At 71.5% G+C, this 83,330-nt stretch carries 69 protein-coding genes and 4 pseudogenes; 36 read left to right on the plus strand and 37 right to left on the minus strand.

The window, feature by feature from the left end:
• Positions 1-124: 124 nt before the first annotated feature.
• The 6 genes from ACFWA7_RS01550 to ACFWA7_RS01575 all read right to left on the minus strand — a co-directional run bounded on the left by ACFWA7_RS01550 (position 125) and on the right by ACFWA7_RS01575 (position 6,801).
• Positions 125-805 (minus strand): hypothetical protein, encoded by a 681-nt coding sequence (locus ACFWA7_RS01550; RefSeq protein WP_385820196.1) that lies wholly within the window; start codon positions 803-805, stop codon positions 125-127.
• A gap of 172 nt (positions 806-977) precedes the next feature.
• The gene (gene rbsD / locus ACFWA7_RS01555; protein WP_385537889.1) at positions 978-1,367 is read right to left on the minus strand and encodes a D-ribose pyranase; all 390 of its coding nucleotides are present in this window, start codon (positions 1,365-1,367) and stop codon (positions 978-980) included.
• A complete protein-coding gene (locus ACFWA7_RS01560; RefSeq protein WP_385537887.1) occupies positions 1,364-2,269 on the minus strand; it encodes a ribokinase in 906 nt (301 codons plus the stop codon). The genes rbsD and ACFWA7_RS01560 overlap by 4 nt, the downstream gene beginning before the upstream one ends.
• A gap of 38 nt (positions 2,270-2,307) precedes the next feature.
• Positions 2,308-4,260, minus strand: coding sequence for a substrate-binding domain-containing protein (locus ACFWA7_RS01565; protein WP_385820198.1), 1,953 nt, complete (start codon positions 4,258-4,260; stop codon positions 2,308-2,310).
• On the minus strand, positions 4,250-5,788 hold the full coding sequence (locus tag ACFWA7_RS01570) for a sugar ABC transporter ATP-binding protein (protein ID WP_385820200.1): 1,539 nt from the start codon (positions 5,786-5,788) through the stop codon (positions 4,250-4,252). The genes ACFWA7_RS01565 and ACFWA7_RS01570 overlap by 11 nt, the downstream gene beginning before the upstream one ends.
• Positions 5,785-6,801, minus strand: a complete 1,017-nt coding sequence (locus ACFWA7_RS01575; RefSeq protein ID WP_385537880.1) for a LacI family DNA-binding transcriptional regulator — start codon at positions 6,799-6,801, stop codon at positions 5,785-5,787. The genes ACFWA7_RS01570 and ACFWA7_RS01575 overlap by 4 nt, the downstream gene beginning before the upstream one ends.
• 350 nt (positions 6,802-7,151) lie before the next feature.
• On the opposite strand from ACFWA7_RS01575, the gene ACFWA7_RS01580 reads away from it, so the two are divergent.
• Together ACFWA7_RS01580 and ACFWA7_RS01585 are read left to right on the plus strand one after the other, a co-directional pair.
• The gene (locus ACFWA7_RS01580; protein ID WP_385820202.1) at positions 7,152-9,350 is read left to right on the plus strand and encodes a WD40/YVTN/BNR-like repeat-containing protein; all 2,199 of its coding nucleotides are present in this window, start codon (positions 7,152-7,154) and stop codon (positions 9,348-9,350) included.
• A gap of 237 nt (positions 9,351-9,587) precedes the next feature.
• On the plus strand, positions 9,588-10,031 hold the full coding sequence (locus ACFWA7_RS01585; RefSeq protein WP_385820204.1) for a hypothetical protein: 444 nt from the start codon (positions 9,588-9,590) through the stop codon (positions 10,029-10,031).
• On the opposite strand, the gene ACFWA7_RS01590 is transcribed toward ACFWA7_RS01585, so the two are convergent.
• Positions 9,926-11,956, minus strand: coding sequence for a recombinase family protein (locus ACFWA7_RS01590; RefSeq protein ID WP_385820206.1), 2,031 nt, complete (start codon positions 11,954-11,956; stop codon positions 9,926-9,928). The two genes, ACFWA7_RS01585 and ACFWA7_RS01590, sit on opposite strands and share 106 nt — an antisense overlap.
• Positions 11,957-12,316: 360 nt before the next feature.
• On the opposite strand from ACFWA7_RS01590, the pseudogene ACFWA7_RS01595 reads away from it, so the two are divergent.
• Positions 12,317-12,733 (plus strand): annotated as a pseudogene (locus ACFWA7_RS01595) (hydrolase); the annotation flags it as partial.
• A 73-nt stretch (positions 12,734-12,806) separates the two neighbouring features.
• Here ACFWA7_RS01595 and ACFWA7_RS01600 read toward each other — a convergent pair.
• On the minus strand, positions 12,807-13,310 hold the full coding sequence (locus ACFWA7_RS01600) for a peptidoglycan-binding protein (RefSeq protein WP_385820208.1): 504 nt from the start codon (positions 13,308-13,310) through the stop codon (positions 12,807-12,809).
• Positions 13,311-13,439: 129 nt separating this feature from the next.
• On the opposite strand from ACFWA7_RS01600, the gene ACFWA7_RS01605 reads away from it, so the two are divergent.
• The 3 genes from ACFWA7_RS01605 (at position 13,440) to ACFWA7_RS01615 (ending at position 18,400) form a co-directional block, all read left to right on the plus strand.
• Entirely contained in the window at positions 13,440-14,738 is a 1,299-nt protein-coding gene (locus ACFWA7_RS01605) for a YncE family protein (RefSeq protein ID WP_385820210.1), read from the plus strand.
• A gap of 522 nt (positions 14,739-15,260) precedes the next feature.
• Complete coding sequence (locus ACFWA7_RS01610; protein WP_385537868.1) at positions 15,261-17,069, plus strand: M4 family metallopeptidase; 1,809 nt, start codon at positions 15,261-15,263, stop codon at positions 17,067-17,069.
• A gap of 221 nt (positions 17,070-17,290) precedes the next feature.
• Entirely contained in the window at positions 17,291-18,400 is a 1,110-nt protein-coding gene (locus ACFWA7_RS01615) for a M4 family metallopeptidase (RefSeq protein ID WP_385820212.1), read from the plus strand.
• Between the two features lie 63 nt (positions 18,401-18,463).
• On the opposite strand, the gene ACFWA7_RS01620 is transcribed toward ACFWA7_RS01615, so the two are convergent.
• Entirely contained in the window at positions 18,464-19,942 is a 1,479-nt protein-coding gene (locus ACFWA7_RS01620; protein ID WP_385820214.1) for an MFS transporter, read from the minus strand.
• Positions 19,943-20,326: 384 nt separating this feature from the next.
• Here ACFWA7_RS01620 and ACFWA7_RS01625 point away from each other — a divergent pair, with 384 nt between their 5' ends.
• Positions 20,327-20,854 (plus strand): hypothetical protein, encoded by a 528-nt coding sequence (locus ACFWA7_RS01625; RefSeq protein WP_385820216.1) that lies wholly within the window; start codon positions 20,327-20,329, stop codon positions 20,852-20,854.
• 74 nt (positions 20,855-20,928) lie between these two features.
• Here ACFWA7_RS01625 and ACFWA7_RS01630 read toward each other — a convergent pair whose 3' ends face one another.
• Positions 20,929-21,918 (minus strand): GNAT family N-acetyltransferase, encoded by a 990-nt coding sequence (locus tag ACFWA7_RS01630; RefSeq protein WP_385537857.1) that lies wholly within the window; start codon positions 21,916-21,918, stop codon positions 20,929-20,931.
• A 144-nt stretch (positions 21,919-22,062) separates the two neighbouring features.
• Here ACFWA7_RS01630 and ACFWA7_RS01635 point away from each other — a divergent pair, with 144 nt between their 5' ends.
• Positions 22,063-23,127 (plus strand): DUF6528 family protein, encoded by a 1,065-nt coding sequence (locus ACFWA7_RS01635; protein ID WP_385820218.1) that lies wholly within the window; start codon positions 22,063-22,065, stop codon positions 23,125-23,127.
• A 274-nt stretch (positions 23,128-23,401) separates the two neighbouring features.
• Here ACFWA7_RS01635 and ACFWA7_RS01640 read toward each other — a convergent pair whose 3' ends face one another.
• Both ACFWA7_RS01640 and ACFWA7_RS01645 read right to left on the minus strand, forming a co-directional pair.
• On the minus strand, positions 23,402-23,878 hold the full coding sequence (locus ACFWA7_RS01640) for an SsgA family sporulation/cell division regulator (protein ID WP_385537848.1): 477 nt from the start codon (positions 23,876-23,878) through the stop codon (positions 23,402-23,404).
• A gap of 202 nt (positions 23,879-24,080) precedes the next feature.
• Positions 24,081-25,304, minus strand: a complete 1,224-nt coding sequence (locus tag ACFWA7_RS01645) for a chitinase (RefSeq protein WP_385820220.1) — start codon at positions 25,302-25,304, stop codon at positions 24,081-24,083.
• A 313-nt stretch (positions 25,305-25,617) separates the two neighbouring features.
• On the opposite strand from ACFWA7_RS01645, the gene ACFWA7_RS01650 reads away from it, so the two are divergent.
• From ACFWA7_RS01650 to ACFWA7_RS01665, 4 genes are all read left to right on the plus strand, one after another.
• Positions 25,618-25,845, plus strand: coding sequence for a hypothetical protein (locus tag ACFWA7_RS01650; RefSeq protein WP_385537842.1), 228 nt, complete (start codon positions 25,618-25,620; stop codon positions 25,843-25,845).
• Between the two features lie 64 nt (positions 25,846-25,909).
• Positions 25,910-26,374 (plus strand): cupin domain-containing protein, encoded by a 465-nt coding sequence (locus tag ACFWA7_RS01655; RefSeq protein ID WP_385537840.1) that lies wholly within the window; start codon positions 25,910-25,912, stop codon positions 26,372-26,374.
• 141 nt (positions 26,375-26,515) lie between these two features.
• Positions 26,516-27,298: a GntR family transcriptional regulator gene (locus tag ACFWA7_RS01660; RefSeq protein ID WP_385537838.1), complete on the plus strand. Its 783-nt coding sequence runs from the start codon at positions 26,516-26,518 to the stop codon at positions 27,296-27,298.
• A gap of 18 nt (positions 27,299-27,316) precedes the next feature.
• A complete protein-coding gene (locus ACFWA7_RS01665) occupies positions 27,317-28,645 on the plus strand; it encodes a hypothetical protein (protein ID WP_385820222.1) in 1,329 nt (442 codons plus the stop codon).
• Positions 28,646-28,714: 69 nt separating this feature from the next.
• Here the strand turns inward: ACFWA7_RS01665 and ACFWA7_RS01670 are convergent, their stop codons facing one another.
• Both ACFWA7_RS01670 and ACFWA7_RS01675 read right to left on the minus strand, forming a co-directional pair.
• Complete coding sequence (locus tag ACFWA7_RS01670) at positions 28,715-30,661, minus strand: APC family permease (protein WP_385820225.1); 1,947 nt, start codon at positions 30,659-30,661, stop codon at positions 28,715-28,717.
• Positions 30,662-30,789: 128 nt separating this feature from the next.
• Entirely contained in the window at positions 30,790-31,644 is an 855-nt protein-coding gene (locus ACFWA7_RS01675) for a neocarzinostatin apoprotein domain-containing protein (protein WP_385820227.1), read from the minus strand.
• A gap of 771 nt (positions 31,645-32,415) precedes the next feature.
• Here ACFWA7_RS01675 and ACFWA7_RS01680 point away from each other — a divergent pair.
• The 4 genes from ACFWA7_RS01680 to sigJ all read left to right on the plus strand — a co-directional run bounded on the left by ACFWA7_RS01680 (position 32,416) and on the right by sigJ (position 36,327).
• Positions 32,416-33,507: a phosphatidylinositol-specific phospholipase C domain-containing protein gene (locus ACFWA7_RS01680; protein ID WP_385820229.1), complete on the plus strand. Its 1,092-nt coding sequence runs from the start codon at positions 32,416-32,418 to the stop codon at positions 33,505-33,507.
• Between the two features lie 88 nt (positions 33,508-33,595).
• Positions 33,596-34,414 (plus strand): serine hydrolase domain-containing protein, encoded by an 819-nt coding sequence (locus tag ACFWA7_RS01685; RefSeq protein WP_385820231.1) that lies wholly within the window; start codon positions 33,596-33,598, stop codon positions 34,412-34,414.
• A 91-nt stretch (positions 34,415-34,505) separates the two neighbouring features.
• Positions 34,506-35,420, plus strand: a complete 915-nt coding sequence (locus ACFWA7_RS01690) for an NAD-dependent epimerase/dehydratase family protein (protein ID WP_385537820.1) — start codon at positions 34,506-34,508, stop codon at positions 35,418-35,420.
• 94 nt (positions 35,421-35,514) lie between these two features.
• The gene (gene sigJ, locus ACFWA7_RS01695; protein ID WP_385537908.1) at positions 35,515-36,327 is read left to right on the plus strand and encodes an RNA polymerase sigma factor SigJ; all 813 of its coding nucleotides are present in this window, start codon (positions 35,515-35,517) and stop codon (positions 36,325-36,327) included.
• A gap of 27 nt (positions 36,328-36,354) precedes the next feature.
• Here the strand turns inward: sigJ and ACFWA7_RS01700 are convergent, their stop codons facing one another.
• Together ACFWA7_RS01700 and ACFWA7_RS01705 are read right to left on the minus strand one after the other, a co-directional pair.
• Positions 36,355-36,810 (minus strand): hypothetical protein, encoded by a 456-nt coding sequence (locus tag ACFWA7_RS01700; protein ID WP_385820233.1) that lies wholly within the window; start codon positions 36,808-36,810, stop codon positions 36,355-36,357.
• 68 nt (positions 36,811-36,878) lie between these two features.
• Positions 36,879-37,016, minus strand: coding sequence for a hypothetical protein (locus tag ACFWA7_RS01705; protein ID WP_385820235.1), 138 nt, complete (start codon positions 37,014-37,016; stop codon positions 36,879-36,881).
• A 107-nt stretch (positions 37,017-37,123) separates the two neighbouring features.
• Here ACFWA7_RS01705 and ACFWA7_RS01710 point away from each other — a divergent pair, with 107 nt between their 5' ends.
• The 3 genes from ACFWA7_RS01710 (at position 37,124) to ACFWA7_RS01720 (ending at position 39,956) form a co-directional block, all read left to right on the plus strand.
• The gene (locus tag ACFWA7_RS01710; protein WP_385820237.1) at positions 37,124-37,612 is read left to right on the plus strand and encodes a hypothetical protein; all 489 of its coding nucleotides are present in this window, start codon (positions 37,124-37,126) and stop codon (positions 37,610-37,612) included.
• Between the two features lie 231 nt (positions 37,613-37,843).
• Positions 37,844-38,530 carry an SDR family oxidoreductase gene (locus ACFWA7_RS01715; RefSeq protein WP_385537809.1) on the plus strand — a complete coding sequence of 229 codons (687 nt, stop codon included), beginning with the start codon at positions 37,844-37,846 and terminating at the stop codon, positions 38,528-38,530.
• Positions 38,517-39,956 carry an MFS transporter gene (locus ACFWA7_RS01720; protein ID WP_385820239.1) on the plus strand — a complete coding sequence of 480 codons (1,440 nt, stop codon included), beginning with the start codon at positions 38,517-38,519 and terminating at the stop codon, positions 39,954-39,956. The genes ACFWA7_RS01715 and ACFWA7_RS01720 overlap by 14 nt, the downstream gene beginning before the upstream one ends.
• Before the next feature lie 189 nt (positions 39,957-40,145).
• On the opposite strand, the pseudogene ACFWA7_RS01725 reads toward ACFWA7_RS01720, so the two are convergent.
• Positions 40,146-40,377 (minus strand): annotated as a pseudogene (locus tag ACFWA7_RS01725) (glycosyl hydrolase family 18 protein); the annotation flags it as partial.
• 385 nt (positions 40,378-40,762) lie between these two features.
• Here ACFWA7_RS01725 and ACFWA7_RS01730 point away from each other — a divergent pair.
• Both ACFWA7_RS01730 and ACFWA7_RS01735 read left to right on the plus strand, forming a co-directional pair.
• The gene (locus ACFWA7_RS01730) at positions 40,763-43,246 is read left to right on the plus strand and encodes a discoidin domain-containing protein (RefSeq protein ID WP_385820241.1); all 2,484 of its coding nucleotides are present in this window, start codon (positions 40,763-40,765) and stop codon (positions 43,244-43,246) included.
• 168 nt (positions 43,247-43,414) lie between these two features.
• A complete protein-coding gene (locus ACFWA7_RS01735) occupies positions 43,415-44,554 on the plus strand; it encodes a hypothetical protein (RefSeq protein ID WP_385820422.1) in 1,140 nt (379 codons plus the stop codon).
• 59 nt (positions 44,555-44,613) lie between these two features.
• On the opposite strand, the gene ACFWA7_RS01740 is transcribed toward ACFWA7_RS01735, so the two are convergent.
• The 7 genes from ACFWA7_RS01740 to ACFWA7_RS01770 form a co-directional block, all read right to left on the minus strand.
• Entirely contained in the window at positions 44,614-45,657 is a 1,044-nt protein-coding gene (locus tag ACFWA7_RS01740; RefSeq protein ID WP_385820243.1) for a DUF6397 family protein, read from the minus strand.
• Positions 45,658-45,777: 120 nt separating this feature from the next.
• Positions 45,778-46,188, minus strand: coding sequence for a roadblock/LC7 domain-containing protein (locus ACFWA7_RS01745; RefSeq protein WP_385537797.1), 411 nt, complete (start codon positions 46,186-46,188; stop codon positions 45,778-45,780).
• A 108-nt stretch (positions 46,189-46,296) separates the two neighbouring features.
• Complete coding sequence (locus tag ACFWA7_RS01750; protein ID WP_329403093.1) at positions 46,297-46,890, minus strand: ATP/GTP-binding protein; 594 nt, start codon at positions 46,888-46,890, stop codon at positions 46,297-46,299.
• On the minus strand, positions 46,871-47,284 hold the full coding sequence (locus ACFWA7_RS01755) for a DUF742 domain-containing protein (RefSeq protein WP_385537792.1): 414 nt from the start codon (positions 47,282-47,284) through the stop codon (positions 46,871-46,873). The genes ACFWA7_RS01750 and ACFWA7_RS01755 overlap by 20 nt, the downstream gene beginning before the upstream one ends.
• A gap of 26 nt (positions 47,285-47,310) precedes the next feature.
• Entirely contained in the window at positions 47,311-47,778 is a 468-nt protein-coding gene (locus ACFWA7_RS01760; protein ID WP_385537790.1) for a roadblock/LC7 domain-containing protein, read from the minus strand.
• Positions 47,775-50,555: a nitrate- and nitrite sensing domain-containing protein gene (locus ACFWA7_RS01765; protein ID WP_385820245.1), complete on the minus strand. Its 2,781-nt coding sequence runs from the start codon at positions 50,553-50,555 to the stop codon at positions 47,775-47,777. Before ACFWA7_RS01765 ends, ACFWA7_RS01760 begins: the two co-directional genes overlap by 4 nt.
• 136 nt (positions 50,556-50,691) lie before the next feature.
• Positions 50,692-51,492: an MHYT domain-containing protein gene (locus tag ACFWA7_RS01770; RefSeq protein WP_385537785.1), complete on the minus strand. Its 801-nt coding sequence runs from the start codon at positions 51,490-51,492 to the stop codon at positions 50,692-50,694.
• Between the two features lie 180 nt (positions 51,493-51,672).
• On the opposite strand from ACFWA7_RS01770, the gene ACFWA7_RS01775 reads away from it, so the two are divergent.
• A complete protein-coding gene (locus tag ACFWA7_RS01775) occupies positions 51,673-52,272 on the plus strand; it encodes a class I SAM-dependent methyltransferase (protein WP_385820247.1) in 600 nt (199 codons plus the stop codon).
• Between the two features lie 55 nt (positions 52,273-52,327).
• Here the strand turns inward: ACFWA7_RS01775 and ACFWA7_RS01780 are convergent, their stop codons facing one another.
• The gene (locus ACFWA7_RS01780; RefSeq protein ID WP_385820249.1) at positions 52,328-53,212 is read right to left on the minus strand and encodes an alpha/beta fold hydrolase; all 885 of its coding nucleotides are present in this window, start codon (positions 53,210-53,212) and stop codon (positions 52,328-52,330) included.
• A 126-nt stretch (positions 53,213-53,338) separates the two neighbouring features.
• On the opposite strand from ACFWA7_RS01780, the gene ACFWA7_RS01785 reads away from it, so the two are divergent.
• From ACFWA7_RS01785 to ACFWA7_RS01795, 3 genes are all read left to right on the plus strand, one after another.
• The gene (locus ACFWA7_RS01785; protein WP_385537780.1) at positions 53,339-53,935 is read left to right on the plus strand and encodes a PadR family transcriptional regulator; all 597 of its coding nucleotides are present in this window, start codon (positions 53,339-53,341) and stop codon (positions 53,933-53,935) included.
• Positions 53,936-54,087: 152 nt separating this feature from the next.
• Positions 54,088-54,348 (plus strand): hypothetical protein, encoded by a 261-nt coding sequence (locus tag ACFWA7_RS01790; RefSeq protein WP_385820251.1) that lies wholly within the window; start codon positions 54,088-54,090, stop codon positions 54,346-54,348.
• A 234-nt stretch (positions 54,349-54,582) separates the two neighbouring features.
• A complete protein-coding gene (locus ACFWA7_RS01795; RefSeq protein ID WP_385820253.1) occupies positions 54,583-55,554 on the plus strand; it encodes a hypothetical protein in 972 nt (323 codons plus the stop codon).
• A 929-nt stretch (positions 55,555-56,483) separates the two neighbouring features.
• Here ACFWA7_RS01795 and ACFWA7_RS01800 read toward each other — a convergent pair.
• Positions 56,484-57,041 (minus strand): hypothetical protein, encoded by a 558-nt coding sequence (locus ACFWA7_RS01800; RefSeq protein ID WP_385820255.1) that lies wholly within the window; start codon positions 57,039-57,041, stop codon positions 56,484-56,486.
• A 181-nt stretch (positions 57,042-57,222) separates the two neighbouring features.
• Between ACFWA7_RS01800 and ACFWA7_RS01805 the strand changes: the two genes are divergently transcribed.
• The gene (locus tag ACFWA7_RS01805; protein ID WP_385820257.1) at positions 57,223-57,750 is read left to right on the plus strand and encodes an SAM-dependent methyltransferase; all 528 of its coding nucleotides are present in this window, start codon (positions 57,223-57,225) and stop codon (positions 57,748-57,750) included.
• Between the two features lie 85 nt (positions 57,751-57,835).
• Here ACFWA7_RS01805 and ACFWA7_RS01810 read toward each other — a convergent pair whose 3' ends face one another.
• From ACFWA7_RS01810 to ACFWA7_RS01820, 3 genes are all read right to left on the minus strand, one after another.
• Positions 57,836-58,015 (minus strand): hypothetical protein, encoded by a 180-nt coding sequence (locus ACFWA7_RS01810; protein WP_385537765.1) that lies wholly within the window; start codon positions 58,013-58,015, stop codon positions 57,836-57,838.
• Positions 58,016-58,209: 194 nt separating this feature from the next.
• Positions 58,210-59,286: a fatty acid desaturase family protein gene (locus tag ACFWA7_RS01815; protein WP_385820259.1), complete on the minus strand. Its 1,077-nt coding sequence runs from the start codon at positions 59,284-59,286 to the stop codon at positions 58,210-58,212.
• A 188-nt stretch (positions 59,287-59,474) separates the two neighbouring features.
• Positions 59,475-59,714 carry a hypothetical protein gene (locus ACFWA7_RS01820; protein ID WP_385820261.1) on the minus strand — a complete coding sequence of 80 codons (240 nt, stop codon included), beginning with the start codon at positions 59,712-59,714 and terminating at the stop codon, positions 59,475-59,477.
• Here ACFWA7_RS01820 and ACFWA7_RS01825 point away from each other — a divergent pair.
• Entirely contained in the window at positions 59,601-62,471 is a 2,871-nt protein-coding gene (locus ACFWA7_RS01825) for a DEAD/DEAH box helicase (protein ID WP_385820424.1), read from the plus strand. The genes ACFWA7_RS01820 and ACFWA7_RS01825 overlap by 114 nt on opposite strands.
• Positions 62,468-63,760, plus strand: coding sequence for an SWF or SNF family helicase (locus ACFWA7_RS01830; RefSeq protein WP_385820263.1), 1,293 nt, complete (start codon positions 62,468-62,470; stop codon positions 63,758-63,760). Before ACFWA7_RS01825 ends, ACFWA7_RS01830 begins: the two co-directional genes overlap by 4 nt.
• A gap of 53 nt (positions 63,761-63,813) precedes the next feature.
• Here the strand turns inward: ACFWA7_RS01830 and ACFWA7_RS01835 are convergent, their stop codons facing one another.
• Positions 63,814-64,200 carry a hypothetical protein gene (locus ACFWA7_RS01835; RefSeq protein ID WP_385820265.1) on the minus strand — a complete coding sequence of 129 codons (387 nt, stop codon included), beginning with the start codon at positions 64,198-64,200 and terminating at the stop codon, positions 63,814-63,816.
• 413 nt (positions 64,201-64,613) lie between these two features.
• On the opposite strand from ACFWA7_RS01835, the gene ACFWA7_RS01840 reads away from it, so the two are divergent.
• The 3 genes from ACFWA7_RS01840 (at position 64,614) to ACFWA7_RS01850 (ending at position 68,234) form a co-directional block, all read left to right on the plus strand.
• Positions 64,614-65,189: an N-acetylmuramoyl-L-alanine amidase gene (locus ACFWA7_RS01840; protein ID WP_385537756.1), complete on the plus strand. Its 576-nt coding sequence runs from the start codon at positions 64,614-64,616 to the stop codon at positions 65,187-65,189.
• Positions 65,190-65,327: 138 nt separating this feature from the next.
• On the plus strand, positions 65,328-66,611 hold the full coding sequence (locus ACFWA7_RS01845) for a GAF domain-containing protein (RefSeq protein ID WP_385537754.1): 1,284 nt from the start codon (positions 65,328-65,330) through the stop codon (positions 66,609-66,611).
• A 99-nt stretch (positions 66,612-66,710) separates the two neighbouring features.
• Positions 66,711-68,234, plus strand: a complete 1,524-nt coding sequence (locus ACFWA7_RS01850; protein ID WP_385820267.1) for an aldehyde dehydrogenase family protein — start codon at positions 66,711-66,713, stop codon at positions 68,232-68,234.
• A 92-nt stretch (positions 68,235-68,326) separates the two neighbouring features.
• On the opposite strand, the gene ACFWA7_RS01855 is transcribed toward ACFWA7_RS01850, so the two are convergent.
• Positions 68,327-68,623 carry a hypothetical protein gene (locus ACFWA7_RS01855; RefSeq protein ID WP_385820269.1) on the minus strand — a complete coding sequence of 99 codons (297 nt, stop codon included), beginning with the start codon at positions 68,621-68,623 and terminating at the stop codon, positions 68,327-68,329.
• A 552-nt stretch (positions 68,624-69,175) separates the two neighbouring features.
• Here ACFWA7_RS01855 and ACFWA7_RS01860 point away from each other — a divergent pair.
• The 3 genes and pseudogenes from ACFWA7_RS01860 to ACFWA7_RS01870 all read left to right on the plus strand — a co-directional run bounded on the left by ACFWA7_RS01860 (position 69,176) and on the right by ACFWA7_RS01870 (position 71,037).
• Entirely contained in the window at positions 69,176-70,255 is a 1,080-nt protein-coding gene (locus tag ACFWA7_RS01860; protein ID WP_385537745.1) for a polyprenyl synthetase family protein, read from the plus strand.
• Positions 70,256-70,327: 72 nt separating this feature from the next.
• A pseudogene (locus ACFWA7_RS01865) lies at positions 70,328-70,669 on the plus strand (ATP-binding cassette domain-containing protein); the annotation flags it as partial.
• The gene (locus ACFWA7_RS01870) at positions 70,666-71,037 is read left to right on the plus strand and encodes a hypothetical protein (RefSeq protein WP_385820271.1); all 372 of its coding nucleotides are present in this window, start codon (positions 70,666-70,668) and stop codon (positions 71,035-71,037) included. The pseudogene ACFWA7_RS01865 and the gene ACFWA7_RS01870, both read left to right, overlap by 4 nt.
• On the opposite strand, the gene ACFWA7_RS01875 is transcribed toward ACFWA7_RS01870, so the two are convergent.
• From ACFWA7_RS01875 to ACFWA7_RS01885, 3 genes and pseudogenes are all read right to left on the minus strand, one after another.
• Complete coding sequence (locus ACFWA7_RS01875; RefSeq protein ID WP_385537739.1) at positions 70,997-72,148, minus strand: hypothetical protein; 1,152 nt, start codon at positions 72,146-72,148, stop codon at positions 70,997-70,999. The genes ACFWA7_RS01870 and ACFWA7_RS01875 overlap by 41 nt on opposite strands.
• Positions 72,149-72,345: 197 nt before the next feature.
• A pseudogene (locus tag ACFWA7_RS01880) lies at positions 72,346-72,531 on the minus strand (hypothetical protein); the annotation flags it as partial.
• Between the two features lie 381 nt (positions 72,532-72,912).
• The gene (locus tag ACFWA7_RS01885) at positions 72,913-73,323 is read right to left on the minus strand and encodes a Fur family transcriptional regulator (protein WP_385537736.1); all 411 of its coding nucleotides are present in this window, start codon (positions 73,321-73,323) and stop codon (positions 72,913-72,915) included.
• A 321-nt stretch (positions 73,324-73,644) separates the two neighbouring features.
• Between ACFWA7_RS01885 and katG the strand changes: the two genes are divergently transcribed.
• Positions 73,645-75,870, plus strand: a complete 2,226-nt coding sequence (gene katG / locus ACFWA7_RS01890) for a catalase/peroxidase HPI (RefSeq protein WP_385820273.1) — start codon at positions 73,645-73,647, stop codon at positions 75,868-75,870.
• A 95-nt stretch (positions 75,871-75,965) separates the two neighbouring features.
• On the opposite strand, the gene ACFWA7_RS01895 is transcribed toward katG, so the two are convergent.
• Both ACFWA7_RS01895 and ACFWA7_RS01900 read right to left on the minus strand, forming a co-directional pair.
• Positions 75,966-77,411 (minus strand): glyceraldehyde-3-phosphate dehydrogenase, encoded by a 1,446-nt coding sequence (locus ACFWA7_RS01895; RefSeq protein WP_385537730.1) that lies wholly within the window; start codon positions 77,409-77,411, stop codon positions 75,966-75,968.
• A 513-nt stretch (positions 77,412-77,924) separates the two neighbouring features.
• Positions 77,925-78,641: a L,D-transpeptidase gene (locus ACFWA7_RS01900; RefSeq protein WP_385820275.1), complete on the minus strand. Its 717-nt coding sequence runs from the start codon at positions 78,639-78,641 to the stop codon at positions 77,925-77,927.
• Between the two features lie 267 nt (positions 78,642-78,908).
• Between ACFWA7_RS01900 and ACFWA7_RS01905 the strand changes: the two genes are divergently transcribed.
• Positions 78,909-80,630, plus strand: a complete 1,722-nt coding sequence (locus tag ACFWA7_RS01905) for a hypothetical protein (protein ID WP_385820426.1) — start codon at positions 78,909-78,911, stop codon at positions 80,628-80,630.
• Positions 80,631-80,649: 19 nt separating this feature from the next.
• On the opposite strand, the gene ACFWA7_RS01910 is transcribed toward ACFWA7_RS01905, so the two are convergent.
• Positions 80,650-83,058, minus strand: a complete 2,409-nt coding sequence (locus tag ACFWA7_RS01910; RefSeq protein WP_385820277.1) for an ATP-binding protein — start codon at positions 83,056-83,058, stop codon at positions 80,650-80,652.
• Positions 83,059-83,330 lie beyond the last annotated feature (272 nt).

Below are 83,330 nucleotides of genomic sequence, written 5' to 3' on the forward strand. Positions count from 1 at the left end.
CCGGCCCCCGGGGGCCCGCCCCCCCCCCCGCCCCCCCCGCTCCTGGCGGCGTTTGGGGCGCCCCCCCCCCCCCCCCCCGGGGGGGCCCTGGCCCCCCCGGGTCCCCGGGGCCCCCGGCCGCGCGCTATCCCCCGACGAACTCCTCCGCCCCGTACCGCACCTCCGCCTTGTTCCAGTCCACGCCCAGCTCGCCCACGAACTTCTTGGCGAGGGGGAGGTCGGCGAGGGGGGCGATCAGGATGAGGCGGCCGTCCTGGGCCGTGACCGAGCCGCCGCCGAGTTCGTCGCGGGCGGCGGGGTCCGCGAGGAGGGCCTCGTGCAGTTTGCGCGAGGTCACTCCGGTCGCCTCGATGTCGACCGCGTTGGTCTCGGGCGAGGTACGCGGAAGGTGGCGGAACGTCAGGACGGACTCCTGCTCGTACTGCTTGCGGATGATGTCCGCGATGTGGTGCAGCCCGGCCGCGCTGACGTGGTTGACGTCGAACTCGCGCGAGCGCTCGTACGTCGCCTGCTTGAGGTCGGACGACCAGAAGACGCCGTCAAGGAGCGTCGAGCGACCGGCCTTCGCGCCGTGGGTGCGGATGATGTCCCGGACCTCGTGGTCGAAGCGGCCCAGGCGCGTCCTGAGGCGGGGGTCGGCGGGGTCGGTGATGGTCGCCGTGTTGTTCGTGGCGAAGATTTCGGCCGTCGCGCTGGTGTGGCCCGACCCGGCCGAGGGCGGGGCCGAGGCCGCAGCCGTGCCCGCGCCGGTCACGCCGAGGGTCAGCGCGCCGACCGCCACAAAGATGCCCAACCGTCGGTTCATTCCGGTAACTCCCTGACCCGAGGCCCCCGTGGGCCGTGTGGTGCTGCGTCGAGCGACGCATCGGGATCACGGTAGGGGCCGCGAGGGGGCACTTTCCGGGATATGTACGCGTATGGCCGATAATTGTTGCTGGGAGGGGGCGGGAGACGACCGGCGGTCCCGCGCGGGACCCTTAGAAGAACACTCCGCACCTCAGCAGCACATTCGCGTACGGCCGTGCCTCCCCCGTCCGTACCACCAGCCGCGCCCCTGCCGACCGCGCCTTCAGCTCGTCGTGCGCGACCAGTTCCAGCCGGGGGAAGTGCGCGGCCAGCAGGCGCGCGGCCGACTGGTTCGCCTCGCGCACCTCCCGTGCGGCGGTCGCGCCCTCCACCACCAGCTCGGCAAGGAGTCCGTCGAGCACCTCCGCGAACGACGGCACCCCGGCCCGGAAGGCCAGGTCGACCACGCGCGGGCCGGATGGGATGGGCATGCCCGCGTCGCACACGAGGACCCCGTCGCCGTGGCCCAACTCGGCCAGCGCGCCCGACAGATGACGGTTGAGAATGCCGGTCTTCTTCACCGGGCGAAGACCTCCTCGGCGGTGGGGAAGGACTCCTGCGCCCCCTGCCGGGTGACGGCGGCCGCGCCGACCCTCGCGGCGAAGGCGGCGGCCTCCGCCAGGGTCTCGCCCCGGCTCAGCCGCCACGCCAGGGCGGCGGTGAAGGCGTCTCCGGCGCCCGTCGTGTCCACCGCGTCGACCCGTGGACTCTCCACGCGTACGAACGAGTTGGTGCTGCCGGCCGCGACCAGGGCGCCCGCCGCGCCCAGGGTGATCACCACTGAGCGCGGGCCGCGCAGGAGCAGCGCCCGCGCCCAGTCCTCGGGGGCGGGGCCCGCCGAGGTGCCCAGCAGGAAGCGGGCCTCGTGCTCGTTGACGATCAGCGGGTCGCAGGCCGCGAGCACCTCGGCGGGCAGCGGGCCGGGCGGCGAGGGGTTGAGGACGAACCGGCTGTCGAAAGCGAGGCTGCGGACCGTCTCCACCACCGTCTCCAGCGGGATCTCCAGCTGCGCGGAGACCACGCGCGAGGCCTGGAAGAGGCTGGCGGCGGCGCGTACGTCCTGGGGGGTGAGGCGGGCGTTGGCGCCGGGCGAGACCACGATGCTGTTGTCCCCCGACGGGTCCACCGTGATCAGCGCGACCCCGGTGGGCCCCCCGCCGACCAGCATGCCGACGGTGTCGACGCCGGCCGCCTGCTGGGAGTCGAGCAGCAGCCGCCCGTGCCCGTCGTCACCGACGCGGGCGAGCAGCGCGGCGCGCGCCCCGAGTCGGGCGGCGGCCACGGCCTGGTTGGCGCCCTTGCCGCCCGGGTGGACCACCAGGTCCGAGCCGAGCACCGTCTCGCCGGGACCGGGGCGCCGGTCGACGCCGATGACGAGGTCGGCGTTGGCGGACCCGACGACCAGAAGGTCGTAGTCGTACATCCCTGTCCTGCTTTCGCTGAGTGGCGGGTGGACGTCCGTCAGGAGAAGTCGGCGACGTTCTGCCGGGTGACGACCTTGACCGGAACCTTCACGGTGCTCTCGACCGCGTCGCCCTTCGCCGCCCGCACCGCGTTGCGGACGGCGATGCGGCCGAGCTCGGCGGGCTGCTGCGCGACCGATGCGTACAGCGTGCCCGCCGCGACCGCCTTCAGGCCATCGGGAGTGCCGTCGAAGCCGACCACGGCGACCGAGTTGCCCGCCCTGGCGCCCAGTGCCTTGACCGCGCCGAGCGCCATCTCGTCGTTCTCGGCGAAGACTCCGGTGACGTCGGCGTGGGACTGCAGCAGGTTGGTCATGACGTCGAGGCCCTTGGTGCGGTCGAAGTCGGCGGGCTGGCGGGCGACGACCGTGATGCCGGGGTACGCCTTGATGCCCTCGGCGAAGCCCTGGCCGCGCTCGCGGCTGGCGGAGGTGCCCGCGGTGCCCTGCAGGACGACGATCCTGCCCTTGCCGCCGAGCTTGTCGGCGAGGGTCTTGGCGGCGAGCCTGCCGCCCGCGATGTTGTCGGAGGCGACGAGGGTGGCGGTCTCGGCCTTGTTGACGCCCCGGTCGGCGGCGACCACCGGGATGTCCGCCTTGTTGGCGCCGCGCACGGACGGCCCGACGGCATCCGAGTCGACCGGGTTGACGATGATCGACTTCACTCCGGCGCCGGTGAAGTTCTGTATCTGGTTGGCCTGTTGGGAGGCGTCGTTCTGGGCGTCGGTGACGGTGAGGTCGACTCCGGCCGCCTTCGCCTCCGCCTTGGCCCCGGCCGCCATCTGGACGAAGAAGGGGTTGTTGAGGGTGGAGAGCGACATGCCCATCTTGGTGGACGAGCCGGACGAGCCGGTGTTCACGAACGACAGGGCGCCCAGGACCGCGGCCAGGGCGACGGCCGCGACCGCGAGTTTCGCCGCGCCGCGCTTGCCGCCGAAGCCCCCTCCCGCACCGGTCGTCGCCGCCCCGGGTGCGGCCCCGGCGCGGCGGCGCGCCGTGTCGAGCAGCACCGCGAGCGCGATGACGACACCGATGACGACCTGCTGCCAGAAGGCCGACACCGACAGCAGGTTGAGGCCGTTGCGCAGCACCGCGAGGATGAGCGCGCCGATGAGGGTGCCGGACGCCTTGCCGACGCCGCCGGACAGGCTGGCGCCGCCGATGACGACGGCCGCGATCGCGTCGAGCTCGTACCCCTGGGCGGCCTGCGGCTGCGCGGAGACCAGCCGGGAGGCGAGCACGATGCCCGCGACGGCGGCGAAGAGGCCGGAGAGCGCGTAGATCGCGATCTTCTGCCGCTTGACCCGCAGCCCCGACAGCCGGGCCGCCTCCTCGTTGCCGCCGATCGCGTACATGGAACGCCCGATGTACGTACGGGACAGGATCAGGGCGGTGAGCAGCCCCATCACGACCATCACGATCACCGGGACCGGCAGGTGCCCGCCGAGTGTGTCGCCCACCCGGGAGACGGACTCGGGGAAGGCGATGGGGCTGCCCTGGGAGATGACCAGGGAGAGGCCGCGGCCGACCGAGAGCATGGCCAGGGTGGCGATGAACGGCGGGAGTTTGCCGTACGAGACGAGGGCGCCGTTGACGACGCCGCAGGCCAGGCCCGTGCCGATGGCGAGGACGACCGCGAACCAGACCGGCAGGCCCTGCTTCGTCGCCGTCCAGGCGAGCACGGTCGCACTGAGCGCGGCCACGGAGCCGACGGAGAGGTCGATGCCCGCCGAGACGATGACGAAGGTGACGCCGAAGGCGAGGATCGCGGTGACGGCGGCCTGGACGCCGACGTTGAGCAGGTTCTGCGTGGTGAGGAAGTCGCCGGAGAGCAGCGACATCGCCACCGCCAGGACCACCAGGGCGCTGAGGGCGCCGTTGTCGAGCAGCAGTCGTCGGACCGTGAGGGCGCCGCTCGCGCCCGTGGTGCTCCGGAGCGTGTCAGTGGCCACGGGAGCCCTCCTCTTCGTGCGTTGCCGGGGCGGACGCGGGGGCCGCGCCGACGGCGAGTTCCATGACCGCTTCCTGGGTCGCTTGCTGGGCCGGGAGTTCCCCGGCGATCCGCCCCTGGGCCATGACCAGCACCCGGTCGCTCATGCCGAGCACCTCGGGCAGATCGCTGGAGATCATGAGGACGGCGTGCCCGGAGGCGGTCAGTTCGTTGATGAGCTGGTAGATCTCGACCTTGGCGCCGACGTCGATGCCACGGGTCGGCTCGTCGAGGATGAGCACCTTGGTCTCGGCGAGGAGCCACTTGCCGATGACGACCTTCTGCTGGTTGCCACCGGACAGGGTGCGCACCTGCTGGCCGAGCCCGGCCATCCGTACGCCCAGCTGCTCGGCGATCCGTGCGGCGGCCGCCCGCTGTCCCTTGCGGTCGACGAGCCCGGCGCGGGTGGCCGAGCGCAGCGTGACCAGGCCCAGGTTCTCCTGTACGGAGGCGTCCAGGAGGAGCCCCTGGCCCTTGCGGTCCTCGGGGACGAGGCCGATCCCGGCGCCCATGGCGGCGTTCACGTCGTGCCGGGGAAGGGGTGCGCCGAGCACCTCGACGGTTCCGCTGTCGTAGCGGTCGGCGCCGAAGACGGCGCGGGCGACCTCGGTGCGGCCCGCGCCGACCAGCCCGGCGATGCCGACGACCTCACCGGCGCGCACCTCGAAGCCGACGTCGTGGAAGACGCCGTCGCGGGTGAGCCCGCGAACCGAGAGCAACGGGGCGCCGACGTCCGGGCGTTCGCGCGGATACTGCTGGTCGATGCCGCGCCCCACCATCAGCCGGACGAGTTCGTCCTCGGGGGTGGAGGCCGGTACCTGGTCGACGCTCCTGCCGTCGCGCAGCACGGTGACGCGGTCACCGAGGGCGGCGATCTCTTCGAGGTGGTGGGTGATGAAGACGACGCCCACGCCGTCCGCCCGCAGCGAGCGGACGATCGTGAAGAGCTTGTCGACCTCCTCGGAGGTGAGGACTGCGGTCGGCTCGTCCATGATGAGGACGCGCGCGTCCAGGCTCAGCGCCTTGGCGATCTCGACCATCTGGAGCCGGGCGATGCCCAGTTCACGTGCGCGCGCGTGGGGAGGGACGTCGACGCCGACCCGCTCCAGGAGCACGGCGGCGTCCGCCTCCATCCGCTTGCGGTCGATCATCCCGAAGCGGCGCGGCTGACGGCCGAGGAAGATGTTCTCCGCGACCGTGAGGTCGGGGACGAGGTTGAACTCCTGGTAGATGGTGGCGATGCCGAGCCGTTCGGCGTCCTGGGCGCCATGGACGCGCACTTCGCGCCCGTCGACGAGGATGCGGCCACTGTCGGGGCGGTGGGCGCCGGAGAGCATCTTGATGAGGGTGCTCTTGCCCGCGCCGTTCTCGCCGAGCAGGACGTGCACCTCGCCCCGGCGCAGATCGAAGTCGACGCCGTCGAGGGCGACCACTCCGGGGAAGGCCTTGCGTATGCCTTCGACGCGCAGCAAGTCGTGCGGAACGCTCACGGGTTGCTCCTACGGGTCGGGGCGTCCTCGCCGCAGGAGCTGCGGACGACCAGGCGCGCGGGCAGGGTGACGGACTGCGGGGGCCGCCCCTCGATCCGGTCGGCCAGGGCGCGGACGGCAGCCCGGCCCAGTTCTCCGGTGGGCTGCGCGATCGCGGTGATCGGCGGATCGGTGTGGACGAACCACGGGATGTCGTCGAAGGCGGCGAGCCCGATGTCGTACGGCACGCGCAGGCCGTGCGCCCGGATCGCGTCGAGCGCGCCGAGCGCCATCAAGTTGTCGGCGGCGAAGACGACTTCGGGCGGCTCGGGGAGCGCGAGGAAGCGTTCGGTGCAGCGGCGGCCGCTGTCGGCCTGGAAGTCGCCGTGGCCGATGTAGGCCTCGGGCAGTGCGAGGTGGTGCTCGCGCAGGGCGTCCCGGAAGGCCTCGACGCGCTCGCTGCCGGTGGTGGTGGCGGCCGGGCCCGCGATGATGGCGAGCCTGCGGTGGCCCAGGCCGTACAGATGGGCGACCAGGTCGCGGATGGCGGCGCGGCCGTCGGCCCGGACGACGGGGACGTCCACGCCGGGGATCCAGCGGTCGACGAAGACCATGGGGGTGCCCGCGCGGGCCGCGTCCAGCATCAGCGGGGAGCCGCCGTCGGTGGGCGAGACGAGCAGCCCGTCGATCCTGCGGTCGAGGAGCGTGCGGACGTGGTGGTCCTGGAGCTCGGGCCGCTCGTCGGCGTTGCCGATGATGACGCTGTAGCCGAGCGCGCGGGCCTCCTCCTCGACGGAGCGGGCCAGTTCGGTGAAGTAGGGGTTGAGCACGTCGCTGATGACCAGGCCGAGGGTGCGGGTCTGGTCGGTGCGCAGGGATCTGGCCACGGCGTTGGGCCGGTAGCCGAGTGCGTCGACGGCGGCGAGGACGCGGGCGCGCGCCTCGGGGCTGACGGACGGGTGGCTGTTGAGGACACGGGAGACCGTGGCGACGGACACGCCTGCGCGGGCGGCCACGTCCTTGATGCTGGCCATGCGCCGGATCACCTCCTTGTGAGCCCGTGGAATCGATTACACGGAGGATTGGAATCGATTACAGGCGCATGGACAAGCCCCTTCCCACGCTCCGAGACCCGATCGTGATGAATCCACGCTCAGATGAGCGGCAGGGCGGGTGAGGCGACGGGCGGCCCGAGAGACGGCTTCTGCTTCGACGGCCGGGCGGCGGATTCACGCCCCTGGCTCGCCCCAACCACTGGTGCCACTGCGGCAGTTGATGAACACTCTCCCCCTGTTACGTGCCCAGGAATGCTCTTCCACTCGTCGCGCGCCGGTCGCACCGGCCGCGGAAGGAGCCGTCCATGCGTACAGGGAGATCGAGAGGGATGCGTGCGGCCGCGGTCGCCCTCCTGGCGATCGCGGGACTGCTGGTCCCGGGAGGCCCGGCCGCCGGTGCCGGGACCCAGGAGGAGGACGACGAGGGCGGCCCGGCCGCCCCCGCCGAGTACAGCTATCTGCAGAAGGCGGTACCCGGGCAGCCGCTGCCCCGGCACGCCTACGACACCGCGGCGGCTCAGGCCGCCGCCCTGCCCGCCACCGGCGGCACCTGGCAGCCCGTCGGGCCCACCAACATCGGCGGCCGGGTCGTCTCGCTCGCCCTCGACCCGCACCACGCCGACACCCTCTACGCGGCCGCCGCCAGCGGCGGGGTGTGGCGCTCGGCCGACGCGGGCCGGACCTTCACCCCCGCCTGGCCCGAGCGCGGCACCCAGGCCATGGGCGCGCTCGCCGCCGCCCCCGACGGCACCCTCTACGCCGGCACCGGCGAGCCCAACCCGGGCGGCGGCAGCGTCACGTACGAGGGGACCGGCGTCTACCGCTCCACCGACCGGGGCCGCAGCTGGCGGGCGGTCGGGCTGCGGGACTCGGGGGCGGTCGGCGCGTTCGCCGTGGATCCGCGCACACCGCGCCGGGTCCTCGCCGCGGCCACCGGCTCGCTCTACAACCCGGGCGGTGACCGGGGTGTGTACCTCTCCGAGAACGCGGGCGGCTCCTGGCGGCGGGTGCTCGACGTGCCCAACGCGTTCACCGGCGCCGTCGACGTACAGCGCGACCCGGTGAACCCCGACCGCGTGTACGCCGTGCTCTGGGACCACCGGCGCGAGCCGGACAGGCGCACCTACGGCGGCACCGGCTCCGGCGTCTACCGGTCGGACGACGGCGGCGCCCACTGGCGACTCCTCGGCGGCGGGCTGCCCGCGGCCGACTCGGGGCGCATCGGCCTCGGCATCGCCGCCTCCGAGCCCGGTCGTCTGTACGCCCTGGTCGGCGCCACCGACGGCACCTTCGGTTCGTTCCTCACCTCAGCGGACGGCGGCGACAGCTGGACGAGGCTTCCGGACAGCGCGACCCTGGCCGAGTCGCAGTCCAGCTACTCCTGGTGGTTCGGCAAGGTGTGGGTCGATCCGGCCGATGCCCGGCACATCCATGTCGCCGGGGTGGACCTGCTCACCACCAAGGACGGCGGGACCACCTGGACGGAGGAGGACGCCGTCCACGCCGACCAGCACGCCATGCTCTGGGACCCGCGCACGCCCGGCCGCGTCTACCTCGGCAACGACGGCGGCGTCTACCGCTCCGAGGCGCGCGGCGACGGCGGCTGGACCAAGGCGACGTATGAGCCGTGGACCCAGCTCTACACGGTGGCGGCGACGCCGCAGGACACCGGCCGGATCTCCGGCGGAGCCCAGGACAACGGCTCCCTCCGGTCCTGGGGCGGTGACCGGTTCAACGAGTACCTGGGCGGCGACGGGCTGCAGAACCTGATCGACCCCACCGACGTCAACCGGGTGTACGCCTGCTACCAGTACGGGAACTGCTTCCGCTCCACGGACGGCGGCGCCACGCTCACCGAGTACACCGACTCCACCACCGCCGACCGGCGCAACTGGCTCACGCCCGTCCAGTTCGACCCGGTGAACCCCCGCGTCCTCTACTACGGCGGCAACCGCCTCAACCGGTCCACCGACGGCGGCGCGACCTGGCAGCCCATCAGCCCCGACCTCACGGGCGGCCCGGGCCACGACTCCTACCCCTACGGCACGATCACCACGGTCGCGGCCGCGCGTGACGGGCACACCGTCTGGGCGGGCACGGACGACGGCCGGGTGTGGGTGACCCGCGACCTCGGCGCCCACTGGACCCGGGTCCTCGACGGCCGGCCGTGGGTGACCCGGATCGCGGTGGCCCCGGACGACCCGGCGACCGCGTACATATCGCTCTCCGGGTACCGGTCGGGCTCGTCGCAGCCGCATCTGCTGCGGACCCGGGACGCGGGCGCGAGCTGGAGCGATCTGTCCGGAAACCTTCCGCAGGCCCCGGTGAACGACGTGGTGCTCGGCGGCCGGAACACGCTCTACGCCGCCACGGACCAGGGCGTGTTCGTCAGCGGCCGGGGCGGCTGGCGGCGGCTCGGCGACGGGCTCCCGCTGGTGCCGGTGCCGGACATCACATACGACCCGGTCCACCACCGTCTGGTGGCGGCCACCTTCGGACGCGGATTCTACAGTCTCCGTACCGAATAGGTGATTTGACGGCTCATCAGGCCCCCGTCGGCACGGCCGGCGGGGGCCTTCGCGTATCCGCGCGCGGCACGGTCGAGCGTGGCCGGTCCACATCGGCCCCGCCTGGACACTGCACCGACGCGATCTCGCCATGTACCGTTCAAATACGTGTCGTCCGGCAGCCTCCCAACTGCCGTTCTACGCGCGCAGACTGGGCGCCCGCACCGCCTCTCCCCCACCCCTCATGGAGGTAGCAGGATGCTCCGACCCCGGAGTTCCCCAAGGTCACGGCAGAGACTCACGACCGCACTCGCCGCGTTCGGCATGATCGGCGCCGGCACCGCCGCGCTGGCCGTCACCGCTCCCCCGGCCGCCGCGGCCACCACCCCGCACCGCGTGCTCTTCGACAACTCGAAGGCAGAGACAGCCGGCAACGCCGACTGGATCATCGGTACGAGCCAGCCGGACCCGCTGGGCCAGAAGGCCGACCCCACGGCGGAGAAGGACTGGACCGGTGCGCTGTCGTCCTGGGGCGTCGCGCTCCAGAAGACGGGCGACTACTCGCTGAAGACACTGCCTTCCGGCAACACGATCACCTACGGCACGTCGTCGGCGCTCGACCTCCAGAACTTCGACACGTTCGTGCTGCCCGAACCGAACGTGCTGCTGTCGGCATCGGAGAAAACCGTACCCTCAGGATGAGAATCGTTCAGTAGGTCCACGGGGAACTTGCCCCGGATCGACAAGCCGGGGATCTCGGGCGGCTGATAGACCGGCGTACTGCCCCCGTGCGCCAGCAGGGCGCCCATCATGGCCTCCCAGGCACCACTGCCGAACCAGGCCCCCAGGGCCCGCTTCGCGCTTGCCTTGGAGACGCCGAACAATCCGTCGACGTCCTCCCATGTGGCCCCTGTGCGGAGCCGGTACAGGATGCTCTTCAGTGCCTGGCGGGAGTCGTAGCGACCCGCCAGCAGGTCCGGGCTGATATCCAAGAGGATGTCCTGCATCTCGCCCCACCCGGAATCGTCTGGATCATCCGGCACCGCTACGGCGTTCTCCAGATGCCAGGCGGTGAGGGTGCACTTCCGGCCGGTCCTTCGCTGGAATTGATGGTCTCTCGGTACCACCGTGATGTTGAACATCTCAAAGACGGCGGCCTGACGGCCGAGGTCGAGCGTCTGCATCTTGCCCTTGGACCGCTCGATCATGGCAATCATGTCGTCGGCCCGCGCCTGCTTGGCGCCGTACTCCATCAGCCACGCCTCACTCTCTGCGAGGGCCCCGCGCAGGGCGCTGAGCTCCATCTGGAGCTCGTCGGTGGCTTCCCTGGTGGCGTCCTCATCCAGCTTGAGCTTTGCGCAGTTGGTGATGGCCCGCCCCAGCGCCGCCTGGGCTTCTGTCACCTGCTTGCGCTGAGACTCGACACGTTCCGTGTACTTGTCGTGATCTCCCGGCAGGCTGGCAACGTACTCCTTGGCCAGCTCGCGCAAGCTCTCCGGGTCTTCGAGATGCCTGGAGAGCTTGCCCCAGACCGCCGCCTCGACAGCGTCGGCGGCAAGCATGGAGTCACCGCAGGTCGGCGTGCCCAGCTCGGTCACAGCACCTTGGCAGCGGTACATCCGCTCGTCGTTGCCGGTGCGGTACGCACCGACGTACACCCGGCCGCAACTGCCTTCAATGCGCTTGCTCAACGGGTACTGCTCACTGGCGCGGTGCTCCCGGGATTCCTCTTCCATCACCTTGGCCAGGGCCTTGGCCCTTTCCGGATCAAGGATGCGCGGTACCGGGATGGCGACGGTCGGCCCGTACAGGGGCGTGCCGTCCTCGGCCAGCTTGGTCTTGGAAGAGCCGCTCGTCTTGCGGTAGTGAACGACGCCCTCCAGCAGGTGGCTACTGGTCAGCAGCCGGTCGACAGCCAGGCCGTCCCAGGACCTACCGCTGCGCCTGAGATCTCCGCGTGCATTCAGGGAACGGGCCACCTCCTCCCGGTTCTGGCCGTCGTCAATCTTGTAGCCGACGGCCCGGTTGATTACGTGAACTTCGTCCTCCTGATGGACAACCACCGCTTCCTTGCCCTTGCCCGACAGTGCCAGACCGTATGGAGCGACTCCGGAGGGCCACCCTCCGGCCGCGAGCTTCTGCTCTCGGCCGCTCATGGTCCGCTCCAGAATGAGCGTGTGCTCCAGCTCGGCCATGAAGGCCAGCAGCGACATGATGATGCCGAACATGTCGTCGTCGCTGTCAATGCGGCCGTCGCCGGTCAGTACGCGTACGCCAAGGTCGGTGGTGTCGTACATCCAGCGGTGGATGTCCTTCATCGTCCGACCGATGCGGTCGAGCTTTCCGAAACAGATGACGTCGTACTGGCCCTCACCGCGGAGGCGGTTCATCTCATCAAGACGGGGGCGCGAAGCCCGCTTCCCGGACACCGCCCCGTCGATGTAGATGTCGTCCTCTTCGAGGACGTAGCCACCGGCGCCGAAGCCCCGGTCCAGAAGGGCCCGGCACTGCTTCTCTTGAACCTCCAGGCCGTACCCCTCGATCTGTTGCGCGGTGGAAACGCGCAGATAGAGGGCGACTCTGGGACGGCCCTTACGCCTGGCGGCGGGCAGGGTACGGTTGCGCATGTCAGTCCTCTCGTGACTGGCCCGACCCCGGTTGGCGTTGCTGCGCTGATCTGGGTCACTCATGTATGGGGCAGCTTAGGCCGGTTGGTCTTCGCTGTCCGGGCCGAACAGGATTTCCAGGAGGGTCCTGCGCTGGGACCTGCTCAGAGGCGGACCGGGTTCCCACGTGCGGGTGATGGCGGGGTCCGGGGCATCCCGGAAATGCTGATGCAGCCACTCGTTCGCCTCGTCCGGCGTCGGCCGCTCGTCCACGGCTCCTCCGTCCCGCCCCGCAAGGGCGAGGTCAAGCCGCCTCAGCCCTAGGCTAGCGGCAGCGGTGGGGCTCTGCCTCCTGGTCGTGCAGGGGGCAGTAACGATTCATCAGGCACCAGCGGCGTCATCACCACCGACTCCGGCGAGGCCGCGCGCACGGGCACGTACAAGGCATGGCTGGACGGCTACGGCTCCGCCCGCACCGACACGCTCTCCCAGTCGGTGACGGTCCCGGCGGGCTGCACCAGTGCGAAGCTCAGCTTCTCTCTGCACATCGACACGGCCGAGACGACCACGACGACGGCCTACGACACACTGAAGGCGCAGGTGGTCAACGGCAGCGGAACGGTGCTGTCCACCCTTGCCACGTACTCCAACCTCAACGCCGCCAGCGGCTACACGCTGCGGACCTTCGACCTCGGCGCGTACGCCGGGCAGACGGTCACCGTGAAGTTCACCGGCACCGAGGGCTCCCAGCTCCAGACGTCGTTCGTCATCGACGACACGGCGCTCGATGTGAGCTGACCTCCGGGTCGACCAGCACAGACCGCCGCCCACCCCGTTGCGGGTGGGCGGCGGTTCGTGTGTCCGGCGGCCGTCAGTAGCCCGACGTCGAGGGAATGTAGGCGTAGCAGGCACCGTGACCGGCGTAGCTGTCCGACGGGTCGTTCGTCAGGAGGGCGTAACCGGTGCGCGGTCCGACGACGCCGTCGACCTGGTTCGAGGTGAAGGCGTTCTGGAAGTCGATGACCGCCTGGCGCGTCTGCGGACCCCACACGCCGTCCTGCGCGATCTGCGGTGCGCCCGGACCCCAGCCCGCCTTCCAGTTGTTGATGATGTGCTGCACGCACCACACCGCAGTGGTGTTGTTGGCGTAACCGTCGCCGATGTAGGGCGCACCGTCCCTCGCCTGCGCCGTCCCGGCGAGGCCGCTCACCGCGAGGGCCGCGGTGGCTCCCACGATCGCCGCCCTGGCTCCGAACTTCTTGAACATGTCTGCCCCCGATCTCCCGGCCTGCCGGGCGGGCCGTGTACTGCCGATGTGCCGAGCGGCCCGGTGCCGCTCGGAGGCGATCATCCAGTGGGCCGCCAACAGATCCATAACAGGGACGCGCACCCCCGGCAGCCGCCGTCGTCATGGCTCTTGTCTTGTCGGCCGCCGCTCATTACCGTCCCGTAGCCACCTCGCACCGTGATTGTCATGCCCCCCACGAGATCATCCGGAGTGACGATGCCCGTTTACCGAACGCTCGGCTCCCTGGCGGCGGTTGTGACCCTGGCCGTGGCCGGGTCCTCCGCGGCCGCGACCGCGTCCGCGCCCCCTTCGGCCTCCGATTCCGCGACCGGGGCGAAGCCCGCCGGCGCCGCGGCACCGCGGGAGGTCCTGTTCGTGGGCAACAACTGGGACGGCACCGCCGACGTCGTCAGGTCCAGCGGCGATCTGGCCCGGATCGGGCGGGTGAACGTCATCCCGGACAAGGACGAGCGGATGACCGAAATCTACCTCAACCCGATCAAGCTGGCCTATTTCCTCGGTATCAGACAGGGGCCCGGCGAGGGCCACGACCAGTTCGTCGACGACATGTACTCCACGCCCGACGGCTCCGCCGTCGTCGTGTCCCGGCCCAGCTTCGCCGACGTCGTGTCGATCGACCTGGCCACCGGACACATCAACTGGCGCTTCCCCGTCTCGGGGTACCGCTCGGACCACATGGCCGTCTCCCCCGACGGCACCCGGGTCGCCGTCTCCGCCTCCACCTCGAACACCGTGCACGTACTCGACATCGCGACCGGCCGGCAGCTCGGCTCGTTCGCGACCGGTGACAAACCCCATGAAAACGTCTTCACCGACGGCGGCAAGTACCTGTGGAACATGGCGATCGGCGAGGTCAACACGGCCCTCGACGAACCGTGGCTGGACTGGACGAAGGGTGACCGGCACATCACCGTCGTGGACGCACACACCTTCAAGCCCGTCAAGACCATCGACATGCGCGACCGGCTCGACGCGTTCGGCCGCAAGGACCTCTCCGACGCCGTCCGGCCCGTGGTCTTCACACCCGACGAGTCGAAGCTCTACTTCCAGGTGTCGTTCTTCAACGGCTTCCTCGAATACGACATCGCAGGCGACCGGATCACCCGCTCCAAGACGCTCCCCAAGAACCCCGCGACCAGCGAGGACCGCACCACCTGGGTCAACGACTCGCGCCACCACGGGCTGTCGATCAGCCCCGACGGGGCCAAGCTCTGCGTCGCCGGGACGATGGACGACTACGCGACGGTCGTCGACCGTACAACGTTGCAGGAGGGCCCGCTGGTTCCCGCGTCCAAGCCGTACTGGGCGACCGTGAGCGGGGACGGCAAGTCCTGTGTCATCTCCGAGGCCGGGGCGGACCGGATCACCGCGATCGACTTCGCGACCGGGCAGAAGACGGTGTCCGTCGCGGTCGGCGACCACCCGCAGCGGGTGCGGATCGGCCATGTCGCCGCCGACTGGACCGGCCCGTCGGCCGGCCGCTCGGCGGGCTGACCCGTCCGGGCTCGGACTGTCTGCCCGTACCGGCTGACCCGTCCGGGCTCGGACTGTCTGCCCGTACCGCCGGTGAAGGACGTCGTCACGCTCGACCGGCCGATGACGCCGCGGAGCGAGAGAGGTGAGACGATCACCCCGGCGGACCTGCTGGACCACACGCGTTTGCACACATACGCGTAGGAAGCACCATACGTACGCGGAGAAAGCGCCGTCCGCCCGCTGTGATCACCAGCACAGTGCGCGGACGGCGCAACCAACCCGGCCGTGCGTGCGTCTGGACCGGTGGCACGACTGACGGAACACAGAGAACACACAGCTTGTCGCCCTGCGTCCACCTACGCGGGGGCGATTGTTAAATCTGAGTTCCAAAGGCACATAAGCCGAACAAACGCCTTTACATGCACATGTCAGGCGTAGCAGGGTTCGCTCGGGGCCACACAGTCCCCGCGGTGCTCAAGGGCACCGTGCGTACGGGCGGTTGTAGCCGGCCGCCCCCGCAACACATAAGGACCCTCCATAGTGCGTACACCCCACATACGCAGACTGGCGATCGCCCTGGCCGTCACCACGGCCGCGACCATCACGGCAGGGGGCGTGGGCACAGCCGTCGCGACCTCCGCCGCCACCGGGACTTCCTCCGTCGCCTCCGTCAAGTCCGCCAAGTCGGTCGTGGACGCGGCGCGCGCCGCCGCGTTCGCGCACGCCTCCGCCACCGGTGTCTCCAAGGACGACACCCTGACGGCCACCGACACGCTGATCGACCCGGACGGCAAGCAGCACGTCCGGTTCGTCCGCGCCCACAAGGGCCTGCCGGTCCTCGGCGGCGACCTGGTCGTCCACCTCGATGCCAAGTCCGCGTACCTGGACGTGACCCGGGCCACCCGCAAGCAGGTCGCCGTTCCCGCCAAGACCCCGAAGCTGACGGCCGAGCAGGCCAAGGCGAAGGCGGCCTCGGTGGCGAAGGGCGACGCCGGCTCGGCCGAGCTGGTCGTCGACGCGCGCGCCGGCCGCACGGCGCTCGCGTACCAGATCAAGGTCACCGGCAGCAAGACCACCGAGGCGGGCGGCGCCCGCACGGTCGTCGTCGACGCCGCCACCGGTGCCGTGCTCAGCAACGCCCCGGTCAACGACCAGTTCGTCTCGCCGCAGCTCAAGGCGAAGCTGCGCCAGCGCGGCGAGAAGATCACGCCCCAGACCGGTGCGACCGCGCCCTCCGGTGCGGCCGCCACGACCTCCCCGGCCCGGCCGTTCAACCCGCCGAAGACCGCGGGCATCCCCGCGCTCGGCTCCGGCAACTCGCTGTACGTCGGCAAGGTCCCGCTGAACACGCTGAAGACCGGCACAAGCTCCTACCTGCTCAAGGACGCCTCGCGCGGCAACACCGAGACGCGCGACGCGGGCGGCCGCGAGCTGGTGCAGTTCTCCCAGGGCAAGCCGTTCACCAGCACCAGCAACACCTGGGGCAACAGCGCCCTGAATAGCCGTCAGACGGCGGCCGTGGACGCCCAGTTCGGCGTTGCCAGCACCCTCGACTTCTACAAGAAGGCGCTGGGCCGCAACGGCATCAAGAACGACGGCGCCGGCGCCCGCGCGATGGTGCACTTCGGCACCAACGTCGGCAACGCCTTCTGGTACTCGGACTGCGGCTGCATGCTCTACGGCGACGGTGACGGCCAGACCTTCACCAAGCCGCTGGTCGTGCTCGACGTCACGGGCCACGAGCTCAGCCACGGCGTCGTCGACGCCACGGCCAACCTGCAGCCGACCCGGGTCGACGAGAACGACAACCAGTTCGGTGAGGCGGGCTCGCTCAACGAGTCGCTGGCGGACATCTTCGGCAGCGCGGTCGAGTTCCAGACCAACAACCCGAACAACGAGCCGAACTACCTGATGGGCGAGAAGCTGGGCCTGGCCCAGACCTTCCTGCGCCGTCTGGACAAGCCGTCGCTCGACACGCTTGAGGGCACGGTCGACTACTGGTCGGCGGCGTCGTACGACACCGAGGTGCACGCCGGTTCCGGTGTCTCCTCGCACGCGTACTACCTGCTCGCCGAGGGCAGCGGCAAGAAGACGATCGGCACGGTCGACTACGACTCGCCGACGTACGACGGCTCGACCGTGACCGGCATCGGCCGGGACAAGGCGACGCAGATCTTCTACCGCGCCCTGTCCCGCTACATGGTCTCCACGACCGACTTCCACGACGCCCGCACGGCGACGCTGAAGGCGGCGACCGACCTGTACGGCGCGAACAGCGCCGAGTACAAGACGGTCGACAAGGCCTGGGCCGCCGTCAACGTCACCGCGGCGAACACGCCGAAGCACTGACGTCCGACGCAGTTCCGAGGAGGCGCCCCCGCGAGACTCGCGGGGGCGCCTTCGCCGTTCAATGACCGGATTCCATCGTCCCAGCGGCGAAGCCGAGCCATTTTCTTGACGGGATCCTGCCAACCCGTGCGCCGCTCCCCCATGCTGCGACCCGGCGCCCACCCGGCGCCCCGAGCGAGGCGCCACCGCGCCCGCGTCGCCGACCGAGGGGCAGGCAGCAGATGGACCGACAGAGCAACCGCAGCACCAGACCCACGCACACCACCGGACGCGGCCGGGCCGCGTTCGCGGCGGCCGTACTCGCCGTTTCGGCCACCGTCGCGGGCCTGACCGGCGCCCCGCCGGCCGCGGCCGACTCCCCCGCATCGGGCAGCGGCACCGGGATCTTCGACGGCAAGGTGCCGCTGACGACCACGAGGACGGCCACGTCGTACCTGCTCCAGGACCCGACCCGGGGCAACACCAACACCGTCGACGGGCAGACCCACGCCATCCTCTCCGACGCCGACAACACATGGGGCAACGGGCTGCCGACCAACCGCCAGTCGGCGGGGGTGGACGCCCAGTTCGCGGCGGCGTCGGTGTGGGACTACTACAAGTCCTCGTTCAACCGCCTGGGCGTACGCAATGACGGCAAGGGCGTCCGCAGCGTCGTGCACTACGGCTCCAACTACCCCAACGTCTTCTGGAGCGACGCGTGCGGGTGCATCAACTACGGTGACGGGGCGGGCAACGCGCATCCCCTCACGACTCTCGACATCGGCGCCCACGAGATCACGCACGGGGTCACCTCGGCCACCGCCGGGCTCGGCTACAGCGGCGAGGCGGGCTCGCTCAACGAGGCCACCTCGGACATCTTCGCCACGATGGTCGAGTTCTACGCCAACATCCCCGCCGATGTGCCGGACTACTTCATCGGCGAGAAGCCCGACTTCAACGGCGACGGCACACCCTTGCGCTACATGGACCGCCCCTCCCGCGACGGCGTCTCGCCGGACTACTGGTCACCGTCGCTGCCCAACCTGGACCCGCACTACGGCTCCGGCGTGGCCAACCACTTCTACTTCCTGCTCGCGGAGGGCAGCGGCCCCCGGGTGATCAACGGGATCTCGTACGACAGCCCCACCGTCAACGGCGCCAAGCTCCTCGGCCTCGGCCGCACGAAGGCGGCGGCGATCTGGTACCGCGCCCTGACCCAGTACCTGACCTCCAACGCGAACTACCGTGCCGCCCGCACCTCGACGCTCGCCGCCGCCCGCGATCTGTACGGGGCGGGCAGCACCGAGTACGCGGCGGTGGCGGCGGCATGGAGCGCCGTCAACGTGAACTGACCTGAACCCTGCCCGTGCCGAGGCCGCCCCGCGGGGCGGCCTCCGGCGCCACCGACGAGCGGCTCATCCCCCGGCGGTCGCCTCCCGCACCGACAGCGGTGTGGCGATGTCCTCCAGCGCCTTGCCCTCGGCGTCGACCGCGAAGAACGCCGCCACCGTGCCCGCCACCGTCATCAGGGCGGCGCCGATACAGAACGCCAGGACCGCGTCGTCGACCACTCCGCTCGACGTCAGATCCGAGAACACCAGCGGCCCCGAGATGCCGCCGGCGGCCGTGCCGATCGCGTAGAAGAAGGCGATCGCCATCGCCCTCGTCTCCATCGGGAAGATCTCACTCACCGTCAGATAGGCCGAACTGGCGCCCGCCGAGGCGAAGAACAGAACCACGCACCAGCACGCGGTCATCGTGGTCGCGTTCAGCCACCCCTGGCTGAAGAACCAGGCCGTGACGAAGAGCAGGGCACCGGAGAGCAGATACGTCCCGGCGATCATCACCTTGCGCCCGACGGTGTCGAAGAACCGGCCGAGCAGCAGCGGCCCGAGGAAGTTGCCGAAGGCGATGACGGCGAAGAAGTAGCCCGTCACACCGCTGGATACGTCGAAGAACTTCACCAGGATCGAACTGAAGCCGAACGTGATGGCGTTGTAGAGGAAGGCCTGCCCGATGAAGAGCGCGAAGCCGAGCACCACGCGCTTCGGATAGGAGCGGAAGAGGGTCCTGGCGATCTCGACGAACCCCACGCTCTCGCGCTGTTCGATGGTGATGGCCCGCCCCGGCGCCGGCAGCGGCTCGCCCGTGTCCTCCTCGACCTGCCGTTCCACGTCGTCGACGAGCTCTTCCGCGCCCTGCTCGTGGCCGTGGATGAACATCCAGCGCGGGCTCTCCGGCACATGGCGCCGCACGACCAGGATGACCAGGCCGAGCACCACGCCGAGCCCGAAGGTGAGCCGCCAGCCGAGGTCCTTGGGGAAGATGTCCGTGTTGAGGGCGAGTACGGAGAGCAGCGCGCCGCCCATCGCGCCGAGCCAGTAGCTGCCGTTGATGATCAGGTCCACCCGGCCGCGGTACTTGCTGGGGATGAGCTCGTCGATCGCGGAGTTGATGGCCGCGTACTCGCCGCCGATGCCGAATCCCGTGAAGAAGCGGAACAGGAAGAACCACCAGGCGGAGAAGGACAGCGCGGTCATGGCGGTGGCCGCCAGATAGACGGCGAGGGTGATCAGGAAGAGCTTCCTGCGGCCGTACCGGTCGGTGAGCCAGCCGAAGAACAGCGCGCCGGAGCAGGCCCCGGCCACGTACAGCGCCGCACCCAGACCGGTGACCTGCGCGTCGGTGACGGCCAGGCCGCTGCCGTCCTCGGAGAGGCGGCTGGCGATGTTGCCGACGACGGTGACTTCGAGGCCGTCGAGGATCCAGACGGTGCCGAGCCCGATGACGATCATCCAGTGCCAGCGCGACCAGGGCAGCCGGTCCAGCCGTGCGGGGACTTCCGTGGTGATGGTCCGGCCCTGCGCCTTACTCTCGGCCGTCACACCGTCCATGCGTGCCTCCTGGCTGCCGCGGGGCCCGTGAGCGCCCGGGATGCCGGACACGTCCGCGACGGGTACCCGAAGATCATCGCGACTAACCACTCAACATCCGCGCGTGCCCGTTCGTGTGGAGCGCTCCTCCGGCCCCTGGTCCGCGGTGGGCGCGCCGACGCGTAACAGGCCATTGCCGTATGACAGCGCCCATGGCACGCACGCCCCGGTGCCACGGCGGACGGTGGAGCGCGCGCGGTGTTGTCCGGCGCATATGCGCGCGCGGGCGTACGGAACGGCCGGGCCGGGTGGCCCGGTGCGGCGGACGGTTCGCGCCGCCAAGGGCGTGGACCGGACCTGGGCGAGGCAGACGCCCAGGGCGGCGTTCTCCTACCCTCCGGCGTCATGCGCATCTCCCATCTGAGACGTATGGGTCTCACCGCGATCCTCGCCCTCGCCCTGCTGGGCCTGAGCCAGTCGGCCGGCGCCGGCACTCCGGACCTCACGATCACCAGCACCCAGCCGACGGTCACCCCCGGCCAGACGGTGAACCTGTCGATGACGTTCACCAACAACCGGACGACGGACGTCTGGTTCGTCTACCAGTCGCTCCAGCCGACCTGGCAGACCACTCAGCGCCCCGACCTCAAGTACTCGATCGCCTCGTGCACCGCCTCCGGCGTCACCTGCACCGGCGCCGGTACCACCAGCATCGGCGTGCAGTACGCGGTGCCGGTCGCGCCGGGCACGAGCCGCACCGTGACCCTGGACGTGCAGATCGCCGCCGACTCCGGCTGCAACGGCAGCATCGGCTTCTACACGTACCTGTACTACGAGTACAACGACAGCCAGAGCCACAAGGACGGCACGTTCTTCAGCCCCACCACCCGCGTGAACTGCGCCACCGCCGCGCCCGCGGACACGCACGCCTGACCCTGAGCACGCCGGGCTTCCAGCGGCCGGCCCGGCCCCCGGGCCGGCCGGCCCATGTGTGTGGCGGCTCGGCGCTACCCCAGCGGCCGGGCGTAGGTGACGTATTCGCGGTGGGTGGTGAAGCCCAGTCGTTCGTAAAGGCCCAGGGCGCCGGACGGGTTGGCGGTGTCGACGGTGAGCGAGGCGCTGTCGTAGCCGCGGGTCAGGGCCGCGTCGAGGGTGGCGGCCATCAGGGCGGGGGCGGCGCCGCGGCCCCGGTGCGAGCGGCGGGTGGCGAGATACCCGATGTGGCAGTCGCGGGTGCCCTCGGCGGCGGTGTCGGCGTCGTACTCCTCGGCGATCAGATACGCCACCACCTCCTCCCCGTCGAGCAGCAGCCGCGACAGGGCGGGGCGGAACGAGCGGGCGCCCACGACCCAGGTCCGCCAGTCGGTCCCGTCCATCTCGGTGAAGTCCCAGTGGTCCCGGAAGGCGTCGTTGTGGGCCAGCCGGGTGGCCTCGCCGTATCCCGGCTCGAACGCCACGAGCCGCAGTCCCTCCGGTACGCCTCCGGTCATCGGGCGGCCCGTGTTGAGCGGGTGGGTCATCTCGAACCACCAGCGGCAGGCGGTGAAGGAGGCGCTCGCGGCGAGCGACAGCAGGTTGGCGTCGCCGGACTTCCCGCTGATCAGGAGCTCGCCGGGCAGGTGCGCGAAGCCCTCGGCGTACAGCGTGCGGGCCCGGGAGTCCATCCAGGCGACCAGATGGCGGCCGAGCCCCTGGCGCCGCCACTCGGGCCGGACCGCCGCGCCGCCGCGGAAGCGGGCCGCGTCCACGGCGCCGTCCGGGGCGTGCACCACGGCGTACGCGACCATCCGCGCGCCGTCCCACAGCGTCAGGGTGTCCCGCTCCAGGTCCAGCTTGGGGTTCTCCAGCTCTTCGGCGAGGTCGTCCGCGTCGACGTGGTGGCCGGTGCGGTCGACCCGCTCCGCGTCGCCGCGCAGGCCCAGCCAGGCGGGCACGTCGGCCTTGTCCATCGGGCGCGTCAGAAACCCCCCGGGTGCGATGTGCGACGTGGTGTTCACCGCTCCATAGTCGGGCGCGCACGACGGCCCCGCCCGCCGAGCCCGGTGCGCCCGGCGGGCCCGCTGGCCCGTCCGGGTGGAGTACGCGCGGACTCGGCGCCCCGTCACCGTATGAAATGACAGCGCCTGTCAACGTAGGGCCCCGTGTCCCCGACGCGATCCGCATCCTCTCCGCGCGCTCCCCGCCGGGCCCTGCTGCGCGCCGCCGTGGCCGGCGGGCTCGCCGCGATGGCGGCGCCGAGGGCCCACGCGGCCGGGCGGACCCCGTCCACCGCTTCCGCGCCCCGGGCGCCCGGGGCTCCGCAGACCCTGATCCTCGCCTGCGACCAGGCGTCCCAGTCGATGCTCCTGCTCGATGCGACCAGCGCCTACTGGCGTTCCGGGAACCCCGACCGGACGGCGCGGGCCGCCGATCTGCTGCCGCTGTGGTCCTGGACGCCGGTGGACGACCCCGGCCTCGCGGATCTCGATCCGGGCAGCGGCTGGCGGAACGTCAGCGAGGCCAAGGCCCGGTCCACCGCCGCCGGCCCGCTCCTGCTGACCTGTGCCTCCGGCGGGTTCGTGGCGGCGGTCCACCGCGAGGGCGGGGCGGTGTACTGGGCGGCGTCGCTGCCCGGGTGGACCAACCCGCACACCGTCGAGCTGCTGCCGGACGGCAACATCGCGGTGGCGGCGAGCACCGGCGGCTTCGTCCGCGTCTACACCGCCTCGCAGGGCGCGCGCTCCGGGGTGTACGCCTCGTTCGAGCTGCCCGGCGCGCACGGGCTGCTCTGGGACGCGGGCAGCGGGCTGCTGTGGGCGCTCGGCGACGGGCTGCTCGTGGGCCTCGCCGTGGAGGGCGGCGCCGCGAGCCCGCGGCTGACGGCGGCGCGCACCTTCACGCTGCCCGAGTCCGGCGGCCACGACCTGGCGCGGGCGCTCGGTGCGGACGCCCCGATGTGGCTGTCGACGAGCGGCCATGTGCGCCAGTTCGCCGTCCGCGCCGGCGCGTTCGTCCCGTACGCGAACCAGAGCGCCGTCGACCGGCCCACGGTCAAGAGTGTCAGCCAGAACCCGGTCACCGGGCAGGTCCTGACGGTCAGCCCCGAGCCGGGCGCTCCCTGCTCCTGGTGTACCTCGCGCATCCGCTTCCACGGGCCGGGCGGCGAGGAGGAGCTCAAGGGGTCGAGCCTGTACAAGGCGCGCTGGTGGACGGCCGACACACCGTGACGTCCGGCTCCCCCCCCGGGGGGAAGGCGGCCGGACGCCGGACGGCCGTCGGCGGTCGGCGGTCGGCGGTCGGCGGTCGGCGGTCGGCGGTCGGCGGTCGGCGGTCAGGGCGCGATCACTGCCGTACGGTCCAGTGGTCGTTGGCGCCCGCCTGGAGGAACTGTCAATAGCCGCAGGAGCCACACACGTTCACGCGGGAGGCTTTCGAGCCGCGCCCGCTCCGGGAAGCGCCGGGGCGGGCGGCGGGCTCAGGAATCCGTTCCCCCCATCGGGTCTACTGGGCGCCGTGGTCCAGACACGGACACTCCCGGCCGCACCAGCGGCAGGCCGGGGCCGGTGACGGGGCCGGTGCGAACAGCAGGTCCAGCACCGCGTCCACGTCGTAGCCGTCCAGCTCACTCCCTTCCGGAACGAGTTGGTACGTACGGGAAAGGAACTCCGCGACGTCCTCCAGACCGGCGAGCAGGTCGGCGCTGCCTTCGTCCGAATCCAGCCTGATCCGTAACCCCCCGTCGCCGCAGTACCAGACCCGTACATCACCCATGCCGACCGGGCGGCGCGACGTCAGCCCCTCGGCCACCAGGTCCCGGCCCATCGTCCAGGTGGTGTGGGTGCCGTTGCCGCACACGAAGTCCACGGACACCGCGAGCGGGTCGTCGGAGTCATAGGTCATCACGGCTTCCACCGGCGTCATGGCATCACCCCCCTCGTGCAGCAGCTCCACATACAGCGGTACGCAGATCTCTTCCATGTCTCCCCCCTCGGGACGGGCACCAGCGTCGTCTCTATGTCCTCTATGACGAAATGGACAGTGGTGTTAGTGACGGATTCCACCACCTCACATACGCACCGCGCGCCCGAACGGACTCAACTGCCCCCATCGGCCCCCGAAAACGTGTAAGCGCGCCCCCGGTCAAGGGGGCGCGCCGGACACACGGACGCGTCGGGACGAATCAGCACGCCCCCTCGTCCTGCCACACGCCCCACTGGCCGGTGGTCCCGGGCTCCTCGTTCCGGGTCCACCACTTGGCCTTCCACTTGTGGCCGCTGTGGGAGACCTCGTTGCCCGACGTGTAGACGGCGGTGCTGCTCCAGGCCGTCACCGAGCAGCCGCCGGGAGGAGATGTGGGCGGCGTGGTGGGCGGGTCGGTGGGCGGCGTGGCGCCGGCGAACCGCACCGCGTACTTGGCGAAGTCCCAGTCGGCCTGGGCCACGCTGCTGCACGTGCCGGAGGTGGTGCCGTTGTTGTCGGGCGGCGAGCACTGCCGGTCCCGGTTGAGCGACCAGAAGGTGAAGCGGTCCATGCCGTGGCCGGTGGCGTAGTCGAGGACGGTCTGGAAGTCGGCCTGGCGGAAGTACTCGCCGGTGTCGCTGCGGCCGTTCATCCCGGAGAAGCCCTCATGGGCGTAGGCGGTCGCCGCGCTCCAGCCGAAGGTGGACCGGAGGATGGAGTTGAAGTTGGTCAGGGCGCTCGTCTGGGCGGCCGCGCCGTTGAACCCTCCGTCGAACGGCATGATCGAGAAGTTGTTGGGCACAAAGCCCTGCGCCTTGGCCTCGTTGAGCATCTGCTTGCCGAACCAGCCGGTGCCGTCGGCCGTTCCGGCTGTGGTCACCGAGATGTAGAGGCCGGGGTTGTTCTGCTGGAGGATCTTGGCGGCGCCGATCTCATGGGCGATGGCCGTGCTGTTCTCGTACTCGGGCTCCTCCAGGTCGAAGTCGATCGCCTTCAGCTGGTACTTGGTGATGACCTGCTGGTACGCGGCCGCGGTGCTGGACGCGTCGGAGCAGGTCTGGCCGAGCTTGGTGCCGCCGTAGCCGCCGATGGATACGGAGACGTCGCCGCCCTTGGCCCTGATGGCGCCGATGACGGAGGCGACCGCCGTGTCGGAGGAGACGGGCGCCGTGCCGCCCCAAGTGGGGCTGCACCCGCCGCCGTTGGGGGCGAGGACGAACGCGAGCTGGAACGCCTTGAGCCCGGTGGCGTCCATGAGGGCGCCCGCGTCGGGCGGGTTGTTGTCGAGGGGCATCAGATACGGCGCTGCCGCGTACCACCGGTTGCCCAGCGCGGCCGCAGCGGCGGGCGCCCCGGACGCCTGACCGGCGACGAAGGCCGAGAGGCCCGCCGTGGCGAGCGCGGCGGTGGCGGCACCGCAGAGGAGAGCGCGAAGACGCTTCATGTCCAGGTCTCCTGGGTGGGGGAGTTCCCCCGAGGGCCCGCCGGGACCCCTGAGGGGGGATGGGTTCCCAGCAGAATCGAGCCGCGGCCGGGGCACGTCAACGACTTGGACTAGACCATGGGGAATCTTTGAACCTGCGACATGGTCCCTGAGCCTGCGACGTGATCCTCGAACCTGCGACGTACAGCCGCACGGGGACGTACGGGAACGACCGCCGCGGCCCGCCCGCGCGCCGCGCGACCCTCGTTGTCAGTGCCGCGAGAGATGCTTGACGGTCCGACACCTATCCGAAGGACACGAGGGAGAAGCCGAGATGACCGAACCGGAGCGCACGGCCGCCAAGGCGTACGTCCGGCTGCTGCAGACCGCGCAGGCCGTGCTCGCCGACCCGACGACGGCGCCTCGCGCCCTGGCACTGCTCGCCGGGCCGATGGCCGAGGCGGAGGAGTCGCTGCGGGCGGCCGGCCTGGCGGGCAACGAGGCCAGACTGTTCGCACTGGTGGAGGACTTGCAGACCGATACGTGCGCCTCGGGGCCATGACGTCCGGCCGGGCCTGCCACTATGGGGCTCCGAGGCGGCGAAGGCGATCGGAAGGGTGCACGCCATGCGGGACTGGGTTGCGGAGCTCGGACTCGAACCCCACACGGAAGGCGGGTACTTCCGGCGGATCTACACCAGCGAACACAGACTGACGCTGCCCCGGGGCGCCCGCCCGGCCGCCACGTCCATCTACTACCTGCTCACCGGGGACGAGCCGCGCGGCCGTCTGCACCGCAACCGCAGCGACATCCTCCACTTCCTGGTGGACGGCGGGCCGGTCGAGTATGTGACGCTCGCCCCGGACGGCAGCCTCGGCCGGGTCCGCCTCGGCGCGGACGACGAGAGGTTCCTGCTCGTCCCGGGCGGCCACTGGAAGGCCTCCCACCTCGTCGACGGCGCCGTACAGGGCCTCGTCGCCGAGGTGGTCACCCCCGGCTTCGACTACGCGGACCACGAGTTCGCGACAGAGGCCGACCTGAGGGGATTTCCGGACGCAAACGACGCGCTCCGGCCATTCCTGCCCGCCTGACCCCCGCGCCACCCGTCGGGCGTGTTGCAATCTCGCCAATCAGAAGGCCCGGGCCGCCTCGGCGGTCTAGACCAATGATACAAAGGCAGTCGCTCCACAGAACCGTTCAGACACCCGCAGTGATCACTTCTAGGGAGACACATGCCCGGCACACATGGTCATTCCCTGCCCCCCGTCCCCCGGTACCTGGAGATCGCCCACGACCTCAAGTCCACGATCGAGTCCGGCACTTCGACCCCCGGGCACCGACTGCCCGCCGAGCGCATCCTCGCCGAGCACTACCGCAGCAACCGCCAGACGATCCGTCAGGCCCTGGACGTACTGCGGCAGGAGGGGCTCATCAGCACCGAGAAGCGCGGCTCCTTCGTCCGCGGCGACCGCCCCGGCGAAGGGCACGCACGGCTGCTCCAGGCACCTCCGGAGGCGCAGTTCCCCCTGGGCGCCCTCAGCCCCCGGGCGGGCATCGCCGCCGCGACCCGGCTGGTCTGGGAGGCCGCTCCCGCGGCGTACGCGACAAAGCTGGGCCTGCGGCCCGGCGTCCGCACCCTCGTCCACTACTACACGGCCTCGGCCGGCGACAGGGTGATCCAGCACGCGGTCAGCTACCTCTCCCCCAGCCTCATCGCCCAGATCCCACTCCTCGCCCGCTACGAGCGGACGCTGTCCCACCACACCCACAGCGACCTGCGCCGCCTGTACGCCTGGGCGGCGGACGCGGGACTCAGCCTGGAGCACAACGAACAGCTCACCATGGCCCCCGGCGACGACCGCTCCGACGGCGTCCCGCAGCTGGAGATCCACCGCGAGGTGCGCGACCAGCACCACCGCACCGTGGAGATCACCCTGCTGACCTTCCCCCATGCCGAACAAGGCCCCATATATCACTTCACGTCCCCGGCCCGGGATGTGCGCCCGCCGCTCTGACGCATACCCTCCCTCCCCATGGCCAGATCATGGAAGACGGGGCTCACCGCCCTGGTCGCCGGGTTCGCCGCGGTCGCCGGTTCCCTGGCGACGGCCGGCCCCGCCCAGGCGGCCACGCCGTTCGGCTCGATCGACAGCGCCGTCGTCAGCCAGTTCGCCCTCGACCCGGTCGCGGACTTCGGCGGACAGCGCCAGAACACCTTCGACGTCTACGACGAGGCGATCAAGGCGGTGGAGGCGAAGGGCGCGGTCGCCCAGGTGAACGCCACGAGCGTGCTCACCTCGGGCGGCCGCGCCGGCACCAGCGGCCTGTGCCACACCACCGGTCTGGCGTCGGGCCTGAGCCCCGCGGGCTTCTGCTGGGACAAGGCGGACGACACGTCCAACTCGTACACCGACGCGGGCGGCTGGACGCCGCAGGGCCTGACGGGCTCCTACGACGCCCAGCCCGGCGGCCTGTGGGACGGCCACAAGGCGTTCCTGGCCTCCTGGCACTTCAGCCGGGGCATGGGCGGGGCCAACCCGGTGGCGAACGAGTTCGCCCGCGTCAGCCTGGTCAACGCCGACAACGGCAAGATCGCGTACAACCACCTGCTGCTCGTCGAACCGACCGGCACCCGGGCGGGCGGCGACGGCGGCTTCCGGGCCGTCCGGGGCACCCACGCCGACGGTGTGGTCTGGTACGGCAACAAGGTCTTCGTCGCCAACGGCCGCTGGCTGCAGGTGTACGACCTCCAGCACATCTGGAAGGTCAACGCCGGCCAGGAGTCGGTCGGCATCAACGGCACGACGTCCTCGGCGCGCTGGAGCAACTACGCGCTGCCGATGGTCGGCCGCTACCGCACCACCGCCGACGACAACACCGCCTGTGTGGTGGCCACCGGCACCAGCCCCTGTCTGAACTCGCTGAGCCTGGACCGCACCGGCCAGGACGGCCTGGTCTCCGCCGAGTACAAGCCCGGCGGGGCGGGCGGCCGGGTCGTGCGCTGGCCGCTGGACTACCTCACCGCGCTCCCCACCACCACCGACCCGTCCGGCCACGGCGTCAGCCACGCCACCGTCGGCTACTCGTCGCCGGTCTGGGCGATGCAGGGCGCCGCGACGAACGGCCAGTACTGGTACATGAGCGGCACCTGCCCCACCCGCACCGGCGGCGGATCCGGCGACGCCATCGACTACTCGTGCATCCACCGGGCGCTGCCCGACGACGCCCCGCACGTGTACACCACCTCCCCGGTCCTCACCCAGAACCTCGGCTACTCGCCGGACACGGGACGGATCTGGGGCGTCAACGAGCGCATCAACTCCACCACCGGCATACGGGTCGTCTTCTCGATCACGGGCTGACACCCCCGCGCGCCGGACGGGCCGGACGCACGCGCGTCCGGCCCGGTCGGCGTCTTCGCGCCGGGTGGCTCAGCCGCCGCCCGGCCCGGAGACCGCCGCCCCCTCCGGCGGGCGCGCCGACTGGAGCAGATACGGCACGTCGATGACGGCGACGCCCGGGGTGAACAGCAGCCTGGCCTTGAGCCGCAGCGCGTTCTGGTTGTGCAGCGGCTGCTCCCACCAGTGGCCCACGATGTACTCGGGGATGACCACGGAGACCATCGCGTCCGGGTCGGCCGCCGCCAGCTCCTGGACATGGGCGATGACGGGGCCGACCACTTCGCGGTACGGCGAGTGCAGGATCTTCAGCGGTACGTCCAGGTCGTGCTCGCTCCACTGCCGCCGCAGCCGCTCGGCGTCCTCGTCGGCGGCGACGGTGAGCGCGGTCAGCGTACTGGGCCGCAGCGCCTGCGCGAAGCCGATCGCCTTCAGGGTGGGGGCGTGCACCGAGGCGACCAGGACAATCACATGGTGGTGCGCGGGCTTGCGCGGCCTGTCCTGCGGCGAGACGGCGACCTGCCGGGCCACGTGCTCGTAGTGCCGCCGCACCCCCTTCATCCCGATGAACAGCACCGGCATCGCGATGATCACCAGCCAGGCGCCGTGGGTGAACTTGGTGATGAGCACGACGACGAGGACGAGGGCCGTGAGGGCGGCGCCGACGGCGTTGATGGCGAGGGAGCGGTGGATCCTGCGCCGCTGCGGGACCGCCGGGCCGGTGCTCAGCTCCTTGCGCCAGTGCCGGACCATGCCCGCCTGGGAGAGCGTGAAGGAGACGAAGACGCCGATGATGTAGAGCTGGATCAGCCGGGTGAGCTCGGCGTCGAAGGCGATGATCAGGGCGATGGCCGCGAGGGCGAGCAGCACGACGCCGTTGGAGTAGACGAGCCGGTCTCCCCGGTTGTAGAGCTGGCGCGGCGCGTACCGGTCCCGGGCGAGGATCGAGGCGAGCATCGGGAAGCCGTTGAAGGCGGTGTTGGCGGCGAGGACCAGGACGCCCGCGGTGAACGCCTGCACCAGGTAGAAGAGGATGTCGACGTGGCCGAAGGTGGCCCGGGCGATCTGGGCCAGCGCGGTCGAGGTGGCGGTGCCGGGCGGCAGCCCCAGCTCGGCCGGGTCCGCCGTCACGTGCACCTTGTAGACCAGGGCGAGCATGGTGATGCCCACGAACATGGTGACCGACAGGAAGCCCATCGCGGCCAGGGTCGCCGCCGCGTTGCGGCTCTTGGGCTTCTGGAAGGCGGGCACCCCGTTGCTGATCGCCTCGACGCCGGTGAGCGCCGTACAGCCGGACGCGAACGCCCGCATCGCCAGCAGCACCAGGGCGATGCCCGTGTAGGTGCCCGCCTGGTGGATCGGCAGGTGCGCCGACTCGGCCCGGATGGTGGTGCCGGTGGCGAGGCGGATGCCGGCGATCAGGAACATCACGTAGATGACGGCGACGAAGCCGTAGGTGGGAATGGCGAAGATGCGGCCGGACTCGCGCACGCCGCGCAAATTCAGCAGGGTCAGGACGGTGACGAAGCCCACGGACAGCGCCACTTGGTGGTCGTGGAGCGAGGGTACGGCCGAGGTGATGGCCGCGACACCGGAGACCACGGAGACGGCGACGGTGAGCACATAGTCGACGAGCAGGGCGCTCGCCGCGGTGAGGGCCGCGGTGGCACCCAGGTTCTCGGCGCTCACCACATAGGCGCCGCCACCGCCGGGATAGGCGTAGCAGGTCTGCCGGTAGGAGGCGACGACCACGACGAGGAGGAAGACGATCGCGGCCGCCGCGTACCAGGCCAGATGCAGCAGTGTGACACCGCCGAGCGCCAGGACGAGCAGGATCTCCTCGGTCGCGTACGCCACCGAGGAGAGCGGGTCGCTGCAGAAGATGGGCAGGGCCAGTCGTTTGGGCAGCAGCGTCTCGCCGAGCCGTGAGGTGTCCAGCGGACGCCCGACCAGTACCTGTTTGGCGTTGAACCTGCGCATTTGCGCATCATCGACGGGAGAGAGCCCGCCCCGGCCGTACGACACGGCCGGGGGTGGCCATCCGGGGGGAGCCAAGTGGCGCCGCCGCCCCCGCACCCGGGCGGCCGGGCCCGTCGGCCGGGGTGGCGTCAGTGCGACGCGGGCGGCACCGGGGCGAAGCTGACCGGGGTGCGGACCGTCGACGGGCCGTGGTAGCGCGAGGCGAACGCGACCAGCTCGCAGTTGTCCTTGCGGCAGTCGACCGCGCGCCCGTCGATCGTCGTGAAGGCGACCGAGAGGGTGCTGTCCTGGTCGATCCGGCCCTGGTCGGTGGTCGCGGGCGGACGGCCGCCCGGGCGGCAGGCGAGAGTGTCGGCCGCTCCGGCCAGGCACTCCAGGATCGGGATGTGGTACTGCGGCTCGTACCGCTGCCCTCCGAGGTGGACGGTCTGACCGTCCGTCAACCCGCTGTTCGGCGTGGCGCGCAGGGTCGGCGGCGCTTCGAGCGGGGCGAGCGGCGGGAAGCGCAGGGGCACGGTGGTGAGCACGGCGCCCGCGTTGTCCGTGAGCGCCATCAGGCACCGGTTCGCGGCGGTGGCGGCCCGGCAGTCGGCCGGCCCGGCCGGGGTGTCCAGGCGCGTGTAGAGCTTCTTGGGCGAGAGCTGGTAGGTGCCGTCGGGGTAGACGCGGAACTGGCGCGCGGTGTTCTCGTCGCAGGCCGTTCCCCCGCCGGGGGTCGCCACGCACTGCTCGACCCAGACGTACTCCTTGGGCGGGCCGCCGGTGATCCGGAAGCTGACGATGTCGCCGTCGCGGATGCCGGTGGTCCGGTCGACCTTGAGGGCGGGCCCGTCGGGAGCGGGCGCGGGCGCTGCCGAACCGGGCTGCGCGCCGACGAGGGCGAGCACGAGGGTGCCACAGGCCGCGGCCGCGCCGAGGAACGCGCGTCTGCGTCTGGAACGTACTGCGGTACGGGATGCGGTACGGGATGCGGCACGGGTCATTGCCTCGGCCTCCCAGCCGGTTGAGGGACGTGCGGGTCTGAGGTGCGCGGGCGTTTCTCAGGCGCGCGCATGTTTCTCAGGTGCGCGGGCGTTTTCCGGTGCGGGCGTTTTCCGGTGCGCAGGCACTCGACTCCCCGCGACGGGCTGCTGGCGAGCCCGTGCGCCGCGGTGTCCAGAGTGCAGGCGGCGACGGCCGGGGTAGCGGGGGCGGAGGAGGCGGCGGCCGAAGTGGCGGCCGTTCCGCCCAAACCGACAAGGCCCAACGCGACGGCCGCGCGCAGCAGTTGCCGTACCGGCCTACGAGTGACCGACCTACGAGTCACCGGCCTCCGGATCAACGGCCTCCGGTTCATCGCCCCGCAGGCCGGCGCTGTTCGGGCCGGCGCTCTTCCGGTCATCCGCATCCCCCTTCTCCCGGCCGCGTGGGCGACGCGCCGAGCACCACCCGAGCCGGACAGCATCCTGCTGTGCGGACCACGGGGCGGCCAGAGCGCATTTCGGTCAGCGGAAACGCCCGTGGCCGGAACGGCCGTCGCCGGAACGCCCGTGGTCGGAACGCCCGTGGCCGGAACGGCCGTCGCCGGAACGGCCGAAGACAGGGAGCCAGGGAGCGCCGAGGTGCCGGGGGGCCGCCCGACCCCCTTCCCTTCCGCTGTCGTTCGTTTCTGCGGAGACAACCGGAATGCAGCTTGTGTTGCTTGTCATGACTTCGTCGATTCACACTCTGCTGTCACCGTCCGACGAAGAGTCGTCCCCCCACAGGAGGTCCCCGTGCCCGTGTCAGAACCGTTGCCCAGAGGCCGCGTTCCCCGTCTGCGCGCCGCGCTGGCCGGCGCCGTCGCCATCGGCCTCGCGCTCGTCGGCGCGGGAGGCGGCACCAGTGCCTCGGCCGCCGGAGCCGAGGGCCTGCCGCTGTCCGGCGCCACGTCGTCGGGCCTGCACAACACCTATGACCCGGCCGCTTTCCCGTACTTGGCGCAGGCGCTCGACACCGGTACCTCCATGATCGAGCTCGATGTGTGGGACGACTTCATCACCAAGGAGTGGAAGGTCAGCCACTCCAACCCCCTGGGCAACAGCAACAACTGCGTCAACGCGAGCACGCCCGCGCAGCTCTACTCCGGTGGCGCCAACAAGAACCTGGAGAGCTGCCTGGACGACGTACGGGTCTGGCTCGGAGCCCACCCCGGGCACGCGCCGCTCATGATCAAGCTGGAGATGAAGGCCGGGTTCCAGTCCCGCTTCGGCCTCGGCCCGGCCCAGTTGGACCAGGCGATCAGCGCCCACCTCGGGTCCGCCGTCTTCCGCCCGGCCGACCTGCTGGCCAAGCCGGGCGGCGGCCAGTACGCCACCCTCGACGAGGCGGCCACGGCCGGGAACTGGCCCACCCGCGCACAGCTCGCAGGAAAGGTGATCCTGGAGATCATCCCGGGCACGGTCGAGGAGGGCAATCCGACCGACACCCTGTGGACGGACAAGGAGTACGCGACGTACCTCCGCGATCTGCACACCGCCGGACGCACCGCCCAGGCCCAGATCTTCCCCACGGTCCACGGCGCCCAGCCCGCCGATCCACGCGCCCGCTACGCGGACGCCTCGCTGCGCCCGTGGTTCGTCCTGTTCGACGGCGACGCCGCCACCTATCTCAACGGCACCATCGACACCGCCTGGTACGACGCCCACCACTATCTGCTGGTGATGACCGACGCCCACAACGTCGCACCGGCCCTGGACGGCAAGAACCCGCCCCCGGCCGACGCCCGGGCCCGTATCGCGCTGCTCGCCAAGTCCCACGCGACCATCGCGTCCAACGACTGGACCGCGCTTCCCCAGATCCAGGGCCTGACACTGCCCCGCGGCTGACGCCGGGCAGCAGCTCGCGGGCCCGCCTCGCCTCGGTCGGGGCGGGCCCGCCGCACACCCGCGCACCCGCATCAGTGATCATGGAAGGGTGCGCCCCGTACCCCTCTGCATCCTCAGCAGCTCCGCCCCGCCTCGGGTGGAGCACGGACACGACCCCGAACTGTTCGTCCAGATAGGTTCGTTGACCAAGCCCCTGACCGGCACACTGCTGGTCCGCCTCGCCACCGCGGGCGCGCTTGATCTCGACGACCCCCTCGAACGCTTTCTGCCCGCACCGGCGGGCACCGGCATCACCCTGCGGCACCTGGCGACCCACACCTCCGGCCTGCCCCGGCTCCCTCCGGGCCTCAACCGCCGCGATCCGTACGCCCCGTTCGACACCGAGGCACTCGACGCGCTCGTCCGCCGCCTCGACACCCTGGCCACCGCGCCCCCGGGCCAGGACGAGGAGTACTCCAACTTCGGCTACGCGGTGCTGGGTTCGGCACTCGCGGCCGCAGGCGGCGCCCCGTACGAGCAACTTCTCAACGAGTACGTCCTGAGTCCGCTCGACATCACCGACGTCACCTCCGCTCCGGCGCCCGAGCGGCGCCTGGTCGCGCGCGGACTCTTCGGCCGCCCCCTCGGACCGTGGACGATGACCGGTGCGATCCTCCCGGCCGGCGGCCTGTGGGCCACCCCGGTCGCGGCCTCCCGGCTGGTCACCTCGCTGCTCGTCGAACGCCGGCTGGGCGAGCCCGCCCCGTCCTGGCAGCGGGCCGGTCGCCTGCTCTGGCACAACGGGGCCACCAAGGACGCCTCCGTCTTCGCGGGCGCCCTGCCGGACGGCACCTGGGTCCTCGTCCACCGGCTCGGCGGCGATCCCGACACCACCGACAAGATCGGCGTCGACCACCTGAAGCTGTGACACAGGTCACATCCAAGGCTGTCACGTCCGCGCTCCCCCGCTTGTCCCATGGACGTCACCACGGTGGAGACGCGAGACGGAGGCAACGGCGATGAGGATTCTGCTGGCAGGGGCGAGCGGCGTGCTGGGGCAGCGGGCCGTGCGGGAGCTGACCGCCGCGGGCCACGAGGTGGCCGGACTCGGGCGCGGCGCGTCCCACACGGTACGGGCGGACCTGCTGGACGGGGACGCGGTGCTGCGGGCGGTCGACGGGATGGCGTTCGACGTCGTCATCCACGCGGCCACCGCGCTTCAGGGCACGTCCCTGATCCGCCACCAGGAGATGGCGGGCACCAACGCCCTGCGCGTGCGGGGTACATCCAACCTGCTGGCAGCCGCCCGGGCCACCGGCGCCCGCCGGATCGTCCTGGAGAACATGATGTTCGGCTACGGCTACGGCGACCACGGCGACCGGCCCCTCACCGAAGACGGCACGCCGTTCGGCCCGGCTGGAACCAACCCCTGGCTGGAGCAGCACGTCGGCGCGATGCGCGCCAAGGAGGAGCTGGCCTTCACCGCCGACGGGATCGACGCGGTCAGCCTGCGCTTCGGCCTCTTCTACGGCAAGGACGTCACCGACACGACGGTCCTCGCCATGCTGCGCAAGCGCAGGCTGCCGGTCGTCGCCGACCACGGCCGGGAGCTGGCATGGGTAAACGTGGACGACGCGGCCCGCGCGGTCGCGGCCGCCGTCGGGCACGGCCGCCCCTCACAGGCGTACAACATCGCGGACGACCTGCCGACCGGTTTCGGCAGCCACGTCCGCGCCGTCGCCGAGGCGTTCGGCGCCCCGGCTCCGCTGCGCGTCCCGCTGTGGCTGCTCAAGCCCGCCCCGCTCGCACACACCGTCATGGCGACCAATCTGCGCCTGGACAGCAGCAAGGCCAAGGAGGAGCTGGGCTGGAAGCCGAGCCACGCCGACAGTGTCGAAGGAGTGCGCTCACTTGCCCGCACCCTGGGTGTCTGACAGCCTGACCGCCGTGATCCGTACGACCGCCGAAGACGCTGCCCCCGACCCGTTCACCGAGCACCGGCGGCTGCTGTTCGCCACCGCCTACCGCATGCTCGGCACCGTCAGCGACGCCGAGGACATCCTCCAGGACGCCTGGCTCAAGTGGTCCCAGACCGACCGGGGCGGGGTCCGGCAACCCAAGGCGTACCTCGTGCGCACGGTCACCAACCTGGCGCTGAACCGGCTCACTTCGGCCGCCGTCACCCGTGAGGCATACGTCGGCCCCTGGCTGCCCGAACCCTGGCTCACCACTCCCGACATCGCCGAGGAGGCGGAGTTGGCCGACAGCGTCTCCATGGCGATGCTGGTCGTCCTGGAATCCCTCAGCCCCGTCGAACGGGCGGTGTTCCTGCTGCGTGAGGTCTTCGGCTACAGCCATGCGGAGATCGCCGAGGTCCTCGAACGCCCCGAGCCGACGATCCGTCAGATCGCCCACCGCGCACGGGAGCACGTCCAGGCTCGCCGCCCCCGGTACGACACCGACGCGGAGCAGCGCTCCCTGGTGACCCGCCGTTTCATCGCCGCCTGCCAGGGCGGCGACCTCAACGCCGTGATGGAGCTGCTCGCCCCCGACGTGACCGCCTGGTCGGACGGCGGCGGCAAGGTCACCGCCGCCCGACGGCCGGTGCACACCGCCGACCATGTGGCGCGGTGGATGCTCGGCGTCCTCGCCAAGCCCGGCCTGGAAGCCCTGGAGGCCCGGTCCGCGTCCCTCAACGGCGAGCAGGGCCTGCTTTTCAGCGTGCACGGCCACCCGGTGGGCGCGCTCAGCTTCGACCTGCTGGACGGACGCATCCACCAGCTGCGCTTCCAGGGCAACCCCGACAAGCTGGCCGGTCTGCGGCCCGGTCACGGCGACTGACCGGGCCGGAGCCGCGGGCCGTACGCCTCAGTGCGCGTTCCCCGTCGGGCACAGGTCCCTCGGAATCCACGCCCACACCATCGCGGCGGCGGCGAGTGGGAGGCCCACGGCGACCAGGAAGGCCGGGGTCACGGCCGTGCTGTAGGCGTACGAGACGGTGTCGAGCAGCGCCTTGCCGGCCGAGCCACCTATCTCGTCGGCCACGTGCGCCGCTTCACCGACGGAGTCACGCACCTTGTCGGCGCCCGGCCCGGTCAGGTCGAGCGACGGCAGATCGGCCGTGTACAGGGCGGTGGCGAGCCTGTCGAGGATGGCCACCCCCATGGCCGCGCCCAGTTCGTAGCAGGTCTCCTCGATCGCGGCCGCGCCGCCGACATCGTCCGTGGGTGCGGCGTCCATGAGGGTCACGGACGCCACCGTGGTGGCCACTGCCACACCGAGGCCGAGCACCGTCAGGGCGACACCGAAGGCCGGGTAGCCCACCTCGGCGAACTACTGGACGGCCCAGGGCGGCGCGAGCCCCACCGCCATCGCGACCAGTCCGGCGCCCATCACGTGCCGGATGGGGAAGCCTGCATCAGCGCGGGTGTGGTCATCGAGGTGACGATCAGGCCGAGCGGCGCGGGCAGCAGCCGCAGACCGGCCTGCAGCGGTGTGTACCCCTGCGCGTAGCGGACAATCTGTCTCACATGGCGCAAACTTTTCCCCATTAAAGCGGCTCAGGCGGCCCTCAGGCTCCGCACCCCCGTCAGGTCGGCCACACTTACCGTCCCCGGCACCCAGAGAAGGGATCACGGTGACGCCTCCCCACGAGCACGGCGAGCGGCCCGGGGCAGCGGCTTTCGAGGCGGCGACCGGCGACGGGCCCGCACCGACGGAACCGCCCGCCCAGCGGAAGGCCGCGGTACGGGTCGCCTTCGAGGGGCTGCGACAGATCCGGCGCCTGATGAACACCGAGCACCCCGACCCGCTCTCCGCGCCCGCCGCCTGGGAGCGGAGGCAGATGGTGCGCGCGGTCGCCCTGACCCTGGAGGCCGCAGGCATTCCGCCGTCGGCCGTGGACGCCGCCGGAGAGCGGACCACGACGGGCTACCGCGTGGCCCCGGCCGACCAGCCCGCAGTCGTACGCGTGGAGTGGCTGGGCCCGGCCGGGAGCGGCGCGGCCCAGGAGGAACCCGAGGCGCTGCGCCGGTGCGCGGACGCACTGCGGCCATTGGGCTGGGAGTCGCTGGAGTACCGGGGAGCGCGCCGCCACCGCTACCTGGAGGTCGAAGCGGCGAGCTGAACCCCGCCACCGCGCACCACCACATCAACCACCACAACACCCTCCCTCTCAATCGCTCCCCACCTCTCCCACCCCTCTCCCCTGCCTTCCTCGCACCCATCATTCGCCCCACGTCCACGCGAACCCCTATCCATTTGAATATCCAACCCACTGCGCTAGGGTGAGTCCAGATTTCCAACCCACTGGGCTCCGGACCGGACTGCCTTCCACAACTCCCGAGAGAAGACACGCATGCGCAACACCACGGCACTCGTGACCGGCGCCAACCGAGGACTGGGGCGTGCGTTCGCCCTCGCCCTGCTGGAGCGGGGTGCCAAGACCGTCTACGCGGCGGCGCGCGATCCACGCACGGTGACCGACCCGGGTCTCACCCCGGTCGCACTCGACATCACCGACCCCGCCCAGGTCTCCGCGGCCGCCGAGTTCTGCTCCGACACCTCCCTTCTCCTCAACAACGCGGGGATTCTGAGCGGGAGTTCCCTGATCGGGGCGGACTCACTCGAAGGGGCGAGGGCGGAGCTGGAGACCAATCTGTTCGGCACCCTCGCGATGTGCCGCGCCTTCGCCCCCGTACTCGCCGACAATGGTGGCGGCGCCGTGGTCAACATGCTCTCCGTGCTGTCCTGGCACACCCTCCCGCAGATCGGTTCGTACGGTGTCTCCAAGGCGGCCGCGCTGTCGATGACCAACGCGATACGCGAAGAACTGCGCCCGCAGGGCACATTGACCGTCGCCGTACACGCGGCCTTCATCGACACCGACATGGCCGCAGGCGTCGACCAGCCGAAGACGAGCCCCGTCGACGTCGCCCACCAGGTGCTCGACGCGGTCGAGGCGGGCCGGGAGGAAGTGCTCGCCGACGAGATCACCCGCCAGGTCAAGGCCGCGCTCTCGGGGGTACCGCATGCCGCGCGCTGAACTCCGTTCCAAGGGCAGCCCCATGGCCGTCCTGGTGGCGTCCTGCCTCGGCCTGTTCACCGTCTTCCTCCAGACCACCCAGACCATCGGCACGCTCAGCGCGGTCCAGGACGACCTCGACATCGCCCCCGCCGACCTGGTCTGGGTGCCCAGCATGTACACCCTGGTCGTCGCCTCCTTCGTCCTCGGCGCCGGCGCCCTCTCGGACCGGTGGGGCCGCAGAAGGGTCTTCCTCGCCGGCGCCGCGGCGATGGGCGCGGGTGGACTGGTCCTGGTCCTCGCGTCCAGCCTGCCGACGGTCCTGGTCGGCCAGGCCCTCGCGGGCCTCGGCGGGGCGCTCATCACGCCGAGCTCGCTCGCGTTGGTCAGCCACGCCTTCCCCGACCCGCGCCGCCGCGCGGGGGCCATCTCCGCCTGGGCCGCGACCTCGGGGCTCGGCCTGGCCATCGGCCCGGTCACAGCCGGGCTCGCACTGCGATGGTGGACCTGGCACGCGGCCTTCTGGCTGAACCTCGCACTCGGCGCCCTGGCCGTCCTCGTGGCGCTGACCCGGGTGGAGGAGTCACGCGTCCCCGGCGGCCGCCCCGACTGGGCCGGCCAGGTGCTCGGCACGGCCGGACTCGCCCTGCTCATCTACTGGTTGATCGACGGCGGCCACCACGGCTACGCCTCCGCCCGCGCGCTCTCCTCACTCGCTGCAGCAGTCGTACTCCTCGGCACCTTCGTCGCCGTCGAACTCCGCCGCGACCACCCCATGATCGACCTGCGCCTGATGCGCGACCCGTCCTACAGTGCCTCCCTGCTGCTCGCCGCCACCGTCCTCTTCGGCTTCGTCGGGATCTCACTGCTGCAAGTCCTGTGGCTCCAGCAGGTACGCGGACTGAGCGCCCTGGACGTGGGCGTCCAACTCCTGGCGGAATTCGTCACCTTCATCGCCGCGTCGGTGGCGGCAGGCATCCTCGTACGCAAGTGGGGTCCCCGGCCGCTGATCGTCGCCGGGCTCCTCCTGGCCGCCCTCGGCGCGGCACTGTTCGCCACCGTCGAGCCGGACGACACCTTCACCGGGTACGCCGCCGCCCTCGTCGTCTTCGGCCTCGGCTGCGGACTGGCCAACGCGCCCTCCACCGCACTCGGCGTCAGCCATGTCCCGCGCGGCCGCGAGGGCGAGGCGAGCGGCACGGTCAACGCGGCCCGCCAGGTCGGCGCGGTCCTGGGCACCAGCATCCTGGGCACCCTGATGACCTCCCACTTCACGGACCGGCTGGCAGCAGGCGCCAACAACCCGGGCGCGGCCTTCACGGACGCGGTCGGCTACGCCGCATGGACCGGGGCGACCGTACTCGTCGCCGGGACCCTGACAGGCGTCGCATTGCTGGCCCTCGCGGGCCGCCGAGCGAGCGTGGCGGCCTACGAGGTGGCCCGCTAAAGCCTGCCGGGCCGGGCGGGGGCTCTGCTCCGGGGGCGAGGCCGAGTGGCTGCTCAACAGAGCACGACGCAGCGCGGCCACGTGAGCGGCGCATGGTGTCGCGTCAAACCGCCTCGCCCCCGCCGGTCCAGCCCACGAGAGAGTCCGGCCGGCAGTGGCCCCCGCTTCGGGCAACTGCCGGCCGGTGCCTCACCGGTGGGACAGCCTGCGCTCGATGGCCGCCATCAGTTCGCCGTTCGCCGTGTCGCCGTCCAGCGACCAGACCATGGACCCGCCCAGCCCCGGTCGCGTCTGTACGCGGTCTTGGTCCGCAGCACCTGCGGTCGCCGTACGTCCACAGCGTCGTGCTGTCGAAGAGCCACGCGGATCCGGCCCTACGGTCGCGGTAGACCTTGTACGCCCCGGAGTCGGCCGGCTTCTTCCATGCCCTGGCCATCGCGGGCCGACGCCGCGGGGGCGATCGCGGCAAGAAGGGCGAGGGCGCAGCCAGCTGCGGCTGCTCTGCCGAGAAGTCTTCGACGCATGAGGCTCTCTTCTGTACGTATGCGGATAGATTCGCCTGCCGAAAGGTGCGCGGACGGTGCCCGAGGGTGGGAAGAAGGTGCGAAGAGACGTGCGGTGCGCATACCTCGGCGACGCTATTGGTCTGGACCATCAAGGGTCAAGCGGGGCCACCCGCCGCTCCCGCGCCGCAACTTGCCCAAGCCCGGGGTTCGGGGCAATTCCGGCCGCTCACCTTGACATAGCATCCACATGTCCTAGTTTCAGCCAGAACATTGCCACCACATCTCAGCCGAGGGGCTCGTGTGACACTCAGGTTCTCGCGTAGGTCATTCCGTCTCACCCGCCTCAGACCACGTGTTCTCGTCCTTCTCGCGGCTGCGACGACGACCGCCGCACTGCTGCCACTGGTCACCCCGAGCGACGCGGCCGTCGCCGGCCGCCCTGCCTCCCCTGTGATCGACCCCAACACGTCTCCCCACCACGGAGTGGCGCCCGCCGACGCCATGCGCCCCACCGCACCCGTCCTGGCCCAGTCCGGCTGGAGCGTCACGGCGAGCGGCACTTCCCTCACCATCGACATGCACCACACCGACGTCGTCTCCGCGCTCGTCTACCAGCCGCGCAGGACCGGCGGCGGCAGCCGCGTCACCGAGTACGCCATCCGTCTCAGTACGGACGGGCGGCGCTGGACCAAACCCGTCGCCACCGGAATCCTGGCCGACGACACCACCACCAAGACCCTCGACTTCGCCGGCCAGGGCACCCGTTACGTACAGCTCTCGGCTACGACACCGGCCGCTGGTCGCGACGGCTGGGCCGCCGGAATGGAGCGGACATCCCCCAGCTCCCCGCCCGCCTCCCTCGCCTCCCGAGCCGATGTCCAACTCCTGGGTGACCCCGGCCTTGCGGCGCCGTCCACCGCCTTCCTGCCGGTCGTCGGCTGGACAGCCTCCGCAACCGACGAGGAGACGACCCAGGAGAACGACCGCGCCGCCAATGTCCTGGACGGTGATCCCACTACCGTCTGGCACAGCAGATGGTCACCGAAGACCGCAAGGCTCCCGCACGCCCTGGTCATCGATATGCACCGCACGACCGCAGTCTCCGCACTCACCTATCAGCCGCGTCAGACCGGCTTGAACGGCCGCATCGGCACCTATGCCGTCTCCACCAGCCTCGACGGCGCCTCGTTCGACGCGCTGGTCGCGAGCGGCCACTGGAAGGACGACGCGACCGTGAAGACCGCCACCTTCACCCGCACCGTCTCCGCACGGTACGTACGACTCGTCGCCCTCAGCGAGGCAGGGCAGCGCGGCCTTTGGAGCTCCGCAGCCGAGATCCGACTCAGCGGCCCGAGCGACCCCTCGGTGTCGGGCTCTTGGGGACCGGTCACCGGATTCCCCCTGGTACCGGTCGCCACAGCCGTCCTGCCCGGCAACAGACTGCTGGCCTGGTCGGCGTACGCCGTCGACCGATATGGCGGCAGCAACGGCTACACCCAGACTGCCGTCATGGACCTCGCCACCGGCCGCGTGACCCAGCGCCGCGTCGACAACACCGGGCACGACATGTTCTGCCCCGGCATCGTGCTGCTCGCCGACGGGCGGGTGCTGGTCACCGGCGGCAGCAACGCGTCGCGCGCGAGCATCTATGACCCCCGTACGGACACCTGGTCCTCGACTGCCGACATGAACATCGCCCGCGGCTACCAGGCGATGACGCTGCTCTCCAACGGTGACGCGTTCGTTCTCGGCGGGTCCTGGAGCGGCGGGAACGGCCCCAAGGACGGTGAAGTGTGGTCGGCTACCGCCCACACCTGGCGCAAGCTCCCGGGCGTGCCGGTCGAGGGCGCCATGACCGCCGACCCCAAGGGCGCCTACCGGGCCGACAACCACATGTGGCTGCACGCCACCTCCCAGGGTCGCGTCCTCCAGTTCGGCCCCAGCAAGCAGATGAACTGGATCTCCACCGATGGTGACGGCAGCATCACCCCCGCCGGCGCACGGGCCGACAGCCAGGACGCCATGAACGGCAACGCCGTCTCGTACGACATCGGCAAGCTGCTCACCCTGGGCGGCGCGCCCGCCTACCAGGACACCCCCGCCACCCGCCGTGCCTACACGGTCGACCTCAACGGGGGCGCACGGCCCACGGCGACCCGCACCGGCGACATGGCCGCCGCCCGCGCTTTCAGCAACAGTGTGGTGATGCCGGACGGAAAGGTCGCGGTCTTCGGCGGCCAGGAGACCCCGGTTCCCTTCAGCGACGCCAAATCGGTCATGACCCCGGAGATCTGGGATCCGGCCACCGGCCGCTTCACACCGCTCGCCACAATGTCGGTCCCCCGCAACTATCACAGCACCGCGAACCTGCTGCCCGACGGACGGATCTTCTCGGGTGGCGGCGGGCTCTGTGGCGACTGCGCGACCAATCACCTGAACGGGGCGGTCTTCACCCCGCCCTACCTGTTGAACCCGGACGGCAGCGAGCGGCCCCGGCCCGTGATCACCAGCACCCCACCGACCCATGTGGCGCTCGGCTCGACGCTGCCGGTCACCACTGGGGCACCCGTCAGCGCCTTCGCCCTGGTCCGCTCGGGGGCCGCTACCCACTCCATCGACAATGACCAGCGGCGCGTGCCGCTGACGTTCCGGCAGGTCGGCGAAGGCTCCTACGACCTCTCCATCCCGAGCGACCCGGGAGTCGCGCTCCCCGGCACGTACCTGCTGTTCGCCCTCAATACAGACGGCGTACCGAGCGTCGCCAAGGTGATCAGCGTGAGCTGACCCATTCGTCACCCTTCGGGTGTGGGCGGAAGCACAATTGCGCGCCCCGATGAACGAGTCGTACCGGACTCCCGTCTTCCCTGCCGGGCTCAGCAGGCCCCTGCGAGCAGTCGACGTACCCGGCGGGGAAACAGGAGCTGAACACACGTGCCGGCCATCAGTCAGCGGATGCACCTCGTGCTGCTCACCGCATGGACCGCTCTCTGGTTCGTCGTGGTGGAGCCGAACGGCGGTTTCTCCTGGCACTACCTGCGCACCGGCGGGGAGTTGATCTACCAGGGGCCGTCCGGCGACGGCACCGGCGGGCTCAACTTGTACGCCCACCATCCCGAGCTGCAGATGGGGCCGGTCAGCTTTCTGATCGCCGGCCTGTTCAACCCGTTCCCCGACTCGACCGGGCAGTTCCTCGCCGCGGCGCTGATGTCGGTGCTCGGCCTGGTGATCCTGGTGTTGGTCGGCCGCAGCGCCGCCTGGCACTTCCTGGGCACGGGAACCAACCATCAGCGGCTGCGCCAGCGCGTCCTCATCGCGGGACTGGCCTTCATCCCGATGTGGATCGAGGTCTCGGTCCGGTTCGGCCACCTCGACGATGTGCTGGCGCTGCTCTTCACGACCCTCGCCGTGCGGGCCGTCACCCGTGGCAACGCGGCCGGAACGGGCATCTGGCTCGCCCTGGCCATGGACTCCAAACCGACCGCGCTGGGCTTCGCCATGCTGCTCTTCGCGCTGCCCAGACAGTCGTGGCTGCGGGCCGGGCTGTGGTGCGCGGGGCTCGTCGCCCTGGCCTGGCTGCCGTTCTTCCTCGGCAACGCGGACAGTTTCGCCGCCACCGGATTCGCGATACCCAACCAACCCGCCTCCGCGCTGCGCTGGCTGGGCGTCGGCGATGCCGAGACCCCCGGTTGGGACCGGCCCGCCCAGGCCGCGCTGAGCCTGGTGCTCGGCGGCATCGCGGTCTGGCGCAAACGCTGGACGGCCGTGGTGCTGCTCGGCGCCAACGCCCGCATCGTCCTCGACCCGAGCGTCTACACGTACTACACGGCGTCCGTCCTGCTGGGCACACTGCTCTGGGACGTGATCGGTCAGCGCCGGCTGGTGCCGTGGTGGAGCTGGCTCGCGCTGATCGCCCTGTACGGCAGTGTCTTCGTCGTCCCGGACGACTCGGCACAGGGCCTGATACGTCTCGCGTTCGTGGTGTTCTCCACGACGTACGTGCTGATGTGGCCGCAGCGGGACCGCACCCGCAGGCGCGGACAAGGGCGGCGCGGGCGGCTTCCGGCCACCGCACAGCATTCGGTGCAGAGCTGATCCGACCGCCGCCCCGATCCCACTGAGGAGCCCTCTCCCCGTCATCGCCGCCACCGGGATCAGGGCGCGGTGGTCGTCGAGCGGACGGCCGTCCTGGGCCGCCGCAAGCGGGCCAGGCCACGTCTCAGCCTTCCGTGGCGGGCTCCCGGATCCACCCGCTCGACCCCGACCGGCGCGAGTTCCCTCCCCTGGGGTTCGCTCTGGCTGAGGTCACTCCGCTTGGGTTGGCTCTGCTTGGGTTCCACCGCTCCGGGAGTGGAAGCCGGCCCACGCACGTGGACCGGGCGCGCGGTGGCGGCCGCACCGATCGTGGGTCGCCCCCACTCCGGCCGCGGTGCCGGACGGGTCGAGCGGGCGGTGCTCAGGTGCTGCGCGAGATCCATGCGGTACCACAGGACCTCGTCCGGGTCCTGAGCCAGTTGCAGCCGCTCGATGATCTCCCGAGCGGCGGGCGAATCCGGGCCGACCCGGACCGTTTCGGGTCGGAGTCGGCTCAGATACGCTCGCTCGTAGGGGTCCGTGACCACCTCTGCCAGATGCGCGGCGTCGAGCGCGGAGGCGATGCCTGCGGCACGCTCCCACGGGTCCTCGGTCTGCTGCAGCAGCATGGCGGCGCGGCGGCCACGCCAGTTGCGCGGGCGCCGGTCCTCGCCCGCGCCCAGCCGGACCAGCGTCTCCTTGGGTAGTTGCCGGTCGTTGAGCAGCTCCGGATGCCGAAGGGCCAGGTCGGTCACCTCTTCGGCAAGGTAGAGCCAGACGACGGCCCTGTAGCGGTTGAGGTAGCACTTGACCGGCGTGAAGTGGCCCCCGCGGGCCAGCCGCGTGAAACGGTGGGCGGGGACGTCGAGCAACTGCGACGCCTCCGCCGTGCCCACCACGCGGACTCGTTCGCGCAACGCTTCCGGGAAGCCTTCGGCCGAGCGGATCCGCTCGATCTCTTCCTGGGCGACCCGTGGGCGCGCGCTGAGGTCTTCCCGCGCCGTGCGGACGTGGCCGAGCTGCACGGCAAGGTCGAATTCCCCCCGTTTCAGATCCAGTTGCTGCGCCGCTCGGCCCAACGCGGCTGTCTTTCCGCTCACTTCGGCCGTGGTCGTAGTGGTCATGAGGTCCTCCCCCGCGAGTGCGAATACTCTCGGTGACGACCGTAGCCCTCCATGCAGACATCCCGCCGGGCCTGTGGATAACTTTCGCCAGGTGGACAGTCTTCGCCGTAGAACCGCTGCTCAGAGGCCGGATACCGATGGGCCGGGCCGCCGGGCCGCGACGCCGAGGTGCTCACCGACACGATTGACCAGCAGCGTCATCTCGTACGCGATCTGGCCGATGTCGGCCTCGGCGGTGCCCAGCACGCACAGACAACTCCCGTCGCCCGCCGCCGTAACGAAGAGAACCGCTTCGTCGAACTCGACCATCGTCTGGCGCACCCGGCCGGCCCGGAAGTGGCGGCCGGACCCCTTGGCCAGGCTGTGCAGCCCCGAGGACACCGCGGCGAGGTGTTCCGCGTCCTCGCGGGGCAGATCGGCGCTGGCGCCGGTGACCAGACCGTCGTTGGACAGGACGATGGCGTGCCGCACGTGCTCGACCCGCTTGGTCAGGTCGTCGAGCAGCCAGTCGAGTTCCTTGTTCAGTGCCATTACAGCCTCACCCCACTCATGCGTTCCCCGTTTCCCCCAGGTCTGCGGCAAGCCTTACCCATGGTTCGCGTAGGGGCAAGCAGGGGTTCCGGGCGGTAACGGCACCTCTCATCCGACGGAGTCGAGCAGCCGGGCGGTGTGAACGCGCCCGGCGTACTCGACGAGGCGGATCAGGACCTCCTTTCCGGAGTCGCGGTCGCGGGCGTCGCACAGCACGACGGGGGTGCCCTGGTCGAGGTCGAGGGCCTGGGAGACCTCATGGGCGCCGTAGGCGCGCGAGCCCGCGAAGCAGTTGACGGCGACGACGAACGGGATGCGGCGGTGCTCGAAGTAGTCGACGGCGGGGAAGCAGTCCTCCAGGCGTCGTGTGTCGGCCAGGACGACCGCGCCGAGCGTGCCTTGCGACAGCTCGTCCCACAGGAACCAGAAGCGGTCCTGTCCAGGGGTGCCGAACAGGTAGAGCGACAGACCCGACCGGATGGTGATGCGGCCGAAGTCCATGGCCACCGTGGTGGTCGTCTTGTGGTCGACGCCGTCGGTGTCGTCGACGCTCTCACCCGCCTCGCTGAGCAGTTCTTCGGTGCGCAGGGGCCGGATCTCGCTCACGGCGCCGACGAGGGTGGTCTTGCCGACCCCGAATCCGCCTGCGACCAGTATTTTGAGCGCGAGAGCGGGAGTGGGGTCAGAGTGCTCGGAGGCCATCGATCACTTCTCTCAGGATCTTCTCGTCGGGCAACTGCGCGGGCGGTACGGGCCGGTGCACGCTGATGTGACCGGCTTCGAGGAGGTCGCCGATGAGGACCCGGACGACCCCGACGGGCAGATCCGCGTCGGCGGCCAGTTCGGCGACCGACTGGGTCTCCGTCCGGCACAGGGCGAGCAGGGACCGGTGTTCGGGCCCCAGTAACGACTCCTCGGCGGCGCCCGGGGCGTCGGTCGCCATCGAGACCAGGGCGATGAAGTCGAGCCGGATGCCACCGGCGGCCGGTTCGGTACGGCCGCCCGTCATGGCGTACGGGCGGACGAGCGGACCCGCGTCGGCGTCGTACCAGCGGTTTCCCACCGGCCCCGGGGCGGCCTCCTCATGCTCGGTCATGGGGTGTGACGTCCCTCGTCGTCCGGTCAGCCAGCGGCCGGAGGCTGCGCGGTGTGCCGGGGCGGGATGTGCTGGGGCGGGGTGTGCCGGGGCGGGGTGTGCAGATGCTCGCCGACACGCCTGACGAGGCGGGCCATCTCGTAGGCGATGAGCCCGATGTCCGAGGTGAGACTGCTCAGCACGGCGAGGCAGGAACCGTCCCCGGCCGCGGCGACGAAGAGGAAGCCTTCGTCCATCTCGACCATCGTCTGTCGCACACCTCCGGTGTGGAAGTGGCGTCCGGCTCCCTTGGCGAGACTGTGGAACCCCGAGGCGACGGCCGCGAGATGCTCGGCGTCCTCGCGGCTGAGGCCGTTGGACGCGCCGACGGCCAGTCCGTCGTTGGACAGTACGACGGCGTGCCGGACTTCTCCGACCCGCAGGACCAGGTCGTCGAGCAGCCAGTCGACTTCCCCGGCGCGAACCGGGGAGTCGAGCCTCTGGTGGTCGATCATGCGTGGTCTCCTTCGCTCGTGTGGTCGTCGCCGCAGGCGCCTTCGGCGGCGGAAGAGCCGGTGGTGGTGCGATCGGTGTCAGCGCCGACCTCAGGGGCGTGAGAGGTCGTGCCTTGGGCCGCGCCGACACGGGAGACACCTCCATGGGAGGCGCCGCCACGGGCCCAGCCACCCATGTACGCGGTCATACGGTCCCGGACCAGCTCCGGAGTGCGCGTGTCGGCGGCTTCGTCGGTCGAGGGCTCCTCGGTGGGTGCTTCGCGCAGTTGGGGGGCGAGACTCGCCTGGCGTACGCGGCGCGGAAGTCCGTCCCCATGAGCGCTGTCGGGAGCTACGGTCCGGGCCCGATGACGCAGCGTGGCCACACCGGGCGGCGGCGCGGGGACCGTCGCGGGCGCGGTTGTCGCGCGCGTAGGTGGAGTACCGGGCTGGGCGACGAGGGCGGGGCGTACCGCAGTCTGCGCGGTGGAGGCAGTCGTGCTGGGGCTCTCAGGGCGATCGTCGTCTGTCCTTTCGGCCCGAGGGCCCGGGGCCGGGGCCGGGGCGAGCGTCCTGCGTTGTTCTTGTCGCGCCCCAGTGGGCGCTCGGTCGTCGCGCTCTGCGCCGGATCTGGCAAGCGGTGCCCGCTCCGCGTCGGGGCCGGAGGGCGTTGCCTGTCGCGCGACGGCGGGGATGGAGTTGTCCAGCAGCGCCGTGGGCAGAAGGACGACGGCAGTGGTGCCGCCGTACGGCGAGGTACGCAGCTGGACCTTGATGCCGTGCCGTGCGGCAAGCCGGCTGACCACGAAGAGGCCGAGGCGGTCGGTGTCGAAGAGGTGGACGGCTTCGGAGTGCTCGATCCGGTGGTTCGCCTCGCCGAGGCTCTCTCTGCCCATGCCCAGGCCCCGGTCCTCGATCTCCAGGGCGTAGCCGTTGCCGACGGGTTCGCCGCTGACGCGCACCTTGGTGTGGGGCGGCGAGAACTGCGCGGCGTTCTCGACGAGTTCGGCCAGCAGATGGGTGAGGTCGGCGACGGCGCCTCCGGTGACTGCCGCCTCGGGAAGCCGGCGCACCTCTACGCGCGCGTAGTCCTCGACTTCGGACACCGCCGCCCGTACGACGCTCGTGAGCGGAACGGGCACGCTCCAGGCGCGCCCGGGGGCGGCCCCGGACAGGATGATGAGGCTCTCCGCGTGGCGGCGCATCCGGGTGGTGAGGTGGTCGAGGCGGAACAGGTCGCCCAGCTCCCCCGGGTCCTCGGCACGGCGTTCCATACTGTCGAGCAGGTTGAGCTGTCTGTGGACGAGAACCTGACTGCGGCGGGCGAGGTTGACGAAGACCCCCGAGATGCCGCTGGCGAGTTCGGCGCGTTCCACGGCGGCGGCCAGCGCGGCCCGGTGTACCGTGCCGAGCGCCTCCCCGACCTGACCGATCTCGTCCTCGGACGCCGGGCCCCGGGGCGCTTCGGCCTCGACGTCGATGTCTTCGCCCGCCCGCAACCGGCCCATGGCTGCGGGGAGTTTGCGACGGGCGATCTCCAGTGCCGTGTTGCGCAGGCTGACCAGTTCGACGACGAGACCGCGGCCGATCCGGACGGAGATGACCAGGGACGCGGCCACAGCCACCAGCCCGAAGAGGACGGCCGCCCCGGCCGGGGTGAGCAGGCCTCGGGCGAACGGATCGGCGCGGGCCACGACATCGCGCACGGCACCGGACTCGATGTCGCGCATGCCCTTCTGAACAGTGGTGAGCGCGTCGTCCCAGGAAGCCTCCGGTACGGCCTGGGCCGCGTTGCGTCCCGGCGTCGCGGTCAGCACCTTGTCCTCGGCGGCGCGGAGCGCGGCGTACGCGGGCTGCCCGCTCAGGGTGCGCCAGGCAGCACGTTCCGCGCCGCTCAGGTCGGCTGTGGCGGTGTCGGTGAGGGTGCGGCGAGAGTCGACGGCACCGGCGAATGCGGTGTGATGGGGAAGGGTGAACGTGCGCGCGAGCTGGGCCGAGCTGAGCAGGGCGTCCTCACGGGCGAGCATCTCCGCCGAGCGGCTGAACTCGTGGACCACGCGCGCGTCGGATCCGAGTGAGCCGTCCTTGATACCGGTGAGCGCACCGGTCACGTCGTAGGCGAGAGCGATGGTGTCGGTGTACTGCTGGTAGGCGGCATCCCAGCCCGACTTCCGGCCGAGGGCGTTCGTCCGCAGGGCCGGCAGTTGCTGGGCGCGGGACACGAACTGCCGCAGCCGGTCGGCCGCGTCGCCTGGAAGGTCGCCGTCGTCCGCGACGGTGTTCTTGTCACCGAGGCGGAGCTGGGCGAGCGCGCCGTCGGTGCGCTTGGCCTGCTGGGTGAACGCGGCCGCACGGTCGTCGGCCGGGGAGGACAAGTACCGTACTGCCGCTCGCCGTTCGGCCTGGAGCTCAGCGACCGCTGCGGCCACGGGTGTACGCACCTGCTCGTCGACTCGGCGCAGCTGGCGCAGGGCCGAGACGTCCTGCGCGGTCGTGACGGTGGCGAATCCCCAGAGGGCCAGCAGCGAGACGACCGGAACCATCAGCAGAGACACGATCTTCGCCCGGACAGTCGTCGGGCGGAGCCGACCGCGCGCCCCTGACTCCCCTGGCTCCCCTGGTTCCGTGCGAGCGCGAACCATTCGCTCATACGCCCATGGACCCTCGATCCGGTCAGCCCCTGAGGAGTGGCCCTCGGCAGCGGGCGGCCCGGCGTGCGCGCGTCGGCCGCGTGCGGGTGAGGGTGACGGGGGGAGCGGCCGGGGGGCGGCGCCCGGGGCCTTGCGGGGTGTGCGCACGGATCGCCTCGCTTACGGGAACGGTTCTGCAAAAAATCTGGGAACGGCTGTTCTGCGACCGGAACTTCGGGCCATGAGCGGTCGTTGTGGAGAGTGGATGGGCGAGGGGTGAACGGGGCCAGAGGCGCGAATGCGGTCAGGGGGCGATCGCGTCACGAGGGGAAGCCAAGGGCGCGTCCACATCCGTGAGTTCGGCAGAGCGGTAGGCGCTGCGCTCACCGGCGGTGGGCGAGAGCGCGACGAAGGCGGAGGTGATGAAGAGGTAGGAGCCAAGACCGACCGCGAGGGGGAAGATGAACTGCATGGCAGTCGCTCCGGGCAGATCTGCGCCGGACGGGGTGACGTGCACACTCACGGCGATCATGCCGGTGTAATGCATGCTGCTCACGGCCGCGCCCATGACCAGGGCCGCGACGGCAACAGCGGCAGGCGACTTGATGTTGAGTCCGGCCCATAGGGCTGCGGTGGCGGCGACGACCGCGATGAGCACGGAGAGACCCACGAGCGCGGGGTCGTATTGGACCTGGCCGTGCAGTTGCAGGGCCGCCATGCCGAGGTAGTGCATGCTGGCGACGCCGAGTCCGGTGGTGAGGCCCCCCAGCAGTAGCGCCCGGGTGCGGTCCTTGCCGTAGCCGACGGCGAAGACCCCGGCGCCGACGACGAGCATCGCGACGAGGAGGCTGAGGAGGGTGAGTGGCACGTTGTAGTGAATGTCCGTGCCGGTGACGGCGAAGCCGAGCATCGCCACGAAGTGCATGGTCCAGATGCCGGTGCCGATCGCGGACGCTGCCGTGACAAGCCAGTTGCGGCGGGAGCGGCCGGTCGCCGAGAGCGCCCTGACGGTGCAGCGCAGCCCGAGGGCAGCGCCGATACAGGCCATCGCGTACGACAGCACGGGGGTCAGCCAGCCGAAGGCGGCGTGGTCCAGGTGTCCCATGGCTCCGGGACGGTAGTCCGGCCGGGGGCGCACGACTGGGGCGTATTTCGAAAGCTGTTGAAAATTGACACGACTGGACCCGTGAACGATCGTGCCGCGTTCGAACGTGCGCACCGAGGACTCGTCTCAGCCAGACGAGTCAGCGGTGGACCGTTCGACCCGGTGAGGGATCATGGCCAGATGGCCGATGACCACACGCACATTCAGGAATTCTTCGGGGCTCGGGCAGCGGACTGGGACAGCCGCTTTCCGGACGACGGGCCGGCGTACGCGGCCGCGGTCGCGGAACTCGGGCTGCGATCCGGAGCCTCCGTACTCGACGCCGGGTGCGGGACGGGACGTGCGCTGCCGCCGCTCCGGGACGCGGTGGGGCCCGGGGGCACGGTGCTCGGCCTCGACCTGACGCCCGAGATGCTGGAAGCGGCGGTACAGGCCGGGCGCGGCCGGGCCGGGTGGCTGGCGCTGGGCGATGTGGCCAGGCTGCCGCTTCGGACCGGGGGGCTGGATGCGGTGTTCGGGGCGGGCCTGATCTCACACCTTCCGGAACCGGAGGCGAATCTCCGGGAGTTGGCGCGGGTGGTGCGGCCGGGTGGGCAGTTGGCGCTCTTCCACCCCATCGGACGCGCGGCCCTTGCCGCACGCCAGGGACGGCAGATCACACCGGACGACCTCCGGGCGGAGCCGCAGTTGCGGCCGCTGCTCGCGGGGGCGGGCTGGCGGATGGTGTCGTACGTGGACGAGGACGCGCGCTTTCTTGCCATTGCTGTGCGGGAGGGGTGACGGGGGTGGGGGGGGAGGGGGGAGGGGCCCCTCCCCCCTTGCCTGACGGGTCCGGTCAGGGCTGGTGGTGGCCCGCCGTCGGCCTGTTGCCGCCTGCCACCGCGTTGATGAAGGCCTGGGGGTTGTCGAACATGATGTTGTGGCCGGCGTTCGGTACGACCTCTACGTGGACGCCCGAGGCGGTGAGTTCTTCGCGGCCGGGGAGGTAGTTGTCGACGTCGCCCACCAGGTAGGTGCGGTCGATCGGAAGGCCCGTCAGGAGGTGGCGCATGGTGGGCTGGGTGCCGCGTACCAGGCCGAGGGCGGTGCGGTGCAGCGCGAGGGGGTCGGCGAGCCTCATCGTCGCCGCCCACAGCGGGCCGATGCGGTCGAGGACGGCCGCGAAGCCGCCGCCGTGGACGAAGTCGTTCTCGGTGTATGTGGCGATGCCGCTGCTCCCGGCCGTCGGGGTGGGGTGGGGGTCGAGGTTGGCCTCGGTGAGGACGAGGCGGGACACGAGGTCGGGGCGGCGGGCGGCGAGCACGATGGCCACGGCGCCGCCCATGCTGTGCCCGGCGATGTGGGCTCCGGCGGCGCCCGCCGCGTCGAGGGCGTCGGCGAGGGCGTCGGCGTGCTCCTCCAGGCTGTAGCCGAAGTCGGCCGGGCGGTCGCTGATGCCGTGGCCGGGCAGGTCTACGAACAGTTGCCTGCGGGCGGCGAGGCGGGGGTCGGCGGCGACGTGGGCGTGGTAGACGGTTGATGCCGAGCCGAGGCCGTGTACGTAGACGAGTGGCGGCTCGGCGGCGTTCGGGCCGCGTTCGCCGCGGCCCGCCTCCGCCTGCACCTCCGGTCGAGCCGCGTCGAGCCGTACTGCCTCAGGCAGTCCCTCCGAATCAGGCAGTCCCTCCGACTCGGTCCAGCGGATCTGACTGCCCTGCTTGTCGAATGCCGTCTGTCGCACGGTTCCGTCCCCCGCTCTGCTTGCGCCTGCCCGGCGCTTCCAAGGCTTGCTTCGGCGCGGCGACTATACATCGGTCTCGATGTATAGCGACATCGATGTACAGCGCTCATGCGGCAGAATGCGGTCATGCTTGAGCTCGCCATCCTGGGATTTCTGTACGAAGCGCCGTTGCACGGCTATGAGCTGCGCAAACGGATCACTGCGCTGACCGGACACGTACGACCTGTCGCCGAGAGCACGCTCTACCCGGCGATCAAGCGGTTGGAGAAGGCGGGGCTGCTGGCGCGGGAGACGCAGCCCGGTGCGGTGGCGGCGCCCCGCCACACGCTCAACCTCACCGCCGAGGGCAGGGCGGAGCTGGTGCGGCGGCTCGCGGAACCCGAGCAGGTGGAGATCACGGACGAGAACCGGTGGTTCACGCTGCTCGCGTTTCTGCGGCACTTGCCCGAGCCCGCCCGCCAGGCCGAGGTGCTGTGGCGACGACTACGCTTCCTCGAGGAGCCCGCGAGCTTCTTCTACGAGGGCGAACGGCCGCTCAGGGCGGAGGAGTTGGACGACCCGTTCCGGCAGGGGATTCTTACCGTGGCCCGGGCCACGAGTACGGCGGAGTTGAAGTGGCTGCGTGCCACGCTCCGGTCGCTTGGATCACCCGAGCCGGACGCCGCGACCGACACGGCCGATGCGACCGGCGCAACGAGGTCGCGCGGCTCGAACCGCTCGTAAGCAGCTCACGGCACGGCACTCGCCGGCGGTTCACGTCAACCGACCGGTTCCGACCCCTATCTGTCACCAGGTCGTCAACTCTAGCTTGAGAAAGGCACGTTGATTCGCACCAGGCGAGCGCAGCCGCAGGGAAGGCGGTCCGGATGTTTCGTATGTTCGGCAAATCGCGGAAGCCGGAACGGCGCGAGCCCGTGCGGCAGCACAACATCTTCGAGGCCGCCGCCACCTACGTCGCGGCCTGCGCGGACGACGACCAGGAGGCGCTCGACGAGGCGGTCGGGTGGGTGTCGCCGGAGGCGATGTCCTTCGGGGTGCGGGAGCTGGCGTGCCGGGCGCTCATCGCGCTGGCGCGGGAGCGCGACGAGTCGCCGCAGGCCGTTGCACGCTCGCTCATGGGGTTGCCGGTCGCCTGACCCCGTACTGGCTGGGTCGGTGCACGGTCAGTGCGCGTGATCCGGGCTGATTCCACGCGATCTCGCCCCATCCCCTCCGATGTCACCCGATCTCTCCGCGCGCCGCGCCTGACCTCTCACCTTGCCCGGTCCCATCGGTTTCCTTCGCAGCGTCCTCCGGTGCAGCAAACCCTCGACGATCGGGTTGCCGACTGGTTATGGTGCGCCGACGAGCGATCCGAAGGGGAGGGTTCCGTGACCGGGACGGACGAGGCCGCGACTGCCACAGCCGACGCGGTCGATGACGACGCGCTGTATGTGCTCACGGCGGTGTTGCTCACGCCCGCGCAGTTCCCCAGCGTGCTCGGTGACGACTTCCCGGAGGCGTGTGCGGTCCTCGGCCTCGAACCGTACCCGGGTGGCTACGGCCTGGTCCTCGGCCAGGACGGGAGCGGCGCCCGTTGGACCGTGATCGTCCACGACGTGTCGCTGGTCGCGGTGGCGATCGCGTCATGGGACTGCGGGATGGAGTACGACTTGTCTCCGGACGAGCGTACGGTGGTGGCCGCGCTGCCGGGCTGGCCGCTGGAACTCGCCGTCGCCGCGCCCGGAGTGGCGCCGCCGCACGACCCCGACCCCGAGCCCGACGAAGACGGCACGATGCGGCCGCCGCTCTCGCCGCCCGACACGAGCGTGTGGGGCTCCGCGCAACGGCGTCTCGGCGCCGACGAAGTCGCCCTCCAGTGGGCGATGTGGCGCGGCCAGATAGCCGACGGCGATGATGAGGGCGAGGGCGGCAGCGACGGCGGCGACGAGGATGCGGAGCCGACGGCGTCCGCAGAATCGGATGATCCTGCGGATTCCATACTGGAAGCTGCCGAATCGGACTCTGCCGAACCGTCGGCTTCCGAGACCCCGGAGGAGCCAGATGCCGACGCCTCCGCCGCCACCGGCATCCTCAACGCGCGCGTGGAGCGAGTTCTCGACGAGGCACGTCAGTACCTCGACTCCCCTCCCCCGCTCGGGCGTGTCCGGTCGAGCTTCGCGCCGGGTGGGGCGCGTATGTTGCGGGCCGACGGCCCCGGGTGGTCGATCGTCGCCAGGACCGACGACATCGCGTTCGTACTGCTGGACGACGAGCCGGGCGAGGTGACGCCGGTGGGGCGCGGACCCAAGTTGCCGGAGCTACTGGAAGCCTTGGACGCGATCGCCGTACGGCCGTCCTGAGCCACACCCGCGCACCCAAAGCGGCGGGGGTCTCCGCCTTGGAGTCGCGGGACTGGACGGCCGTCAGTGTGGCGTCCCGGAGGACCTGTTCGGGTAGGGCTGGCAGCAGGCGCGCGGCGGTTCCCGCCAGTTGTTGCAGCGTGCAGCGGCGTACCTCTTCCTGATCATGCCAGGCCCGTTCGCAGCTCAGCGCGATACGGGCGAACTCGTCCGGATCTCCTTTGAGTTCGGCGCATGCCAGCAGCGCGGGCCACGCGAACACTCGCTGGTGGATCCGATGCTGGGAGGCCTGTTCTCGCAGGATCGGTTCGGCGTCCGCGAGAGGCAGGCCGACTGCCACGGCGATGAGATGGACCGGGCGTCGCTTCCAGCGCTCAAGGCGTGCGTCACTGAACTCGGCGCGGTCGGCCGGTTCGAGGGCGGTGAGGGCGGCGAGGGCGACCAGCGGGACCCGGTGTCCCGTGTCGCCGCCTACCCGTTCGGCGACGAGCCGCCGCCGTTCGGCCGGGGGCAGCAGCGCGAGCAGGGGGTCGGGCGGCCACCTCCTGCCGTCCCGGTGCGCGCATATGGCCGCCCGTGGCGCGGCAACGAGTGGCCAGTTCGACGAGGTCGGGCGCAGGGAGGGCGCGGAGCGCGGCGACGGTCGCCCGACCCAAGGGGCCCGCCGGTACGGTCAGTTCGAAGGGCCCGGCCTCCTCCCCCAGCGGGACAGGCGAGAGTGCGCGGAGACCCCGCAGGACGTCGAGGAGTTCGGCGGGGCGTCGCAGGAGTGCGACAGCCGCGCGTTCCCCGATGAGGCGGGGCGCGTCGCGCAGCATAGAGAGGCCCGCCGCCGCGTCGCGTTTCCGCGACGACGGTGGCGACGAGCTTCCTGCCCTGCGCATAGCGGTAGGCGTACGGACCGTCGGCCCGTTCGCCGTACTCCTTGATCAGCAGGGCCGCGGCGGCGGCGGGCGCGGTACGGGCGAGGGTGGACAGCACCCCGGCGGGACGTCCGTCCGGGGCAGCCAGCGGGCGACCGTCCCGGGTGAGCAGGCGCTGAGCAGCCGGGCCGCTTCCTGGGCGCCGTGGCGTTCGTACACCTCGGGCAGGAGCCGATCGGCGAGGCGGCGACGGCGGCCGAGCCGCAGTACGCGGTACGCGGAGTGGCGCACCGCGCGGATGTCGCTCAGCGCGAGGGCGGCGAGCGGCTCTTCCGGCACCGGCAGCCTGATGGCCGCGGCGAGCGCCCGGCGGCGCAGCACGGGGTCGTCGAGTGCTGCGGCCACGGTGTCGAGGTCGCGGCGGGCGACGGCGAGGAAGAGTCCGGTGTGCCGTTCGTCCTGGTCACCGTCGTCGAGGGCGCGGTGCAGGGTGGCGTACGCGTCCGGGGCGAGCGTTCGCGCGTAGCGCGCGAGGGCGGGCATCCGGGCCGGGAACGGCAGGGAGTCGAAGTGGGTGCTGATCCACTCGGGGGTCAGCGGCTGGGGCGGAGCGGAATGGGCCATCAACGATCACCGTGGGATCGTGAGGCCTCCTTTCGGATCATCATGCGTACGATCCTGGCAGCCTTTCGATCGATGGGCAATGCGATTTCGGGCGGGCGGCAAGGCACCACTGTTGCAAGGGCAGCTTCGAATCGCATACGGAGCCGGCCCTCGGATGCGGATCGGGTACGGGAGGAAGCACATGGCGGACGTTGGAGCCCACGCGCGCGGCGCGGAAGTGGTGTGCCGGGCGGTGGGGCGGGTGGTCGGCGGGCGGGCCGAAGTGGCCGACGACCACTGGGGCGGTGAGTCGGCGGTGATCCGGATCGACGCCGAACAGTTCGGCCCTGAGGCGCTGTTCGGCCTGACGGACTTCTCCCATCTGGAGGTCGTGTACCACTTCGACCGGGTGGCCCCCGAGAAGATCGAGTCGGGCGCGCGCCGTCCGCGCGGCAACCCCGACTGGCCGCTGGTCGGGATCTTCGCCCAGCGCGGCAAGAACCGCCCGAACCGGCTCGGCGTCTCGCGCTGCCGTGTGGTGAAGGTGGAAGGGCTGGACATACACGTCACCGGCCTGGACGCGGTGGACGGCACCCCGGTCCTCGACATCAAGCCGTACATGGCGGAGTTCGGCCCACGCGGCGAGACGGTCCAGCCGGAGTGGTCCACGGAGCTGATGCGGGACTACTACGCGGGCGAGCCGGTGTCCGGGAGCGGCCTCGACGACTGAGGGGCTGACCGCCGAGGCCGGGCCGGAGCCGTAGCCGCAACAGGCCGGAGCCGGGCCAGGACCCGGGCCAGGCCCAGAGCCACCGTCAGCGCAGTTCCTTGCGGGTGATGTGGCGCAGCCTGCGGCGCTGGCTCGGGTCCAGCATCAGATAGGCCACGACGGGCACCCCTATGAGCACCAGCAGCGCCGGCAGGAATCCGATCAGCGGGATCAGGACGAGTCCCACCACTACTCCACCGGCGGCGATCATCGCGCGCTTCGTCATGTCCGTCGCCTCCTTCGCGGCCGCTGCTGCCGCCGCTCTCTGTCCAGGGAACGCGTGGCCGCGTCCTCCGGTTCCCGGCCCCGCGTCCACTTTCCGCGCGGCACGCCGGCCGTCTGTTTCCACTATGCGGCAGCGGTGCGACAGGGCCCCGCGTCCGTGCCCCGATTCCGCGCTCCGATTCCCCCTTGCGGCAGCTACACGGCCGCATCCCGGCGCAGCGGCGCTCCGACGGCGTGCATGTGCCGCAGGGCCTGGCGGTAGGAGTCGATCAAGGAGGTCTCGGCGTACGGGATGCCGACGGCCCGGCAGTGGGCGCGGACCAGCGGCTGGACGAGCCGCAGGTGGGGCCGGGGTACGTTCGGGAAGAGATGGTGCTCGATCTGGTAGTTCAGTCCGCCGAGGAACCAGTCGGTGAGCGGTCCGCCGCGCACGTTGCGCGAGGTGAGGACCTGGCGGCGCAGATGGCCCCAGCCGTCGTCGTCGGCGTCGGGCATCTCCATGCCCTTGTGGTTGGGTGCGAAGGTCATGCCCAGGTGGAGTCCGAAGAGGGCGTGGTGCAGCAGCGCGAAGACCAGCGCCTTGCCCGGCGACAGCACGGTCAGCAGAAGGCCCGTGTAGGCGGCGAGGTGCACCACGAGGAGCGTGCCCTCGACGGCTCGTTCCCGCCGGGGCTGCCTGCGCAGGTCCTGGAATCCGTACACCTTCAGGGCGATGCCTTCGAGCAGCAGCATCGGGAAGAACAGCCGGGCCTGGTTACGGGTGAGCCGGCGTGCGAACCCCTCACGGCGCTCGGCCTGCTTCTCGGTCCACACGAGCGCGCCGACGCCGACGTCCGGGTCCTTGTCGACGTGGTTGGGGTTGGCGTGGTGGCGGTTGTGCTTGTCGTTCCACCAGGCATAACTCATACCGAGCAGCAGATTGCTGTGGAGCAGGCCGACGGTCCGGCCCGCGCGGCGGCTGCGGGTTATCTGGGCGTGGCCCGCGTCGTGGCCGAAGAACGCGGTCCGGGCCCAGAACACCGCGAGCGGCACGGCGTACAGCAGGGTCCACCAGGTGTCTCCGGTGAGCGCCATCGCGGTCACGGTCGCGGCGAGGGCGAGGAGGTTGACGGCGATGCCCCGCACGTACCAGCCGGTGCGCCGCTCCAGCAGCCCCTGCCCCTTGGCCGCCTTCAGGAGCGGTGCGAATTCGCTGCCGCGTCCGGTGGGGCGCGGTGGCGCGAGCAGGGTGGCGCTCGCGCCGCTCTCGGCGTTCGCAATGGCCTGGGGCATGGTCGGTCTCCGGTCGCTGGTCTGCCGCAGTCACCTGCGCTGACCTCATGAAACGTACGAAGCCGGGGCCCCTGGCCGCTATGGCGCCACCACCCGGACCGGGCGGGGGCCTGTCCCGGGGTCATGGTGGTGCTGTCGCCACCCCGAGCGCGCGAGGCGCGCCCCGCGCGCGCGTCGAGTGAGCCAGATCACGGCGCGCATCCGCCCGGCAGCACTTCGCCCGGTGTACCCTCGGCGATTCCGGAACCGCAGTAGTCAAGTTTGAGGAATGTGTCATCGCCGTACACAGGCTTCCCGCGCCCACACCCTCCGAGATCGACGAACTCGCCCGCTGCCACGTCACCTTCCTGCCCGCCGACCCCGCCCGCCTCGGCCGCATCGCGTTCTGGCGCACCGACGGCACGGCCCCGCAGGCCTTCTTCGGCCACGCTGAGGAGCCTGCCGAGGAGCTGACGGTGGTGGGGGCCGACGCCGAGCCGTACGCGGTACGTGCGGCTGTTCTGCCCGTACGCGACGCGCTGCCCGTCCTGACGAGGGCCCGGCCCCGCGCCGACGCCTCGCGGGCCGCCGCCTTCTGGGGTACGGCCGCGCTCCGGGCGCTGCAACTCGCCGCGCGTGGCCTGCTGTTGCCCGGACTCTCCCCCACCGACCACGACGCGTGGCGGATCGGGCCGCTGGGCGCCGACGAGCTGGGGCGCGTCCGTGAACTGGCGGCCTCGATGCCGCCCGAGGCGCACGCGGTGCCGCTCGACGCCGGTGGCGAGGCGTTGCTGCTGCCCGAACCCGAGGTGCTGGTACGGCAGTTCCTCGACGCGGTCGCGGACGGGCTGCCGCGCACGCCCGCCGCCGCCCTGGCGACCGGCTCCCCCGCCTTCGCGGCGGACCCGCCCCAGCGGCTGCCCGGACAGCGTGCCTGGGCCGCGGAGGTGGCCGCCGGGCACGACGCGGGTGTGCGCATCTCGCTCCGCGTCGAACTGCCCGGTCTGGAGTCGGCGGACCCGGACGCGGCAGGGCCGGCCTTCCGGGCCGTGCTCCAGCTGCACAGCGTGAGTGACCCCGCTCTGGTGGCGGACGCGGCCGAGGTGTGGGGTGAGTCCGGGGCCGCCGCCGGGGCGTTCGGTCCGCACGCGCGGATGGACGCGCTCCTTGCGCTGCGTCGCGCCACGCGCGCGTGGGCGCCGCTCGCGCCGCTGCTCTCGGCGGCCGTGCCGGACGCGATCGAGCTGGCCGACGAGGAGGTGGGCGAGCTGCTCGGCGGGGCCGCGCGCACGCTCGCCGCGATCGGCGTCCAGGTGCACTGGCCCAAGGACCTCGCGCGAAAGTTCACCACGCGCGCGGTGATCGGGCCCGTGCAGGAGGCCGCGCAGCGGAGCTCGTCCGAAGCGCCGCCGGACAGTACGCGGTCCGCGGCACCGTCCACGCTCTCCGCGGACGCCCTGCTCGCCTTCGAGTGGTGGTTCGCGCTCGGCGACACGCAGCTCACGCGCGCGGAGCTGGACCAACTGGCCGAGGCTGGCCGGCCGGTGGTGCGGCTGCGCGACCAGTGGGTCCTGATCGACCCCGAGGAGGTCCGCCGCGCCCGCGCTGCACAGGACCGCAAAGTGACCCCTGTCGACGCGCTCGGCGCCGTCCTGACCGGCTCGACGGAGGTCGACGGACGCCGGGTCGACGTCGAGGCGTCGGGCTGGCTCGCGGGCCTGCGCGACCGCCTCGCCGACCCCGAGGGCGCGCGCCAGGACGCCGTGCAGCAGCCCGCCGCGCTCGCCGCGCGGTTGCGCGACTACCAGCTACGGGGCCTCAACTGGCTGGCCGACATGACCTCGCTCGGCCTCGGCGGGTGCCTCGCCGACGACATGGGCCTCGGCAAGACGATCACTCTCATCGCCCTGCACCTGCACCGCCAGAGCAGCCCGGCGACCGCCGGCCCCACGCTCGTGGTCTGTCCGACGTCCCTGATGGGCAACTGGCAGCGGGAGATCGAGAAGTTCGCGCCGGGCACGCCCGTGCGCCGTTTCCACGGCTCCGCGCGGCGCCTGGAGGGCCTCGCGGACGGGGAGTTCGTCCTCACCACGTACGGGACGATGCGGCTCGACGCCCCGAAGCTCGGCGAAGTGACGTGGGGCATGGTCGTCACGGACGAGGCCCAGCACATCAAGAACCCGTACTCGGCGACCGCCCGGCAGTTGCGCACCATCGGCGCCCGCGCGCGCGTGGCGCTCACCGGCACGCCGGTCGAGAACAACCTCTCCGAGCTGTGGGCGATCCTCGACTGGACGACACCGGGGCTGCTCGGCCGGCTCGGTACGTTCCGTACCAAGTACGCACAGGCCGTCGAGGGCGGCAAGGACCCGGCGGCGGCCGAGCGGCTGTCCCGTCTGGTCCGCCCGTTCCTGCTGCGGCGCCGCAAGTCCGACCCGGGCATCGCGCCCGAGCTGCCGCCCAAGACGGAGACCGACCGGGCCGTCTCGCTCACCAAGGAGCAGACGGGTCTCTACGAGGCGGTGGTGCGCGAGACCCTCGCGGAGATTGCGGGCGCCGACGGCTTCGAGCGGCGCGGGCTCGTGGTGAAGCTGCTCACCGCGCTGAAGCAGATCTGCAACCACCCCGCGCAGTACCTCAAGGAGGAGCAGCCGCGCATCGCGGACCGCTCCGGCAAGCTGGAGCTGCTCGACGAACTCCTGGACACCATCCTCTCCGAGGATGGTGCGGTGCTGGTCTTCACCCAGTACGTACAGATGGCGCGGCTCATCGAGCGGCATCTGGCCGCGCGCGGGGTCGCCACGCAGTTCCTGCACGGCGGTACACCCGTGGAGCAGCGCGAGCGGATGGTGCGGCGCTTCCAGGACGGTGAAGTCCCGGTGTTCCTGCTGTCGTTGAAGGCGGCGGGCACCGGTCTGAACCTCACCCGGGCGGGCCATGTCGTCCACTACGACCGCTGGTGGAACCCGGCCGTCGAGGCGCAGGCCACCGACCGTGCGTACCGCATCGGCCAGACGCAGCCGGTGCAGGTCCACCGGCTGATCGCGGAGGGGACGATCGAGGACCGCATCGCCGAGATGCTGACGCGCAAGCGGGAGCTGGCGGACGCGGTCCTCGGCACCGGCGAGTCGGCTGAGGCGGCGCTGACGGAACTGTCCGACGCCGATCTGGCGGATCTGGTGGCACTGCGAGGGAGCGGGCGATGAGCGAGTACGGGGATCTCTCACAGGAGCGGATGTACGGGGACCACGGCGAGGACGGCCGTGCTCCCGAGGAGCGCACCTTCGCGGCGCTGCCACCCGCGCACGGGCGCGGTTTCGCGCGGACGTGGTGGGGCCAGGCGTGGCTCAAGGCCCTTGAGGACACGGCGCTCGACGGCCAGCAGCTGAAGACGGGCCGCCGCTACGCGCGCGAGGGCGCGGTCGGGGCGGTGTCGGTACGGCCCGGGCGGATCACCGCCGTCGTGCGCGACCGGGACGGCACCTCCCACCGCGGCGACGTGGTGTGGCAGCGGCTTTCCGGGGACGACTGGGACCGTTTCCTCGGCATGGCGGTGGAGCGGGCGGGGCACATCGCTGCGCTCCTCGACCGCGATATGCCTCCGCATCTGGTGGAGGACGCCGCGGCGGCCGGAGTGGAACTCCTGCCGGGCATAGGCGACCTGGAACCCGAGTGCACCTGTGAGGCGTGGGACCACTGCCCGCACACGGCGGCGCTCTGCTACCAGGTGGCGCGCCTCCTCGACCAGGACCCGTTCGTCCTGCTGCTCATGCGGGGCCGGGGTGAGCGGGCGCTGCTGACGGAGCTGGCTGAACGAAGCGCGGCGCCCCGGTCTGCGGAACCGGATGTTCCGGCCGGGGTCCCGGCCGCCGAGGTCTTCGCGGCGCGGGACATCGTGCCACCGCTGCCCGGGGCGCCCGAGGTACCGGCCGAGGCGGGGGCGCCGCCGCACCTCGACACGGAGGCCGCCCCCGAGCCCGGCGTCGATCCCGCGGCGCTGGAGTTCCTGGCGGCGGACGCGGCGCGGCGGGCACGCCAGATGCTGGCGGAGGCGCTCGCACCGGGCCATGAACACCAGTCGCCGCCATCTGACCTGACGCAGAATCAGGACGCCGTACGTCTGGCGGCGGACTGTGAGGACAGGCGGATCACGGGCCGCCTTGCGGCCGGTTCCGGACGGCGGCCGGCCGAGCTGGACCTCGCCGTACGAGCGTGGCGGTACGGGGGCGCCGCCTCCCTCTCCGTACTGGAGGAGGAGTGGACCCCCGGGCCGGAGGCCCTGGCCCGGGCCCGGGACGCGCTCGCGCGGGCCTGGCAGGACGAGGAACGGCCCGTACTGCGCGTGTCCGGCGCGAACCGCTGGACGGTGGTCGGGGGCGGCGCACAGCTGCGGCTCGGACGGGACGGCCGGTGGTGGCCGTACCGCAAGGAGCGCGGGGCGTGGGTCCCGGCGGGTCCCGCCGACCTGGATCCGGGGGCGGTGCTGGAGCGGTAAGGGGTGCGGTGGTGGGGGTGCGGTGGTGGGGCGCGGTGGTGGGGGCGCGGTGCCTATGTCCTGGGAGGCGCCCCGTGGCCCGGTGTCCCACCCGCCCTGAGCTCGTAGAGCGGCAGGTCGTCGCCGGGGGCGTTCGCCGCCGACGGGAGTATGCCGCCGGGGAACTCGGTGGGCAGGTCCGGCAGGTCCGGCAGGTCGCTCGGGAAGCCGCTCGGCAGTTCCGTGGGGAGTCCTGACGGAAGGCTGGACGGAAGGCTCGTGGGGAGTTCGGAGGGCAGCTCCGTCGGGATCCCGCTCGGAAGGCTCAGTGACGGCGTCGGGGCCCCCTTGCTCGTCGGGGTCTTCGTCGGCCTGTCGTCGGCCCCGCCGCCGCTGCCGTTCACCACCAGCACGATGGCGACGACGGCCGCGGCGGCCACCACGACCGCGAGCAGTATCAAGACGCCCCGGCGGCCGCCTCCAGCCGGCGGGCCCGGGGGTGACGGCGGCGGCGTCGGGGGCTGCCAGGCGGGGGGACCGAAGCCCCCGCCCGGCGAGGACGGCGGCCCGGGTGGGCGCGGAGGTACGGGCGGCGTGGCCATAGCCTCCAGAGTCGGGCCGAAACGGTTCATCTCGCGACCCCTGGCCGGAATTTACGCCAAAGTCGGTCAGGAGCGGCGCTCGCCGGAGCCACCCGGCCGTGGCAGCACGCCGTTCCGCGCCCCGGCCGCCGCCGCGCGCAGCTGCGGCCCTTCCACCCTCGTACACCTCCCCGTACCGTAATCTCGGCGACGTTCTTGCCGGTTGAACGTGACGTATCGACGCACAAGCGACACGACGCACACACGACACGACATACAGGAGCTCGTTACCCGTGGACCGCCGAAGACTCCTCCAGGGCGCCGCCGCCAGCGTGGCCGCGGGCGCGCTCTTCCCCGCGACACGTGCCGAGGCCGCCGCCGACACCGACTACCCGGGCGCGCACTGGGTCCCCGCCTCGACCGCCAACTACACCGCTTCCCAGCGCCCCTTCACGTATCCGGTCGAACGGGTGGTCATCCATGTCACCCAGGAGACGTTCGGCAACACGCTCGGGATCTTCCAGAACCCGGCGAAGAAGGTGTCCGCGCACTATGTGGTGCGGTCCGCCGACGGCTATGTGGCGCAGATGGTGCGAGAGCAGGACATCGCCTGGCACGCGGGCAACTGGGACTACAACACCCGCAGCGTCGGCATCGAGCACGAGGGGTGGGTGGACCAGCCCGCCTACTTCACCAACGCGCTGTACGAGGAGTCGGCGCGGCTGACCGCCTCGATCTGCGACCGGCACGGGATCCCCAAGGACCGGGAGCACATTATCGGCCATTACCAGGTCCCCGGCACCGACCACACCGACCCGGGGCCGAACTGGGACTGGGTGCGCTACATCCGGCTGGTCAACTTCGCCTGAGCGCACGGGGATTCGCCGACCGGTATGCGGGTTGCGTTGCCGGGGACGCGCCGAGGGCGTGCGGGGTGCCTTGCCGGGTGCGCCCGGCGGGCCGACGATGGACCGGTCCCCGCCCGCCCCGCCCGCCCGGAGGCCCAGTTGACCGATACGCGGTACGAGTCCTGGGTCGCTCTGGAGGCCGGGGCCGACCCCGCCGAGCGGACCGGCGAGCTGCGCCGCGCCCATGAGGCGTTCACCTCGGCCGGGCGGGTGGTCCGGCCCGTACGTCCGCTGGTGGCCGCGTCCTGGCGTCGCTCGGCCCGGGCCCGGGTGAACCCGGACGGCACGGCCGGTGTGGAGCTGGGCGAGGACGAGCTGGCCGTGTACCGGGACGGGCACCCCCTGGCCCGGGTGATGCCGGTGATCCGGGAGCTGATGGGCACATACGCGAAGGACGGCGAGCATCTCGTCGCCGTGTGCGACGCGCGGGGACGGCTGCTGTGGGTCGAGGGGCACCCGGGGGCCCGGCGCAAGGCGGGCGCGATGAACTTCGTGCCGGGCGCCCGGTGGGCGGAGTCGGCGGTGGGCACCAACGCGCCGGGGACGGCGCTGGCCGAGGACCGGCCCGTACAGGTCTTCTCCGCCGAGCACTTCCGGCGCCCGGTGCATCCCTGGACGTGCGCGGCGGCGCCGCTGCACGATCCGCGCACGGGGCGGCTGCTCGGCGCGGTGGACATCACCGGCGGCAACGGCCTGGCGCATCCGCACAGCCTCGCGTTCGTCCAGGCGGTGGCGCGGGCGGCGGAGGCGGAACTCGCCCTGCTCGCCCCGCAGCCGACCGGCGACACGATCGGGCTGAGCGCCCTCGGCCGTGACGAGGCGCTGCTGGTCGCCGCCGGGCGCAAGGTCCGCCTCAGCCGCCGCCACAGCGAGCTTCTGGTGCTGCTCGCCCGCCACCCCGAGGGCCTGACGGGTGATCAGCTGTTGGTCGACCTGTACGAGGACGAGTCGGTGACCCCGGTGACGGTCCGCGCCGAACTGTCGCGCCTGCGCCGCCTGCTGGGCCCCGACCTCCTGTCCTCCCGCCCGTACCGCCTCACCCTCCCGGTCGACACCGACTTCGACATGGTCGCCCGCCGCCTGGGCTCGGGCGCGGTGGCGGCGGCGATGGGCGCGTACACGGGCCCCTTGCTGCCCGCCTCGCAGGCACCCGCCGTGGTACGGATACGGTCCCGCCTAGCCGGACAGCTGCGCGCGGCCCTGATCGAGCGCGGCGACCCCGGACTGCTTGCGGACTGGGCACGCAGCCCGTGGGGCGGGGAGGACGTGAGGGTGTGGCGGGCGCTGGCGGGGGCGCTGCCGGAGTGCGGGCGGGGGGCTGCGCGGGCGAGGGTGCGGGAGCTGGATGCGGAGCAGGGGTCGGGGTTCACCCGAAGCACCTGACCGCCGCAGGGGCTCGCAACGGGCCCGCAACGTCGACGGTCCTAGCCTCCGCTGCGAGTGCCGCCCAAGGGCGGGCGGCGCCGGAGGGAGGCCACGGAGATGACCCGTTACGCAGCGCCCGGCACCGAGGGCGCGATCGTCTCGTACGAGTCGCGCTACGACCACTTCATCGGCGGGGAGTACGTACCGCCGGCCGGCGGCCAGTACTTCGAGAACCCGAGCCCCGTGAACGGCCGCCCCTTCACCGAGATCGCCCGCGGCACGGCGGAGGACGTCGAGCGCGCCCTCGACGCGGCCCACGCGGCGGCGCCCGCCTGGGGCCGGACCGCCCCGACCGAGCGCGCCAACATCCTCAACAAGATCGCCGACCGGATGGAGGCGCATCTGGAGGAGCTGGCGGTCGCGGAGAGCTGGGAGAACGGCAAGCCGGTCCGCGAGACGCTGGCGGCCGACATCCCGCTGGCGATCGACCACTTCCGCTACTTCGCGGGAGCGCTCCGCGCGCAGGAGGGCTCGCTGAGCCAGGTCGACGAGGACACGGTCGCGTACCACTTCCACGAGCCGCTCGGCGTCGTCGGCCAGATCATCCCGTGGAACTTCCCGATCCTGATGGCCACATGGAAACTGGCACCGGCGCTCGCGGCGGGCAACGCGGTGGTGCTCAAGCCCGCCGAGCAGACCCCGGCGTCCGTACACATCTGGCTGGGCCTGGTGGCCGACCTGATCCCGCCGGGCGTGGTGAACGTGGTGAACGGCTTCGGCGTGGAGGCGGGCAAACCACTGGCGTCGAGCCCGCGCGTGGCGAAGATCGCCTTCACCGGCGAGACGACGACGGGCCGCCTGATCATGCAGTACGCGTCGGAGAACATCCGCCCGGTGACGCTGGAACTCGGCGGCAAGTCCCCGAACATCTTCTTCGACGACGTCTGGTCGGCGGACGACGACTTCCGCGACAAGGCGCTGGAGGGCTTCACGATGTTCGCCCTCAACCAGGGCGAGGTCTGCACGTGTCCGTCCCGGGCGCTGATCCAGCGCGGCCACTACAGCGAGTTCCTGGAGGCGGGCATCGCCCGCACCGAGGCCATCGTGGCGGGCCACCCGCTGGACACGGACACGATGATCGGCGCCCAGGCCTCAAACGACCAGCTCCAGAAGATCCTGTCCTACCTGGACATCGGCCAGCAGGAGGGCGCGAAGATTCTGACAGGAGGTCAGCGGATCGAGTACGACGGCGAGTTGGCAGGTGGCTACTACGTCCAGCCCACGATCTTCGAGGGCGACAACCGCATGCGGATCTTCCAGGAGGAGATCTTCGGCCCGGTGGTCGCGGTGACGTCCTTCACGGACCTCGACGACGCGATCCGCACGGCGAACGACACCCTGTACGGCCTCGGCGCCGGCGTCTGGACCCGCGACGGCAGCCAGGCGTACCGCGCGGGCCGAGCGATCCAGGCGGGCCGCGTCTGGACGAACTGCTACCACGCCTACCCGGCACACGCCGCCTTCGGCGGCTACAAGCAGTCGGGGATCGGGCGGGAGAACCACAAGATGATGCTGGATCACTATCAGCAGACGAAGAACCTGCTCGTGTCGTACTCGGCGAAGAAGCTGGGCTTCTTCTAGAGGCATGAGAAAAGGCGCCCGACGTGCTGGAAAGCGTCCTTGAACGCCTTCCAGCACGTCGCCGTCACACCTGCGTCGTCACCGGGGCAACGTCACTTGCCGTGGTACGCGTTGTGGATCCTCAGCGTCGACTTGTTGCCCTGCTTGTCCGTGACCTCGGCGAGGAACGAGATGGCCTTGTCCTTCGCCGGGTTCTTCACGGAGATCCTGCCGTTCTCGACCTTCACGAGCTGCCAGGTATTGCCGTCGTCGTAGCTCACGGACACGGTGAGGGACCTGAGGTTCTTCCCGGCCGCCGCGCCCTGCACGGTCACCGGGACCTGGACCGGCCTGCCGGCCGGGGCGCGCGAGGCGAGGTCGGCGGGGGCCGCGAAGCGGACCGTGGACACCGGCAGCGCCGTGGTGGCCGCGACCTGCTTGGAGCGGAACGTGAAGCCGGCGTCGATGCGGGTGGAGGCCGCGGCGTCCTTCGCCGAGCGGGACGTGAGGGAAATGTGATCAACGGTGTGACAGGAGTGAAGAGTTGAGGCCTGTGATTTTAAGACATTTTTGACACTGTTGAGTTTCAGGAGAACGACGGTTGAACAACCGATGACCGTGCCGTCGTGAACGGATCGGCGTTGTCGTCCCGTACCCCTGCAGTTGCGCTCGGCGCGGGCTGCGGGCCCGGGGCGGGCCTCCGCATCCCCAGACGACCAACACCCTCACGGAGCGTGGCCCTCCAACTGGCCATGTCTGTACCCCTCATGGAACCTGTCGCCGTCCGGGCACAGGAGGTCCCACCCCCCTCTGCCCCCTCGTCGGACGACGAGTCACATCCGGGTCGTGTTGTCCCCCGGACAGGTCTCCGAACAGCCCGCAACCCGTGATCGACGGCGTCGTTGTACGGGCCGAGGGGGCCGACCCGATCACCGGGGACGACGGCAGGGGGACGAGAGAACATGACTGACACGCTGCCGCACGGCGTCGCACACTGTCCGGACGTCGAACCCGCGTTGGACGACGAGGAGTTCCCGGAGCTCCTGCGGGCGGGGACCGCGCTCGTCGAACCTGTTCTGCGCGAGGTCGTCGGGCGGCTGCACGTGTCCCTCGCCTCGGTGTGCCGGTACCACCTGGGATGGGAAAGCGACGGTGGCCGCGCGCCGTCAGTGGTGCGGGCGGGCAAGCAGATCCGGCCCGCGCTTGCGCTGCTGTCGGTGCGTTCGGTCGGTGCTCCCGAGCGGTTCGCCGCCAGTGCGGGCACCGCGGTCGAGCTCGTGCACCAGCTCTCGCTGCTGCACGACGACATCATGGACGGCGACACGGAGCGGCGCGGCAGGTCCACCGCCTGGGCGCACTTCGGCACCGGCGCCGCCGTGCTCACCGGTGACGCCCTCGTCGTCCAGGCCTTCGCCACCATCCTTCACGCGCGGGCTCCCGGGGCTTCCGCCGCCACCGAGGAGCTGATCGCCGCCGTGGAGCAGATGGTGGCGGGGCAGGCGGAGGATCTCGCCCTGGAACACCGCTCCGCCCATGAGGTGTCCGTGGCCCGGTACGTGGGCATGGCGCGCGGCAAGACCGGGGCGCTGTTCGGCTGCGCGGCGGCGCTCGGCGCCGTTCTCGCGCAGGCACCGCCACCCGTTGTGCGGGCCCTGCGCGGCGCCGGCAGCGATCTCGGCGTGGCGTTCCAGATCCTTGACGATGTGCTCGGCCTCTGGGGCGACGGGGCTCTTACCGGGAAGCCCGTTGGCACGGATCTGGTGCGTGGCAAGAAGACCCTTCCCCTTCTGTTGGCCGCCGGGTCGGACACCGCCGATGGCCGTCGGCTCGCGACCCTGCTCGGGCCCGCCCCGCTGCCGCCCGCCCTTGTCCCCGAGGCCATGGGCCTTCTCGACGCCACGCGCAGCCGGGAACGCGCCGAGGAGGTGGCGGCCCGCCATGTGGCCTCCGCGCTGGCCGCTCTGGACGCCGCGGAACTCCCCATGGACGTACGGCAGCAGTGGCACTCGCTCAGCGGTGGGCTGTCTCAGCGCAGAAGCTGAGCTGACGTCAGAAGGAAGCGCCGGAAGGAGATCCCCCGTGACGCTCGGACCGTACGCCCCGCGCGTGCTCGACGTACTGACGAACCGCTCGACGAACCGCGCTTCGCCGAGTACCGGCACACCCGGGTCGAGGTGCTCAGCGGAGGCACCCGGCAGAAGCTGAACCTGACCCCGGCGCTCATGCACGAGCCCGACGTGCTGCTGCTCGACGAGCCGTACCAGGGGTTCGGCTGGGAGACGTATCTGCGGTTCCGGGACGTCACCGCGGGGCCGCGTGAGCGGGGCCGCTGGGTGCTCGTCGTGTCGTATCTGGCCTGGGACGCCGGACGGCTGGATGTCGTCCACCGGCTGCAGGACGGAGTGGCCGCGCTGTGGAACACGGAACCCGCCGTCACGCAGGGAGTGTCGCGTTGACCCGGGTGTGGGAGGTGTTCCGTACCGGCGCCGTCTTCGCGCTCCTCGAACACGCCCGCCACCGCCTCGCCACCGTCCTGGTCGTCGTCTACATCCCGCTCCGGCTGACGCTGGAGCACTGGTTCGTCTCGCCGGTGCCCGCGCGGTTCCTGCTGCGCGCGACCGGTCGCACCGTGACCGTCGACGGCAACCACCTGACGATGGCGTCCGGGGCCGTCAACACGGTGACGCCCTCGGGACGGCGGCCTTCTTCGTACGGACCCGCAACCATCTCCGCGCGCCCACCCCACAGCCGTCGCCCGTCAGCCCCGCATGAACCGCCGCGCCCTACTTGCTCGGGTCCCGGAAGCGGCCGAACGCCTTCGTGAGGGCGCCCAGCGGTGAGCCGTCCGTCTTGGCCGGTCTCGGCGCGGGCAGCCGGGGCAGGCCGTCGCCGCCGGTCGCCTCGGCCAGCGCGGCCTGGGCCGCCTCGGCGGCCTCCCGGTACAGGTCGCGGGAGTTCGTCATGGCGTCGAGCGCCTCGGCGTACTTGGTGACCATGCCCTGGGCGTGGACCAGTTCCTCGTCCGGGGTGAGCAGGTGCCAGCCCTGGCGCAGCCGTGTCAGGGCCCGCTCGGCGTCGGCGGGCAGCGGGCGCGGCAGGGCGGCGAACTCCTTGATCCTGTCGAGGAGTTCGGTGGGTTCCGAGCCGTCGAGGAAGACACTGCGCACCGTGAAGCGGTCCGCGTCGTACCCCGGGCCCTGCGGCGTCGTGGGCAGGACGACGGCGCCGCCGCGCGGCATCCGTACGCCCAGCTCCCGCTTCATCGCGAAGTCGGCGATCTGTGCCTGCTCCGGTGTGCTCCGGTGCTCGACCACCCGGTGGCGCAGGCTCGGCGGCAGGAACGCCGAGACGGGCTGCTGCCCCGCCGCGTCCGGTGTCATCGCCTCGTGCACCACGACATGGATGAACCAGCTCTGCCGACTGCAGTCCCGCAGCAGGTGGCGCAGCTCGTCGTCGTCCTTCGGCAGCTGGTTCGTCGTGCGCAGCCGCACACCCGGAACCGTGTCGTGGTCCCAGGCGATCCGGTCGCTGTCGGGCCAGAACATGGTGACGGGCGAGGGCCAGTGCGCCTCCCACGCCCGCTCCGCCTCGGCGGCGAGGACCCAGGTGACGCCCTCGCCTTCCTTGCGGCGGCCCTCGGGTTCGTACAGGGTCAGCTGGGCCCGCACCGTGACGTCGTCGGCCACGCGCCAGCGGGCCTCGAAGAGGCGGCGGGCCGACGGGCCGGGGTCGGCGGACTCGTCGCGCGGGTGCAGGACGGTGGAACGCGCCGCCTCGACGGGGTCGAGGTCCAGGAAGCCGTCGAGCACCCCGGCCGCCTGGAGGGCGATCAGGTTGCGCCGGACGTCCTGTTCGGGCTCGGGCCCGAGGTGGCGCGCGCGCCCCAGCCACGCGGTGTCGGGGACGGTGGTCGAGGAGGTGCTCTTCTTGGCCATGGAGTCGTTCTCTAGATGATCGGGGCCAGACCAGTATCCTCCGTCAACCTGCAGATGGAAGCGGTACCAGGTCTACTACTTGTTCACCCTATTCGGCGGCGCCTGCCATCGCGTCACCGACGTGCCGGCCCCGTCGGGGCTCGGATGACCACTTCCGGGTCGAAGAGGAGCTCGCCCGTGGGGACCTCCGCGGTTGCTCACCGGGAAGAGCACGCTGCGGCCCGCCTCCAGGGCCAGGCGGTCCGCGGGCTGGCGGACCCGTGGTGAGCGCCGGGTCGGTGAACTCGGTGATCGACGAGCCGTCGTACCCCGCACACCGAGACGTCGTCCGGCACCGACAGACCCTGCCGCCGCAGGCCCCGGAGGGCGCCCAGGGCCATGTAGTCGCTGGCCGCGCCCCCTGGCGGGCTACGGCGCCGAGCTCCTCGCCCGCCTCCCGGGCATCACCCCGCTTCCCGCCGACGACCGCCTCGCCATGCCGGCCCTGCCCCTGCCTCCCGCACTGGCCCGCACCCGTGCCGAGGCCGACGCCCGGCGCGAGGAGATCGCGGCCCGCCTCGGCTTCCGGGTGGCGATCTGGCCCTGGCCGGGCGGCGGTGGCATCCGTATCAGTAATCAGCGGGCTGATCTACCACGTGCCCGCGGAGTACGAACGCCCGGCGGCGGCCCTGCGGCCGCTCCTGGACGGGCGATGAGTCGACGGACGCTGACTCGACCGGCGCTGACTCGACCGGCGCTGACTCGACGGGCGCGATGAGCACCCGCTAGGCGCACGACGGGCACAGGCCCCGGTACGTGACCTCCGCCGCCGACACCGTGAACCCGAACCGCTCCTCCGCCGGGAGCTGGGTGAGCAGGTCGCCCGTCGTGTGGACGTCGCGGATGGTGCCGCAGCCGGAGCAGACCAGGTGCTGGTGGGGGCGGTGCGCGTTGGGGTCGTAGCGCTTGGCGCGGCCGTCGGTGGAGACCTCCATGACCTCGCCGAGGGAGACCATCTCGCCCAGCGTGTTGTAGACGGTCGCCCGGGAGATCTCCGGCAGCCGCCGCGCCGCGCGGGCGTGCACTTCGTCGGCCGTGAGGTGCACGTGGTCGCCGTCGAGGACCTCCGCCACGACACGCCGCTGGGAGGTCACCCGCCAGCCGTGTCCGCGGAGCCGCTCCAGCAGGTCACTCATAGTGGTCCATCCGTTCCGGCTCGGTGGAGATCGAGTAGGGCAGTAATGGGATACCCGCCTTCACCGGTGCCCGTACAGCTTCCGACCGAGGACGAAACCGGTGAGCTTCTTGACCTGGACTCCGTCCATCGTAGGATCGGTTCCCAACGACGGCCAAGGGAGCGGACAAGTCCGGTAGTCCACCCGTCCCTGCGAACCCCGCTCCGACCGACCGTCGAACCGTCCACCATTTGACCGCGACGGGACCGTCCGCCGCATCGAAACGTTCCATCACCCGAAGTCCCCTGAGCAGTGTGATCCACCCAGCCCGGAAGGATTCCGATGTCTGAGAACCACGACGCGATCGTCACGGACCCGAGAACGGAGGAGGGAAGCGGCGGCTGCCCGGTCGCGCACGGTCGCGCCCCACACCCCACGCAGGGCGGCGGAAACCGTCAATGGTGGCCGGAGCGGCTCAACCTGAAGATCCTCGCCAAGAACCCCGCCGTGGCCAACCCGCTGGGCGAGGAGTTCGACTACGCCGAGGCGTTCAGGACCCTCGACCTGCCGACCGTGAAGCGGGACATCGCCGAGGTGCTGACCACCTCGCAGGACTGGTGGCCCGCCGACTTCGGCCACTACGGCCCGCTGATGATCCGTATGGCGTGGCACAGCGCCGGCACGTACCGCATCAGCGACGGCCGCGGCGGCGCCGGGGCCGGTCAGCAGCGCTTCGCCCCCCTCAACAGCTGGCCGGACAACGCGAGCCTCGACAAGGCCCGCCGTCTGCTGTGGCCGGTCAAGAAGAAGTACGGCCGGAGCCTGTCCTGGGCCGACCTGATGATCCTCGCAGGAAACGTTTCTCTGGAGACGATGGGCTTCAAGACCTTCGGCTTCGGCGGCGGGCGCCCGGACGTCTGGGAGCCCGACGAGGACGTGTACTGGGGCCCCGAGACCGCCTGGCTCGACGACCAGCGCTATACCGGCGACCGTGAGCTGGAGAACCCCCTCGGCGCGGTGCAGATGGGCCTGATCTACGTCAACCCGGAGGGCCCGAACGGCACCCCGGACCCGATCGCCGCGGCCCGCGACATCCGTGAGACGTTCCGCCGGATGGCGATGAACGACGAGGAGACGGTCGCGCTGATCGCCGGCGGCCACACCTTCGGCAAGACCCACGGCGCGGGCCCGGCGGACGCCGTCGGCCCCGACCCCGAGGCCTCCCCGCTGGAGCAGCAGGGCCTCGGCTGGCGGAACTCGTACGGCACCGGCGTGGGCGGCGACGCGATCACCAGCGGCCTTGAGGGCGTCTGGACCACCACGCCGATCACCTGGGACAACAGCTTCTTCGAGATCCTCTTCGGCTACGAGTGGGAGCTGTTCGACAGCCCCGCGGGCGCGCACCAGTGGCGGCCGAAGGACGGAGCCGGGGCGGGCACCGTCCCCGACGCCCACGACGCGTCCAAGACCCACGCGCCGACCATGCTGACGACCGACCTCTCGCTCCGGTACGACCCGGTCTACGAGCCGATCTCACGGCGCTTCAAGGAGAACCCGGCCGAGTTCGCGGACGCGTTCGCCCGTGCCTGGTTCAAGCTGACCCACCGCGACATGGGCCCCGTCGTCCGCTACCTCGGCCCGGAGGTCCCGGCCGAGACGCTGCTGTGGCAGGACCCGCTGCCCGAGGTGACGCACGAGCTGGTCTCCGCCGCGGACGTCGCCTCCCTCAAGGAGCGGATCCTCGGCTCGGGCCTCTCGGTGTCCCAGCTGGTCTCCGCCGCCTGGGCGTCGGCCTCGTCCTTCCGCGGCAGCGACAAGCGCGGCGGCGCCAACGGCGCGCGCATCCGCCTGGAGCCGCAGCGCGGCTGGGAGGTCAACGAGCCGGACCGGCTGGCGGTGGTGCTGAGCACCCTGGAGGGGATCCAGCGGGAGTTCGACTCCGGCGCCAAGAAGGTCTCCCTGGCCGACCTGATCGTGCTCGGCGGGTCCGCCGCCGTGGAGAAGGCCGCCAAGGACGCGGGCCTCGACATCGAGGTCCCCTTCACGCCGGGCCGCGCGGACGCCTCGCAGGAGCAGACCGACGTGGAGTCGTTCGCCGCGCTGGAGCCGACGGCCGACGGGTTCCGCAACTACCTCGGCAAGGGCAACCGGCTCCCGGCCGAGTACCTGCTGCTCGACAAGGCGAACCTGCTGAACCTCAGCGCTCCCGAACTGACGGTCCTGGTGGGCGGCCTCCGGGTGCTCGGCGCCAACCACCAGCAGTCGTCGGCGGGCGTCCTCACCGAGACCCCCGGGGTGCTGACCAACGACTTCTTCGTCAACCTGCTCGACCTGGGCACGACGTGGAAGGCGACCTCCGAGGACGCGACCACCTTCGAGGGCAGCGACTCCGCCACGGGCGAGGTCAAGTGGACCGGCACCCGCGCCGACCTGGTCTTCGGCTCGAACTCCGAGCTGCGCGCCGTCGCGGAGGTGTACGCGAGCGACGACGCGAAGGAGAAGTTCGTGAAGGACTTCGTCGCGGCGTGGGAGAAGGTCATGAACCTGGACCGGTTCGACCTCGTGTGACCGCCTCTGGTCGCATGATCGTCTGAGGTACTATAAGTGGCGCCTCCCCTGCAAAACCGCCCGGGCCCGCCGCCTCTTCTCGTGGGTCAGGACCTTCAGATCACCGGCACCGGGTACGTCGGGTACTCCACGCCGGAGACGTGCTGGACCACGCGGATGACCTGGCACGAGTAGCCGAACTCGTTGTCGTACCAGAGGTACAGGATCGCGTTGTCGCCGTCGACCTTCGTGGCGCCCGCGTCGACGATCGAGGCGTGGCGCGAGCCGACGAAGTCCATCGACACGGCGTCGGGGGCGGTGGTGAAGTCGATCTGGCGCTTCAGCGGCGAGTTCAGCGAGACATCGCGGAGGTACTCCAGGACCTCCTCGCGGGTGGTCTCGCGACCGAGCCGCAGGCTGAGGATCGCGATCGAGACGTCCGGCACCGGGACGCGGATCGAGCTGCCGGTGATCGGCGCCTTGAGGTCGGGCAGCGCCTTCGCGACGGCGGAGGCGGCACCGGTCTCGGTGATGACCATGTTCAGCGGCGCCGAACGGCCGCGGCGGTCGGCCTTGTGGTAGTTGTCCAGCAGGTTCTGGTCGTTGGTGAACGAGTGGACGGTCTCCACGTGGCCGCGCAGCACGCCGTACTCGTCCGCCATCGCCTTCAGCGGCGGGACGATCGCGTTGGTGGTGCAGGACGCGCAGGACAGGATCTGCTCGTCCGGCTTGATCGTGTCGTGGTTGACGCCGTGCACGATGTTGGGCACGTCGCCCTTGCCGGGGGCGGTCAGGACGACCTTGTCGATACCGGGGCGCAGGTGCTTGGAGAGGCCCTCGCGGTCGCGCCACTTGCCGGTGTTGTCGATGAGGATGGCGTCGTTGATGCCGTACGCCGTGTAGTCGACCTCGGACGGGTCGTTGGCGTAGATCACCTTGATCTCGTTGCCGTTGGCGACGATGGTGCTGGTCGCCTCGTCAACGGTGATCGTGCCCTGGAACTGGCCGTGGATGGAGTCACGGCGCAGCAGCGAGGCGCGCTTGACGATGTCCTGGTCACCGCCCTGGCGGACGACGATGGCGCGCAGCCGCAGGCCGTTGCCGGAACCGGCCTTCTCGATGAGCAGGCGCGCGACGAGGCGGCCGATGCGGCCGAACCCGTAGAGGACGACGTCGCGGCCCTCGCCGCGCTCGATCTTGTTGTCACCCGTGGCGCCGATGACCGCCCCGGCGGTGAACTCCGCCACGGACAGGCCGCGGTCGTCGGCCTGGTACGTCGCGGCGAGCATGCCGATGTCGATCTGCGAGGGGCCGAGATCGAGGGTGGTGAGAGCCTGCAGGAACGGAAGCGTGTCGGTGACCGAGAGTTCCTCACCGGCGATCTGCCGGGCGAATCGGTGGGTCTTCAGGATGCTGACCACCGACTTGTTCACCAGGGAGCGGCTGTGGAGGAGGACGGTGACGTCCCGCTCCCGGTGCAGCTTCCCGATGATCGGGATCATCGACTCCGCGATCTCCTCGCGGTTCTTCCAATTGGTGAACGAGTCGTCATTGACAGTCACGAGTTTATCTTTCGAGCTAGGCGGCGCTCATATGCTAACCCGACCCCTGTCCGACCGTTCAAGGGGTGCCGCCCAGCGCGCGGAGTCCGACGAGGGTGGGGCCGGGGCCCGTCCGGCGGATCTGGTCGGCTTCGGTGCGGAGTGCGGTTTCGGTGCTGGTGAGCGGGTGTCCGGTGCGTCCAGCCGCAGGGCGCGGGATTGAGGCGACGCGTTGAGGTCTCCCCTGCTCGAACGAAGCCGAGAGCATGGGGAAGTCGGCGATTGACGACAACGCCGCTGGGGCCCCGGGCCCTCAAGGCCTCGGGGAGGGGCGTGCCAGACACCCGCGCGCCGACCAGATCCGCCGGACAGGCTCTGGGCGATCGGCAGGCAGATCGCCCAGGACTGGAAGACGCGCTCCGCGGAGGTGGCTGAAACGCCACGCCCCGTAACCGTGAGTGAGTGTTCTGCGCCATGCCGCAGCCCGCCGGGAGGCCGCCATCGGGGCACCCCCAACGGACCGCGGCCGAAGGGTCACGCCCCCGGCTTCCTCCCCCACACGTACACCGCGTCCCCCTGTTGCAGAGCGGTCCACAAGCGCTTGGCGTCCTCGTGGCGCAGGTTGACGCAGCCGTGGGAGCCGGAGCCTTCGTAGAGGTTGTTATAGACGCCGTGGATGGCCTGGCCCCCGCTGAAGTACTGGCTGAACGTCATCGGCGAGTTGTAGAGCGTCGACCAGTCGTCCCGTTTACGCCATTCGACATGGAACCAGCCGGTACGGGTGGGGAGCTCCGCCCGGCCGGACCTGATGGCGACGGGCGTGAAGACCACCTTGCCGTCCAGGGCGACCCACATGATCTGGTGGCCCAGATCGACGCAGGCGACCCGGCCCATGCGCTCGGGGCAGCCGCGCAGCTTCTCGGGATAGTTCTGGGCCCACTCCCAGTACAGGGCCGTGTACGTGATCGGTCCGGCGGAGCCGTCGGCCGGCACGATGAGCTGGCTCTCCTGGTACCGCTGGATCGCCAGACAGTCGGCGGGCGACTGCGAGCCGTCCGCCTCCAGCCCCATCAGCTCTTCGACCTCGCGCTGATACGGGCCGTCGGCCGTCGAGCACTTCAGCGGGGCGCTCCCGGGCGTCGGGGCCGCGACGGCGACACCGTACGCGGGCAGGACGCCGACGGTCAGCGCCAGGGGCGCGGCGGGGATCAGCGCCCGCAGGGTGCGGCGGGCTCGCGGGAACTTCCACATGGCGCATACATGTGCACCGTCCGCCCAGCGCGTACCCCCGCCGGAACGAACTTCACTCTCCCGCGCCGAGGCTGAACCCCTGTCAGGGCCCTGCCGGTAACCTGTAGCCCGGTCAGGCCACGTCCCCAGAAGGGTTGTTCCGCGGTTTGAAGTGCGATAAAGCCACGATGGCCGCGAGCCGCGAGCCGCGAGCCGCGAGCCGCGAGCCGCGAGCCGCGAGCCGCGCGGCCAAATGGGATATTCGGCGCGTAGCTTCTCGGGGTGGCCATGCACCCTAGCCCGCCCCTGCGCGTACCCGTAGGGCACGACGCCCAGCGGTGGAGCACGTTCCACGCCCGGCGCACGCTCGTCGTCGCCGCCCGTACGGTCACCTCGACCGCCCGTGTCCTGGAGTCGCTGCCCGCTCTCCTCCGCGACGACACCCGCGTGGCCGTCGTCTTCGCGTACGACCCGACGTCGGCCTTCGACAACGGCGTCCTGGAGCTGCTTCACGACTCCGGCTGCCGGGTCATGCCCTGGCGGCAGTTGAGCGAGATCGACCCCGATCTGATCGTCTCCGCCAGCGAGAACATCGACGTACCGCAAGGCGACTGCCCGGTCCTCGTCCTGCCGCACGGCATCGGCTTCCAGAAGTTCGTGCCGGACTCCCGGGCGGAGCGCAGCAGGCTGTCCGGCGTGGTCCCCGACTCCCTCCTTGAGGCGGGGCGCGCCTGGCTGGCCGTGTCGCACCCGGACCAGGAGGCCCAGTTGCTCGCCAGCCACCCCAAGACCGCCGGTCGCACCCTGCTGGTGGGCGATCCGTGCCTCGACGAGCTGGTCGTGAGCACGCGGCACCGGGACGCGTACCGGGAGGCGCTGGGCGTCGGCGCCGGGCAGCGGCTGGTCATGGTGAGCTCGACCTGGGGGCGGACCTCCCTCATCGGCCGGGAGCCGGGGCTGCCCGCGCGCCTGCTCGCCGCGCTGCCGTACGACGAGTACCGCGTGGGCGCGATCATCCATCCCAACGTGTGGTCGGCGCACGGCCCCTGGCAGGTGCGCACGGCGCAGGCCACCGCGCTGGACGCCGGCCTGCTGCTGATGCCGCCGGTCCACAGCTGGCGCCCCGCGCTGGTCGCGGCCGACGTCGTCATCGGCGACCACGGTTCGGTGACGCTGTACGGGGCCGCCCTGGACAAGCCCGTACTGCTCGCCGCGTTCGGAAGCGACGCCGTGCCGGGGACCGCGGGCGCCGATCTCGCGCGCATCGCGCCCCGGCTCGATCCGGCCGGAGACCTGCGGCGGCAGGTCGAGGACGCCGTCCACGGCCATGTGCCACAGCGGTACGCGGAGGTGTCCGGGCGGGCCTTCAGCGACCCCGGGCAGGCGCTCACCCGCCTCCGTACCGCCCTGTATCAGCTGCTCCAACTGCCCGAGCCGCCCTCACGTCCGCCCGCCGCGCTGACCCTGCTCCCGCCGGAGCCCCCGTCGGCGGCGGTCACTTCATGGCGGGTGACCACCGCCGTCTCCGAGGGCGCGGGCCGGCCGGTGGTCACCGCTCACCGGTTCCCCGCCGCCGTCTGCGACGACTGGGCCGAGGGCCCGGGCCCGTACGTCCATCTGGCGTGCACCGACGAGGAACGCGACCCGCGACTGGCCGAGAGCGCGTCGGTCGTCGTCCGAGCCCGCCCGGCCGTGACGGCGGCCGCGGCCCTGGACTGGATCCAGGACTCGCTGACTCGGCTGCCGGGCAGCCGCCTGGCCGCGACCGGCGTACATGAGGCTGGAGCCGGGACAGGGTGGCTGATCGGGCTTCGGGACGGGCGGGTCGTCGAAGCGGCGGCCACCGGCCCGTCCCTCGACGCGGGGCTGTTGGCGGCCGCCGTATACGGCCGTCTGCGCGCGGGCCACCCACTGGACGACACCAGGGTGACGCTGAGGGTCGGCGGGCTGCGCGACACGGATGTACGTCTGCGACCGCACTCGGCGCGGACGAGCGCGTCGGCGGACTGACCCCCGTCGCGCCGCTTCCCTACCCCTCGCCGTCCAAGCGCTCCAACCGTTCGCGCAGCCCCTGCGCCGAGGGGCTGCCACCCGCCTCGTGGATCTCCAGGGCCCTGGTGAGGTACGGGCGGGCGGCGCCGCGTGGTCCCCCGGTCCGCTCGGTGATGTCGGCCAGCTGGACCAGGGCCTGGGCCTCGTAGTGGGTGGCGTCCTCGCCCCGGAGGGTGCGTGCGGCCTCCCGTAGTGCGCGCAGGGCTTCCTGGGGGTCGCCCAGGTGGTCGTGGACGGTCCCGATGGCGGCCGTCGCCCGCGCCGCCATCCGCGTGTCCGAGCACCCGAGCAGCTCCTCCCGCGCCCGGCCCAGCGTGGCCAGGGCGTCGGCGTGGTCGCCGTGGGCGTCCTGCGCGCATCCCAGGAAGTACGCCGCGATGGCCGCCCCGCGCGCCTCTCCCGCCCGGCGGTTGAGATCGAGGGAGCGGCGGTACGCCTCGATGGCGCGAGCGGGGTCGGCACGGTCCCAGTACCGTCCGAGGAACTCCTGCACGGACGCCCGCAGGACGATGTGGCCGGCGATCTCGGCGCAGCTGACGGCCGCTTCCAGCTCGGCGCGCGCCCGGTCGTCCTCGCCGAGGTCGAGCAGGGGCCGCGACAGCAGGCCGCGCAGCCGCGCCTCTGCCGCCGGCATCAGCTCCGCCGCCGCGGCTGCCGCGCCCAGCTCCAGGGACTCCCGCCACATGGCGAGGTGCCGGTGGTGCAGGAACAGGACGGTGAAGGCCTCGGCCAACTGCCAGACCGGCTCGTGCAGTTGCTGCTGCGAGGCGGCCCGGAGCACCTGGAGGATGTTCGCTCGCTCGGCCTCCAGCCAGTCCAGCGGCGCCGGGCCACCCGGCGCGGCGAACGGGTCGGGGGTGTCCGCCAGCAGCTCGGAGAGGTCCGCGATGCGCAGACGGTCCGCCCGGACCGCCCGGTCTGCCAAGCCGGTGAGGGCGAGGTAGTGCGTCACGACGCGCCGCGTCAGCGCCGCCCGCTCACCGTCCGCTTCTTCCCGCTCCGCGCATTCGCGTGCATGCAGTCGTACGAGGCCGTGCAGCCGGTACCGGCCGTCCGCGGAGCCTTCGAGGAGGCTCGCGGCCTCCAGCACGTCCAGGAGATCCGCTGCCCGCGGGGTGTCGATCCCAGCGGCGACGGCGGCCGTCGCGGCGTCGAAGGTGCGCACCGGCGCCCACCCCAGAAGCCGGTAGAGCCGGGCCGCGTCGGGCGGCAGCATGCGGTACGACGGGCCGAGTACGGCGGACACCGGGCGCTCCCCTCGTATCGACATTCCGGCGAGCCGTCCGGCCTCGTCGGCAAGCTCCTGCGCCAGGCCGGTCATGGTCAGGCGGCGGTCGGTGAGCAGCCGGGCCGCCACCACGTGCAGCGCCACCGGAAGGCCGCCGCACAGCTCCACCAGCCGTTCGGCCGCCGCCCGTTCGGCGGCCACGGCGTCCTCGCCGCAGCGGTCGGCGAGGAGCCGCATCCCGCCGTCCCCGTCCAATGGGTCCAGCGAGATCAACCGGGCGCCGTCCAGGACCAGTTCGCCGAGTCTCCCGTGGCTGGTGACGAGCACCGCGCTGCCGGGCCCCTTGGGGACGAGGGGTCTGACCTGCGCGGGGTGGCTGACCTCGTCGAGGACGACCAGCATCCGGCGCTGTGCGGAGCGCGACCGGAACAGGGCGGTGCGCTCGGCGAGCGAGCGCGGCATCCACTCGTCGCTCACCCCGAGCGACCTGAGGCACATGGCGACGGCCTCGGAGACGTCGCCGCCGGTCTGCCCGTGCAGGCTCGCGAAGTCCACGTACATCTGGCCGTCGGGGAACAGCTCCCGGGATCTGTCCGCCCAGTGGCAGGCGGTCGCGGTCTTGCCGACGCCCGGCAGACCGTGGAGCACGCCGATGCCGATGTGTGCGGCGGCGCGGGTCCCGCCGCCCCCGAAGCACCGGTCCAGGGCCGAGAGGTCGGCCGTGCGGTTGACGAACGTGACGGTGAGGGCGGGCACCTGGTCCGGCCGGGCCTCGGGCCGGGGGTGGGGCGAGTGCGGCTGGGCCGGGGCGAGTTCATCGAGCAGCCGCCGCAACTCCGAGGCCGCGCCCGGGTCCTCCCGGAGGATCTCCAGAAGTCGCCGCGACCAGCGGTTCTCAAGGTCGGCCACCGCACGCTCGTCCCGTACGCCGCGCGCCGCCTCCAGCTCGTCGCTGGCGGTCTGGAGCTCGCCCTCGGCGTCCTCCGCGTCCCCGGCGCTACGCGTCCCGTCCGCCCCGTCCGCCCCGCCCGCGTCTCCGCGCCGGCGAGCGAGGAAGCGCCCCAGCCGCTCCCTGGCCTGCGCCCAGGAGTCCGAGACCATGAGCCCGACCAGGCTCGTCGCACCCGACGCCGCGAGCGCGGTCAACTCGGCTTCCACCCGGCCCCCTTCATGTCTCCCGCCCGTCGGGCCGGTCGACCACCACCGTAGAGAGGGCGGGCGGTGTTGGACAGCCCAACGCGCAGGCGCCCGCCGGGAGAAGTCGGGCGGGGGGCGGCCCGGCTCAGGGCAGCGCCCGTTGCGGAAGGGCAGTCTCTGTTCCGGGAATGGCGCGGTGGAGGGGGCCGGACGGGGGCCCGGCCCCCCCCCCCCGCCCCTCACCAACCGCGGCTGGTGGTTCTGCAGCCGGTGGTCACACCGGCGGGGGGCGA

This window comes from Streptomyces sp. NPDC059994, assembly GCF_042737755.1.
Lineage (GTDB): Bacteria > Actinomycetota > Actinomycetes > Streptomycetales > Streptomycetaceae > Streptomyces.

Excerpts from the sequence above, each read along its gene's own strand:
- ACFWA7_RS01550 (WP_385820196.1), bottom strand. The coding sequence starts at position 805 with ATGAACCGACGGTTGGGCATCTTTGTGGCGGTCGGCGCGCTGACCCTC.
- ACFWA7_RS01560 (WP_385537887.1), bottom strand. The coding sequence starts at position 2,269 with ATGTACGACTACGACCTTCTGGTCGTCGGGTCCGCCAACGCCGACCTC.
- ACFWA7_RS01575 (WP_385537880.1), bottom strand. The coding sequence starts at position 6,801 with ATGGCCAGCATCAAGGACGTGGCCGCCCGCGCAGGCGTGTCCGTCGCC.
- ACFWA7_RS01580 (WP_385820202.1), top strand. The coding sequence starts at position 7,152 with ATGCGTGCGGCCGCGGTCGCCCTCCTGGCGATCGCGGGACTGCTGGTC.
- ACFWA7_RS01585 (WP_385820204.1), top strand. The coding sequence starts at position 9,588 with ATGCTCCGACCCCGGAGTTCCCCAAGGTCACGGCAGAGACTCACGACC.
- ACFWA7_RS01590 (WP_385820206.1), bottom strand. The coding sequence starts at position 11,956 with ATGCGCAACCGTACCCTGCCCGCCGCCAGGCGTAAGGGCCGTCCCAGA.
- ACFWA7_RS01600 (WP_385820208.1), bottom strand. The coding sequence starts at position 13,310 with ATGGATCTGTTGGCGGCCCACTGGATGATCGCCTCCGAGCGGCACCGG.
- ACFWA7_RS01605 (WP_385820210.1), top strand. The coding sequence starts at position 13,440 with ATGCCCGTTTACCGAACGCTCGGCTCCCTGGCGGCGGTTGTGACCCTG.
- ACFWA7_RS01615 (WP_385820212.1), top strand. The coding sequence starts at position 17,291 with ATGGACCGACAGAGCAACCGCAGCACCAGACCCACGCACACCACCGGA.
- ACFWA7_RS01620 (WP_385820214.1), bottom strand. The coding sequence starts at position 19,942 with ATGGACGGTGTGACGGCCGAGAGTAAGGCGCAGGGCCGGACCATCACC.
- ACFWA7_RS01625 (WP_385820216.1), top strand. The coding sequence starts at position 20,327 with ATGCGCATCTCCCATCTGAGACGTATGGGTCTCACCGCGATCCTCGCC.
- ACFWA7_RS01640 (WP_385537848.1), bottom strand. The coding sequence starts at position 23,878 with ATGGAAGAGATCTGCGTACCGCTGTATGTGGAGCTGCTGCACGAGGGG.
- ACFWA7_RS01645 (WP_385820220.1), bottom strand. The coding sequence starts at position 25,304 with ATGAAGCGTCTTCGCGCTCTCCTCTGCGGTGCCGCCACCGCCGCGCTC.
- ACFWA7_RS01650 (WP_385537842.1), top strand. The coding sequence starts at position 25,618 with ATGACCGAACCGGAGCGCACGGCCGCCAAGGCGTACGTCCGGCTGCTG.
- ACFWA7_RS01655 (WP_385537840.1), top strand. The coding sequence starts at position 25,910 with ATGCGGGACTGGGTTGCGGAGCTCGGACTCGAACCCCACACGGAAGGC.
- ACFWA7_RS01660 (WP_385537838.1), top strand. The coding sequence starts at position 26,516 with ATGCCCGGCACACATGGTCATTCCCTGCCCCCCGTCCCCCGGTACCTG.
- ACFWA7_RS01665 (WP_385820222.1), top strand. The coding sequence starts at position 27,317 with ATGGCCAGATCATGGAAGACGGGGCTCACCGCCCTGGTCGCCGGGTTC.
- ACFWA7_RS01670 (WP_385820225.1), bottom strand. The coding sequence starts at position 30,661 with ATGCGCAGGTTCAACGCCAAACAGGTACTGGTCGGGCGTCCGCTGGAC.
- ACFWA7_RS01675 (WP_385820227.1), bottom strand. The coding sequence starts at position 31,644 with ATGACCCGTGCCGCATCCCGTACCGCATCCCGTACCGCAGTACGTTCC.
- ACFWA7_RS01690 (WP_385537820.1), top strand. The coding sequence starts at position 34,506 with ATGAGGATTCTGCTGGCAGGGGCGAGCGGCGTGCTGGGGCAGCGGGCC.
- sigJ (WP_385537908.1), top strand. The coding sequence starts at position 35,515 with ATGCTCGGCACCGTCAGCGACGCCGAGGACATCCTCCAGGACGCCTGG.
- ACFWA7_RS01715 (WP_385537809.1), top strand. The coding sequence starts at position 37,844 with ATGCGCAACACCACGGCACTCGTGACCGGCGCCAACCGAGGACTGGGG.
- ACFWA7_RS01720 (WP_385820239.1), top strand. The coding sequence starts at position 38,517 with ATGCCGCGCGCTGAACTCCGTTCCAAGGGCAGCCCCATGGCCGTCCTG.
- ACFWA7_RS01735 (WP_385820422.1), top strand. The coding sequence starts at position 43,415 with ATGCACCTCGTGCTGCTCACCGCATGGACCGCTCTCTGGTTCGTCGTG.
- ACFWA7_RS01740 (WP_385820243.1), bottom strand. The coding sequence starts at position 45,657 with ATGACCACTACGACCACGGCCGAAGTGAGCGGAAAGACAGCCGCGTTG.
- ACFWA7_RS01745 (WP_385537797.1), bottom strand. The coding sequence starts at position 46,188 with ATGGCACTGAACAAGGAACTCGACTGGCTGCTCGACGACCTGACCAAG.
- ACFWA7_RS01750 (WP_329403093.1), bottom strand. The coding sequence starts at position 46,890 with ATGGCCTCCGAGCACTCTGACCCCACTCCCGCTCTCGCGCTCAAAATA.
- ACFWA7_RS01755 (WP_385537792.1), bottom strand. The coding sequence starts at position 47,284 with ATGACCGAGCATGAGGAGGCCGCCCCGGGGCCGGTGGGAAACCGCTGG.
- ACFWA7_RS01760 (WP_385537790.1), bottom strand. The coding sequence starts at position 47,778 with ATGATCGACCACCAGAGGCTCGACTCCCCGGTTCGCGCCGGGGAAGTC.
- ACFWA7_RS01770 (WP_385537785.1), bottom strand. The coding sequence starts at position 51,492 with ATGGGACACCTGGACCACGCCGCCTTCGGCTGGCTGACCCCCGTGCTG.
- ACFWA7_RS01775 (WP_385820247.1), top strand. The coding sequence starts at position 51,673 with ATGGCCGATGACCACACGCACATTCAGGAATTCTTCGGGGCTCGGGCA.
- ACFWA7_RS01785 (WP_385537780.1), top strand. The coding sequence starts at position 53,339 with ATGCTTGAGCTCGCCATCCTGGGATTTCTGTACGAAGCGCCGTTGCAC.
- ACFWA7_RS01790 (WP_385820251.1), top strand. The coding sequence starts at position 54,088 with ATGTTCGGCAAATCGCGGAAGCCGGAACGGCGCGAGCCCGTGCGGCAG.
- ACFWA7_RS01800 (WP_385820255.1), bottom strand. The coding sequence starts at position 57,041 with ATGGCCCATTCCGCTCCGCCCCAGCCGCTGACCCCCGAGTGGATCAGC.
- ACFWA7_RS01805 (WP_385820257.1), top strand. The coding sequence starts at position 57,223 with ATGGCGGACGTTGGAGCCCACGCGCGCGGCGCGGAAGTGGTGTGCCGG.
- ACFWA7_RS01810 (WP_385537765.1), bottom strand. The coding sequence starts at position 58,015 with ATGACGAAGCGCGCGATGATCGCCGCCGGTGGAGTAGTGGTGGGACTC.
- ACFWA7_RS01815 (WP_385820259.1), bottom strand. The coding sequence starts at position 59,286 with ATGCCCCAGGCCATTGCGAACGCCGAGAGCGGCGCGAGCGCCACCCTG.
- ACFWA7_RS01830 (WP_385820263.1), top strand. The coding sequence starts at position 62,468 with ATGAGCGAGTACGGGGATCTCTCACAGGAGCGGATGTACGGGGACCAC.
- ACFWA7_RS01850 (WP_385820267.1), top strand. The coding sequence starts at position 66,711 with ATGACCCGTTACGCAGCGCCCGGCACCGAGGGCGCGATCGTCTCGTAC.
- ACFWA7_RS01860 (WP_385537745.1), top strand. The coding sequence starts at position 69,176 with ATGACTGACACGCTGCCGCACGGCGTCGCACACTGTCCGGACGTCGAA.
- ACFWA7_RS01875 (WP_385537739.1), bottom strand. The coding sequence starts at position 72,148 with ATGGCCAAGAAGAGCACCTCCTCGACCACCGTCCCCGACACCGCGTGG.
- ACFWA7_RS01885 (WP_385537736.1), bottom strand. The coding sequence starts at position 73,323 with ATGAGTGACCTGCTGGAGCGGCTCCGCGGACACGGCTGGCGGGTGACC.
- katG (WP_385820273.1), top strand. The coding sequence starts at position 73,645 with ATGTCTGAGAACCACGACGCGATCGTCACGGACCCGAGAACGGAGGAG.
- ACFWA7_RS01900 (WP_385820275.1), bottom strand. The coding sequence starts at position 78,641 with ATGTGGAAGTTCCCGCGAGCCCGCCGCACCCTGCGGGCGCTGATCCCC.
- ACFWA7_RS01905 (WP_385820426.1), top strand. The coding sequence starts at position 78,909 with ATGCACCCTAGCCCGCCCCTGCGCGTACCCGTAGGGCACGACGCCCAG.